Origin of the sequence: Streptomyces spectabilis (assembly GCF_008704795.1) — a bacterium.
Taxonomy (GTDB): domain Bacteria; phylum Actinomycetota; class Actinomycetes; order Streptomycetales; family Streptomycetaceae; genus Streptomyces; species Streptomyces spectabilis.
In genome coordinates this window covers 2448003-2561846 of record NZ_CP023690.1, presented here as the reverse complement: position 1 = coordinate 2561846, position 113844 = coordinate 2448003, and the positions used below count along the sequence as shown (strand labels likewise).

Genomic DNA, 113844 nt, shown 5'->3' with positions numbered 1-113844 from the left:
CCGTTCATCCTCAACCCGGCCACCGAGGGGCCGACCGGCCCCGAGGAGCTCGCGCTGATCGAGGACGGCACGGCCGACCTGGTCTCGTACGGCGCCCTGTTCCTCGCCAACCCGGACCTGCCGGCGCGCCTGAGGGCGGGCGGCCCGTTCAACGAGCCCGACCGCGCCACGTTCTACGGCGGCGACGCGAAGGGCTACACGGACTACCCGGCCCTCTGACCCCGCACGCGTGAGAGGGCCCCGGCACCGCACGGCGCCGGGGCCCTCTCACATCTCGGTCACTTCACCGGAGTGAAGTCCCGCGCGCCGATGAACTCCGGCCGCCTGACCGGCGCCGCGAACGGCTCCACGGCCGCGTTCTCCACGCTGTTGAACACGATGAAGACGTTCGAGCGCGGGAACGGGGTGATGTTGTCGCCCGAGCCGTGCATGGCGTTGCAGTCGAACCACGTCGCCGAGCCCGCCTCGCCCGTGAACAGCTTGATGCCGTACGCGGACGCGAGGCCGGTAAGCGCCTCGTCCGACGGCGTGCCCGCGTCCTGCATCTGCAGGGACTTCTTGTAGTTGTCCTTCGGCGTCTCGCCCGCGCAGCCCAGGAACGTCCGGTGCGAGCCCGGCATGATCATGAGCCCGCCGTTGGTGTCGTGGTTCTTGGTGAGCGCGATCGACACCGAGACGGTCCGCATGTTCGGCAGGCCGTCCTCCGCGTGCCAGGTCTCGAAGTCCGAGTGCCAGTAGAACCCGGAGGCCCCGAAGCCCGGCTTCACATTGATCCGCGACTGGTGGACGTACACGTCCGAGCCGAGGATCTGGCGGGCCCGCCCGACCACGCGCGGGTCGGCGGCCAGGCGCGCGAAGACCTCGCTGATCCTGTGCACCTCGAAGATGGACCGGATCTCCTGGGAGCGCGGCTCGACGATGGAGCGCTCGTTCGCGCGCATCCCGGGGTCGTTGACCAGCCGTTCGAGCTCCGCGTGGTACGCGGCGACCTCGTCGGGCGTGATCAGCTGCTCGACGGCCAGGAACCCGTCCCGGTCGAACCCCGCGAGGTCCTCGTCGGTGAACGGCCCCCGCGTGCCCGGCGCGGACCACACCACGGGGTCCTTGCGCTCGACGAGCACCTCCTCGGCGCCTCGGGTCGGGTACAGATCGCCGGTGCGTTCGGGTGCGGTGGTCATGGTGGTGCCTGCCTCTCCTCTCGTTGCGGCCCGTATGGGGATGTCGGGGTGTTGCCCGGCCGTCTCGGCTACGCGGACTCCGGCTCCGTGAGCAGCGGGTAGACGCCGTTCTCGTCGTGGTCCTCACGGCCCGTCACCGGCGGGTTGAAGACGCACAGGCAGTGGAAGTCCTCCTTGACGCGCAGCGTGTGCTTCTCGTGCCCGTCGAGCAGGTACATGGTGCCGGGGGTGATGCGGTACGTCTCACCGTCGGTGTGGTCGGTGAGCTCCGCCTCCCCCTTGGTGCACACCACGGCCTCCACGTGGTTGGCGTACCACATGGCGGTCTCCGTACCCGCGTACAGGATGGTCTCGTGCAGCGAGAAGCCGACGCGCTCCTTGGCGAGCACGATGCGCTTGCTCTCCCAGGTGCCCGACGCGGCCTTCACGTGCCGGTCGGTGCCTTCGATGTCCTTGAACGAGCGGACGATCACGGTGAGTCAGTGCCTTTCTTGCTGGTCGTACGACGCTGTACGCGGTCGTACGAGGTCGATGGGGTCCGTACGAGGGGGTCAGGCCGTCTCGCGGACGGCGCGGGTCAGGGTGCGCAGGCCCTCGTCGAGCTCGTCGGCGGTGATGGTCAGGGCCGGCAGGAGCTTGACGACCTCGCTCTGGGGGCCCGAGGTCTCGATGAGCAGGCCGAGCTCGAAGGCGCGCCCGGCCACCCGGCCCGCGCGCTCCTTGTCGCGGAACTCGATGCCCCACACCAGGCCGCGGCCGCGGTACTCCACGATGTCGGCGCGGTGCTCGTCGACGAGCGCGACCAGCGTCTGCTCGATCTGCTCGCCGCGGGCGCGGGTCTGCTTCTCCATCGCGGGCCCGTCGGACCAATACGTCTGCAGGGCGGCGGCGGCCGTCACGAACGCCGGGTTGTTGCCGCGGAAGGTGCCGTTGTGCTCACCCGGCTCCCAGATGTCGAGCTCCGGCTTGAAGAGGGTCAGCGCCATCGGCAGGCCGTAGCCGCTGATGGACTTGGAGACCGTCACGATGTCCGGCGAGATGCCCGCCTCCTCGAAGGAGAAGAACGCGCCGGTGCGGCCGCAGCCCATCTGGATGTCGTCGACGATCAGGAGCATGTCCTGGCGGCGGCAGAGGGCTTCGAGGGCACGCAGCCACTCGGCGCGCGCCACGTTGATGCCGCCCTCGCCCTGCACGGTCTCCACGATCACGGCGGCGGGCTTGTTCAGACCCGAGCCCTGGTCCTCCAGGAGCCGCTCGAACCACAGGAAGTCGGGGACCTTGCCGTCCAGGTAGTGGTCGAACGGCATCGGCGTGCCGTGCACCAGCGGTATCCCGGCGCCCGCCCGCTTGAAGGCGTTGCCGGTGACCGCGAGCGAGCCGAGCGACATGCCGTGGAACGCGTTCGTGAACGACACGATCGACTCGCGGCCCTTGACCTTGCGGGCCAGCTTCAGCGCGGACTCCACCGCGTTGGTGCCCGTCGGGCCCGGGAACATGACCTTGTACGGCAGGTCGCGCGGGCGCAGGATCAGGTTCTGGAACGACTCCAGGAACGCGCGCTTGGCGGTCGTCGACATGTCGAGGCCGTGGGTGACGCCGTCGCGCTCCAGGTAGTCCAGCAACGCCCGTTTCAGGACGGGGTTGTTGTGCCCGTAGTTGAGCGACCCGGCGCCCGCGAAGAAGTCGAGGTACTCGTGGCCGTCCTCGTCGTACATGCGGCTGCCCTGCGCGCGGTCGAAGACAGTGGGCCAACCGCGGCAGTAGCTGCGCACCTCCGACTCCAGGGTCTCGAAGACGCTCAGGTCCGGCTGGGTGATGGTCACAGCGAATCTCCTGGGAGATGAAGTGGCGTGCGGGAGGGAGGGAAGTGAGGGGGTGGTGCTGCGGGCCCGGTCGGCTCAGGGGGCCAACGGCCCGATGACGTACAGGACTTCGGGCTCGTGCCCGCCGTCGTCGCCGGGGAAGAGGGCCGCGTCGAACAGGACCGTGCGCTCGACACCGGCGCCGTGCCGCTTCGCGTACGAGGCGAAGAGGCGCTCGGACGCGGTGTTGCCCGGCGTGATGGTCGTCTCCAGGGTGGTGAGCCCGCGCGGTGCGACGACCCGCGCGGTCAGCCCGTCGAGCAGCGCGCCGGCGAGACCGCGGCCGCGGTGCGCGTGGTCGACGGCGGCCTGCCAGACCACGAGGGTGTGCGGCGCGTCCGGGCGGACGTAGCCGGTGATGAAGCCGACCGGCTCGCCGTCGGCGTCCCGGGCCACCACGGACGTCGCCGCGAAGTCGCGGCACCACAGCAGATAGCTGTACGACGAGTTGAGGTCGAGGACCTTCGAGTCGCGGGCGATGCGCCAGATCGCGGCGCCGTCGGCGACGTCCGGGGTGTCGAGTCGCAGTCCGTCGGGCATTCCGAGGAAATTCGCTTGCAGGTCGGTCGGTAGATCGGCTTGTGCAGCGGTCATGCGGATTGAATTTACCGAGCAATTTCTGGGATTGCATCGGGGGAAGGGGTTACGTGGCGCGCCCTCATGTGTTATCACGCAGGCGCGAGCGCCCGCATGAGAGCTCGGGGTTCTGTGGCGATTTGCCCGTGTTTTTTCATGCTAAATCGGGCGCGCTGTGGAGTGCGTCACAGCGGCGTGCGGCGCCGATTCCTCCTGACGAAACCCTGGCGTTTAGGGTTCGGGAAAGCGGGCAGAAGAATACGGGAAGCTATTCTCATAAGGAATTCATGAAGGCGCCGTTAAAGGGACCTGAAAAGCATCCTGATAAACCTAGAAAAAATCCCTGTGGGCCCGCGTTCGAACGCGGGCCCACAGGGACGGGCGGATCGGGTCCGTCAGGCCTGCCAGGCCTGTGTGACGGCGCGGCGGGCCCCTTCGAGGTCCACGGCGAGCCCGGCCTCGCCCATCGCCGCGCCGAGCGCGGCAAGGGAGGCGTGCACCACGCCGCGCGTGGCGTCCGGGCCGTAGTGGTTGACCCGGATCATCTCCTTGGCGAGCGCACCGCCGCCCGTGACCAGCGGAAGCACCGGGTCGGCCGCGAGCGACCTGGCCACGAGCTCGGCCGCGTCGACCCCGCGCGGGGCGCGCAGCGTCGTCGCGACGGGCGCCGCGTCCCCGGCCTCGTACACGTACGGCTCCAGACCGCCGCCGAGCGCCACGGCGCCCGCACGCGTCGCCGCGGCGGCCGTCGCGTGCCGGGCCATCAGCGCGTCCAGGCCCTCCGACTCGATCCGCTCCAGGCACGCCTCGAGGGCGAGCATCTCCAGCTGCGCGGGCGCGTGCAGGAGCGCCTTGCGGCCGCCGTCGATCCAGCGCTGCTTCCAGTCGAGCAGCGACAGGTACGAGCGGCGCGGGGCCTCGGGGTTGGCGGCGATCCGCTCCCAGGCCCGCTCGCTCACCGACACCGCGGACACGCCCGCGGGGCCGCCCATGGCCTTCTGCGCGCCGATCACGCACAGGTCCACGCCCCACGCGTCCGGGAGCAGCGGCTCGGCGGCCACGGAGGCGACGGCGTCCAGCATGAACAGGGCGCCGTGCGCGCGCACCACCTCGCCGATCTCCGCGACCGGGTTGGTGTTGCCGGTCGCCGCCTCGGCGTGCACGAGGGACACGAAGTCGATCTCGGGGTGCGCGGCGAAGGCCTCCTCGACCTGCGCGGCGGTGACGGCCGTGTGGAACGGCACCGCGAGGTCGACCACCGTCGCCCCGCAGTCGCGCAGCCAGTCGCCGAAGGTCTGCCCGTACGGGCCCGTGATCACGTTCAGGGCGGTGGTGCCGGGCCGCGCGGCGCCCCGGATGCAGCCCTCGAGGGGCAGCAGCGCCTCGCCCTGCGTGATCACGACGTCCTGCCGGGTGTCCAGGAGCCGGGCGACGCGGTCCTCGATGGCGGCGAAGTGCGCGGCGCTCAGCGGCGCCAGGTCGAGAAGGGGGTGTGTCATGGTGCTTCGGCTCACTTCGCGCTGCGTCGGGACGGGAGGTCGCGACCGAGCCTACCGAGCGCCTCCGGTCAGGTCCTACGCCTCCTAAGCTGCTGTCCATGAGCGATCACGCGGTGCTGCACGTGAAGGGGCGGGTGCTCGTCGGGCCCGAGGACGTACGGGACGAGCTGTGGGTGGTCGGCGGCCGGGTGACCTTCGAACGCCCCGCCGCGCGGGACGCGGTGACGGTCGAGGGCTGGGTGCTTCCGGGCCTCGTCGACGCGCACTGCCACGTCGGCCTCGACGCCCACGGGGCCGTTCCGGCCGAGGAGGCCGAGAAGCAGGCGCTCACCGAACGCGACGCGGGCGCGCTGCTCCTGCGCGACGCGGGCTCGCCGTCCGACACCCGCTGGATCGACGACCGCGCGGATCTGCCGAAGATCATCAGGGCGGGTCGCCACATCGCCCGCACCCGCCGCTACATCCGCAACTACGCGCACGAGGTCGAGCCCGGCGACCTCACCGCGTACGTCGCGCGGGAGGCGCGCCGCGGCGACGGCTGGGTCAAGCTCGTCGGCGACTGGATCGACCGCGACGCGGGCGACCTGACGGCGTGCTGGCCGCGCGGCGCCGTCCAGGAGGCGATCGCCGAGGCGCACCGGCTCGGCGCCCGCGTCACCGCGCACTGCTTCGCCGAGGACTCCCTCCGCGACCTGGTCGAGGCGGGCATCGACTGCGTCGAGCACGCGACGGGCCTGACCGAGGACACCATCCCGCTGTTCGCGGAGCGGGGCGTCGCGATCGTGCCGACCCTCGTGAACATCGCGACCTTCCCGCGGCTCGCCGCGGGCGGCGAGAAGAAGTTCCCGAAGTGGGCGGACCACATGCGCCGCCTCCACGAGCGCCGCTACGACACCGTCCGGGCCGCGTACGACGCCGGGGTGCCGGTGTTCGCGGGCACCGACGCCGGGGGCTCCCTCGCGCACGGCCTGATCGGCGGCGAGGTCGCGGAGCTCACCAAGGCGGGCATCCCGGCGATCGACGCCCTCTCGGCCACGACGTGGGGCGCGCGGGCCTGGCTGGGGCGCCCCGGACTCGTCGAGGGCGCGCCGGGTGACCTCGTCGTGTACGAGGCCGATCCGCGAGCGGACGTACGGGTGCTCGCCGCGCCCCGGCGCGTGGTGCTCGACGGCCGCGTCGTCGGCTGACGGCCCCTGACGGGCGCGGCGTTGACGGACGGTGACGAACGGGGTGCCGGGCTCGTTGAGTGGTGCCCCGCCGCGCCTTGTGCCCCGTCAGCCGTCGTGATGCGGGAGATTCGGGGGGTTCGGGGGAACGCCCGTGTCAGCCGATTCGAAAGCAGGGACGGAAACCTCCCGATGGAGTGAACTCACGCCAGGTTGCTGCCCGTTCACTCTCAGTGCGTAAAGATGCCGGAGTCGGCGGCGCCTCCCGGCGCGCGCAGGCATCAGTGGCGCCCCGTGCACGCGATGTCCCCGTGTGGCGTGCGCGGCGGCGCCTTCATGACTCATGTGGGGGTTCCACCACCTTGACCAGCAACGCCTTCCGCCGCCTGCCCACGCGCCGCATCGGTGCGCTCGCCGCCGCCACGGTGGTCGCCGCCGGTCCCGCGGCGCTCGGCACCGCGGCCACCGCGCACGCGACGGACGACCACCGAGGCGGCCGCGCCGGAGCCGTCGTGCTCCGCACCGGCCTCGAGGTCTCCCTGCTCAACAAGACCGTACGGGCGCCGCTCGACGTCGCCCTCAACGACGTCAGCGCGCCCGCGAGCGCCAGCCGGACCACCCTCACCGCGAAGCTCGACGGCGTCGAGGGCGGGCAGCCGTTCAGTGTGCTCCGGGCCGACGTCGCCACCGCCCGCGCCACCGTCAAGGGCGGCACCGCCGAGGGCTACAGCAACGTCGCCCGCGCCAAGGTGCACGTGCCGGGACTGCCGCTGCTCCCGCTGGTGGAGGTCGACCAGGTCACCTCCAAGGCCGTGTGCGCGGCGGGCAAGCGGGCCGTCGCCTCGTCGACGTTCCTCGGCGGCGTGACCGTCCTCGGCAAGAAGGTCGGCGTCAAGTCCGCCGGTACGACCCAGGTGTCCGTCCCCGGCGTCGGCGAGGTCCGCCTCGACCTCTCCTCGACGCGCACCACGTCCCGTACGGCCGCCGCGACCGCGCTCCGGCTCCAGGTGTCCGTCGACCCGCTGAAGCTCGGCGTCGCCGCGGTCGAGGGCACGGTGACCCTCGCGGGGGCGTCGTGCGTGGCTCCCGGGCCCGGGGCCAAGCCGCTGCCCGAGCCCAAGGGCGGGAGGCCTGCCGAGCCCGTCGCCGCGAAGCGGGAGGCTCCTCGCCAGGAGAAGGACGACCTCGCGGAGACCGGGGGCTCCTCCCTGACGCCCTACGTCGCCGGCGGGGCCGTGGTCCTCCTCTTGGCCGGAGGCGGGGCCCTCGTCTACACCCGCCGCCGCTGACCCTGGCGGGGGCGCCTCCGCCGGTCCCGGGGCCCGGGGCGGTGTCCCCCTTCAGCCTCTGCCCGGCGGGACCTCTCCCACCCACCCGCCCATGACTGGGCGCTTCATGGCCCGGCCCTGAACCCCGCCGCTCCGCGGCGTTCTCGCCCACCCGCCCGCCCATGGCTGGGCGCTTCATGGCCCGGCCCCGAACCCCGCCGCTCCGCGGCGCTCTTGCCCACCCGCCCGCCCATTACGCGGCGCCTCGCCGCCCGGCCCCGAATCCCGCCGCTCCGCGGCGTCTCTTCCCGTCAGCCCCTCCATTGCTCGGCACCCTCGTTCTCCCCGCGCTGTCCAGTTCCGAGCAAACGGGCGGGTGGGTGGGCGAGAGCCGCCGCGGAGCGGCGGGGTTGGCGGCCGGGCCGGGGAGCGTGGAGTCACGGGTGGGTGGGTGGGAGGGGCTCGCCGTGCGGGGGCCGGGCGTGGGGGAGGGCCTGGAGGAAGGCTTCCGTGGTGGGGCGGTCCCGCACCGCCACCCGCATCCAGTCGGGCCCCAGGCCAGGAAACGTATCGCCGCGCCGCACCATGAACCCCCCCTCCCGCAGCCGTTCCCGTACGACGGTCGCCGCCCCGGCCATCCGGACCAGGACGAAGGGCCCCTCGGCGGGACCCACCACCTCCACCCCGGGCAGCGCCCGCAGCCCGGCCACGAGGTGCTGCCGCTCGGCGGCGACCCGGTGCGCCACGTGCCCGGCCTCGGCGAGCGCGCGCGGTGCCACGCAGGCCTCGGCCGCCGCCAGGGCGGGCGAGGACACCGGCCACAGCGGCTGCGCCCGCTCCAGGGCACTGATCGTCCCCGGCTCGGCGATGACGTACCCGATGCGCAGACCGGCGAGTCCCCACGTCTTGGTGAGGCTGCGCAGGACCACGAGCCCGGGCACGTCGACGCGCCCGGCGAGCGCCTCGCGCTCACCCGGCACCGCGTCCATGAACGCCTCGTCCACCACGAGGACCCGCCCCGGGCGGGCGAGGCGGGCGAGGTTGGCGGCGGGGTGCAGGACCGACGTCGGGTTGGTCGGGTTGCCCACGACGACGAGGTCCGCGTCGTCGGGGACCGCCGCCGGGTCGAGCCGGAAGCCGTCCGAGGCCCGCAGGAGCACCCGCTCCACGGTGTGCCCGGCGTCCCGCAGCGCCGCCTCCGGCTCCGTGAACTGCGGATGCACCACGACCGGCCGCCGCACCGGCAGCGCCCGCGCGAGCAGCACGAAGGCCTCGGCGGCGCCCGCGGTGAGCAGCACCCGCTCCGGGGGCACGCCGTGCCGCGCCGCCACGGCGGCCCGCGCCGCCCGGCCGTCCGGGTAGGCGGCGAGCCCGTCGAGCGAGGCGGCGATGTGCTGCTTCAGCCAGGCGGGAGGCGTGTCGGAGCGGACGTTGACGGCCAGGTCGACGAGGTCGGCCCGCCCGCGTACCTCCGCGTCGCCGTGGTGCCGCAGGTCGACGTCGCCGCCCGTCGCGGCGTCCGTGCCCAAGTCCGTGCTCAAGTCCGTGCTCAAGTCCGTGGCCGTGATGATGGTGCCCTTCGTCGTCGGAGTGGAAGTCGAGGTCTCAGTAGAAGGCGAAAGGGAAGGCGAAGGTGAAGTCGAAGGCCGGGGCCAAGGCGGCGGCCCGGCGGAGGGGCCAGTGCCCCACCACGCGATCGCACACGTCGCCCGCCCCGCCGACTTCCGCTTGGCCACGAGCAGTTCACCGCCCCGCGCGAGCGCCGAGGCCTCCGCCACGGAGGGCGTACCGGTGGCGGCGAGCGACGCGCCGGACGGGTTCGGCACGGCGACGCGGGCCAGTTCGTCCGCCGGGTACGTCACCAGGGGCACCCCGAGCCGCGCCGCGGCCCCCACGACGCCGGGCTCGTCCCGCTTGGCGTCGACGGTCGCCAACTCCCGTACGGACAGCGGTGAGAGCCCCGCGTCGCGCAGGCACTCCCGTACCAGGCCCAGGACCTCCTCGACCGGGACGCCCCGCCCCGCGCCGACCCCGACGACGACGGAGTGCTCGGGGACAGGGCCCGCCGGGGGAAGGTCGGCCATGGTGGGCTCCTCTCGTACGCGGGGGCGCGGGGACGCGGGAAGGCGGGGCGGATGCGGCCGCACGGGTGGTGCGGCGGGGGACCGGTTAGCGGTTGCCGGGCCGATCGGCTAGCAAGGGCGCATGGCGGTGTTCGTGGCGCTCGGCGCGTTCGTGATGACCCTGGTAGGCGGCTGGACGGCGGGGCGGGTCACCGACCGGCGCCATCTGGTGCTCGGCCTCGCGGGCGGCCTGATGCTCGGCGTGGTCGGGCTCGACCTGCTGCCGGAGGCCCTGGAGGCGGCGGGCGGGCCGGTGTTCGGGGTGCCCGCGGCGCTGCTCCTGGCGGTCGCGGGCTTTCTGTTCGCGCACGTGGTGGAGCGGCTCCTCGCGCTGCGGCAGGCGGCGCACGGCGGGGAGGAGCACGGCGGCCGGGTGCCCGAGGTGGGCCTCACGGCGGCGGCCGCGATGGTCGGACACAGCGTCATGGACGGCGTCGCGATCGGCGCCGCCTTCCAGGTCGGCGGCGGCATGGGCGCGGCCGTCGCGGTCGCTGTCATCGCCCATGACTTCGCCGACGGCTTCAACACGTACACGATCACCAAGCTGTACGGGAACGCCCGCCGCCGGGCCGTGGCGATGCTCTTCGCGGACGCCGTGGCCCCCGTCGTGGGCGCGGCGTCGACGCTCCTGTTCACCATTCCGGAGCAACTGCTCGGCGGATATCTCGGCTTCTTCGGCGGCGCGCTCCTGTACCTCGCCGCCGCCGAGATCCTGCCGGAGGCGCACCACGACCACCCGGCGCGCTCCACCCTGCTGTGCACGGTGGCGGGCGCCGGGTTCATCTGGCTGGTGGTGGGCCTGGCGGAGTGAGCCGCCCGGCACCGTCACGGCCGCACGCCCCGCTCCCCGCGCCGGTGTGCCGCGGCTCATCCCGCGGCGCACCTCTCCACGAACCGCCGCGCGATCCCGGGCTCGGCGGCCCAGTGAGTGTGCAGATAGCTCGCGTGCACGCCCTGCTGGACGAAGCCCTCGACGCGCCGCTCGGGAGCGTGCAGGCCCCACGCGGGAGCCGGGCCCCCGCCCGGTTCGACGACCGTGCGGTGGAACTCGTGGCCGCGCATCCGCGTGCCCGCCGGGGCGAGCACGCTGTCGGACACCGCCACCGCCTCCCGGTAGCCGAGGGTCAGGCGCTCCGCCATCCGCGCGTGGGCGTCGAGCACCCCGCACATCGGCTTCCCGTCCAGCTCCCGGGTCAGGTACAGCAGGCCCGCGCACTCGGCGGCGACCGGCGCCCCGCCGGTCGCGAGGTCGGCCACCGCCTTGCGCAGCGGCTCGTTGGCGGACAGCTCCGGCGCGTACACCTCGGGGAACCCGCCCCCGATGACGAGGCCCGCGGCTCCCTCGGGCAGCCGCTCGTCGTGCAGCGGGTCGAAGCCGACGACGTCGGCCCCCGCGGCCGCGAGCAGCTCCGCGTGCTCGGCGTACGAGAACGAGAACGCGGCCCCGCCGGCGACGGCGACGACGGGCCTCGCCGCCGACCCGCCAGAGACCACCGGCCCGCCGGAGACCGCCGACCCGGCGGGGACCGAACCGGCCCCGGGGTCCCACGCCTCCCCGGACCACGCCCCCGCGCTCCGCGCGAGCGCCAGGATCGCCTCCAGATCGCACCCCTGGCGCACCTGCTCGGCCAGGGCCGCCACCGAGTCCAGTGCCTCGGCCCGCCGCTCGGCGACCGGTACGAGACCCAGGTGCCGGGAGGGCGCGCGCACCTGGGGCGCCCGCCGCAGGGCGCCGAGCACCGGCACCCCGGAGGAGTCAAGGGCCTCGCGCAGCAGCTCCTCGTGCCGGTCGGAGCCCACCTTGTTGAGGATCACCCCGCCGATCCGCACCTCGGGGTCCCAGGACGCGAAGCCGTGCACGAGCGCGGCCACCGAGCGCGACTGCGACGAGGCGTCCACGACCAGGACCACCGGCGCCCGAAGGAGCTTGGCGACGTGCGCGGTGGACGCGAGCTCGCCCTGCCCCGCCGCCCCGTCGAACATCCCCATCACGCCCTCGACGACCGCGAGGTCGCACCCCGCGGCGCCGTGCGCGAACAGCGGCCCCACCAGATCGGGCCCGCACAGATAGGCGTCCAGGTTGCGGCCCGGGCGCCCGGTGGCGAGGGCGTGGTACCCGGGGTCGATGTAGTCGGGGCCGACCTTGTGCGGCGACACGGCGAGCCCGGCCTGCGCGAAGGCCGCCATCAGACCGGTCGCGACGGTCGTCTTCCCGCTTCCGGAGGACGGCGCCGCGATGACGAGACGTGCTACCACTCGATGCCCCGCTGGCCCTTCTGACCGGCGTCCATCGGGTGCTTGACCTTGGACATGTCGGTGACGAGGTCGGCGTACTCCACCAGCTTCTCCGGGGCGTTGCGCCCCGTGATCACCACGTGCTGGGTCCCGGGCCGGTCCCGCAGGACCGCCACGACCTCGTCCACGTCCACCCACCCCCAGTGCAGCAGGTACGCGAACTCGTCGAGGACGTAGAAGCGGTACGTCTCGGCTGCCAGGTCCCGCTTGACCTGCTCCCAGCCCTCGCGCGCCTTCTCCTCGTGGCTCGGCTCGCCCGCGGCGGGCTCGCGCTGGATCCACGACCAGCCCTCGCCCATCTTGTGCCAGTCGACGCGCCCGCCCTCGCCGGTGGCCCCGAGGACCTTCAGCGCGTTCTCCTCGCCGACCTTCCACTTCGCCGACTTGACGAACTGGAACACCCCGACCGGCCAGCCCTGGTTCCAGGCGCGCAGCGCCATCCCGAACGCGGCCGTCGACTTCCCCTTGCCGACTCCCGTGTGCACCATCACCAGCGGACGGTTGCGGCGCTGACGTGTCGTCAGGCCGTCCTCCGGCACCACGTTCGGCTGCCCCTTCGGCATTACGCGACCTTCCTCTCGTTACCCGCCCGCACGTCCCGTACGAGACCGGCGATGCTGTCCGCCCGCAGTTCGTCCAACGTCACGGCCGTGCCGCCCAGTTCGCCGGCGAGCTGCCCGGCGAGCCCGAGGCGCACGGGCCCCGCCTCACAGTCCACGACCACCGACGCGACCCCCTCGGCCGCGAAGAGCCGGGCGGCCCGACCGGCGAGCGCCACGGGCTCGGGCCCTCCAGTGGCCCGGCCGTCCGTCACCACCACGACCAGGGGCCGCCGCGCCGGGTCCCGCAGCCGCTCGATCCGCAGCACCTCGTGGGCCTTGAGGAGCCCGGTCGCCAGCGGCGTACGCCCGCCCGTGGGCAGGGACTCCAGGCGCGCGGCGGCGGCGTCCACGGACGATGTGGGCGGCAGCGCCACGTCGGCGGCCGAGCCCCGGAACGTCACCAGGCCCACCTTGTCCCGCCGCTGGTAGGCGTCGAGCAGCAGCGAGAGCACGGCGCCCTTCACGGCGCCCATCCGCTTGCGCGCCGCCATCGACCCGGAGGCGTCCACCACGAAGAGCACGAGGTTGCCCTCGCGGCCCTCGCGGGTGGCCTGCCGCAGGTCGTCCCTGCGCACGACGAGGCCGCGCCCGGCCCGGCCGCGCGCCCGCTGGTGCGGCGCCGCGGCCTGCACGGTCGCCGCCAGGTGCAGCTTCGTCAGGGCCCCCCGCGGCCGCCGGGACCCGGTCGTCCTGCCGTGCTCGGTGCGCGCCCGCGAGCGCCGTCCGGCCGCGCCGTCCCCGAGCCCGGGCACGCTCAGCACCTTCGTGCGGAACGGCTCGGCCGCCCGCACCGGCTGCTGCTCGCCGGCCCCCGCGCCCTGGGGCTGCCCGCCGTCGGAGGCCTCGCCGGGAGCGGGCGCGCCGCCCTCGGCGGGCGCGTCGGGGCCCTGGTCCTGCGGCGGCACACCGCCGCCCCCGCCGCCGTCACCGGGGCCCGGGTCGTCGTCACCGCCGTCGTCGTCGCCGAACTCGTCGAGCGTCTCGTCGAGCTTGTCCTCGTCGAGGCCGGGCGCGTCGAACGGGTTGCGCCGCCGCCGGTGCGGAAGCGCGAGCAGCGCGGCCTGCCGCACGTCCTCGGCGAGCACGTCCTCGCGCCCCGCCCAGGCGGCGAGCGCGGTCGCCGTACGGGCCATCACGATGTCCGCGCGCATGCCGTCCACCTCGAACGCCGCGCAGGTCGCCGCGATCTGCCGCAGCGCGCCGTCACCGAGCCGCACCCGCGGGAGCAGCGCCCGCGCGGCCACGACGCGCGCCCGCACGGCCGCCTCGTCCTCGGCCCAGCGCCCCGCGAACCCCTCCGGGTCGTCGTCGTACGCGAGCCGCCGCCGCACGACCTCCACGCGCTGGTCGGGCTCGCGCGATGCGGCGACCTCCACGGTGAGCCCGAACCGGTCGAGCAACTGCGGCCGCAGCTCGCCCTCCTCGGGGTTCATGGTGCCGACGAGCAGGAACCGCGCGGCGTGCCGCACGGAGACGCCCTCGCGCTCCACGTACGAGGCGCCCATGGCGGCGGCGTCGAGCAGCAGGTCGACCAGGTGGTCGTGGAGGAGATTGACCTCGTCGACGTACAGGATCCCGCGGTGCGCGTCGGCGAGGAGCCCCGGCTCGAAGGCCTTCACGCCCTCGGCGAGGGCCCGTTCGATGTCGAGCGCCCCCACGAGCCGGTCCTCGGAGGCGCCGACGGGCAGCTCCACCATGCGCGCGGCCCGCGAGGCGCCGGTGCCGGGCTCGTGCGGCCCGTCCGGGCACGCGGGGTCGGGCGCCTGCGGAGCGCACGAGAAGCGGCACCCGGCCACGACGTCCACCGCGGGGAGCAGCGCCGAGAGCGCCCGCACGGCGGTGGACTTGGCGGTGCCCTTCTCACCCCGTACGAGCACGCCGCCGACGGCGGGCGATACGGCGTTCAGCAACAGCGCGAGCCGCAGGTCGTCCTGCCCGACGAGGGCGGTGAACGGATACGGGGTACTCACAGAGCCTCCTTGGTGCGTGCGGGGTGGTGCTGGGCGGGCTCCGTCGTGACGGGCCTCCCCGGGACGTTCACGACGGGGCTCCGGGCGCGATGAACGGCAGACCGGTCGGCGTGCCGTTCTCGATGAGCCCCAACAGGGCGTCCGTGTCCGCGTGTTCTTCGATCAGGTCGCCGAGCAGGTCGAGCTGGTCCTCGCGCAGCGCCGCGAAGCTCGTGTCCGGCGCGGGCACGAAGCGGCGCCCGGCCGCGCGGGCCACCTCGGTGAGGAAGCGCCGCCGGAACGCGTCGCTCTCAAGGGAGCCGTGCCAGTGCGTGCCCCACACCTCGCCGACCCGGCAGCCGTCCAAGAAGGCTTCCCCGCCGACGACTTCGGCCACGCCGTGATGGATCTCGTATCCCTCGACGCGCTCCCCGAGTGCCTCGCCCACCGGCCGCGCGAGGGTCTTCTCGCGGTCGAAGCGCACCCGCACGGGCAGCAGCCCGAGCCCGGCCACCGACCCGGCCCGCGACTCGACCTCGTCTTCGATGTGCTCGCCGAGGACCTGGAAGCCGCCGCAGATCCCGAGCACGGGCCGCCCCTCGGCGGCGCGGCGCGCGAGGGCGTCCGCGAGGCCGCGCTCCCGCAGCCACGCGAGCGCGCGCACGGTGCCGCGCGTTCCCGGTACGACGACGAGGTCGGCGTCGGCGAGCTCCTCGGCCCGGTCCACGAACCGCACGACGACGCCCGGCTCGGCGGCGAGCGCGTCCACGTCCGTGAAGTTGGACATCAGCGGCACGGCGCACACGGCGACCCGCAGCACGTCGTCGCCGACCGGCGGCGCGACCACGGACTCCCGCACGGCGCCGCGCAGGGACACCCGCAGGCCGTCCTCCTCGTCGATGCCGAGCCCGTGCTGGAAGGGCAGCACACCGTACGTACGCCGCCCGGTGAGCCCGTGCAGCATGTCGAGCCCGGGTTCGAGGAGCGACACGTCGCCCCGGAACTTGTTGACCAGATACCCGGCCACCAGCTCCTGGTCGGCCGCGCTCAGCAGCGCCGTCGTACCGAAGAAGGACGCGAACACGCCGCCCCTGTCGATGTCGCCGACCACCACCACGGGGAAGCGGGCGGCCCGCGCGATCCCCATGTTCACGATGTCGGTGCGCCGCAGATTGATCTCGGCGGGACTGCCCGCCCCCTCACAGATCACGGCGTCATACGTGCCCCGCAGCTCCTGAAGGCATCCCACGACGGTGTCGAGCAGCGCCTGCTGCCGCCCGCCGTGGTAGCCGCGCGCGCTCATCTCGCCCACCGGCTTGCCCATGAGGACGACCTGGCTCGACTTCTCGCCGCCGGGCTTGAGCAGCACCGGGTTCATCAGCGCGGAGGGCTCGACCCGGGCGGCCTGCGCCTGCATGGCCTGCGCGCGCCCGATCTCGGCCCCCTCGCGGGTGACGAAGGAGTTGAGCGACATGTTCTGCGCCTTGAACGGCGCGACGGAGACCCCCTTGCGGGACAGCCACCGGCAGATCCCGGCCGTGACGACGCTCTTGCCCGCGTCGGACGTCGTACCGGCGACAAGCAGTCCGCCGCTCACAGGGCCCACCCCTTCTTCTTGCGCCGGGCCCGCGCCAACCGCGCGCCCGCCGAGACTCCGAGGGCCAGCCACCCGACCCGCCGGGAAAGCCGCACGGCCCGCTCGATGTCGTGCACGGTCACGTCCCGGCCCTCCCCGTTCAGGACGGGTCGCTCCTCGACCCGCCCCCCGTAGGACAGCGTTCCCCCGAGCCGCACCCCGAGCGCCCCCGCGAAGGAGGCCTCGGCGACCCCGGCGTTGGGGCTCGGGTGCAGCCGCGCGTCGCGCCGCCAGGCCCGCAGGGCCTGCCGGGGCGCGCCCCCGGCGGCGACGGCGAGCAGTCCGGTCAGGCGCGCCCCCGGCCACCCCGCGACGTCGTCGAGCCGGGCGGAGGCCCACCCGTACCGCAGGTAGGTGGCCGACCGGTGCCCCACCATCGCGTCCAGCGTGTTGACGGCCCGGAACCCGATAAGCCCCGGCACGCCCCCGACGGCGCCCCACACCAGCGCGCCCACGACGGCGTCGGACGTGTTCTCGGCGACGGACTCCACTACGGCCCGCGCGATCCCGTCCGCGTCCAGGGCCTCGGGGTCACGGCCGCACAGGTGCGGAAGCCGCTCGCGGGCGACGTCCACGTCCCCGGCGGCCAGCGCGCCGCCGATGGCCCGCGCCTCCCGGCCGAGCGAGGTGCCCCCGACGACCGCCCAGGTCGCGGCGGCGGTCAGACCGATGGACGCGGCCCGCGAGCGGCGTCCGGCGCAGGCGGCGAGGGCCCCCACGGCCACGGCGCCCCCGGCGCACACGGCGGTGTGCAGCGCGCCCCAGCCCCGGTGGTCGCGCCACAGGACACGTTCGACGGCGCCCGCCGCCCGCCCGAACGCGGCGACCGGGTGCCCTCGGCGGGGGTCGCCGAGCAGCAGGTCACCGAGGAGTCCGGCGGCGGCGCCGTACGCGTAGTCGCGATCGGCAGCACGCATCGGTTCAGCCCGCCGTCTCGCGCTGGAAGCCGAGGGGAACGCTCGACCCGAAGGGAGCCCTGGCAGGGAACGGCGGTCGGCCGCGCATGGCGATGTGTCCTCACTCAGGGTGTCCGCGCCCTGGTTCGACGTGACAGGCGGCGAGAGTTCCTGGCTTCCGGGAGGGCGCGGGCGGCGCCCGACCCGGTGACAGTGGCGGGACCGCGCCGGATTCGCACCGGACTTCCTCTGCTGCCGCCGTAGTTGGCCTCGGCAGTCCACCACGCCGCTCAGCGCCCGTCAACTCGCGTTTGACCTGCGACGGGGCAGTGGTGCGGCGGATGCGACAAGGGGACGGCGCCCGGTGAGGTCACCGGGCGCCGTCCCCTTGTCGTACGGCTGCGGACCGTCGTCAGACGACGATCAGATAGATCCCGTACGCCACCGCCGCCGCGCACAGCGCGAAGCAGGCGTACGCGCCCACGCGCGGGACGAGCGCGGCCGTGCCGCCCCCGGCCGTGCGCGCCTGCTCCTGCTTGGAGAGGCCGACGATGCCGAGCGTGAACAGGCCCACGAGGGCGACGGTCACCACGAGGCTGACCCCGAAGACGGAGCCGAGAGCTGCCCAGTCGATCTTCATGCTTCTGCTTCCTTAGACCGTGGCGGGCCGGGCGGGGTCCGCCACGGGCGCCGTGTGCTCGGACGGCTCGGCGGTCACGGAGGCCGCGGCGAGGTGGCCGGCCGGGGGCGGCGTGACCGCGGCGATCGCGGTGGTCACGACACCCGCGGGCTCGGTGTCCCGGGCGGAGCCGCCGATCTCGTCGGCCGTGACGTTGGTGTGGTCGACCGGCTCGCGGCGCGACAGGGACCAGATGACGGCGGAGCCGCCGATGAGCAGCGCGGCCGTGGCCGCGACGCCCCAGTCGCCCTGCTTGGTGAGCAGCTCGGCACCCGCGCCGACCAGGCCCGCGGCGGGCAGCGTCAGGCCCCACGCGACGAACATCCGGGTGGCGGTGGACCAGCGGACCACGCCGCCCTTGCGGCCGAGGCCCGCGCCCATCACGGCGCCGGAGCACACCTGGGTGGTGGAGAGCGAGAAGCCGATGTGCGACGAGGCGAGGATCGCGGTCGCGGCGGAGGACTGCGCGGCGAAGCCCTGCGGCGGGGCCAGCTCGGTGAGGCCCTTGCCCATGGTGCGGATGATCCGCCAGCCGCCGAGGTAGGTGCCGAGCGCGATGGCGACGCCGGCGGAGACGATGACCCACATCGGGGGGTTCGCGCCGGGGTTCAGGACGCCGCCGGTGATCAGGGCGAGGGTGATGATGCCCATCGTCTTCTGCGCGTCGTTCGTGCCGTGGGCGAGCGAGACCAGGCCCGCCGAGGCGATCTGCCCGGCGCGGTAGCCCTTCGAGGTCGCCTTCTCGTCCGTCTTGCTGCTGATCCGGTACGTGAGCCGGGTGGCGAGCGAGGCGGCGATGCCGGCGACGAGCGGGGCGGCGATCGCGGGGAGCAGCACCTTGGTGACGACCGTGCCGCCGTTCACCGACGACCAGCCCATGGACATCACGGCGGCGCCGATCAGGCCGCCGAACAGGGCGTGCGAGGAGCTGGACGGCAGACCCAGGAGCCAGGTCAGCAGGTTCCAGAGGATCGCGCCGACCAGGGCCGCGAAGATCACCTCTGTCTTCAGGCCGCCCTCGTTGATGATGCCGCCGGAGATGGTCTTGGCGACTTCGACGGAGAGGAACGCTCCGACGAGGTTCAGCACGGCGGACATGGCCACCGCCGTCTTGGGCTTGAGAGCGCCAGTCGAGATGGTCGTGGCCATCGCGTTGGCTGTGTCGTGGAAACCGTTCGTGAAATCGAACACGAGAGCGGTGACGATCACGATCCCGAGGAGAAGCGTGATGTTTTCCATTTACCCAGGCTTCTGTTGGACGTCAGTGGCTCGTGGACCGTAGGCAACCTGAGTGAACGGAAAGTGAACTGGGCGGGGCCTGGCGGTGACCCGGCCGGGGAGGGTGCCGCACCACGTCCTTCCGGCATACACCGGAGCGCGCGCCGGTGGGGCGGCGAGGGCCCGGCGCGGGCCCGGAATTAGGCCGTCCGAGGGGCCTTCGCGGGATTCCGCTCAGCCCCGTGCGAACCGCCTGAGCTGTGCCGTCGACCCGTTGAAGAGATTCTGGTCACCCGGCAGGGTGCCACGGTCCGCGTACTGCCAGAAGGCCCAGGACGACCAGCCGCTCGGCAGCGGTCCCGGCGCGGCCGACCAGCGGGCGAGCCACAGCGGGTGCCCGCCGAAGGCGCGGCTCGCGCCGGTGCAGTCGTTCCACCACTTCGTGGTCGTGTAGATCACGGGCCTGCGGCCCGAGCGGCGCCTGACCTCGTCGCTGAAGGACTGGATCCACGCGACCATTCTCGCCTTGCTCAGGCCGTAGCACTTCCGGCCTCCGTACGGATGGTGCTCGATGTCGAGCGCGGGCGGCAGCGTCCAGCCGTCGGGCGTCCACTGCCCGCCGTTGCGCATGAAGTGCGCCGCCTGCGCGGCGCCGGACGACCGGTGCGGCAGGGCGAAGTGGTACGCGCCGCGGACGAGCCCGGCCGCGCGGGAGCCGTCGTACTGCTGACGGAAGTAGGGGTTGCGGTAGGTGTGGGACTCGGTGGCCTTCACATAGACGAAGCGCGCGCCCTTGGCCTTCGCGCCGGGCCAGTCGACGTTCTTCTGGTGCGAGGACACGTCGTGCCCGCGCGGCTTGCCCGCCGCCGACACCGGCACCTCGGCGAGCGCGGTCCCGCCGATCGCGAGGGCCGCGACGGACGCGGCGAGGGCGTGGGCGCGACGGCGGGACGGTTTGTGATCACGGGCCATTCTTCCCCCAGATGGCAACGCGCGTGACAAATCCCCCAGAGAGTACTGGAAGATTCACCTAAGAACGTTCAATCGACGGCCAAGCGTGTCGAGCGGGGCGAATCGTCCCAAAGGGGCCCATGGGTCGGGGCGTACACCGGCGGGCGACCGCTGCGGACCCGGTCCCTTCGGGGCCGCGCCCTGGCAGGATCACGGCATGACTGAGCAGCGACAGGAGCAGCGGCAGGAGCACGGTCGGGGCACGGCGGACGGCGCCGCGGACGGCGCCGCGGACGGAGCCGCGGGGGAGGAGATCGCCCGGGCCTGGGACGAGCTGGTGGCGACCGCGCGCAGGACGGTGACCGACGGCCTCGTCGTGGGCACATCGGGCAACGTCTCCGTACGCGTCGGGGACACCGTCCTGGTCACGCCGAGCGGCGTGGCCTACGACCGCCTCCGGCCGGCCGACGCGGTCGGCGTCGACCTGGACGGCAAGCGCCTCTTCGGCACGCTCGGCCCCACCAGCGAGCTGCCCATGCACCTGGAGATCTACCGCGCCACCGGCGCCCGAGCCGTCGTCCACACCCACGCGGTGCACGCCACCGCCGTCTCCACGCTCGTCCCCGAGCTCCCGGCCGTCCACTACATGACCGGCGCCCTCGGCGGCCCGGTCCGCGTCGCCCCCTACGCCCTCTACGGCACCGACGAGCTGGCCGCGCACATGCTCCACGCCCTGCGCGACCGCACCGCCTGCCTCCTCCAGAACCACGGCACCGTCGCCTACGGGGGCACCCTCACCCAGGCCTACGACCGCACGGCCCAACTGGAGTGGATGTGCCGGCTGTGGCTGACCGCCAGTGCGGTACCGGGCCTGACCCCGTCACTGCTGTCCCCGGCCCAAGTGGTGGAAGCGGGCGGAAAGCTGAAGAACTACGGTCAGCGGACGTGAGCCCGTCCGGCGCTTGAGGACGAGGGGCGAAGCGCCGACTGACCGGGGCTCGGGGGGCGGAGCTCCCGGTTTCGGGGAAGAGGCGGGCCTGGGGGCGCACCCGCGAGGCCCACGCCCACTGGCCGCACCGCCCACCCCCACGGACACTGGACCCGTGCGCCCAGCCAAAGCAACGGCCGCAGCCGTGACCGCCGCCACCACGGCCGCCCTGACGGCCATCGCGGCGGGCCGCTACGCCAGCGACGCCGCCCTCAAGACCCCGGCGAACCGCCCCCTGCCCACCGAGCGGCGCCTGACCGTGCACGCCACCGCCGCGGGCCAGGTCACCCTGACCCGCTCCCTGGCGTCCCGGCGCCCCGGCGTCTACGGCCTGACGGGCCCTGACTGCCACGCCGTCGTCGGACCGGTCGTCGAGGCGTCCCCCCATCCGGCCGACACCGTCGTACGCCGCCTGGAACGGGTCACCCACGGCACCCTGGAGCCCGGCGCCAAGGTCTGGCTCACCCCGCAGGTCCACACCGGCGACCCCCGCACCGCCCTCGGCATCGAGCACGCCGACGTCGAGATCCCCGGCGAACTGGGCGCACTGCCCGCGTGGTTCGTGCCCGGCTCCCGCGACACCTGGGTCATCGCCGTGCACGGCCTCGGCACCACCCGCGCGCACCCCATGGTCGTCCTGGACTTCCTGCGCGCGCAGCGGCTTCCGGTCCTCTCCCTCGGCTACCGCGGCGACCCGGGCGCCCCGCGTCCCCCGGACGGCCTCGGCCACCTCGGCGAGACGGAGTGGCGCGACCTGGACGCCGCCATCCGCTACGCCGTGCGCTACGGAGCGCGCCGCGTCGTCCTGCACGGCTGGTCCACCGGCGCCGCCATGGCGCTGCACGCCGCCGCGCACTCCGCCCTGCGCGACCGCGTGGCGGGGCTCGTCCTGGACTCGCCGGTGCTCGACTGGGAGGTCACGCTGCGGGCCCTCGCCACCGCGCGCGGCACCCCCGCCCCGCTCCTGCCGCTCGCCGTGCGCGCCGCGCAGGGTCGCACGGGACTGCGCGGCGACCGCGTCGTGGAGAGCGCGGACCCCGGCGCGCTGAAGGTGCCGACGCTCCTCGCACACGGCCCCGGCGACACCGTCGCCCCCTGGGACCTGTCCCGTCGCCTGGCCGCGGCCCGTCCCGACCTCGTGACCCTGCACACCGTTCCGGATGCGCCCCACGGCGCCATGTGGAACGCCGACCCGGTCCGCTACGAAGAGGCGCTGCGCCGCTTCCTCACCCCCCTCATGTGAACCTTCCGTACCGTGCGACGGCCGCCCTCACGGCGGCCGTCCCGGATTCCGTTTGGGTTTTCGGACCGTCAACAGGAAGACTGCTCCTGTGACGTCCCGTATCCCGCGCGACTCCCGGCTCCACCTTGTCCGCACCCCGTCGCCCCGGGCCGAAAGGCGACCGGACGCCGAGCGCGGCCAAGCCCGCGGTCCCCTCGGCGGCCCCGGCGCGGTGACCCAGCGCCGAGCGCGCCGTCCCGCGCCTCCGCCCCCCGAGGGCACCCCCGCGCCCGCCGAGCTCGCCCGCATGGCGCGCGCGGGCCTCGCGGACGCCGTCCGCGCCGCCCGCTGGGCCGAGAACGCCCTGCGCCCCGCGCCCGGCACGGCCCGCCTCAGCGCCGCCGACCGCCCCGCCCCGGCCCCGGCCGGCACCACCGGCGCCCTGTCCGACGCCGCCGCCGAACGGGCCGCGGCGGACCTGGGCGTGACGGTCCACCAGCTGCGCGCGGACTGGGACGCCGCCCGCCTCGCCGGCCTCGTCGAGGTGCACGGCACCGCCGCCCGGCCCGGCTGGCGCCTTCGCGCCTGGGACCGGGACGACGCGGCCGTCCTGCGCGGCTGGGTCGCGCTCTTCGACGCCTGGTCGCTCGTCCACCCGGCGCCCGCCGAACTGCCGCCCGCCACCGTCGCGGAGACCGTCGAGGCGGTTCCGCAGCTGCTGTCCTTCCTCCAGCTGTCCGCGGGGCCCGTGCCGGTGCCGCAGCTCCTGGACCTCCTCGACCAGCGCGTCCGCGAACTGCGCACGGAGCGCTGCGAGATCCCGTACGGGCCCCAGGAGGAGCCGCGGCTGGCCGACGGCGGACCCGTCGGCGCCCCCGACCCGGCCGACGCCCACGCCGACGACGTCCCGCTGGCCGACCTGCTCGACTGGGCGCTCCGCGCCCTGGCCGCCGTCGACGCCCTGACCTGCGCGGACGGCCAGGCCACGCTCACCCCGCTGGGCAGCTGGGCGGTGTGGGTCAAGCTGGAGCAGATCTGTGTGGCCGCGCAGAGCCCGGCGGGGAACATCGAGCAGTCCGCCGAGGACATGCTCCGCGGCTGCGCCCGCCTGCGGCCGAACGCGGCCCGCGCCGAGTACCGCGCCTGGCTCGCCGCCCGGGACGCGGGCAGCGCCGTCACCGAACTCCTCGACGCCGCCCGGGGCGAGGACGCCCTCCTGCGCGGGCTCGCCTTCGAGGCGCTGCGCGTGGTCGGCGCCCCGGCCGAGCCCGACGTGCGCGCCGTCGCCGACGTGGCCTCGCTGCGGCCCTACGCCCTGCTGTGGCTCGCCGAGCACGAGGGCACCGACCCCGAGGACGTCCATCTGGTGCTCACCCGCGAGGAGTCCACCTGGCTGTGGGTCGACACGGCGGCCGCCGTCGCCGACCACGGCGAGGCCGAACTCCTCGTGCGCCACCTGGAGTCCGCGCCGCAGCCCACCGTGCCCGCGCTGCTGGACGAGGTGCGCACCGTCGGCCACCCGCGCACCGTGCAGGTCCTGGTCGCGCTCGCCGCGGCCCACCCGGACCCGGCCCTCGCCAAGGCCGTGCGCCGCGCCGCGTTCCAGGTGCACACCGGGGGAGTGTGACACCCGGCCGGCCTCCCGCTCAGCGGAAGGTGTTGCACTGCGCCATGTCGCCCGTGCGGTAGCCCTGGTAGAACCACTGCTGGCGCTGTTTCGCCGAGCCGTGCGTCCACGACTCGGGGGTGACCCGGCCCTGGTAGCGCTCCTGGATCCGGTCGTCGCCGACGGCGGCCGCCGCGTCCAGGCCGTCGCGGATGTCCTCGTCCGTGAGCCGGGTGATCAGCGGCCTGCCCGTCGACTCGTCGGGCGTCCGCGTGGCGTTGTGCGCCCACACGCCCGCGTAGCAGTCGGCCTGCAGCTCGACCCGCACCGCGTTGCTGTTCTCGCCGGTCCGCCCGTCCTGGGCGCGGCTCAGCGTGCCCATCAGGTTCTGCACGTGGTGCCCGTACTCGTGCGCCACGACGTAGGCCTGCGCGAACGGGCCGCCGCTGGAGCCGAACTTGGTCCGCAGCTCGTCGAAGAACCCCAGGTCCAGATAGACCTTCCGGTCGCCGGGGCAGTAGAAGGGGCCCACCGCCGACGACGCCGCGCCGCACGCGGTGCCCACGCGGCCGGTGAAGAACACGGTCCGCGCGGGCGCGTACTGCCCCTGGCGGCGCGGGAACTCCTGGCGCCAGTAGTCCTGGACGCTGTTGACCACGGCGACGATCCGGCAGTCCTCCTTGGCGTTGGCGTCCTTGCCGGTACGGCAGCTCTGCTGGACCTGCGCGAGCGACGAGGACGAGGCGGCGGGCTCGTCACCGGAGTCGCTCAGGCCGAGCTGCTCGGGGCCGACGCCGAAGAACAGGCCGAGGAACAGCGCGATGAGCCCGGCGATGCCGCCGCCGACGGTCGCCCGGCCGCCCGGAATGCGGCTGCCGCGCACGTCCTGCACCTCGGAGGTGTCCAGGTTCGCGTCGTCGTCGAACTGCATGGGCGCACCACCCTCTGCCGCGCGTCCGGGGCGGCGTCCCGCCGCCCCGCACCGGACCCGGCCACGAGGGCCTCCGGCCACTTCATCCTGGTACGCCGCCCGCCTCCCGGCGCCGGACAGAGGTCCGAACGGGCGACGGGCTGCCCGGGAGCGGCGGAAAATCGGTTGCAGACCCCCGGTAGAATTGGCCTATGGCCATTCTCCTCCTGCATTAGACGGCTCAGCGGCGCGCCCCGCGCGCGCGTTTCGTCCTGCTCTTCCGCCCGCTTCCGCCGTCCTTACCCGCCCAGGAGTCTGACCGTGATCACCGCCTCCGGTATCGAATTGCGTGCCGGTGCCCGCATCCTCATCGAGAACGCTACGTTCCGTATCGCCAAGGGCGACCGCGTCGGTCTCGTCGGCCGCAACGGCGCGGGCAAGACCACCCTCACCAAGTGCCTGGCCGGTGAGGGCACCCCGGCCGGGGGCACCATCACCCGCTCCGGCGAGGTGGGCTACCTCCCGCAGGACCCCCGCACCGGCGACCTCGACGTGCTCGCCCGCGACCGCGTCCTCTCGGCGCGCGGCCTCGACGTCCTCATCCGCAAGATGCGGGAGAACGAGGAGCGCATCGCGAACGGCAAGGGCGGCACGCGCGAGAAGGCCATGAAGCAGTACGAGCGCCAGGAGACGGAGTTCCTCACCAAGGGCGGGTACGCCGCCGAGGCCGAGGCCGCCACCATCGCCGCCGCGCTCAACCTCCCCGACCGCGTGCTCGGCCAGCCCCTGCACACGCTCTCCGGCGGTCAGCGCCGCCGCATCGAGCTGGCCCGGATCCTGTTCTCGGACGCGGACACGCTGCTCCTGGACGAGCCGACGAACCACCTGGACGCCGACTCGATCGTCTGGCTGCGCGACTACCTGAAGACGTACCGGGGCGGCTTCATCGTCATCTCCCACGACGTCGACCTCGTCGAGACGGTCGTCAACAAGGTCTTCTACCTGGACGCCAACCGCTCCGCGATCGACGTCTACAACATGGGCTGGAAGCTCTACCAGCAGCAGCGCGAGTCCGACGAGAAGCGCCGCAAGCGCGAGCGGCAGAACGCCGAGAAGAAGGCCGCCGCCCTGCACTCGCAGGCCGACAAGATGCGCGCCAAGGCCACCAAGACCGTCGCCGCGCAGAACATGGCGCGCCGCGCCGACAAGCTCCTCGCGGGCCTCGAGGAGGTGCGCCAGAGCGACAAGGTCGCCAAGCTGCGCTTCCCCGAGCCCTCGCCGTGCGGCAAGACGCCGCTCATGGCCGAGGGGCTCTCGAAGTCGTACGGCTCCCTGGAGATCTTCACCGACGTCGACCTGGCCATCGACAAGGGCTCGCGCGTCGTCATCCTCGGCCTGAACGGCGCGGGCAAGACCACCCTCCTCCGGCTCCTCGGCGGCGCGGAGAAGCCCGACACCGGCCAGGTCATCGAGGGCCACGGCCTCAAGCTCGGCTACTACGCCCAGGAGCACGAGACCCTGGACCCCGACCGCACGGTCCTGGAGAACATGCGCTCGGCCGCCCCCGACCTCGACCTCGTCGAGGTGCGCAAGACGCTCGGCTCGTTCCTCTTCTCCGGGGACGACGTCGACAAGCCCGCGGGCGTCCTCTCCGGTGGTGAGAAGACCCGGCTCGCGCTCGCGACCCTGGTCGTCTCGTCCGCGAACGTGCTCCTCCTCGACGAGCCCACCAACAACCTCGACCCGGCCAGCCGCGAGGAGATCCTCGGCGCGCTGCGCACCTACAAGGGCGCGGTCGTCCTGGTCACGCACGACGAGGGCGCCGTCGAGGCGCTCCAGCCGGAGCGGATCATCCTGCTCCCGGACGGCGTCGAGGACCTGTGGGGCGCGGACTACGCCGATCTGGTCGCCCTCGCCTGACGCCCGGCACGGGCCCTCGTCGGCGCACCCCGACGAGGGCCCTCTTGACGCGCACCGCTCCAGCTGGTTCCGGCGGGCATGATCGAATCGCTGATCCACTCCATATGGATCATTCGGCCGATCCGTGATCCTTCATCTGTGTGAGACGTCCTCATACCGAGATGTGCGATACACGTATTTCGCCGCCGCGCGCTGCCGGTGCGCCCCTGTTCTCCGGGCACGCCCCTGACCTGCCCCTTCCCCGTGGAACCCATTCGGCGGTATGGATCGAAGGACGCGGAATCGTTAATTCCGCTCGTGTCGACCCGCTTCCGCACTGCGAATCAAGTCACATGGACCTTGCCGAATGGGTGGCCAGGAGGCCCGGTAGGGGTGATCATGAGAAGTCCAGAGCGCACTTCCCATGAGGAGGCACGGGTGGCCGAGACTCTGAAGAAGGGCAGCCGGGTGACCGGCGCCGCGCGCGACAAGCTCGCGGCAGACCTGAAGAAAAAGTACGACGCCGGTGCGAGTATCCGGGCGTTGGCCGAAGAGACCGGCCGTTCGTACGGATTTGTGCACCGGATGCTCACCGAGTCGGGTGTCGTGTTGCGCGGCCGCGGCGGTGCGACGCGAGGCAAGAAGGCCGCCTCCGTCTGACACCCGCCGCTGTCCGCGGCTCTCGTGATCCGAGGGTGACCACCCGGTCGGCCGTCCGTTCGGCCGGGTGGTTACTGTGCAGTCACTTAGGGGTGCCCCCAGGTGCCCCGACCGACGACTGCACCCATCGGAGGCACTGATGGCTTCGCCCGACAGCCGACAGAGCACGGCGGCACCGGTTCTCGACAAGGACGGCGTACGCCTCACGGTCGAGGACGCCGTGGCCACGGTGACCCTCACCCATCCGGCCAAGCGCAACGCCCAGTCCCCCGCTCTGTGGCGGGCGTTGACCGAGGCCGGACGGGCGTTGCCCGGCAGCGTCCGGGTCGTGGTGCTGCGCGGCGAGGGCAAGTCCTTCTCCGCGGGGCTCGACCGGCAGGCGTTCACGCCCGAGGGCTTCGACGGCGAGCCGTCGTTCCTCGATCTGGCGCGCGGCGCGGACGACGTCCTCGACGCGACCATCGCCGAGTACCAGGAAGCGTTCACCTGGTGGCGGCGCAGCGACATCGTGTCCATCGCCGCTGTGCAGGGGCACGCGATCGGTGCGGGCTTCCAGCTCGCGCTTGCCTGCGACCTGCGGATCGTCGCCGACGACGTGCAGTTCGCCATGCGCGAGACCAGTCTCGGCCTGGTGCCCGACCTCACCGGCACGCACCCGCTCGTCTCCCTCGTGGGCTACGCGCGCGCCCTGGAGATCTGCGCCACGGGCCGCTTCGTGCACGCGGACGAGGCCGAGCGCTTCGGCCTCGCCAACATCGTCGTGCCCGCCGACCAGCTCGACGGCACCGCGCGCGACCTGGCCGCCGCGCTCCTTGCCGCGCCGCGCGACGCGGTCATCGAGACCAAGGCCCTGCTGCAGGGCGTCACGGGCCGCTCGTACGAGGAGCAGCGCACCGCCGAGCGCGCCGCCCAGGCCCGCAGGCTGCGGGACCTCGCCGGGCTCGGCGACTGAGCAACGCGCCCTGCTGGTCAGGGAGTTGGCCTCCTAGCCCGGGTGCGTGCCGTCCCGGCCGGGCTCGTCGACCGCCGTCACCAGGACCGCCACCGACGGCCGGTCCGGCAGCGCGCCGCCCACCGCCGTGCGGACCGCGCGGGCCACGTCCAGGGCCCGCCGGTCCGCCGCCACGGCCAGCTCCACCTGGACGTGGCGGCGCGGCAGGGCGTTCAGCGGCTCGTGCTCCCGCACCTGGACCGCGCGCCCCAGACCGCCGAAGGCCCCGGTCAGCCGGGTCACGCCCGGCACGGCGAGCGCGGCTCGGGCGATCCGGTCCTCGACGGGTGCCGAGGGGGCCGCGGGCGACTTCGCCGCCTCTGCCGCTGCCTCGACGGGGCCCGGAGGCTCGTTCGGCCCATCCGGCCCGTCGTGACCGTCGTGCTCATCGGGCTGGTCCTGCTCGCCCTGCTCGTCCAAGAGGGCCGTGACCCGCAGGTCCACCGTCGTGACCGCCAGGCCGAGCCGGTCCGCCGCGGTCGTCGCGAGGGCCGCGCGCAGCCGGGACGCCACCGCGGGCAGCGGCTCGGCCGTGCCCGCCGCGCACTCCCCGCTGATCCGCAGCGGCCCGGGCGGCAGCGCGCTCGGCGGCGCCGGGACCGTGGCGGCGCACGCGTCCGGCGGAACTCCCGCGGCGGCGCCGTACGCGGCGTCCGGATCGGCCAGGGCCAGGCGCACGGACGTCAGACGGGCGCCCGTCACCCGCTCGGCCGCCCGGCGCAGCACCGCCGTGGCCGCCGCCTCCGTGAGCCACGCGCCGTCCCCCGCCCCGCCCAGGGGCAGTACCCGGCCTAGGCCCAGCTGACGCCGTACCACCGACGCCCATCCGTCACCCGTCATGGCACCAGCCTGCCGCATCCCTGGCGCGCGGGCGCGGGGCCGCGCTTAGTGTGGTTCGAGGAGCAGATCCCCTGTCGAAAAGGACCGCGGTGATGACCGACACCGGAGAGCACAGGACGTCCCAGACGCTGGAGAAGAGCGCGAACGACTCGCCCGACGAGTCCGGGGGCCGCGGCGGGTCGGCACGGCGCGGCGGCGGTGACCCGGCGACCCGCGGGCGCACCACCATCGCCGACGGCGTCGTGGAGAAGATCGCCGGACTCGCCGCCCGCGACGTGCTCGGCGTCCACGCGATGGGCGGCGGCCTCGCCCGGACCTTCGGGGCCGTGCGCGACCGGGTGCCCGGCAGCTCCAAGTCCGTCACGCGCGGTGTGAAGGCCGAGGTCGGCGAGGTGCAGACGGCCCTCGACCTGGAGGTCGTCGTCGAGTACGGCGTGTCGATCGCCGACGTCGCGCGCGCCGTGCGGGAGAACGTCGTCGCGGCGGTCGAGCGCATGACCGGCCTCGAAGTGGTCGAGGTGAACATCGCGGTCAGCGACGTGAAGCTGCCGGACGACGAGGACGACGAACAGCCCCGGCTGCAGTAGCGCGCGCGGCGCACGGGTGCGGATCCCGCGTCGCGGGCGCCACCAGCGGGAACAGCCTCAACAGCACACGCGCAGGAGCGAAGGAGCGCACGATGAGCATGGCCGTCATCGGCATGATCGCCGGAATGGCCCTGGGCTTCGCCGGGTACTTCGGCGGCTTCGGGGCCTTCCTGCTGGTGGCCGCACTGGGCGCCATCGGCTTCGTCGCCGGGCGGTTCCTCGAAGGGGACCTGGAGCCCGGCGACTTCTTCCGTACGCGCGGCGACCGGCGGCGGTGAGCGGTGGCGGCGGAGGTCGTGGGGCAGGTCGCGCCCGCCGAGCGCGGCGCGACCCGGATCGCCGACCGCGTCATCGCGAAGATCGCCGCCCGCGCGGCGCGGGAAGCCCTGTGGACGCTGCCCGAAGGGGCCGCGCCGCCGCACGCCACGGTCAGCGTCCTGGCCCGCGCGCACGGTTCGGCGCGGGCCGGGGAGGCGCCGTCCGGTGCCGCCCGCGTCCACATCAGCCTGGAGCTGGACTACCCCAGTGACATCGGCGGCCAGTGCGCGGCCGTGCGTCGCCACGTCATCGAGCGGGTAGAGGCGTTGGCGGGCATGGAAGTGCCCGAGGTGGCGGTCCAGGTCGAGCGGCTGCACTCGGCGCAGGCGCGGGCCGCGGCGCAGGGGAGGACCCGATGAGCGAGCCCCACGACCCGCACGAGCCTCACGAGGAACCCCGCCCAGCCAAGCCCGGGCCCGTCGTCGAGCGGGCCCCGGACGGCGCCGATCCGGCGGCGGGGCCGGAGCAGTGGACGTCCGCGGCGTCCTACGAACCGCACCCCACCCTCGCGCCCGACGACGCCAGGACCCCGCGCTTCTGGTCCGCGCGCCGCGTGCCCGCCGCGCTCCTCGCGCTGCTGGTCCTCGGCGGTTCCGGGCTCCTTCTGTACGACGTCGTCGCGGTGCGGGCCGACCATCCCGCGATGCGCTGGCGGCGCGACCTCGCGCGCGAGCTCGCGGAGCGGCCGCTGGACAGCACGGCCGTGCTCGCCGGTGCCGCGGGCGCGGTGGCCGTCGGCCTGTGGCTGCTGCTCCTCGCGGCGACGCCGGGGCTGCGGGCCGTCCTCCCGATGCGGCGCGGCCACGCCGACGTGCGCGCCGGGCTCGACCGGGCCGCCGCCGCGACCGTGCTGCGCGACCGGGCCCTGGACGTGGCCGGGGTGCGGGCGGTCCGGGTCCGCATGACCCGGACCAAGGTCGACGTACGCGCCGAATCGCACTTCCGCCCCCTCGACGACGTCCGCGGCGATCTGGACCGGACGCTGGCCGACGGCATCCGGGGCCTGGGGCTCGGCAGCCCGCCCACGCTCTCCGTCCATGTCGCCCGGCCAGGGAAGAAGGGGTGAGTGCGCCATGCCGCGTACGGTGAACCGCGTGCTCCTCGGCCTCGTCGGCCTCGGTCTCGTCGTGCTCGGCGGGGCCGTCCTCGCCGTCGGTCTCGGCGCCGGGCCGCCGTCCTGGTGGGTGCACGACGGGCGGCACGACGTCCTGCTCAGCGCCGCGGAGCGGACCCGGTGGCGGGGGCGCGGCTGGTGGTGGCCCACCGTCATCGCCGCCCTCGCCGTGCTCGTGCTCCTGTCGCTGTGGTGGCTCACCGCGCAGCTGCGGCGGCGGCGCCTCGCGGAGGTCCTGGTCGAGACCGGGGACGGCGAGGGGGCGCTGCTGCGGGGCCGGGCGATGGAGAGCGCGCTTGAGAGCGAGGCCGCGGGGCTCGACGGGGTGGGCCGGGCGCGGGTCCTGCTGACCGGGCGGCGCAACGCGCCCGAGGCGCGGGTCGGGCTCGTCCTGGAGAGCGGCGCGGTTCCCCAGGACGCCTTGCACCTGGTGTGCGTCGAGGCCCTGGCCCACGCCCGTGACTCGGCGGGCCTGGCCCGCCTCCCGGCGACGGTCCAGCTCCGCACGGTCAAACACCGCCCGGAACGCGTCACCTAGGCCTCGCGGCCACGCTGAACCGGTTCACACACCGCGCTGACGCGCTTGTCCTCAAACGCCGGACGGGCTGAATCCTTCCGGCCCGGCAGACGGACGACTACGTGCAAGCCGCCAGGTCGGGGCCGGGCCGGGTAGCCGGGGTGGAATGGGTGGGCGAGTGGGAGGAAACGCCGCGGTAGCGGCGGGGAGGGGTGGCTGTCGGAGCCCGGGGCTAGAAGCCGTGGCGGGCGCCGCCGTCGATGGGGAGCATCACCCCGGTGATGTAGGAGGCCGCCGGCGAGAGCAGGAACGCGGCCGCCCGCCCGAACTCCTCCGGAGCCCCGTAGCGCCGCAGCGGAATGCCGGACTCGGAGGCGTGCCGGGACGCCTCCGGATCGGCGGTGAGCCCGTCCAGCTCGCGCACGCGCTCCGTGTCGATGCGCCCCGGCAGCACCCCGACGACCCGGATCCCGCGCGGCCCGAGCTCGTCCGCGAGGGACTTGGCGAACCCGGCGAGCCCGGGGCGCAGGCCGTTGGAGATGGTCAGGCCGGGGATGGGCTCGTACACGGACGCGGACAGGACGAAGCCGATGACGCCGCCCTCGCCGAGCTCCGCCGCCGCGGCCCGCGCGAGCCGTACGGCGCCGAGGAACACCGACTCGAAGGACGCCTGCCACAGCTCGTCCGTGGTGTCGGCGGCGAAGGCGAAGGGCGGGCCGCCCACGCTGACGAGGATGCCGTCGAAGCCGCCGAAGCGCTCGCGGGCGGTGGCGACGAGCCGGGCGGGGGTCGCGGGGTCGGCGTTGTCCGCGCCGACGCCGATCGCGTTCGGGCCGAGCTCCGCGGCCGCGGCCGTCTTCTCGTCGCGGCCGGTGAGGACGACTCTCGCGCCGTCCTCGACCAGGGCGCGCGCGGTGGCGTTGCCGAGCCCGCGGGTGGCACCGGTGACGACGTAGACACGGTTGTTCAGGCCAAGATCCATGCGCCCTATCCTGCCGTGCGCGGGTCCGGGCCGAACAGGGAGAAGGCGGTAGTGACGAGACCCACGTGGCTGAACGCCTGCGGGAAGTTGCCCAACTGGCGGCGCTCCACCGCGTCGTACTCCTCGGCGAGCAGCCCCACGTCGTTGCAGAGCGCCAGGAGCCGCTCGAAGAGCGCGCGGGCCTCCTTCGTACGGCCGGACAGGTGCAGCGCGTCGGCGAGCCAGAACGAGCAGGCGAGGAAGACGCCCTCGTGGCCCGGCAGGCCGTCGACCGTGCACCCGTCGGTGCTGTAGCGGCGTACGAAGCCCTCGTGGGTGCCGAGGTCCTCGCGGACGGCGTCGATGGTGCCGAGGACGCGCGGGTCGTCGGGCGGCAGGAAGCCCACGCGCGGGATGAGCAGCACGGCGGCGTCCAGCTCCGTGGAGCCGTACGACTGCGTGAACGTGCCCCGGTCCGCGTCGTAGCCGCGGGCGCAGACCTCGTCGTGGATCTCGTCGCGAAGGCGCCGCCAGCGGTCCGCGTCTCCTTCGAGCTCCGGCCGCTCCTCCAGGGTGCGTACGGTGCGGTCGGCGGCGACCCAGGCCATCACCTTGGAGTGCACGAACTGGCGGCGCGGACCGCGCACTTCCCACAGCCCCTCGTCCGGCTCGCGCCACACCTTCCGCAGGAACTCCATGAGCGCGAGCTGCATGCGCCAACCGTGCGGCCGCGTCGCCATGCCCGACTGCCGGGCGAGCCAGAGGGAGTCGACGACCTCGCCGTACACGTCGAGCTGGTGCTGGCACACGGCCGCGTTGCCGAGGCGCACCGGCACCGAGTCCGCGTACCCCGGCAGCCACCCGGCCTCCGACTCGGGCAGCCGCCGCTCGCCGCCGAGGCCGTACATGACCTGGAGGTCCGCCGGGTCGCCCGCGACCGCCCGCAGCAGCCAGTCGCGCCAGGCCCCGGCCTCCTCCCGGTACCCGGCGGTGAGCAGCGCGCCGAGCGTGAGCGTGGAGTCGCGCAGCCAGCAGAAGCGGTAGTCCCAGTTGCGGACGCCGCCGATCTCCTCCGGCAGCGAGGTGGTGGGCGCGGCGACGATGCCGCCGGTCGGGGCGTACGTGAGGGCCTTGAGGGTGATCAGGGAGCGGACGACCGCGTCGCGGTGCGGCCCCTCGTAGGGGCAGCGCGCCGCCCAGGCCCGCCAGTCGTCGACGCTCTCTCGCAGCGCCCTCTCGGTGTCGATGAGCGGCGGGCGCGGCTCGTGCGAGGGGTGCCAGGTGAGCACGAACGTCACCCGCTCGCCCGCCCGGACGGTGAACTCGGCGTGCGTGGCCCGCGCGTGGCCCCAGTCGCGGACGTCGGGCTCGGTGCGCAGCCACACCGCGTCGGGGCCCGCGACCGCCACCCGGTGGCCGTGGGAGCGGCGCATCCAGGGCACGACCGAGCCGTAGTCGAAGCGCAGCCGCAGCGTGCTGCGCACGGTCACCTCGCCCTCGACGCCCTCGACGACGCGCACCAGGTCCGGGGCGCGGTCGCGCTGCGGCATGAAGTCGGTGACGCGGACCGTGCCGTCAGGGGTGTCCCACTCGGTGTCGAGGACGAGCGTGTCGGGCCGGTAGGCGCGGCGCGAGCAGGTGTCGGCGCCCTTCGGCGCGATGCGCCAGTGGCCGTGTTCGTCCTCGCCGAGCAGCGCGGCAAAGCAGGCCGCGGAGTCGAAGCGGGGCAGGCACAGCCAGTCGATGGAGCCGGTACGCGCCACCAGGGCGGCGGTCTGGTGGTCGCCGATCAGGGCGTAGTCCTCGATGGGTCGCTGCACGGAGGACGGCTTCCCGGTTCGCCCAGTCGCCAATCCGGTCCGCCGAGGCGGGAGCAACCAGGGCCCGGCCGCGCGCGGTTGGTCCCCCCGGCTTCGCCGTAGTACGGGACGCGTGGGTGCCCCTGGGCGATACTCGTGAGCATGCCGAACAACGAGGGCGGGTGGCGGCCCCGCGGCTACGACGGGCCGGGCTGGGAGCCTCCCAAGGAGCCGCCGCAGGGCCCGCCGCCCGGTGGCGGCGGTGGTGGCGGAGGCGGCGGGCCCGGGGGAAGGTCCCGTTGGAGCGTGCCGGGCGTGGTGGCCGTGGTCACGGTCGCCGTCTGGTCCGTCCTCGCCTACCAGTGGACCCAGCAGAACGACTGCGACCTGGTGGAGTCGTACGGCCTGGTGCTCTCGCACGGCACCCCGGACCCGTGGGAGAGGTGCGGGGACTAGCGGGGGAGCGGCGTCGGCGGCGCGTCAGGCGGGCGTCGCGGCCGCTTCGGGCGTCGACTTCTCCGCGGCCGCCGCCTCGCGCCGGTCCCGCACCTCCCGGCGGACCAGGACGATCCACCCGGCCGGCACGCCCGCCGCGAACAGCCACCACTGGATCGCGTACGCCATGTGGGCGCCGATGCTGCTGTGGTCGGGGGCGGAGATCAGCTGCGGGGAGCCGCCGGGGTTTTCCGGAGCCGTCTGCGTGATGTAGCCGCCGAGGACCGGCTTGCCCAGGGCGTGGGCCTGCTGGCCGCTGCTGATCAGCATGATCTGGCGGTCGGGCAGGCCGCGGACGTCCTTGATGCCGCTGGCCGCCGACGTCTCGTCGGCCATCAGGCGGCCGGTGACGGTGACCTGGCCCCTGGGCGGGGCGGGGATCTTGGGGAAGGCGGTCTGCGGGCCGTCGGCGCGGATCCAGCCCCGGTTCACCAGGAGCACCTTGCCGTCGCGCAGGACGAACGGGGTCAGGACGTGGAAGCCGACCTCGTCGTCGGAGTTGGTGCGGCGCCTGACGACGACCTCGTGCTTCGTGTCGTACGTCCCCTTGGCCGTCACCCGGCGGTAGACGGCGGAGTCCGGCACCTCGCGGCCGGGCGCGGTGAGCCGCTCGGCGGGCACAGGCTCGGCGTCGATGACCCGGGCGATCTTGTCGTTGCGCGCCACGCGGGCCTCGTGCCGGTGCAGCTGCCAGAAGCCCAGCTCGATCATCACGGGGATGAGGACGATGCCGATGAGAGTGAGGATCACCCACTGGCGGGACAACAGGAAGCGGTACACGTCCTTGACGGTACCTGTGCGCGACGGAGCCCCCGACGGGAGGGTCCTGTCGGGGGCTCCGTCCGGGGGCTTCGGGGCCCGGCGTATGTCCGCCGTCACACCTTCGGCCGCGGCACACCTTCGGCCGCCGTCACGCCCGTGTCCGCCGTCACACCTTGTCGACGATGCCCACCCGCCCCTCCGCGCGCGAGCAGTGCGCCCCGCAGTACCAGTGCCCATCGGCCTCGACGCCCTGTCCGATGATGCGGCACCGGCAGTGCTCGCAGATCGGCGCCATGCGGTGGATGGCGCAGGCGAAGCAGTCGAAGACGTGCACCGCGCCTTGCGCGTGCACTTCGAAGGACATGCCGTAGTCGTTTCCGCAGACCTCGCAACGTGCCATGCGCCACAGGGTGGGACGCGGCGGCGGTGCGGGGCGAGCGGCGGGCGGGCGAGTCGCCCCGCAATCACCCGTCTGACGCCGGGGCCACGTCCTGGAGCAGCTGGCCGAAGGCCGCCTCGTCGATGACCGGGGTGCCGAACGACCGCGCCTTCGTCGTCTTCGACGTGCCCGAGTCCGGGTCGTTCGTGACGAGCAGGCTGGTGAGCCGGGACACGCTCGTCGCGATGTGCAGGCCCGCCTCGAAGGCGCGGTCCTCCAGGAGCTCGCGGTCCACGGAGGTGTCGCCGGAGAAGGCGACGCGCATGCCCTGCTTGAGGGGCTTGCCCTCCTCGTACCGCCCGGGGTTCGGGTAGGGGCAGGCGGGGCGCTTGCGGGAGGCGCGCCAACTCTGTGCGCGGTACCCGGATTCGTACCCCGGGGAGCCGGTGGCCTGGCGGCCGATGCGGGCCGGTCCTTCGGCCCACTCGGTCAGCGGGCGGCACTCCAGGAGCGGCAGCCGCACCCCGTCGCGCGCGGCCGCGCGCAGGCTCGGGCGGAACGCCTCGGCGAGGACGCGCGCGTCGTCCAGGGCGTGGTGGGCGTTGCGCTGGACCACGCCGAAGTGCGCGGCGAGCGACTCCAGCTTGTGGTTGGGCAGCGGCAGGCCCAGCTCCTTGGAGAGCGCGATGGTGCACAGGCGCTGGCGGACGGGCGCGGTGCGCGCCGCGCGCGCGTACTCCCTGGCGATCATGGACCAGTCGAAGACCGCGTTGTGCGCGACGAGGACGCGGTCGCGCAGGCGCTCGCCGAACTCCTCGGCGACGTCCGCGAAGAGCGGGGCGTCGGCGAGCTGGTCGCTCGTCAGGCCGTGGATCCACACCGGGCCCGGGTCGCGCTGCGGGTTCACCAGCGTGTACCAGTGGTCCTCGACCTCGCCCCGGGCGTCCAGACGGTAGACCGCGGCGGAGATGATCCGGTCGTCCCTGGACAGCCCTGTGGTCTCCACGTCGACGACCGCGTACCCCGACGGGTAGGCGGTCGGCCAGGAGTCTGCGGACGCGGCGAGCGTGCGGTCTTCGAGCATGGTCCATGAGGATACGGGCCACGACTGACAGTCACGTCCGTGGGCCACCGGACCGTCACGTCCGTGAGCCACCGGGCGGGCCGAGCAGACCCGCCACCAGGGCCCTGACCGAAAGGGTGAAGAGCCGCTCCGCGTCGAGGGGACGGGTCAGGGCGCGGGCAAGGGCGGGGTCGGCGTCCGCGCCGTGCGCGTCCCACAGCCGGTGCTCGCCGGGGCGCTGCGCGGGCGCGCGCTCGCGGTTGCGCTCCACCAGGACGTGGCCGACGACGTGGACCTGGACCGCCCGCACGGCGTCGGCCGCGCGGGCGCCGCGCAGGCCCGCCGCGTGCAGCTCGCGCACCAGGACCCGCTGGGCGGGCAGGAACATGCGGTCCGTCAGGCCGCGTTCGTGGACCATCGCGATCAGATGGGGGTGGTCGCGCAGCTGGTGGCGCAGGGCGCGCGCCACGGAGGCCACGCGCTGCGCGGGGGTGCGGCCGCGCGGCCGGATCTCGCCGAGGTCGGCGAGGGTGCGCTCGACGAGGGCGTCCAGGAGCGACTCGCGGTTGCCGACGTGCCAGTAGATGGAGGTCACGGCCGTGCCGAGCTCGGCGGCGAGCTTGCGCATGGTCAGGGCGCGCGGTCCGTGCTGCTTGACGAGGCCCGCCGCGGCCTCCAGGACCTGTTCCCGGTCGAGGCGGGTCCGCGTCTCTTTACCCTTCACGAGGTCTGTTGTAACTGTGTTACAGAACCCCCCGCAAGACGCCGCACATCCCTGACGGTTCGTCAACGAAGGGCGGTACGACATGGCACGCGTACGCTACGGCGCGCGCACCGAGGCGGAGCTGGCCGCGGCACGGGCAGCGAACGGGCGGCTCCCGGAGATCTGGTCCACGGGCGTGGTCGCTCTCTGGGAGAGCGACCCGGACGCGGTCGCGGCGGTCCTGCCGCCGCCCCTGAAGCCCACCGCGCGGCCCTTGGTGCGTGTGAACATCAGCAAGGTCGAGCTGCCCGGCTACCCCCTGGGCGCGGGTTCGGTCGCCGTCGCCGCCGAGCACGGCGCGGTGGCGGGCTGGTATCCGCTGGTGATGCCCATGACCCACGAGCGGGCCCTGATCGGCGGCCGCGAGGTGTTCGGCGAGCCGAAGAAGCTCGGCGAGGTCACGGTCGAGCGCGACGGCCTCGTCGTCCGCGCGGCGCTCGCCCGGCACGGCATCGCGTTCGTCGAGGTGCGCGGCGGCGTCAGCGGCCCCCTGCCGCTGCCGGAGCCCGCGCGGAGGACCGACTTCTACTTCAAGTTCCTGCCCGCGGTGGACGGCTCGGGCTTCGACGCGGAACCGGTCCTGGTGCACTGCGTACGGAACGAGAAGGTCCGCAAGCTGGAGCGGATCACCGGGGACGTGGTCCTGCGCGAGTCGATGTACGACCCGGTGGCCGACCTGCCCGTGCGCCGCCTGGTGGAGATCACCCTCGGCGAGAAGACCAGCGACCAGCGGGGCACCGTCGTCGAGCGGGTCAGCGCCGAGGCGCTCCTGCCGTACGCGCACCAGCGCTACGACGACGCCCGGCAGGTGCTCGACGGGCCTCCGGAGGGCACCGCCTGATGCGGCTCGCGACGGGACAGGTGGCCGTCGTCACCGGCGCGGCCGGCGGCATCGGGCTCGCCCTCGCGCGCCGGTTCGCGGCGGAGGGCCTGACGGTGGTGCTCGCCGACGTCGAGGAGAGCGCCCTCAAGAAGGCGGCGGACGGACTGCGCGCGGACGGGGCGGCGGTCCACGCGCGCGTGGTCGACGTCGGCGTGCGCGAGCAGGTGCACGCCCTCGCCGATGACACGTACGAACGGTTCGGCGCGGTGCACGTCCTGTGCAACAACGCCGGGGTCGGCTCGGGCGCGGAGGGCCGCATGTGGGAGCACGAGCCGAACGACTGGAAGTGGGCCTTCGAAGTCAACGTGTGGGGGGTCTTCCACGGCATCCAGGCCTTCGTGCCCCGGATGATCGCCGGGGGAGAGCCCGGGCACGTCGTCAACACGTCCTCCGGGGACGGCGGCATCGCGCCCCTGCCGACGGCCTCCGTCTACGCGGTCACGAAGGCCGCCGTCGTCACCATGACGGAGTCCCTGTACGCGCATCTGAAGGCGGAGCACGCGCGCGTGGGCGCGTCCGTGCTCTTCCCGGGGCCCCACATGCTCCGCACCGGCCTGTGGGAGTCGCACCGCAACCGGCCCGAGCGGTACGCCAAGCAGCGCCCCCGCAAAGCCCCCTACCGCACCCTCGGCCAGTGGGAGGCCGCCATGCGCGAGGCCGGGCAGGACGTCGTCTTCACGCCGGTCGAGGAGGTCGCGGACCTCGTGGCCGACGGCATCGCGGCGGACCGCTTCTGGCTGCTGCCCGCGAGCGAGCACAGCGACCGGCAGATCAGGGCGCGGGCGCGGTCCATGCTGGAGCGCTCCGCGCCGGACTACCTGGAGAAGTTCATCCTCGACTGACTGGACTGACTGGACTGACTGGACTGACTGGACTGATGGATTGACTCGACCGACTCGACTGAGGAGTCCCGATGACGGACCCGCACGACCCGTATCTGATCATCTCCTCCGACTGCCACGCGGGCCTCCCCACCGAGGAGTACCGGCCCTATCTGGAGGCCCGCCACCACCGGGACTTCGACGACTTCCTCGCCGGGCGCGACCGGCGCCGCGAGGAGATGACCCGTCTGGGCATCCGCAACGAGGCCTTCGCCACGAAGTGGTTCGACGACAACGAAGAGGGCCTGAAGGGCGGCTGGGACGCGGGGCAGCGGATCAAGGAGCTGGACGGCGACGGAGTGGCGGCCGAGGTCGTCTTCCCGGACGCCGACGCCGTCGACAGCCGGACCGCCGCGCCCTTCGGGGTCGGCCTCGGCCTCTCCGGGGACCAGGACCCCGACCTCGGCATGGCGGGCGCGCGGGCGCACAACCGCTGGCTCGCCGACTTCGTCTCCGAGCACCCCGAACGGCACTGCGGCGTGGCCCTGCTGCCCGTCACCGCAGATCCCGGCCGCGTGGTGGCCGAGGTCCACCGGGCCAAGGAGTCGGGGCTCGGCGCGCTGATGATCCCCTCCATGTGGGTCGACAAGGCGCCCTACCACGACCGCCGCTACGACCCCGTGTGGGCCGCGGCCGCCGCGTGCGCGATGCCGGTGCTGACCCACTCCGGGGCCGCGCCCCGGCACGAGTACGGCGACCACCTCGGGATCTACGTCTCCGAGGTGACGTGGTGGCCCGCCCGGCCCCTGTGGTTCCTGCTGTGGTCCGGGGTGTTCGAGCGCCACCCCGGGCTGCGGTTCGGCGTCGCGGAGTCCGGCTGCTGGTGGCTGCCGAACCTGCTGTGGTTCATGGACCGCCTCTACCTGGGCGCGCACGGCGGCAAGAAGCTGTCGCCCTTCGCCGAGCTGAAGCGCCCGCCGCACGAGTACCTGGACCGGCAGATGTTCGTCTGCGCCACCAACACCAAGCGCCGCGAACTCGCCCAGCGCTACGAGATCGGCGTCGACAACATCCTGTGGGGCAGCGACTTCCCGCACCCGGAGGGCACCTGGCCCGCCACGCGCGCGTGGCTGCGCCGGACCTTCCACGACATCCCGGTGGCGGAGAGCCGGCGCATGCTCGGCCTCGCCGCCGCCGAGGTGTTCGGCTTCGACACCGCGCGGCTCGCCCCGCTGGCCCGGCGCATCGGGCCGACCCCCGCCGACCTGGGCCAGGACGCGGACCAGGACGCCGTCACCGCCTCCTGGGCGCGCTCGCGCGAGGTCGGCCGCCACTGGCTGACCGGCCACGACTTCCCGACGCTAGGGGTGAACCCATGACCGAGAGCGAGCGCTACACCGTCATCTCCGCGGACTGTCACGCGGGCGCGGACCTCCTCGACTACAAGCCGTACCTGGAGTCCCGCCACCACGAGGACTTCGACGTCTGGGCGGCCACGTACGTCAATCCGTACGAGGACCTCCTCGCCGACACCGCCGACCGGAACTGGAACTCCGAGCGCCGCCTCGCGGAGCTCGCGCGGGACGGCATCGTCGCCGAGGTCGTCTTCCCCAACACCATCCCGCCGTTCTTCCCTTCGGCCTCGCTCATGGCGCCCGCGCCGACGCGCGAGGAGTACGCGCTGCGCTGGGCGGGCCTGCGGGCCCACAACCGCTGGCTCGCCGACTTCTGCGCGGCCGCCCGGGGCCGGCGCGCGGGCGTCTTCCAGATCCTGCTCAACGACGTCGACGAAGCCGTCAAGGAGATCCGCTGGGCGGTCACGGCGGGACTCACCGGCGGCCTGCTGCTCCCGGGCACCCCGCCGGGCTCGGGCCTGCCCGAGCTGCACGCGCGCGTGTACGACCCGATCTGGGCGGTCTGCGCCGAGCTGGGGGTGCCGGTCAACCACCACGCGGGCTCGGCGTCGCCGCCGCTCGGCGAGGAGCCCGCGGCCCGCGCGGTGTTCATGGTCGAGACGACGTGGTTCTCGCACCGGGCGCTGTGGCACCTGATGTTCGGCGGCGCCTTCCGCCGCCACCCCGGTCTGCGCCTGGTCCTCACCGAGCAGGGCTCGGGCTGGATCCCGGGCGTCCTGGAGATGCTGGACTACTACCACGGGCGGCTCGTCGCGGCGGCGACGCGGGCGGACACCGCCGAGTCCAAGTTCGGGGCCGGGCTCGCGGACCAGATGGGCAAGGGCCCCTCGGAGGTGTGGCGCGAGAACTGCTTCGTGGGCGCGAGCTTCATGCGCCCGCACGAGGCGGCGCTGCGCGAGCGCATTGGCCTGGACAAGGTCATGTGGGGCAGCGACTACCCGCACGACGAGGGAACGTACCCCTACTCCAGGGAAGGCCTGCGCGCCGCCTACGCGGGCCTGCCGCGCGCGGAGGTCGCGGCCATGGTCGGCGGCAACGCCGCGCGCGTGTACGGCTTCGACCTGGAGCGTCTTGACGCCCTCGCGGCCGAGGTCGGCCCCACGGCCGCGGAGCTGGCCGAACCCCTCAAGGAGCCTCCGGCCGACGCCACCAGCCCGGTGTTCGCCCCGGGAGGGTCGGTCCGCGTCTGGTGACGCGGGCGGTGCCATGCTCCCCCTGTGACGGAAGCCACTCATGAGGAAGCGCACGGCGGCGCCCTGGGTTCCCGCCTCAACTGGCTGCGGGCCGCCGTGCTCGGCGCCAACGACGGCGTGGTCTCCACCGCGGGCCTCGTCGTCGGCGTCGCGGGGGCCACCGACGACCGCGGCACCCTCCTGACGGCGGGCCTCGCGGGCCTGCTCGCGGGCTCCATGTCCATGGCGGCGGGCGAGTACGTGTCGGTGTCCACCCAGCGCGACTCCGAGAAGGCCGCCCTGGCCCAGGAGAAGCGCGAGCTGCGCGAGCAGCCGGAGGCCGAACTGGCCGAGCTGACCGACCTCCTGGCCGGGCGCGGGCTCAGCCGCGACGTGGCCCGCGAGGCCGCGCAGCAGCTCACCGAGCGGGACGCGCTGCGCGCCCACGCGCGCGTGGAGCTCGGCATCGACCCCGACGAGCTCACCAACCCCTGGCACGCCGCGTGGGCCAGCTTCGTCGCGTTCACCGTCGGAGCCCTGCTCCCGCTCCTCGCCATCGTCCTGCCGCCCGCCTCCTGGCGCCTGCCCGTCACCGTGGGCTCGGTCCTGGCGGCGCTCGCCCTCACGGGCCTGGCGAGCGCCCGCCTGGGCGCGGCGGACGTACGGCCCGCGGTGCTCAGGAACGTGCTGGGCGGGGCCCTCGCCATGACGGTGACCTACGCGGCGGGAGCGCTCCTGGGAGCGGCCGGGGTCTGACCCGAGTCCGACCGGGGTCCGAACGGGGCCTGGGAGGCAATGGCGAAGATCGCCAACATCTCCGCGCGTACCGCCGGTAATACTTGTCGGTAACAACCTCTAGGCAGCGGGCCGGGGGCGAGCCTACGGTGACGGCATGTCGTCCCCGAACCTGCCCGATGTGGTGCTCTGGTCGATCCCGGCCTTCGTGCTGCTCACCGTCGTCGAGATGGTGAGCGTCCGCGTGCATCCCGACGAGGACGCCGCCGGGTACGAGGCGAAGGACGCGGCCACCAGCGTCACCATGGGGCTCGGCAGCCTCGTCTTCGACCTGCTGTGGAAGATCCCGATCGTCGCGGTCTACTCGGCGCTCTACTCCCTGACGCCGCTGCGCGTGCCCGTCCTGTGGTGGACGGTGCCGCTGATGCTGCTCGCACAGGACTTCTTCTACTACTGGTCCCACCGGGGGCACCACGTCGTCCGCATCCTGTGGGCCTGCCACGTGGTGCACCACTCCAGCCGCAAGTTCAACCTGACGACCGCGCTGCGCCAGCCGTGGACGTCCCTCACGGTGTGGCCGTTCTACGTGCCGATGATCCTGTGCGGGGTGCACCCGGCGGCCGTCGCCTTCTGCTCGTCGGCCAACCTGGTCTACCAGTTCTGGGTCCACACCGAGCGCATCGGCAAGCTGCCGCGGCCCGTGGAGTACGTCTTCAACACGCCCTCGCACCACCGCGTGCACCACGCGTCCCAGGGCGGCTATCTGGACCGCAACTTCGGCGGCATCCTGATCATCTGGGACCGGATCTTCCGCTCCTGGATCCCGGAGACGGACCGCCCCGTCTACGGACTGACGAAGGACATCACCACGTACAACCCCCTGCGCGTGGCCACCCACGAGTACGCGGCCATCGCCAAGGACCTGAAGAAGGCGACCAGTTGGCGCGCGCGAGCGGGCCATCTGTTCCGCGGCCCGGGCTGGCAGCCGACACCACCGGCGCTCCCGTCCGCCGGACAGGAACAGAGGACACCGGAGCCCACCGCATGAGCCCCACCCCTGCTGTGGGCAATCGTTCCGCAGGGCGGAACGGGTGGGCACGGCCCACACCGCCCCGCACCGGAGACCAGGGCCCCACGGCGCGCACCCGCTACGCCCCCTGGGCCCTCGCGGCGTTCGGCCTGGTCGCGCTGGGCGACCTGGCGGGCGTCGCCGCCGGATCCGACCTCGCCCACACCGCCCTGAAGCCCCTCCTCATGCCGACGCTCGCCCTCTACGTCGTGCTCAGCAACGGCCCCCGTCTCCTCGTGGCCGCCCTGGCCTTCGGCTGGGGCGGGGACACCCTCCTCCTGGCGGACGCCGACCCCGCGTTCCTCGCCGGCATGGCGTCCTTCGCGGCGGGCCACGTCTGCTACCTCGCCCTGTTCCGGCGGCACGGGACCGGCCACCCCCGGGCCCGGGGCGCGGCCCTGGTCCTCGCCTACGGCGCGGCGCTCGGCATCACCGTGGCGCTGCTCTGGCCCGACCTCCCGGCCGACATGCGCATCCCGGTCGCGGGCTACAGCCTGCTCCTCACGGCGATGGCGGGCGGCGCCACCACCCTGGGCCTCACGGCGGCCGCGGGCGGCGCGCTGTTCCTCCTGTCGGACACGCTCATCGCGACCGACGTGGCCGACTGGCCGCAGGCCCCACGGCCCGACTTCTGGATCATGCTCACCTATCTGGCGGCCCAGGCCCTCCTGGCCCGCTCCGTGCTCACCAGCGGATCGGCAGCGGCACGGCGGTGAGCAGCGCCGACACGGCGACCACCGCGCCGAGCACGCACACTTCGGCGCGCGCGGGCGCGTAGGCGGCGATCCGGTCGTCGCCGGAGTGCCGCCTCAGCCGGCGCCGGGCCAGCAGCGCGAGGACGGCGACGACGGCCACGAGCAGCAGCTTGGCCAGCATCGTGCGGCCGTACGCGGTCGTCGTCAGCTGGTCGACGACCGTGTCCGGCGGCATCCGGCGCAGCGTGCTGACGATCCCCGTGGCGGTGATCGCGGCGAACAGGACGGCGGCCACGCGCGCGTAGAGGCCCAGTACGGCAACGGCCGCCTCCGGAGCGGACGTTCGCCAGCGCCACAGGATCCGCAGCGCGTACAGCAGGCCGCCCGCCCACAGCGCCGCGCACGTCAGATGGACGAGGGTCAGGCCGGAGCCCACCAGGGCGGCGTCCTCCGTGGGCGGGTGGGCGCGCAGCGCCTCCGCGACGACGACCGCCGCGAGCGGCAGGACCGCGCTGTCCGGGCGGCGCGTCCGCGCGCACAGCGCGGCCACGACGAACGCGTTGACCTCAAGGAGCGCGAGGCGGCCGTCCCGGGACGCGTACAGGCCGCCGACGTCCAGGTCCGACGGCTGCTGCGGCACCAGATTGCCGCTGGCCACCACCGACGCGAGCCCCAGCGCCGCGACGAAGCCCGCGGCCGCCGCCCACCACCCCCACGCGCGCGGCGCCGACGCCATCGGCGCCCCGGGCACCCGGCGTGCGACGCGGCGCAGCGACACCTCGCCGAGCTGCACGCACAGCGCGGCGAACAGGACCGTCCGCAGAAGCGTGATGCCCTGCGTGCCGGGCGCCTCGGCCTCACCGGTACCGTCGAGCACGGCCGCGGGGCCGAACAGCGGCACCACCGCGGCGACGGCCACGAGCACGAGCACGGCGACGGCCCTGCCCGGCGACGGGCGGCGGCGCGCGGCACGGCGCCCCGCGCGCGGGGCGGTGGCCGCCTCTGCCGAGGCCCCGCCTTCCGCCGCCGTACGGGCGCCTGCCGCCAGGGAGTCTCCGGCTTCCACGGACGGTCGTATGGTCACTACACGATCTTCACCAGTCATCCCACTCCGGGGCAAGTCCGGGCAAACAACTGGTGCGCTGTCCTTCCGCCCGGCGGGACCCGCTCAGCGCCACACGGGTGCGTCCGCGCCCCAAGGGCCCGGCGGGCGCGCCCAGTTCACCGGGCCGCCGGTGAAGGTGACCGGCGGCAGGGCGTGGCGCAGCCGCCCGAGGGGGCCGTCCGTGTGAGCGAGCCGGTCCGCGGGGTCGTACGCGTCCGTGGGCTCGAGGGTGGTCGGCCCGTCGCCCGTGGCGCGCGCCAGGGCGCCGTCGGTGTCCCCCGCCGCCGTCAGCCACCCCGCCGTCCGCGCCAGGGCGAGCCGTGCCACCCGGGTGCCGCCCGCGCCGTCCGTCCCCTGCTCGGTCAGCGCCCGCAGGACGGCCGCGGCCAGCAGATAGCCCGTGCCGTGGTCCAGGGCCTGCGCGGGCAGCGCGCCGGGCCCCTCCGGCGATCCCTCCAGGGCGGCGATGCCCGTCGCCACCTGCACCAGGCTGTCGAACCCGCGCCGGTGCGCCCACGGGCCCCGCGCGCCCCACGCCGACAGCTGTGCCACCACCAGGCCGGGGCGGCGCTCGGCAAGGGCCTCGGGGGAGAGCCCGAACCGGTCGAGGGCGCCGGGCCGGTAGCCGGTCACGACCACGTCGGCCCCGGCGAGCAGCTCGTCGAGCGTCCGCAGTCCGGCGCGGCCGCCGAGGTCGAGGGTCGTGGAGCGCTTGCCGAAGCCCGTGTCCGCGTGCTGGTCGGGCAGCTCCGGGCAGTGCGGCGGATCCAGGCGCAGCACGTCCGCGCCGAGCAGCGCGAGCGTGCGGGTCGCGACCGGGCCCGCGATGACCCGGGTGAGGTCGAGGACGCGCACCCCGGACGCGGGCAGCAGGGGCCCGTCGACGAGCGGCGGCAGAGCCCGCGGCGCGCCGCCGCCGAGCCGCTCGCGCGCCACGAGGGGCAGCCCCGCCACGGCCGTGGCCTGCGGGTGCGCGGCCCACTCCCGCGGGGTGCGCAGCGCGACGGCCAGGCCCCCGGCGGCGTACACCGCCTCCTCGGCCTCGATGCCGGGCAGCGCGGCGAGCCGCGCCGCCACCGCGTCCACGGTCGCCGCGCTCTCCGGGATGCCGAGCGCGGCGAGCAGGCGCTCCCGGTGGTGGGGGTAGTTCGCGTGCGTCCGCACCCAGCCGTCCGCGGTACGCCAGAACCGCGACAGGGGCGCGAACGTGACCGGCGCGCGCCCGTCCACGAGCAGGTGTCGTTCACTGGTGAACGCGGCGGCCACGGCACCGTCGTCCACGCGCGCGTGCGGCACGGCGCCGCCCGTGCGCAGGGCGGCGAGCTCGGCTGCCGCGAGCGTGCAGACGCCGACGCAGGCACGTGCGAGGGCGCGCACGGGAAGCCGCGCGGCCAGCGTGTCGTCGCGTACGACGGGGGAGAGGCGTGCCAGCGGCTCCGGGGCGCCGCCGAGCGCGGCCCAGGCGTACGCGGCCCCGGCGCGGAACTCCGTACCGGCGGAAGGCAGTTGTGTCATGCGGTCACTATGGCGTCGGCCCCGGGGGCCCGCCGCTACGGGGTCGGCCCCGTGGCCCCGGGCTCGGAGGCGGCCGACCACCAGAGCCGGATCTCGTCCGCGGGGTCGGAGGGCCGCAGCTCCCAGCCGCGCGCCGCGGCCGCCTCGACCACATAGCCGCCGCCCACGCCCCGGTACTTGCGCAGCGGCACCTCGCACTCCACCGGCGGGTTGGGCTTCTTGTCCTCCTTGGGCTTCGACGCCCGCTTCGTCCAGGTGTCGAGATAGCCGTCGACCCGCGCCCGGTAGAAGGCGTCGTCGCCCTCGTGCCGCAGCTCGGGCCAGGTCACGACCCAGCGCGGCCAGATCGCGACCAGGCCCAGGACCCGGTCCATGACGCGCTCGGCACCGCTCTCGAAGCCCGGGATCACCGTGAGGATCTCCGCGAACAGAGCGATCACGATGGCCACGACGGCGAGGATGAGCAGCACCAGCCACCACACCGGCAGCACGACCACCGTGACCAGGAACCGCAGGGCCAGCTGCCACGTCGGGCGGACCGGCTCGGCGCGCCACTGCTCGGGGCCTTCGTGGACGAATGACGAGTCTCGGTAGGCGTACATGAGCGGCATCCTCTCGCGAGGGGCCGGGCGGTCCGCAACCGCCCGGCCCCGACCACCTCTCAGTGGTCCCGGTTGCTCCCGTAAGGGGCTACTTCCGCACGGCGTCCAGCGCGTCGATCATGCCCACGCCGTAGAAGCCGTTCTTGTTCCTGCCGCCCTCGCACACCGCGTCGACCTTGCCGTCGCCGTCGATGTCGTAGGGGTCGGTGCACGCCATCGCATCGGCCTGCCGGTACAGCAGGGCCTTCACCCGGGCCGCCGAGGCCTTGGGATGCGCCGACTTGATCAGCGCGGCCACGCCCGCGGCGTGCGGCGACGCCATCGACGTCCCCGCCTTGTAGCCGAACTTGCCGCCCGGAAGGGTCGACAGGATCAGACCGCTGGTGGCGGGCGGCTGCGGCTTCTGGAACGCCGTCGAGTCGCCGCCGGGGGCCGCGATGTCGATGACGCCCTTGCCGTAGTTGGAGAACGAGGACTTCAGGCCCTTCGCGCCCGTGGAGGACACCGTCACGACGCCCGGAAGCTGCGACGGCAGGTCGAAGCAGTCCGCGGTCTTGATGGTGCGCTCGACCGGCGTCGTGTCGTTCGGGCTCGACTTGTCGACGATCTCGTCCTGGGCGAGGTCCGTCTTGGCGTTGCCCGCCGCCGCCACGTTCACGGCGCCCTTGCGCTCCGCGTACCGGCTGGCACGGCCGACCGCGTCGACCAGGGCCCGCTGGTCGTCGTCCGTACGGCAGTTGAACAGCCACGGGTCCGTGTAGTAGCTGCTGTTCGTGACGTCCACGCCGTGCTCGGCCGCCCACACGAAGCCGCAGACGACGGCCTCCGTGTAGTACAGACCGGTGGCCGGCTCGGCCACCTTCAGGCTCGCCACCTTCACGCCGGGCGCGACGCCGGTGATGCCGGTGCCGTTCTTCGCGGCGGCGATCGTGCCCGCCACGTGCATGCCGTGGTCGCTCTCCTTGGCCACCGGCCGCCACGCGTTGTCCTTCTGCGTGGGCACGCCGCCCAGACAGCTCGCGGACGCGTTCCTGTCGAAGTTCGGCGCGATGTCCGGGTGCGTGTCGTCGACCCCGGAGTCGAGGACGCCGACCGTCACCTTGGAGCTGCCCAGGGACTCCTTGTGCGCCTGGTCCGCCTTGATGGCGGGCAGGTCCCACTGGAGCGGCTCCAGCTCGTCCTGACCGTCGGCCGCCGTGCCCGCGGCGGCCTCCGCCTCCTTGGCGGACAGCGGCCGCGCCGCGTCGATGTCGTCGCTCGTCTGCGCGGACAGCGGCGCCGTGCGCGTGGCGCCCGCCGACTGCACGCCCTTGACCCCGCGGATCTTCTTCGCGAAGTCGGGGTCCGAGGAGTGCGCGACGATGACGCCGATCTGGTCGTACGCGATGACGACCTGGCCGCCCGCCTTCGCGATGGCCTTCTTGACGTATTTCGCCGTCCGGTCGCCGTGCCCCTTGCGGAGGTTGACGACGTAGCTCATGGCCGACCCGTCGGACGTCGCCTGCCGCGCGGCGGGGGCGGACGGCGCGTCCGGCTGCGCCGACGCCGTGCCCGGCAGGAAGGCGAGCGCGGACACCACGGCCACGCCGAGCGGCAGGGCGAGCGCACGGCGGCCGAAGGATGAGGAGTGCCTGGTCACGTAGGTGCTCCCCTTCACTTCTTGGTCACGGCGTCGAGCGCGTCGACGATTCCGTAGCCGTAGAAGCCGTTGCGGTTCTTGTCGCCCTTGCAGACGGCGTCGACCTTGCCGTCACCGTCCGGGTCGTACGGCTTGTCCGGGCAGCCCGGGTTGTCGGCCTGCTTCTTGAGGAGCCGCTGCAGCTCGGCCGGGCCCGCCTTGGGGTGCGTGGACTTCAGCAGGGCCGCGACGCCCGCGGCGTGCGGCGACGCCATCGAGGTGCCCTGCAGCCAGGCGTACTCGCCGCCGGGCATCGTGGAGAGGATGCCGCCGTCCTTCGACGGGGTGTCCGTGGGCTTCTGGTAGCGGCGGTCGCCGCCGGGGGCCGCGACGTCGACGACGCCGTTGCCGTACGTCGAGTAGTACGACTTGGCCTTGTAGACGCCGGTCGCGCTGACGGTGACGACGCCCGGGAGCTGGGTCGGCAGGTCGAGGCACTTGTGCGGGTCGATGGTGCGCTTGACCGGCGTGGAGTCGTCGGGGCTCGACTCGTCGACGATCTCGTTCGCGTCCAGGTCGTGGTTGGAGTTGCCCGCGGAGGCCAGGTTCAGGGTGCCCTTGCGCTTGGCGTAGAGCTGGGCCCGGTTGACCGCGTCGAGGATGGCCCGCTGGTCCGGGTCGTCCTTGCAGTTGTACAGCCACGGGTCCACGTAGTAGCTGTTGTTGGTGATCTCGATGCCGTTGTCGGCGGCGAACACGAAGGCGCAGACGACGCTCTCCGGGTAGAACAGCTCGCTGACCGGGTCGGCCACCTTGATGCCCGCGACCTTGACGCCGGGTGCCACCCCGGCGACGCCTATGCCGTTGCGGGCCGCGGCTATCTCGCCCGCCACGTGCGTGCCGTGGTAGTGCTCCTTCTTCGCCGGACGCCAGGCGCCGGGCGAGGTGTCCGCCTTGCCGCCGACGCAGCTCGCCGACTGCTTGGCCGAGAAGGTGGGCGCGAGGTCGGGGTGGGTGTCGTCGACGCCGGTGTCGATGACGCCGACGGTGACCTTCTTGCTGCCCGGGTTGATCTGCGCGGCCTTGTCGGCACCGATGGCCCGCAGGTCCCACTGGTCGCCTTCCAGCGGCTCGGCGGCGGCCCCGCCCGAACCGGCCCGCTGCTGGCCCGACTTGGCCCGGTCCGCCCGGTCCTTGGACAGGAAGGTGGGCGCGCCCTCCTCGGTCGTGCCGGCCGCCGTCAGCGGGGACGTGCGGGTCGCGCCCGCGGACTGCACGCCGCGCACCTTCCGCAGCTCCTTGCCGAAGTCCGGGTTGGCCGAGTGCGCGACGATCACGCCGATCTTCCGGTACGTCACGACGACCGTGCCGTCGGCCTTGCCGATCGCCTTCTTCACGGCGGCGATGGTCTTGGCGTCGGTGCGGGTGTTCACGACGTACGCCAGCTTGCCCGCCGCGGGCGCCTGGACGGCCTGCGGCGCCACCGGTGCGGGCGAGTCGAGCGGGGCCGCCGTCGCGCCGGGGCCGAAGCCGACCGCCGCGGCGAGGGCGACGCCGAGCGGCAGGGCGGCGAGGGTGAGCCGTCTGGACCGGGAAGAGCGCGAGGAGCGCAGATGAGCCATGGGTTCTCCACATCATCCGGATACGGAACTGCCCGAACACTGCTGGTGCTCGGGCAGGTGCTGACGGGTGGTGCCAGGTGCATGACTAGTTGTGCAGGGTGAAGCTATCCCCAGTGCTCCCGGGCCAGCAATGACTTCTTGCAAAAGGCCGGGAAAGCGACCGTTCGAGCCGCTCCGGGCGCGCCGTCGTGACGTTGAACAGGCACGGACGCAATATCAACCCCCTGTCGGATCACGTCCCCTGGGCCTAACATCACCATCCTCGGCCCACGTGATCCGCGTCACTTCGAGAGCAGAGCACATGGATCACACCGCTTCCGTTTCCGTCCCCACCACCCCCGTACCACGAGGAGACTCCGTGGCCACCGACGCACCGCCACCGTCGAAGGGCGGCCCAGAACCCACCCGCTCGGCACCCTCCACAGCGGAGTACGTCGACATGCAGAAGAGCCCGGAGTTCGGCGAACTGCGCACCGCCCACCGCTCGTTCGCGTTCCCCCTCACGATCGCGTTCATCACCTGGTACCTCCTGTACGTCCTCCTTTCGAACTACGCCGGTGACTTCATGGGCACCAAGGTGGTCGGCCACATCAACATCGCGCTCGTGCTCGGCCTCGCGCAGTTCCTCACCACCTTCCTCATCGCCTGGTGGTACTCGCGCCACGCCGCCACCAAGCTCGACCCGCGCGCGGACGCCATCAAGTCCCGGATGGAGGGCGGCGCGTGAACACCCTGAGCACCTCGACCGCCGCGGCCGTCCCCGAGACCCACGCCACCGTGCTCGCCGCCGGCCAGGCCAGCGAGCACCGGCCGCTGATCATCACCCTGTTCGCGATCTTCGTCGTCGCCACCCTCGTCATCACCGTGTGGGCGGGCCGCCAGACCAAGAGCGCCGCCGACTTCTACGCCGGCGGACGGCAGTTCACCGGCTTCCAGAACGGCCTCGCCGTCTCCGGCGACTACATGTCCGCCGCGTCCTTCCTCGGCATCGCGGGCGCCATCGCCCTCTTCGGCTACGACGGCTTCCTGTACTCCATCGGCTTCCTGGTCGCCTGGCTGGTGGCGCTCCTGCTCGTCGCCGAGCCGCTGCGCAACTCCGGGCGCTACACGATGGGTGACGTCCTCGCCTTCCGCATGCGCCAGCGCCCGGTGCGCACCGCGGCCGGCACCTCCACCATCGTCGTGTCGATCTTCTATCTGCTCGCACAGATGGCGGGCGCGGGCGTCCTCGTCTCGCTGCTGCTCGGCATCACCAGCGACGGCGGCAAGGTCGCCATCGTCGCGCTCGTCGGCGTCCTGATGATCGTGTACGTCACCATCGGCGGCATGAAGGGCACCACCTGGGTGCAGATGGTCAAGGCCGTCCTGCTGATCGCGGGCGCGCTCCTGCTGACCTTCCTGGTCCTGCTGAAGTTCGACTTCAACATCTCCGACCTGCTCGGCTCCGCCGCCGAGAACAGCGGCAAGGGCGCGCCCTTCCTGGAGCCCGGCCTCAAGTACGGAGCCACCTCGACGTCCAAGCTGGACTTCATCTCGCTCGGCATCGCCCTGGTGCTCGGCACCGCGGGCCTGCCCCACATCCTCATCCGCTTCTACACGGTGCCCACGGCCAAGGCCGCCCGGAAGTCCGTGAACTGGGCGATCGGCATCATCGGCGGCTTCTACCTGATGACGATCGCGCTGGGCTTCGGCGCCGCCGCGCTCCTCACTCCCAAGGAGATCACCGACTCCAATCCAGCGGGCAACACCGCCGCGCCCCTGCTCGCCCTGGAACTGGGAGGGAAGGACTCCAACTGGGGCGCCATCCTGCTCGCGGTCATCTCCGCCGTCGCGTTCGCCACGATCCTCGCGGTCGTCGCGGGCCTCACCCTCGCCTCGTCCTCGTCGTTCGCCCATGACATCTACGCCAACGTCATCAAGAAGGGCAAGGCCAGCGAGAAGGAAGAGGTCAGGGCCGCCCGCTGGGCGACGGTCGCCATCGGCGCCGTCTCCATCGGCCTCGGCGCCCTCGCCCGCGACCTGAACGTGGCGGGCCTGGTGGCCCTCGCCTTCGCCGTCGCCGCCTCCGCGAACCTGCCGACGATCCTCTACAGCCTGTTCTGGAAGCGGTTCACCACACAGGGCGCCCTGTGGTCGATCTACGGCGGACTCACCACCGCCGTCGTCCTGGTGCTCTTCTCGCCCGTGGTCTCCGGCAACGAGAAGACCTCCATGTTCAAGGGCGTCGACTTCCACTGGTTCCCGCTGGAGAACCCGGGCCTCATCTCCATCCCGGTCGGCTTCCTGCTCGGCTGGCTCGGCACGATGCTCTCCAAGGAGGAGCCCGACAAGGAGAAGTACGCGGAGCTGGAGGTGCGCTCCCTCACGGGCACCGGCGCCCACTGATCCGAAGCCGTCGCGCGGCCGCGTCGTAGATCTCTACGACGCGGCCGCGTCCGTCCTGTGGAAACGGCCTCTGTCGATGTCGGTCGCGTCACGTAGGCTCATGGTCAAAGGGCGTACGACAAGACGCACCACCGATCCGGACCGGGGAGGGGGCCCACGTGCTCATCGACACGTACGGCCGAGTGGCCACCGATCTGCGGGTTTCACTGACCGACCGGTGCAATCTGCGGTGCACGTACTGCATGCCGGAAGAAGGCCTGCAGTGGCTGGCCAAGCCCGATCTCCTCACCGACGACGAGATCGTCCGCCTGATCCGCATGGCCGTCACCCGCCTCGGCATCGAGGAGATCCGCTTCACCGGCGGCGAACCGCTGCTGCGCCCCGGCCTCGTCGGCATCGTCGAGCGCTGCGCCGCCCTGGAGCCGCGCCACCGGATGTCCCTGACGACGAACGGCATCGGCCTCAAGCGCACCGCGCAGGCCCTCAAGGCCGCGGGCCTCGACCGGGTCAACGTCTCCCTGGACACCCTGCGCCCGGACGTCTTCAAGACCCTCACCCGGCGCGACCGCCACCGTGACGTCCTCGAAGGCCTCGAAGCCGCCCGCGAGGCGGGCCTCACCCCCGTCAAGGTCAACACGGTCCTGATGCCGGGGCTCAACGACGACGAGGCCCCCGACCTCCTGGCCTGGGCCGTCGAGCACGACTACGAACTGCGCTTCATCGAGCAGATGCCCCTGGACGCCCAGCACGGCTGGAAGCGCGACGGCATGATCACGGCCGGTGACATCCTGACCTCCCTGCGCACCCGCTTCGACCTCATCGAGGAGGGCACCGAGCAGCGCGGCTCCGCACCCGCGGAGCGCTGGGTCGTCGACGGCGGCCCGCACCGCGTCGGTGTGATCGCCTCCGTCACGCGCCCCTTCTGCGCGGCCTGCGACCGCACCCGGCTCACCGCCGACGGACAGGTCCGCACCTGTCTGTTCGCCACGGAGGAGACCGACCTGCGCGCCGCCCTGCGCGCGCCCGACAGTACGGACGACGAGATCGCCCGCATCTGGAAGCTCGCGATGTGGGGTAAAAAGGCCGGATCGGGTCTGGACGACCCCTCGTTCCTCCAGCCCGAGCGCCCCATGTCGGCGATCGGCGGCTGACGCCCCGCGCCCGGCGCTAGACCGCCGGGCCGTCCCCTGAGCCCTGCGCCGCGTCCCACTCCGGCAGCGTGACGACGTCCTTGAGGAAGCCCCGCACACCGAGGAACTGGGACAGGTGCTCGCGGTGGTCCTCGCAGGCCAGCCAGGTCTTGCGCCGCTCCGGGGTGTGCAGCTTCGGGTTGTTCCAGGCAAGCACCCACACGGCGGCCGTACGGCAGCCCTTGGCGGAGCAGACGGGGGTTTCGTCGGTCACGTGAGTCATCCCAAACAAGGCGACGCCGAGCAGCCACGGGGGGAGCTGCCCGGCGTCGGTCTGTCGCTCCGACGGGGGATGCGGAGCGCGTACGAAGTATGTCACGGCTAAGTGGCCGCCTGGCACCGGAACTCCATGATTGATCTGAGCTTTTCTTGAGCTTGGCGGAACGTCGTCGGTCAGCTCTGTTCCCGTGACGGCGCGCGCGGCTCTTCGCGGGCGGCGCCCCGCGGCTCCTCCGGGACGGGTTCCGCGCTCCGGTCGACGGGCGGCGGGGCGGCGAGCATCGGCCGCGACGGTGCCGGTACGAACGTTGACGGAAGCGAAGGCGCGTTCTCCCGCCCGGCGTTGGCGATCACCACCGCGACGTACGGCAGCAGGATTCCGAGCACCAGCGCGACGAGCGCGACGTGCCGTTCGACGTTCCAGAGCACCGCGGCTGCAATGACCGAAACAGTGCGGACGGACATCGAGATCACATAGCGGCGCTGCCGGCCCCGCACGTCGTCCGCGAGGCCCTGCCTGGCCCCTGTGATCCGGAAGACCTGAGCGTCGTTCTGCTTCCGCATCACATTCCACCGCCTGCCCGTTCGCGCCAGGCTCTCCCCGGCCTGGACCCCTCACACGTTACGCCGCACCTGCGCAGTCGCGTAGACCGGGTCCGGCCTCGTCCTGCTGTTCCGGGTGCGTCGCGCCACGTATGGCGGAGCCCGACATGCGCCGTACGGCGGATGGGCCGACACTGAGCGTAATGCTCATGTCGGGCCGTCTGAGGAGGCAGCAATGGGCTGGTTGTGGGCGATCATCGTGGGCTTTGTGCTCGGCCTGCTCGCCAAGGCGATCCTGCCGGGGAAACAGCACAGTCCGCTCTGGCTGACGACGGTGTTCGGCATCATCGGCGGCGTGCTCGGCAACTGGATGGCCGCGGGATTCGGCATCGACGAGACCAAGGGCATCGACTGGGGACGGCACGCGCTCCAGCTCGGTGCGGCGCTCGTGGTCGTGGCCGTCGGTGACATGCTGTACAAGGCCGTCAAGGGCAACAGACAGACGACGTGACGCCTCGGCGGACACGCGTGAGGGGCCGGTCCCTGCGGACCGGCCCCTCAGTCGCGTCAGCCTCGTGCGAGGCAGGTCACCGGGGTCAGCCGGCCGTGACCTCCACCGCCGCCAGGTTCTTCTTGCCGCGGCGCAGCACCAGCCAGCGCCCGTGCAGCAGGTCCTCGCGGGCCGGGACGGCGTCCTCGGACGGCACCTTCACGTTGTTCACGTAGGCACCGCCCTCCTTGACCGTGCGGCGCGCGGCCGACTTGCTCGCCACCAGGCCGACCTCGGCGAGCAGGTCCACGACCGGGCCCGGCTCGGCGACCCGCACGCGCGGCAGCTCGGAGAGCGCCGCGGCCAGCGTCGCCGCGTCCAGATCGGCGAGCTCGCCCTGGCCGAACAGCGCCTTCGACGCGGCGATCACGGCCGCGCACTGGTCGGCGCCGTGCACCAGGGTCGTCAGCTCCTCGGCGAGCGCGCGCTGCGCGGCCCGCGCCTGCGGACGCTCCGCGGTCTGCTGCTCCAGCTCCTCCAGCTCCTCGCGGCTGCGGAAGGAGAGGATGCGCAGGTAGCGGGAGATGTCCCGGTCGTCCACGTTCAGCCAGAACTGGTAGAACGCGTACGGTGTCGTCATCTCCGGGTCGAGCCAGACGGCGCCGCTCTCGCTCTTGCCGAACTTGGTGCCGTCCGCCTTGGTCATCAGCGGCGTGGCGATGGCGTGCACCGCCGCGTCCGGCTCCAGGCGGTGGATGAGGTCGATGCCCGCCGTGAGGTTGCCCCACTGGTCGGAGCCGCCGGTCTGCAGCACACAGCCGTGGCGCCGGTACAGCTCCAGGAAGTCCATGCCCTGGAGCAGCTGGTAGCTGAATTCGGTGTAGCTGATGCCCTCCTGGGACTCCAGGCGGCGGGCCACGGACTCCTTGGTGAGCATCTTGTTCACGCGGAAGTGCTTGCCGATGTCCCGCAGGAACTCGATCGCGGACAGGCCCGCGGTCCAGTCCAGGTTGTTCACCATCACCGCGGCGTTCTCGCCCTCGAAGGACAGGAACGGCTCGATCTGCGCCCGCAGCCGGCTCACCCAGCCCGCGACCGTCTCCGGGTCGTTCAGCGTGCGCTCGGCCGTCGGGCGCGGGTCGCCGATCTGGCCCGTAGCGCCGCCCACCAGGGCCAGCGGGCGGTGGCCCGCCTGCTGGAGGCGGCGCACGGTCAGGACCTGCACCAGATGCCCGACGTGCAGACTGGCCGCGGTCGGGTCGAAGCCGCAATAGAACGTGACGGGACCGTCCGCGAGCGCCTTGCGCAGTGCCTCTTCGTCGGTGGACTGGGAAAACAGTCCCCGCCACTTCAGCTCGTCGACGATGTCCGTCACGGGTCTCTTGTCTCCTCGGGAGTGGTTCGGTACGCGCACCATCGGTACGTGCGCCAAGGGTGCGGTCTACGAGGTTATACGCCCTGGCTGACCGAACTCATATTGAAATCCGGGACCCGCAGCGCGGGCATGGCCGCCCGGGTGAAGTAGTCGCCCCACTCGCGCGGCAGCGTCTTCTCCGTACGGCCCGCCTCACTGGCCCGCGACAGCAGGTCCACGGGCGACTCGTTGAACCGGAAGTTGTTCACCTCGCCGACCACCTCGCCGTTCTCCACCAGGTACACACCGTCCCGGGTCAGGCCCGTGAGCAGCAGCGTCGCCGGGTCGACCTCGCGGATGTACCACAGGCAGGTCAGCAGCAGACCGCGCTCGGTGGCCGCCACCATCTCGTCCAGGGAGCGGTCCGAGCCGCCCTCCAGGACGAGGTTGTCGATCGCCGGGGCCACCGGCAGGCCGGTCAGGGCGGCGCTGTGCCGCGTGGTGATCAGGTGCTTCAGCTCACCGTCGCGCACCCAGTCGGTGGGCGTGAGCGGCAGGCCGTTGTCGAAGGCCGACGCGTCGTCGCCCGAGGCGTGCGCCAGCACGAAGGGCGCCGCCTCGAGGCCCGGCTCGTTCGGGTCGCTGCGCAGCGTCAGCGGCAGCGGGGCGAGCCGCTCGCCGACGCGGGTGCCGCCGCCCGGCTTGGAGAACACCGTGCGGCCCTCCGCCGCGTCCCGGGCCGCCGAGGACCACAGCTGGTAGATCAGCAGGTCGGCGACCGCGGTGGGCGGAAGCAGCGTCTCGTACCGCCCGGCGGGCAGCTCCACGCGCCGCCGCGCCCAGGCCAGGCGCTGGGCCAGCTCCTCGTCGAGGGCCGCCGGGTCGACGTCCTTGAAGTCGCGCGTGGCCCGGCCCGCCCAGGCCGAGCGGGTGCGGTCCGGGGACTTCGCGTTCAGTTCCAGGGTGCCGCTCGGCTGGTCGTGGCGCAGCCGCAACCCCGTGGACGTGCCCAGATAGCTGGTGGTCAGCTCGTGGTTGGCGAAGCCGTACAGCTCCCGGCCGCCCGCCCGGGCGCGGGCGAAGGCCTCGCCGAGCGCGGGCGCGAAGTCCGCGAAGACGGCCGAGGACGTCTCGGCGGGCCCGTCCGTGAAGTCCGGGGCCACCGGGGCGCCGGTCACCAGGGGCTGCGCGTCCTCGGCGGGCCCGGCCGCGCGCGCCGCGGCCTCGGCGGCCCGCACCAGCGGCTCCAGGTCGTCCGCGGTCACCGCCGAGCGCGAGACGACGCCGGACGCCGTGCCCTTGGCCCCGTCGACCGTGGCGATCACGGTGAGGGTGCGGCCCCGGGTGACGCCGTTGGTGGTCAGGGCGTTGCCCGCCCAGCGCAGGTTCGCCGTCGACTCCTCGTCGGCGATCACCACGCAGCCGTCGGCGGTGGACAGGTCGAGGGCCCGCTCGACGATCTCGTGCGGCTTGCTCGTGCGAGGGCTCATCGCCCGGCCTCCTGCGTGGTGTTGAGACTGTGCTTTCCCGGGGGATAACCCCCGGACCCCCAGCCGATTCCGTGGGTGCCGCAGTTGATCATCGCCCGGCCTCCTGCGTGGTGTTGAGGATGTTGACGCCCTGGAAGAGGGCGGAGGGGCAGCCGTGGGAGACCGCGGCGACCTGGCCCGGCTGGGCCTTGCCGCAGTTGAAGGCGCCGCCGAGGACGTACGTCTGCGGGCCGCCGACGGCCGTCATCGAGCCCCAGAAGTCGGTGGTGGTCGCCTGGTAGGCGACGTCGCGCAGCTGCCCGGCGAGCCGCCCGTTCTCGATCCGGTAGAAGCGCTGGCCGGTGAACTGGAAGTTGTACCGCTGCATGTCGATGGACCACGACCGGTCGCCCACCACGTAGATGCCGCGCTCCACGCCGCTGATCAGGTCGTCCGTGGACAGCCCCGCCGGATCCGGCTTGAGCGAGACGTTCGCCATGCGCTGGACCGGCACGTGCGCCGGGGAGTCCGCGTACGCGCAGCCGTTGGAGCGCTCGAAGCCGGTGAGCCTGGCGATGCGCCGGTCCAGCTGGTAGCCGACGAGGGTGCCGTCCTTGACCAGGTCCCAGGACTGCGCGGCCACGCCCTCGTCGTCGTACCCGATGGTCGCGAGGCCGTGCTCGGCCGTCCGGTCGCCCGTGACGTTCATCAGGGACGAGCCGTACGCCAGCTTGCCGAGCTGGTCGAAGGTGGCGAAGGAGGTGCCCGCGTACGCCGCCTCGTAGCCGAGGGCGCGGTCCAGCTCCGTGGCGTGGCCGATGGACTCGTGGATCGTCAGCCACAGATTGGAGGGGTCGACCACCAGGTCGTACAGGCCCGGCTCCACGCTCGGGGCGCGCATCTTCTCCGCCAATTGCGCGGGGATCAGCGCGAGCTCGGCGTCCCAGTCCCACCCCGTACCGGTCAGGTACTCCCAGCCGCGGCCGGCCGGCGGCGCGATGGTCCGCATGGAGTCGAACTCGCCGGTCGACTCGTCCACGGCGTGCGCCGTCAGCTGCGGGTGCAGCCGTACGCGCTGCTGCGTGGTGACCGTGCCCGCCGTGTCCGCGTAGAACTTGTTCTCGTGGACGGTGAGCAGCGAGGCGTCCACGTGCGCGACCCCGTCCGCGGCCAGCAGCCGCGCGCTCCAGTCCGCGAGCAGCCCCGTCTTCTCCGCGTCGGGGACCGAGAAGGGGTCGATCTCGTACGCGGAGACCCAGGTGCGGTCCGCGTGCACCGGCTCGTCGGCCAGCTCCACCCGTTCGTCCGCACCCGCCGCCTTGATGACCTGGGCCGACAGCTTGGCCATCGCCACGGCCTGGGAGGCGACGCGCGCCGCCGCGTCCATGGTCAGGTCCACGCCCGAGGCGAACCCCCAGGTGCCGCCGTGCACCACCCGCACCGCGTATCCCAGGTCCGTGGTGTCGTGGGACGCGGCGGGCTTGGCGTCCCGCAGCCGCCAGGCGGCGCTGCGCACCCGCTCCAGGCGGAAGTCCGCGTGCTCGGCGCCGAGCGCCCGCGCGCGGGCGAGCGCCGCGTCGGCGAGCGCCCGCAGCGGCAGCGCCGTGAAGGCTTCATCGATGGAATGAGGCACGGAACGTCTCCCTGCTGTCATCTGCGGTCGGCTCCGGTCCGCCGCCGTCTGCTCCGGTCCCACGGCCACCCCCGGGCACCGGTCATGTCCGATCATCGCGTGCGAACCGGTCGCTCGGCCATACCTTTCTGTAGGGATCCAACAGCGAGTCATCTGCGCCACTGTCGGACGCCGATTCTCCGGATCGCGCACCGGACCGATAGGTTTCCGGGAGACCACACAGTCAAGGAGAAGGGTGATCCCTTGAGCCGCTCGGTTCTCGTCACCGGAGGAAACCGGGGCATCGGCCTCGCCATCGCCCGCGCGTTCGCCGACGCCGGCGACAAGGTGGCGATCACCTACCGCTCGGGTGAGCCGCCCAAGGACCTCACCGGTGCCGGTGTGCTCGCCGTCAAGTGCGACATCACCGACGCCGAGCAGGTGGAGCAGGCCTACAAGGAGATCGAGGAGAAGCACGGCCCGGTCGAGGTCCTCGTCGCGAACGCGGGCATCACCAAGGACCAGCTTCTGATGCGCATGTCCGAGGACGACTTCACGTCCGTCCTCGACACCAACCTCACCGGCACCTTCCGCGTCGTGAAGCGGGCCAACCGGGGCATGCTGCGCGCCAAGAAGGGCCGCGTCGTCCTCATCTCCTCCGTCGTCGGGCTCTACGGCTCGGCCGGCCAGGCGAACTACGCCGCGTCCAAGGCGGGCCTGGTCGGCTTCGCGCGCTCGCTCGCCCGTGAGCTGGGGTCACGCAACATCACCTTCAACGTCGTCGCGCCCGGTTTTGTCGACACCGACATGACCCAGGCGCTCACGGACGAGCAGCGCGCGGGCATCGTGGCGCAGGTGCCGCTCGGCCGTTACGCGCAGCCCGAGGAGATCGCCGCCACGGTGCGGTTCCTCACCTCGGACGACGCCTCGTACATCACTGGAGCCGTCATCCCCGTTGACGGCGGATTGGGCATGGGTCACTGATCACCATGAGCGGAATTCTCGACGGCAAGCGGATCCTGATCACGGGTGTGCTGATGGAGTCCTCCATCGCCTTCCACGCTGCCAAGGTCGCGCAGGAGCAGGGTGCCGAGGTCATCCTGACCGCCTTCCCGCGGCCCACGCTCACCGAGCGCATCGCCAAGAAGCTGCCCAAGCCCGCCAAGGTCATCGAGCTCGACGTCACCAACGAGGAGCACCTGGGCCGCCTGGAGGGCATGGTCCGCGAGGAGCTGGGCGGCCTCGACGGCGTCGTGCACTCCATCGGCTTCGCCCCGCAGGACGCGCTCGGCGGCAACTTCCTGAACACGCCGTTCGAGTCGGTGGCCACGGCCATGCACGTCTCGGCGTTCTCCCTGAAGTCGCTGACCATGGCCCTGCTGCCGCTGATGCCCGAGGAGGAGGGCGGCGCGGTCGTCGGCCTGACCTTCGACGCGCAGTTCGCCTGGCCGCAGTACGACTGGATGGGCCCGGCCAAGGCCGCCCTGGAGGCCACCAACCGCTATCTGGCGCGTGACCTGGGCCCGCGGAACATCCGCTGCAACCTCGTCTCCGCCGGACCCATCGGCTCCATGGCCGCCAAGTCCATCCCGGGCTTCGGCGAGCTCGCCAAGGTCTGGGACAGCCGCTCCCCGCTCCAGTGGGACATGGCCGACCCCGAGCCCGCGGGCCGCGGCATCGTCGCGCTGCTCTCGGACTTCTTCCCGAAGACCACGGGCGAGATCATCCACGTCGACGGCGGCGTGCACATGATGGGTGCCTGATCACGTGTGAGGCGTCGACGCCCCGTTCCCGCAGTGCGCGGGGGCGGGGCGTCGCCCGTTCGGCCCCGCTGGCCGGGCGGTGGCGGGGCGGGGCCGCGCACCCTGGAGTGTGCGCTGGTCACCTGGTGCGGCGCTCGCCGCCCTCGCCCTCCTGATCACCCTGCCGTACGACGCCGTGTCCTACGCGGCCGCACAGCGGGAGCAGGCGCGACGCGCGGAGAGCACGGGTCGTGCGGAGAACGTGGCCCCGGCCCCGCGTCCGGCCGCGGCGGACCGGCCGTTCGGCGCTGAGTGCCGCAGCAACGTCGTCGGCTCCCACGTCGTCGCGTACTGCCACAACCCGTACCCCGAGGCCGACCGGCTGCGGCTGCACATCGAGTGCGACCGGTGGTGGGACATCGACAGCGACAGCCGTCCGGTCACGGCCGGGCCCGCCATGACGGTGCGGCTCACCGGCCGCTGCTGGAAGGACGTCCGCTCGGTGTGGATCAGCCACCAGCGCTGAGTCCGGGGGCGCTCACCGGGGCGCCCGGTCGGCGGTGAGCCGCTCCGGGTGGCACAGGTAGGGGTAGCTGGCCGCCTCGGCGGCCGCCGCGTCCGCGTCCCGCGCGCGGATCGCCTCGACCAGACGGCCGTGGTCCATGTACGCCGCCGGGGTCAGCTCCTCGCCGATGTCCTCGCGCAGCCAGTCCCGCAGCACCTCGCCCAGGTCCGCGTACAGGGCGATCAGGACGTCGTTGTGGGACGCGGCCACCACCGCCATGTGCAGGGTCGCGTCGGCCGCCACGAACGCCTCCGCGACGCCCGACGCCCAGGCCTCCTCGCGGCGCGCAAGGAGGGTGTCCAACTGCTTGAGGTCACGCTCCGTGCGGCGCTCGGCGGCGAGCTTCGCTGCGCTCGACTCCAGCGTGGCGCGCAGCTCCGCGATGTGCCGCGGATCGGCGTCGGCGAACCTGCGCTGCATCACGCCCGCCAGCTCGCTGGTCGCGACCACGTACGTGCCCGAGCCCTGCCGGATGTCCAGCAGGCCGTTGTGGGCGAGGGCGCGCACCGCCTCGCGGACCGTGTTCCGGGCCACGCCGAGCTGCTCGACCAGCTCGGGCTCGGTGGGGATGCGGGAGCCGACCGGCCACTCGCCCGACGAGATCTGCGTGCGCAGAGCGGCGATGACCTGCTCGGACAGCGCTGAGCGGCGCGGTGTGGTCAGCGGCATGTGCTTCCTTCGGCGACGTCGGCGGCGATCCCGTGGGGCCCGGCAGGCCCCACGGACCCGGTGAGCCCGTTGAAGATTGGACAGGCAATCATCCCATGATTCTATGATGGCTCTCATGGTCAGTGAGGAAGCGGATACGACACGCGGAACGATGACACCACCGCCACCGCGGGGCCCGGCCGGGGCCGCCGTGCGGCAGGCGGCCACAGCGGCGAGCCCTGCGGGTGCGAACGGCGGTGAGGCGGCGCGCGACGCCGCGCACGCGCCGGTCGAGCCGGGCGGAACGACCGCTACGCGCGCGTGGGCGACGCGGCTGGTCATCGTCGGCATCGTCCTCGCGGCCCTCAACCTCCGGCCCGCCATCACCAGCCTCGGCGCGCTCCTCGAAGAGGTGCGGGACGGGCTCGGCATGAGCGGCACCCTCGCGGGCCTCCTGACCTCCGTGCCGCCGCTGTGCTTCGCGCTCTTCGGCAGCCAGGCCCCGCGCCTGGCCCGGCGCTTCGGCTCCGGAGCCGTGGTCTGCGCGGGCATGGTCGCGATAGCCACCGGCCTGCTGATCCGCCCCTTCATCGGCGGGACCGCGGGCTTCCTGGCCGCCACCGCGTTCGCCCTCATGGGCATCGCCGTGAGCAACGTCCTGATGCCCGTCATCGTCAAGCGCTGGTTCCCCGACCGCGTCGGCTCGATGACGGGGCTCTACTCGATGGCCCTCGCGCTCGGCACCTCCCTGGCCGCCGCGGTCACCGTGCCGATGACCGACGCGCTCGGCGGCAGCTGGCGCACCGGGCTCGCCGTGTGGGCGGCCCTCGCGGTGGTCGCCGTCGTGCCGTGGCTGCCGCTGGTGCGCGAAGGGCGCACCGGGACGGGTGCCGCCGAACGGGTCCCGGCCGCCGTCCGGCGCGAGGACGACGCGCTACGCATCACCCACAGCCGTACGGCATGGGCCCTCGCCTGCTTCTTCGGACTCCAGGCCACCGCCGCGTACATCACCATGGGCTGGCTGCCGCAGATCTTCCGGGACGCGGGCGTGCCCGCGAGCGAGGCCGGGGTGCTGCTCGCCGTCACGATGGCCATGGGCGTGCCGCTCGCCTTCGTGATCCCGCGCGTGGCGACCCGCCTTCCCCACCAGGGCCCCGTCGTGATCGTCCTCGGCGCCTGCGGTCTCGCCGGGTACGCGGGCCTGTACCTCGCCCCTGCGGGCGGCGCCTGGGCCTGGGCGCTGTTGTGCGGCATCTCCAACTGCGCCTTCCCGCTCGCGCTCACCATGGTCGGCATGCGCGCCAAGAGCAGCGCGGGCGTCGCCAAGCTCTCCGCCTTCGCACAGAGCACCGGCTATCTGATCTCGATTCCGGGCCCGCTCCTCGTGGGCGTGCTCTACCAGCACAGCGGGGGCTGGGGCCTGCCGCTCGCGCTCATGGCGGGCCTGATGGTGCCGCAGATCGCGGTCGGCTTCCTGGCGGGCCGCGACCGCACCATCGAGGACGAGGTGGCGGCGCGGGCGGCGGCCTGACCCGGTGGCCCGACCCGGCGGCCCGCCCGGCCTTCCCGCGGGCGGGTCGCCGCAGGCCGGGGGCGGGCTCAGGGACCCCGGCCCGGGCCCGTGCACCCCGAGGGCGGGCCCACCGGCCCGGGGTGGGAGACTTGCGGCATGCCAGTGCTCGACCCGAACCCCCAGAACGGCCAGAAGAAGCTCCTCATCGTGCTCGGCGCGATGCTGGCCATTACCGTGATCATCGGGATCATCGCGTCCATCGCCTCGCCCTGAGGCCGCGCCGGACCGCCGGCGAACAAGCCCTCCCCGGCGGGATGGTGGTGCTAGCCCCACCATCCCCTAGGGGGTCAGTGTCAGGGTTAACTGGGTGGATCACCGGATGGGCCGAGGGGCCGGAACTCCGTAACTTCGAGATGTGGCCGCGACGACGCGGCCGGGAGCACTCGAACGTTCTTGGAGGCGGCATGTCGGTCCGTGCGCACACCCGACGCGACCCGGCGAAGCAGGCGGAGCCCACCGCCGTCGAGATCCAGCTCCCGTGGTGGGCCATCGCCCTGCCCGCGATCGCCTTCGCCGCCCTGCTCCTGCTGATACTGAATCCGGTGGACGCCCACGCGGCGAGCGGCGAGCCCGTCGTCACCCACCTCTTCGAGCGCGTCAAGACCGTCTTCGCCAGCCTTCTGTGAGGCGTTCGTGCCTGGTCGCGGGCGGGCGCACCACCTCAGGAGACACGGGGTGAACGCCCCGTCACCCCTGCCGGGGCAGCCCGCCAACTCCCTGCGCCCGATGGCGTGTTTCATGCGAAGCTGGGACGCATGAGCGTCGCAGAACCCCGCAGGATTGTCCTTTTCCGGCATGCGAAGGCCGACTGGCCCCAGGTGTCCGACCACGAGCGGCCGCTCGCCGAGCGCGGTCGCAAGGACGCCCCCGTCGCCGGCCGCAAACTCGCCGAGACCGGAATCGCCTTCGACCTGGCCCTGTGCTCGACCGCCGCCAGGACCCGCGAGACCTGGAAGCTCGCCGTCCAGGAACTCCCGCAGCGTCCCCGGACGGTGTACGAGGACCGGGTCTATGAAGCCTCCCCCGGAGAGCTGATCGCCGTGCTCAACGAAACCCCGGACGACATGCGCGACCTGATCCTCATCGGGCACAACCCCGGCGTCCACGGCCTCGCCGACGTCCTGGCCGGAGAGGCCGAGGGCGACGCCCAGGTGCGGATGAACCGCCGCGGCTTCCCGACGTCGGCGTTCGCCGTCCTGACGTACACCGGCTCGTGGAAGGGGCTCGAGCCCGGCACGGCGACCCTGGTGGACTACTGGGCACCGTCCGAATAGCGGCACGGCACGCCCCGCCGACCCATGCGGAGGGCCCGGCACCCCAGGGGTGCCGGGCCCGACTCGTACCGGCCACGCGGTGCTCGGCGCCGCCCCGGCGGACCGCTCGTGCTGGTGGTGCCTACTCGTGGTCCAGATGCATGTCCGCGGCCTCGACCTCTTCGCGGGTGACGCCCAGCAGATACAGGACGGTGTCGAGGAACGGCACGTTGACGGCCGTGTGGGCGGCCTCGCGGACCATCGGCTTGGCGTTGAACGCGACGCCGAGACCGGCGGCGTTGAGCATGTCGAGGTCGTTCGCGCCGTCACCGATCGCGACCGTCTGCTCCAGCGGGACGCCCGCCTCGTGGGCGAAGCGGCGCAGCAGCCGGGCCTTGCCCGCGCGGTCCACGACCTCGCCGGTCACCTTGCCCGTGAGCCTGCCGTCGGCGATCTCCAGGGTGTTGGCGTGGGCGAAGTCCAGACCGAGACGTTCCTTCAGATCGTCGGTGACCTGGGTGAAGCCGCCGGAGACCACACCGACCTGGTAGCCGAGGCTCTTGAGGGTGCGGATGAGCGTGCGCGCGCCCGGAGTGAGCCGCACCTCCGAGCGGACCTTGTCGACCACCGAGGCGTCGAGGCCTTCGAGGAGGGCGACGCGCGCGTGCAGCGACTGCTCGAAGTCCAGCTCGCCGCGCATCGCGGCCGCCGTCACCTCCGCGACCTCCTGCTCGCAGCCCGCGTGCGCGGCGAACAGCTCGATCACTTCGTCCTGGATCAGCGTCGAGTCGACGTCCATCACGACCAGGCGCTGCGCGCGGCGGTGCAGACCCGCGGCGACGACCGCGACGTCGACACCGAGCGCCGCGGCCTCCAGCGCGAGCGCCGTGCGCAGGGGCTCGGTCTCCGTGCCGGACACCGCGAACTCCACGGCCGTGACCGGGTACTTGGCGAGCCGGAAGATGCGGTCGATGTTCCCGCCGGTCGCTGTGATGCTCGCGGCGATCGCGGCGGTCGACTCGGCGGTGAGCGGGTGGCCGAGCACCGTCACATGGGACCGGCCCAGGCCGCGCGGGCGGTTGTCGCCCCGGCCCGAGATGATCTCGGCCTGCAGATTCACGGAGTCCGCCCACGAGTGGACGGTGGCTCGCAGATCCCCTTCGAGGCCGGGTGGAGGCGCGGTGACCAGCGCGCACAGCACTATGCGGCCCCGGGTCACGACCTGCTCGATGTCGACGACGTCCACGGAGTACGCGGCGAGCGTGTCGAAGAGGCCGGCGGTGATGCCCGGGCGGTCCTTGCCGAAGATCTTGACGAGCAGCGTGGGGAGATCAGCGTTGGCACCGGCCGACGAGGGGGTGCCGGACGGAGCGGCGGCGCCCGGGGGCGCGGGGGGCGTGGAGGCACTCATGGTGATCCCCACGGTAGCTGGCGGCGCGGGCCGGGTGACGGGGGTGTCCGGCTGCCGGACACCCCCGGGCCCCCTTGTTCATCCCCCGGCCCCGCTCTGCTTGCCGTGGCCCTGCCTGCCTGTCACTCCCTGGCTCCGAGGGGGGCGCTGCGGCAGCGGTGGGTGGTGCCGCTGCTGCCGCAGCGGGTGTTTTCCCACCCGCCCACCCGAATCTCGCCGGCCTCGCCGGGGCCCGGACCTGCGGGATGCCGGAACCACCCCGGTGGGCCGTCAGGGCCTTCGCCTCGGGGGCGTCGGTGGCGGTGGCGGTGGCGGTGGGGGAGGCGGCGGCGTCGGCCACTCCCGCGCCCCCCGGCGCCCCCGCCTCGCCTCGTCCGGCGGCGGTGGCACGGGGCTCGCGACGGTCGGCGCGCCACTGCCGGGCGGGGCCCCACCCGCACCGGGGCCGGGCCCCCTGTCCGGGCCGGGCCCCCCGTCCCGTACGCGCAGGTACGGGTTCGTCTCCGCCCGCGGCGGCCGGTACGGCGTGCTCTGCCGATAGGGCCCCGGCACCTGCGGCGGCGGCGCCTGCGCGGGCAGGGCCAGTGGTGCCACCCGGCCGCCCGCCGCCCCGGTCGCCCGCGCGAGCAGCGCCCCGGCCGCTCCGGCCCCGGCCCCCCACGCCGCACCGAGGAGCGCGGCCATCGCCAGGTTCCCGCGCAGTTCGAGCCCTCCTCCGAACGCGTCGATGCCGAGCACGGAGAGGGAGGCGTCCGCGGACACCCTGGTCAGCCAGGCCATCAGCGGCAGCGCCACGGCCGTGACCGCCCCGAGCGTCAGGGCGCAGCGCCCGATGAACCCGGCGAGACCCCCGGAAGCGCCCTCGGCCGAGGCCCCCGGAGCCGCCGAGGCCCGCGCCAGCGGACTGCGTACCGCCGTGAGGACCCCCGCGAACAGCATCATCACCACGGTCGCGACCCCGAGCAGCCACACCCGCCCGTCGAGTTCGGCGAGCCGCCCCAGGGTCAGGGGCTTGTCGGAGTCGCGCAGCAGATCGTCCACCGGGTCCGGCAGGAACTGCGTGAGGACGCCCGAGGCCTCGCCGTCGAAGGGGACGAAGAGGCCGACGGGCAGGCCGAGGAACACGCCGTTGGGGGCGCCGAGGAGCGCGCCGCCGATGACCCGCTTCGGGTGGTCGTCGCCGATCGCCGCGTACGCCGCGGCCGCGAGCCCCGCGACGACGGCCATCAGGACGACCGCGACGAAGGCGGACGCCGCGGGCCGCAGCAGCCGGTGGAGGACCTGGAAGCCGGGCGGCAGCGGTGTCCGGCGGGACGCGAGCAGCGCGATGAGCAGCACCACGACCGTCCAGATCGCGCCACCGAGCAACGTGGCTCCGGTGTCGACGGTGAAGCCGACCGCGGCCTTCGCGTCGACGAGGTCGCGCAGGCGGTCCGGAAGGAGCCCGCCGATGTCCCCGATGCCACCGATGTCCTTGAGGCCGTCGGGAATCCTGTCGCCGATGCCTCCGGGAAGGTCGTCGAGCCCTTTGTCGATTCCCTTGTCAATTCCTTTGTCGATGCCCAGCTGTTCGCCGTTGATCGTGATGACGTCGTGACCCGCCCAGGCGAGCCCGCCGAGCATGGCGACGAAGAGAGCGAGCACCGCGCCCGCGCGCGCCGCGAGTTCGGCGGGTGAGATCACAACTCCCGCGCCGCGCAAGGAACGTAAAAAGAAGTAGGAGAGGAGGACCGCCCCGACAAGACCCACTCCCAGGGGGGCGACGTCAATGGCCGTGGTCGCCTCGGCACCCTCGAGACCGAAGGCCGACACATCACCGGATGGGGTGATGGAGCCGCCGACGCCCAGGGCGATCGCCGCCGCCGTCATCGGCCCGAGCGACGCCGCGGCGTCCGCGCCGAGCAGGTGCAGACCAAGGGCCGCCGTGCCCGCCATGCCGATCAATGCCCAGCTGACCGCCGCGATCGCGGAGAGCAGCACATCTCCCCAGGGCACGCTCCGCCGCCCGCCCTCGTACCCGCCGCTCACCATCAGACCCCCCGAGGTCGCCGCGCGTCGCCCTCGGGCGCGGACGCACGGCATAGGCGATATCGACGACATGGGTGACATGGTCGATATGTGCGGCATGCTCGCGATCCGTACTCGCTGAGAGCCCTTACCACTTTCCGAGGCGATATCTGCCCCGTCAACGGGGCAGTCATAGTGGCTCGTACGCAGTCTTCACAAGGCCCGACTTTCGGTCAGTGGCCTCCGCCTGAAATAGTTCCCCCCGATGTTCGACATCCCTAGACTCCCCATGATGGGGGCAACTCGGGGGACAACTCAGTGGGGCATGGAGTGCCGGAACTCGTACTGGAATTGAATGGCAGGTCATGGACGCTCGACGCGTCCCGGACCTACACCCTCGGACGCGATCCGCAGGGTGACATCGCGCTCGACGACGCCAGGGTCTCCTGGCGGCACGCGACGATCAGCTGGAGCGGCCGGAGCTGGGTCATCGAGGACCACGGCTCCACCAACGGCACCTTCGTGCAGGGTCAGCGGATCCACCAGGTGGAAATCGGCCCCGGGTCGGCCGTCCATCTGGGCAACGCGACCGACGGGCCGCAGCTCGTCCTCTCCGGCGGCGCACCCGGCGCCGCCGCCGCGGCCATGTCCGCGCCGGGGGCGCAGCAGCAGGCGCAGCACGGGGTGCCGCAGGCGCAGCACGCTCCGCCGCAGCAGGCCCCTGGCCAGCCAGGACTCGGCCATCAGGAGGCTCCGGGCTGGGCGGCGCAGCCGCAGCACCAGGCGCCGCAGTATCAGCAGCACCAGCAGCAGATGCCGCAGCAGCAGGCCTGGCCGCAGCCGCAGCAGCACCAGGCACCGCAGCCGCAGCACGCGCAGGTGCCACCGCAGCAGGGCCCGGGCGCGGGCGTGGGACCCGGTGGCGCGGCGGGGGCCCCGCCGGTCTACGGCGACCGCAGCCCGACGACGTACCACCAGTTCGCGCTTGGCCGAAAGATGCGCATCGGCCGCGCCCTGGAGAACGAGCTGGTGGTCTCCGACCTCCAGGTCTCGCGACACCACGCCGAGTTCACCTCGACGCCCGACGGCCGCTTCGAGCTGCGCGACCTCGGCTCGCACAACGGCACGTACGTCAACGGCATGCCGATCGCGAAGGCGTCGACGGTCCTCATCGGCCCGAACGACATCGTCGGTGTCGGCCACTCGACGTTCCGCCTGGTCGGGGACCGTCTCGAGGAGTTCGTCGACACCGGTGACGTCTCCTTCTCCGCGCGCCATCTGACCGTCACGGTCGACGGCGGCAAGGACATCCTCAAGGACGTCTCCTTCGGCGTCCCGGAGAAGTCGCTGATCGCGGTCATCGGCCCCTCGGGCTCCGGCAAGTCCACCCTGCTCAAGGCGCTGACCGGCTACCGGCCCGCCAACCAGGGCGACGTCCTCTACGACAACCGGAACCTGTACAAGCAGTTCGCCGAGCTGCGGCAGCGCATCGGTCTGGTCCCGCAGGACGACATCCTGCACAAGGAGCTGACCGTCAACAAGGCGCTCAAGTACGCGGCCAAGCTCCGCTTCCCGGCCGACACCAGCGACCAGGAGCGCCAGCAGCGCATAGGCGAGGTGCTGCGCGAGCTGAAGCTCGACATCCACAAGGACAAGAAGGTCACCTCCCTCTCCGGTGGCCAGCGCAAGCGCGTCTCGGTCGCCCTTGAGCTGCTCACCAAGCCGTCGCTGATCTTCCTGGACGAGCCCACGTCGGGCCTCGACCCGGGCATGGACCGCGACGTCATGCAGCTCCTGCGCGGCCTGGCCGACGACGGCCGCACGGTCCTGGTGGTCACGCACTCCGTGGCCGAGCTGGCCCTGTGCGACAAGCTCCTGGTGATGGCGCCGGGCGGCTCGGTGGCGTACTTCGGCCCGCCCGAGGAGGCCCTGAACTTCTTCGGCTACGACACCTGGGCCGATGTGTTCTCCGCGTTCGAGAACTACCGCGACTACGACTGGGCGGGCCGCTGGAAGGGCTCGCAGCACTACCAGATGTACGCCGCGGACATCGACGCCGTCGCCGCGCAGTCCGTACACATGCCGCCGCCGCAGGCGATCAAGCCGCCCAAGCCGCAGGGCTGGGGCTCCCAGCTGATCACGCTGATCCGCCGCTATGTGTCGGTCATCGCGTCCGACAAGGGCTTCATGGCGCTGATGCTGATCCTGCCCGCGGTGCTCGGCGCGGTGAGCCTGCTGATCGACCCGGACAAGGGCCTGCTGCCGGTGGTGAACCCGCGGACCGGCAAGATCATCCCGAACGGCACGGCCACGACGGTCCTCCTGATCCTCGCGGTCGGCGCCTGCTTCGCGGGCGCCGCGAACTCCGTGCGCGAGCTGATCAAGGAGCGGGTGATCTACGAACGCGAGCGCGCGACCGGCCTGTCGCGCTCCGCGTATCTGATGTCCAAGGTGATCGTCCTCGGCATGATCACGGTGCTCCAGGGCGGCCTGGTCGGCGCGATCGGCTTCTCCACCCGTGAGATCCCCGAGAAGGGCCTGGTCCTCGGCAGCCAGGTGCTGCTCGAACTCTCCCTGCCGATCATGGCCCTCGGCTTCACCTCGATGATGTTCGGCCTGATCATCTCGGCCCTGGTGAAGACCGCAGAGAAGACCATGCCGCTGCTGGTCATGTTCGCGATCATCCAGGTCGTGTTCACCGGCTGCCTGTTCATCCTGCACGGCACGGTCGGCGTCAACCAGTTCTCGTTCCTGATGCCGTCGCGCTGGGCGGTCGCCGCCGCCGGCGCCACGCTGGACTTCAACAGGATCAGCCCCAACCCGGACGACCCGGGCGCCACCGATCCGCTGTGGGACCACGAGGGGGGCGCCTACATCATGGACATGGCCGCCCTGCTCGCCCTCGGCGCGTTCTGCGGCTTCCTCGTGGCCCGCTTCCTGCGCCGCCACGAGCCGGAGGTCATGCGCAAGTAGACCGCGCGCGGACACACGAAGAAGGGCGGCACCCCACGCGGGGTGCCGCCCTTCGGCGTCTGTGAGCTCGGCCTCGGGGGAGGTCCGATCCTGGAGGTGCGGCTCAGTAGGCGCCGTTGACGTTGTCGATCGAGCCGTACCGGTGGGCCGCGTAGTTGGCGGCGGCGGTGATGTTGGCGACCGGGTCGTAGATGTTCGTCGACGTGCCGTCGACGTGGTACGCGCTGAACGTCGGCTGGATGACCTGGAGCAGGCCGATCGACGGGGTGCCCTTCTGGGCGTTGATGTCCCAGCCGTTGATGGCGTTCGGGTTGCCCGTGGACTCGCGCATGATGTTGCGGTGCAGGCCCTCGTACGAGCCGGGGATGCCCTTGGACTTCATGATGTCGAGGGACTGGCGGATCCAGCCGTCGAGGTTGTTGGCGTAGACCGGCTTGCGCGCGGCCGCGCGGCTCGCGGTCTCCTTCGCCTTGCGGTCGTCCTCGACCTTCTTCTTCGCCGCGGCCTCGTCCTCGGCCTTCTTCTTCGCGGCGGCGTCCTTGGCCTGCTTGTCGGCGTTGGCGTGCTGCTTGCTGACGCTCTCGTGCACGGCCTGCTGCGTCTTGGCGGGCACGGACCAGGCGGCGGCGTGGGCGCCGAGGGCCTCGGTCTGCGTCGCCTCGGTCTGGGAGCTGCCCGGCACGATGGAGAAGGCGAGGGCGGCGGCACCGAGCGTGGCGACACCGGCGATCGAGAACTTCTGGGCCTTGGTCAGGGTCGCGCGACTATGACCAGAGGGGGCGTGCTTGGACATGCGGAGTGGACCTCTTCGTATCGGGAGGTCGCTCTGCCACCGGCGGGGGACAGGTGCTTGCTACCGGCAAAACGCCGCGGTGCGAGGACCGCGGCGCCGAGCGACGGGAGCAATTCTTAGCGGGCGCAAAATTGCGTGGCAAAGAAGCGACATACGATCCGGGATAGTGGACCGGGGGGTCCGCCACCGGCGCCGATGCCTGTGCTTAGCCCCCCTTTACTGCGCCCTGCCGTCCACTAAGAGGCTTCGTACGTGATGTGCGTCCTATGCGCGGGCTCACATCGGACACGTAACAGTTTCACCAGCAGTTGCTGAAGCAATGCTCTCAGTGAGCAAACTCCTCCCGTAGGAGGAGGTGGACGTCTCCGAACTCGTGCCACAGGTAGAGACGGCGTACCGCCTCGGCATAACCCCGCTCCACGGCCGCCCGCCCCGCCACCGCCTCCAGCATCAGCAGATGCGAGGCCTCCGGCTCGTGCAGCCCGGTGAGGAGCCCGTCCACGACCCGCACGCCCCGCTCCGGCGTCACCACCAGGCCGGTGCGCCCCGCCGCCGCCCGCACCACCCCGTCGGGCCCGGCCGCCGACTCCACGGCCCGCACCGCCGTCGTGCCGACCGCGACGACGCGGCCGCCGCCCGCCCGCGCCGCGTTGATCAGCCGCGCCGACGGCTCCGGCACCGCGAACCGCTCCGGATACGGCGGCTCGTGCGCCTCTGGCGACGCCACCCCCGTGTGCAGCCGGACCGGAGCGAACTGCACGCCCCGGCTCACGAGCCGCGCCACCAGGCGCGGGGTGAACGGCCGCGCCGCGCTCGGCATCTCCGCGCTCCCCGTGCCATCGGCCGACGGCACGGCGAACACCGTCTGGTACACGGACAACGGCTGGTCCCGCTCCGTATAGGAGTAACGAATGGGCCGCCCGTGGCGGCGCAGCAGCCGCGGCACGTCCACCGGCACCCGCGCCCACCACAACCGCCCGCTGTCCGCGCTCAACGGCTCCCCATATACGAGACGCACCTCCCCGGGAAGCTCGACTACCGCCCCCTCGGGCCCGCCCGCACGCGCGCGCGTGGTGCCCTTCCCATCGGGGTCCCGCAGCTCCACGGCCCACCGTCCGTCCGGCCCGAGCGTCGAGAAATGCACCACTACGCGCGCGTGCCCCATCCGCCCGTCGACCGCCGCCGGCAGCGTCGGCGAGGTGTTCACGACGAGCACGTCACCGGCCCGCAGCAGCCCCGGCAGCTCCGTGAAGGCGTGGTGCGACACCGCACCGCCCCGCGACACGAGCAGCCGCACGGAATCCCGGCGAAGACCGCGGCCCCGCCGCTCCACCGGCAGCGCCGCGTCGAGCCCCTCGGGCACCCGCACCACGACCGTCATGACGCCGACAGGAGCGCGGGAGCCGCGTACCGCCCGCTCGCCGGACGCTCGTCGAGCAGCCGCAGGAACGCGGGCACCACCGTCTGAGGCAGCGGCCGCCCCGAGGAGTCGTCGACCGGCACCGCCGCCTGATAGAGGTCCGTGCGCATGTCACCCGGATCGACGGCCCACACCCGAAGCCCCGGCTCCTCCGCGCCGAGGACCGCCGTCAGCTGGTCGAGCGCCGCCTTGGACGCCCCGTACCCGCCCCACGTCTCGTACGCCTCCGCCGCCGCGTCCGAGCTGACACTGACCACCGCGCCGCCCGCGCGCGAGGCGCGCAACAGGGGCAGCGCCTCCTGTACGAGCCCCAGCGCGGCCACCACGTTCGTCTCCAGGGCCTGCCGCAGGCCGTCCAGCGGGTGCGCCTCCAGGCGGACCAGCGGCTCGGCGCCCAGCGCGCTCGCGTTGTTCACCAGCAGATCGAGTCCGCCGAAGGCGCGCGCCGCCGCCACCAGGGCGGTGCGGTGCCCGGCGTCCGTGACGTCCCCTGAAACGGCGCGCACGCGCCCGCCACGGCCGCCGAGCTCCCGCGCGGCCTCCCTCAGGACCGCGTCCGTACGCGCGTCCAGGACCAGGTCCCAGCCGCGCTCCGCGAGCGCCGCGGCCAGCGCTCGCCCGAGTCCCTTCGAAGCCCCCGTGATGATCGCAACCGGCATGGCGCGTCCCCTTGTCATCGGTGTCCTCGGCCCGCCCCGGCCGCCGCGCGGCGGCCGGTGGCCCCACCGTAGGAACGGGACCCGCCCCGGCGCCTCGTACGGCGGCCGCAGTCGTGCGGGTCCCTTCGTCCTAAGGCGCCGGGCCGTCCTAAGGCGGGGGATCGAGGGCCACTCGACCTAGTCCCAGCGCCCTAGCTCCCTGCCGCCACAGGGCGGATACGCGCTGTCACACCTCGCCGGTACGGTTGGCGCATGAGTCAAGGTCCCCGGTCCGGGCTGTACGCGGTGAGCTCGGCCCTGCTCGCCATGAGCAGTCAGCTGGAGGTGCGCGACGTCCTCAAGACGATCGTCGCCTCCGCCCGCGAGCTGCTGTCCGCGGAGTACGCGGCCCTCGGCGTCCCCGACGACCACGGCGGCTTCGCCCAGTTCGTCGTCGACGGCGTCACCGACGAGCAGTGGAAGGCCATCGGACCGCTCCCGCGCCAGCACGGCATCCTCGCCGCGATGCTCCAGAAGGCCGAGCCGGAGCGGCTCGCCGACGTCCGCGAGGACCCCCGCTTCGAGGGCTGGCCCTCCGCCCACCCGGACATGTCCGACTTCCTCGGCCTCCCCATCCGGTACGGCGACGAGACGCTCGGCGCGCTCTTCCTGGCGAACAAGAACTGCTCGAAGCCCACAGGCGGCTGCGGCTTCGACGAGGAGGACGAGGAACTGCTCTCGATCCTCGCCCAGCACGCGGCGATCGCCCTCACCAACGCCCGTCTGTACGAGCGCAGCCGCGAGCTGACCATCGCCGAGGAGCGCTCCCGGCTCGCCCACGAACTGCACGACGCCGTCAGCCAGAAGCTGTTCTCCCTGCGCCTGACGGCCCAGGCCGCCGCCGCCCTGGTCGACCGGGACCCGGCCCGCGCCAAGGGCGAGCTCCAGCAGGTGGCCGCGCTCGCGGCCGAGGCGGCCGACGAGCTGCGCGCCGCGGTGGTGGAGCTGCGCCCCGCCGCCCTCGACGAGGACGGCCTGGTCGCCACGTTGCGCACCCACATCCAGGTCCTGGACCGCGCCCACTCGGCCGCGGTCACCTTCGAGAGCACCGGAGTGCGCGCCCTGCCCGCGGCCCAGGAGGAAGCCATGCTCCGCGTCGCCCAGGAGGCCCTGCACAACGCGCTGCGGCACGCGGAGGCGGACCGCGTGAGCGTCACCCTGGAGCGGCACGGCACGGGCGCGGTGCTGCGCGTCACGGACGACGGCAAGGGATTCGACCCGCGCGCGACCCGTCGCGCCGGGCGGCACTTGGGCCTGGTCTCCATGCGGGACCGGGCCGGCGGGGTCGGCGGACGGCTGACCGTGGCATCGGAGCCCGGCAAGGGCACCACGATCGAGATGGAGGTTCCCGGTGGCTGAGAACGAAGGGGCGGTGCCCGCCCCGGTCACAAGGCGGATCCGGGTGCTCCTGGTCGACGACCACCAGGTGGTGCGCCGCGGCCTGCGGACGTTCCTGGAGATCCAGGACGACATCGAGGTCGTCGGCGAGGCCTCGGACGGCGCCGAAGGCGTCGCGCGCGCCGAGGAGCTGAAGCCGGACGTCGTTTTGATGGACGTCAAGATGCCCGGCATGGACGGCGTGGACGCGCTGCGCAAGCTGCACGAGCTGGCCAACCCCGCGCGCGTGCTCATCGTCACCAGCTTCACCGAGCAGCGCACCGTCGTGCCCGCCCTGCGCGCGGGCGCCGCCGGCTACGTCTACAAGGACGTGGACCCCGAGGCCCTCGCCGGAGCCATCCGCTCCGTGCACGCCGGGCACGTCCTGCTCCAGCCCGAGGTGGCGGGCGCCCTGCTGTCCCAGGAGGAGGCCAACCACTCACAGGGCAGGGGCGGCTCGCTGACCGAGCGGGAGCGCGAGGTGCTCGGCCTGATCGCGGACGGCCGTTCGAACCGCGAGATCGCCCGCGCCCTCGTCCTCTCCGAGAAGACCGTCAAGACGCACGTGTCGAACATCCTCATGAAGCTGGACCTCGCCGACCGCACCCAGGCCGCGCTCTGGGCCGTGCGCCACGGCGTGGCGGGCTGATCCCCCAGCTCCCCCTTGGCGCGCGGGGGCAATGAGCGCCCCCGGGCGCACACCGGGGGCGGTCAGTACGGACCGTCGCGTTCCGGGCTGAGATTCATACCGTCGTGTGGATGTCCCCCAGATGGCGCATCCCCCGCGGTGCGCGGGCGTTCTCCAGTGCGTGCTGCGGCGCTTCAGCCGCAGCTTCCGCTAGGAGGGTCTCAGTAGTGAAGAACGTGAAGAAGGCCGCGGCCATCACGATGATGGCGGGTGGCCTGCTGGTCGCCGGCGCCGGTATGGCTTCCGCCCACGGTGGCGCCGACGCCAACGGCGTGGCCAAGAACTCCCCGGGCGTCGTCTCCGGCAACCTGGTCCAGGCCCCGGTGCACATCCCGGTGAACGCCTGCGGCAACAGCGTCAGCGTCGTCGGCATCCTGAACCCCACCTTCGGGAACGTCTGCGAGAACGTCTGACCGCACGCGCGCGGCCCACCTCCCCCCCCAGGCCGCGCGCGTCGCGTCGCCCAGCACAGCCCCGGCCGCACGGCCGGGGCCCCCGCCACCAGCGCCACCAGAAGGAACACACCATGAGCATCGCCAAGAAGGCCGCCCTGGCCGTCGCCGTCGCCGGTCTCGCCGCGGGCGCCGCCGCCGGAGCAGCCTCCGCCACCGACGCCGACGCCGACGGCAAGGCCACGAACTCCCCGGGCATCGGCTCCGGCAACCTCGTGCAGGCCCCGGTGCACGTGCCGGTGAACGCCACCGGCAACAGCGCGAGCGTGGTCGGCATCCTCAACCCGGCGTTCGCCAACCAGTCGGTGAACCACTGACGCGCGACACCCACGGGCACAGGACCCCGCGGACCACGGTCCGCGGGGTCCCGCGCGTCCGCCCACCCGCCGCCGCCCCCGACAGCCGGGCCGGCTGACAGGGCGGACTAACCCCGCCCGCCCTCAAGCACCTCGACGTACGAGTTGTACGCGGCGACCTGCGCCCGCCGGGCCGTGCGTTCCACCGGCTGCAGAGCCGCCGCCCGCGCGGCCATCTCCGACGCGCTCACAGCGCCCCCGTGCCCGTGGTCGTAGGCCATCGACACCAGTAGGCCCACGCGCTGCGCCAGCTCCAACACCCGTACCGCACGCGGCGGATACCCCGGCGCGAGCAGCTCGCGCCCCCGGTCCGCCCGCGCCCGGTACGCGTCGAGCGCCGCCTCGGCGAGCGGCCCCGAAGCCGCCACGTCGAGCCGCGAGAGGACCTGCGTGGCCTCCCGCATCGCCTCCGCGAGCTCCCGCTCCGCCTCCCCGAGCGACGGCACGTCGGCGGGCGGCGCCTCGCGCACCGGCAGACAGTGCCACACGACCTCGACGTGGACGTCCTCCACGGCCGTCGCGTCCTCGGGGCCCGCCTCGTACACCTCGGGCACGAGGCCGTAGGCCGCACCGGAGGCGACGACGGCCTCCTCGGCCTCCAGTGCCCGCTCGTTGAAGGCGGGCGGCCCGCTCAGGCCGAGCGGATGGCCCGGCACCGGCAGCGCCACCCGGAGCCCGGTCACCCCGAGCCCCCGCAGCCGCCCGAGCGCGAGCGTCAGACCGACGGGCGCCGACTCCCCGGGCAGCCCCTCGACGCGGTGCACCGCGTCGTCCTCCACGATCGCGTGCACCGCGTCGTCCGGCGAAACAAGTCCGGCCAAAAGGGCGTTTCCCCATGCGGCCAAGCGTCCTGAGCGTGGTTCCGAGAGCATGCACACAGCCTAAGGACCGGCCTCAGCACGGGAACGGTCGGCCAGTGGCGTAGGTTTTATCCGGGGGCTGCGTCCACAGAGTCCACGGACGCCGCGACAGCCGAGACTGCAATGGGAGAGACCGCGCTCATGAGCGAAGTACTGGAGCTTAAGGACGTATCCGTGGTCCGCGAGGGCCGGGCTCTGGTGGACCAGGTCTCCTGGTCGGTCAAGGAGGGGGAGCGCTGGGTCATCCTCGGCCCGAACGGGGCGGGCAAGACCACCCTCCTCAACGTGGCGTCCAGCTACCTTTTCCCGAGCAAGGGCACCGCCACGGTCCTCGGCGAACAGCTCGGCAAGGTCGACGTGTTCGAGCTGCGCCCGCGCATCGGCATGGCGGGCATGGCCATGGCCGACAAGCTGCCGAAGGGCCAGACCGTCCTGCAGACCGTCCTCACCGCCGCGTACGGCATGACGGCCGGCTGGCAGGAGGACTACGAGGACATCGACGAGCAGCGCGCCCGCGCCTTCCTCGACCGCCTCGGCATGAGCGACTACCTGGACCGGAAGTTCGGCACCCTCTCCGAGGGCGAGCGCAAGCGCACCCTCATCGCCCGCGCCCTGATGACCGACCCCGAGTTGCTGCTCCTCGACGAGCCCGCCGCCGGTCTCGACCTCGGCGGCCGCGAGGACCTGGTGCGCCGGCTCGGCCGGCTCGCCCGCGACCCCATCGCCCCCTCGATGATCATGGTCACGCACCACGTCGAGGAGATCGCCCCGGGCTTCACACACGTCCTGATGATCCGCCAGGGCAAGGTCCTCGCCGCGGGCCCGCTGGAGCTCGAACTGACCTCGCGCAACCTCTCCCTCTGCTTCGGCCTGCCGCTGGTCGTCGAGCAGCGGGGCGACCGCTGGACCGCGCAGGGCCTGCCGCTCGGCTGACCCTGTACGCCCTGTCCGTAACGGGAGCCGCGGCCCTACCATGATTATGTGGACATCGACGCATGGGTGTGGTGGCTGATCGGCGCGGTCGGCCTGGGAATCCCGCTGGTAGTGACCGCGATGCCGGAGTTCGGCATGCTCGCCGTCGGCGCGGTGGCCGCCTCGGCGACCGCGGCCGTCGGCGGCGGAGCCGTGGCGCAGACGATCGTCTTCGTCGCCGTCTCCGTCGCCCTGATCGCGGTCGTCCGGCCGATCGCCGCCCGGCACCGCTCCCAACGGCCCGAACTGGCCAGCGGAATCGACGCCTTGAAGGGCAGGTCGGCGGTCGTCCTGGAGCGGGTCGACGCCTCCGGCGGACGCATCAAGCTCGCCGGTGAGGTGTGGTCGGCGCGTCCGCTCGACACCGAGCAGAGCTTCGAGGCCGGCCAGCAGGTGGACGTCGTCGAGATCGACGGGGCGACGGCCGTCGTCATGTGACGGCGCGGCACCGTCCGTCAGGCCGTCAGATGACGCCGCCGGGTGATCGGAACCCCTCACGGGGCAGGCGGCGTTCTGAAAGACTCGCAGCGAGATCGCCAAGATCCTCCGGAAACGCCGAAGCACGAAGGGTAGTGGGGAACCACGATGGAACCAATCATCATCGTCCTGATCATTCTGGTGGTGCTGGTCTTCATCGCCCTGATCAAGACGATCCAGGTCATCCCGCAGGCCAGCGCCGCCATCGTGGAGCGCTTCGGCCGCTACACCCGCACCCTGAACGCGGGCCTGAACATCGTCGTCCCGTTCATCGACTCCATCCGCAACCGCATCGACCTGCGTGAGCAGGTCGTGCCCTTCCCGCCGCAGCCGGTGATCACCCAGGACAACCTGGTCGTGAACATCGACACGGTCATCTACTACCAGGTCACCGACGCCCGCGCCGCGACGTACGAGGTCGCCAGCTACATCCAGGCGATCGAGCAGCTCACCGTCACCACCCTGCGCAACATCATCGGTGGCATGGACCTGGAGCGGACCCTGACCTCCCGCGAGGAGATCAACGCGGCCCTTCGCGGCGTCCTCGACGAGGCCACCGGCAAGTGGGGCATCCGCGTCAACCGCGTCGAGCTGAAGGCCATCGAGCCGCCCACCTCCATTCAGGACTCGATGGAGAAGCAGATGCGCGCCGACCGCGACAAGCGCGCCGCGATCCTCCAGGCCGAGGGTGTCCGCCAGTCGGAGATCCTGCGCGCCGAGGGTGAGAAGCAGTCCGCGATCCTGCGCGCCGAAGGTGAGGCCAGGGCCGCCGCCCTGCGCGCCGAGGGCGAGGCCCAGGCGATCCGCACGGTCTTCGAGTCCATCCACGCGGGCGACCCCGACCAGAAGCTGCTCTCCTACCAGTACCTCCAGATGCTCCCGAAGATCGCCGAGGGCGATGCCAACAAGCTCTGGATCGTGCCCAGCGAGATCGGCGACGCCCTCAAGGGCCTCGGCGGCGCGCTCGGCAACTTCGGCCCGATCTCCGGCGGCGGCCCCGCCGCCCCCAAGACCCCGGGCGGCGTCGAGCGCCGCGAACAGCCGCCCATCGACTGACGCGCGTACGGTACGAGTACGACGCTGGGGCCGCACTCCTCGAGGAGTGCGGCCCCAGCGTCGTACCGGCGGTCAGGCGGCGGGCTGTGCCAGCCAGTCGGGCAGTGCCTCCAGGTCCTCACGCCCGAGCGTGAGCAGCATCGCGTCGGCGGGCGTCGGCTCGAACGGCTCCCGGAGAAGCGGCATCCCCGCCTGCTCCGGCGTCCGGTCCGCTTTGCGGTGATTGTCGAGCGCGCACGACGCCACCGTGTTCAGCCAGCTGTCCGCGCCGCCCTGGGAGCGCGGCACCACGTGGTCCACGGTCGTCGCGCGCCTGCCGCAGTACGCGCACCGGTGCCGGTCACGCACGAGGACCCCGCGCCGTGACCACGGAGCACGTCTTCGGAACGGCACGCGTACGTACCGGCAGAGCCTGATCACCCGGGGCACGGGGAGGTCCAGGTCGGCGGCGCGCATCCGCAGGCCGGGGTGGGCGTGCTCCACGACGGCCTTGTCCTGGAGGATCAGCACGACGGCCCGGTTCAGCGTCACCGTCGACAGTGGTTCGAAGCTCGCGTTCAGGACCAGCGTGTCTCGCATCTCGCCCACCTCCCGTGTGCACCGGCCCACCCCCGTGGCGGGCTTGGATCAACTCTGGCCGGGCGCGCCGGGATGGACAACGCAATAAAAGATGCCCGCCCCTGATCACTTCCAAGACCAGGGGCGGGCAAACGTTCAATGAACGGTCGGCGGGTGCTAGTCCTCCGCGAGCGCCGCGTACTCGGCGACCACGTGCGCCCGCGCGAGCGTGTGGAACCGCAGGTTGAAGCCGACCACGGCGGGCGTGGCGGCCGCGTCGGGACCCAGCTTCTCCTGGTCGACCGCGTACACGGTGAACACATAGCGGTGCGCCGGGTCACCGGGCGGCGGGGCGGCGCCCCCGAAGTTCTGCGTCCCGTAGTCGTTGCGCACCTGGACCGCGCCGTCGGGCAGTCCCTCGAACTTGCCGCTGCCCGCACCGGTGGGCAGTTCGGTCACCGAGGCGGGGATGTCGAACACGACCCAGTGCCAGAATCCGCTGCCCGTCGGGGCGTCCGGGTCGAAGCACGTCACGGCGAAGCTCTTCGTCCCCGGCGGGAAGCCCTCCCACCGGAGCTGCGGCGATGTGTTCCCGGCCGCGTACACCTGGGCGTCCGGCAGCGTCGCGCCCGCCTCGAAGTCCGCGCTCGTGACCGTGAACGACGGAACGGGCGGGTGGAAGTCGTGCGGCAGCGGCGGCCTGTTGACCTCGGGCACGTAGGCACCTCCTGATCGGTACGGAGTGATCGGTACAGACAACGGTTCTCCAGCGCGGCGATCACCCACGATCACGGCGATCGCCCGCGCTGACGAGCCTAGGCCTCAGAACCAGTTGCGACGGCTGCCGACCTCGGACAGCCACGCGTTCAGATACGCGGCCCAGTCCGTGCCCTGGAAGTCGTGGAGACCGACCTTGAACGACTTGTAGGAGTCGCTGCCCTCGCTGAACAGGCCGGGCTTCTTGTCCATCTCCAGGACGACGTCCATCTCGCGGTCGTCCGCGACGAAGCTCAGCTCGACCTGGTTCAGACCGCGGTACTGCTCCGGCGGGAAGAACTCGATCTCCTGGTAGAACGGCAGCTTCTGCCGCGTGCCGCGGATGTGCCCCTTCTCCATGTCGGCGCTCTTGAAGCGGAAGCCCAGCTGCCCGAAGGCGTCCAGGACGGCCTGCTGCGCGGGCAGCGGGTGCACGTGGATCGGGTCCAGGTCACCGGAGTCCACGGCGCGGGCGATCGCCAGCTCCGTCGTCACACCGATGTTCATGCCGTGCAGCTCGCGCCCGGCGAAGTGGGTGATCGGCGTCTCCCAGGGAATGTCGAGGCCGAACGGCACCGCGTGCACCGCGTTCGCCTTCAGCTCGAAGGCACCGCCGAGGCGCTGCTTGGTGAACTCGACGTCCTGCTTGAACTCCTGGTCGTTGCCCTCGACCTCGACCCGGGCCTGCAGGCCCACGGCCAGTCCCTCGATCCGCTGGTCGACGGAGCCGCCCTGGATGCGCACCTCGCCCTGGACGACACCGCCCGGCACCACGTTGGCCTCGGTCAGCACGGTCTCGACGGACGCGCCGCCGGCACCCAGACTCGCAAGGAGTTTCTTGAATCCCATGGCTCTCCTCCCCAGGACCCTGCCTGTGGCTTGATTCGATCGATGGATCGTCGACTTCGATCCCTACAAACGCGACCGGCGCGCGTGTGGTTCCGCTCTCTCACCCTCGCGCCCTCACCTTCGCGGCGAGAAGACCCTCGGGCCAGGTTCCGCCCGCCCTCCGCGCGGAACCCGCACACCTCCGGTGCACTACGCTCGTACGCCATGATCGCGGGACCTGACCGTACGCCCCTGCCCAGAGAGTTCTTCGACCGGCCTGTCCTGGAGGTGGCCCCCGACCTGCTCGGCCGCGTCCTCGTCCGCAATTCGCCGGAGGGCCCGATCGAGCTGCGCCTGACAGAGGTCGAGGCGTACGCGGGGGAGGCGGACCCGGGCTCCCACGCCTATCGGGGCCGCACCGCTCGCAACGACGTGATGTTCGGCCCGCCCGGACACGCGTACGTGTACTTCACCTACGGCATGTGGCACTGCCTCAACTTCGTGTGCGGCCCGGAGGGCGCCGCGAGCGGAGTGCTGCTGCGCGCGGGAGAGGTCATCGAAGGCGCCGAGCTGGCTCGCAAACGTCGACTCTCGGCCCGAAATGACAAGGAACTGGCCAAAGGCCCCGCCCGCCTGGCCACGGCCCTCGATGTGGACCGTGCCCTCAACGGCGCCGACGTCTGCGCGGGCCCCGAGGCGCCGCTCAGCATCCTCGCCGGGATACCCACCCACCCCGACCAGGTCAAGAACGGCCCTCGAACCGGAGTCGGCGGCGAGGGCAGCGTCCACCCGTGGCGCTTCTGGGAGGCCAACGACCCCACGGTCAGCCCTTATCGGGCCCATACGCCCCGCCGCCGCCGAACTTGACGTGGCGTTGGCAGGTCCGTAATGTGGCCCGAGCCGCTTGACCCGGGTACGGCAATCAGCCTGCAGCCGGAAGCGGCCAACCACTACCTACGACTTCCCCTTCGCGGGGTCCTATTTCGCATGTCCGCATGCCGAAATTCGAATCCGCAGACTCGATTATGAGTAGCCGGGAGGATCCGCTAAAGTAGTGACCACGCCGAAAGGCAAAGGCCCTCCAACGGCCACCGGAAATGAAATCCGAACCGGGAACGGAACGGAAAACGGATCTGGTAAGGTTGGAAACACGAAATACCGAAGGGAAGCGCCCGGAGGAAAGCCCGAGAGGGTGAGTACAAAGGAAGCGTCCGTTCCTTGAGAACTCAACAGCGTGCCAAAAGTCAACGCCAGATATGTTGATACCCCGTCTGCCGGACATCAGTCCGGTGGCGAGGTTCCTTTGAAAAAGTCCTCCCGCATTGAGTGGGAGGCGCACAGCGAGGACGCTGTGAACGACCGGGATTATTCCTCCTGGTTGTTCCGCTCTCGTGGTGTTGCACCCGATTACGGGTACACATTCACGGAGAGTTTGATCCTGGCTCAGGACGAACGCTGGCGGCGTGCTTAACACATGCAAGTCGAACGATGAAGCCCTTCGGGGTGGATTAGTGGCGAACGGGTGAGTAACACGTGGGCAATCTGCCCTGCACTCTGGGACAAGCCCTGGAAACGGGGTCTAATACCGGATATGACACGGGATCGCATGATCTCCGTGTGGAAAGCTCCGGCGGTGCAGGATGAGCCCGCGGCCTATCAGCTAGTTGGTGAGGTAATGGCTCACCAAGGCGACGACGGGTAGCCGGCCTGAGAGGGCGACCGGCCACACTGGGACTGAGACACGGCCCAGACTCCTACGGGAGGCAGCAGTGGGGAATATTGCACAATGGGCGAAAGCCTGATGCAGCGACGCCGCGTGAGGGATGACGGCCTTCGGGTTGTAAACCTCTTTCAGCAGGGAAGAAGCGCAAGTGACGGTACCTGCAGAAGAAGCGCCGGCTAACTACGTGCCAGCAGCCGCGGTAATACGTAGGGCGCGAGCGTTGTCCGGAATTATTGGGCGTAAAGAGCTCGTAGGCGGCTTGTCACGTCGGTTGTGAAAGCCCGGGGCTTAACCCCGGGTCTGCAGTCGATACGGGCAGGCTAGAGTTCGGTAGGGGAGATCGGAATTCCTGGTGTAGCGGTGAAATGCGCAGATATCAGGAGGAACACCGGTGGCGAAGGCGGATCTCTGGGCCGATACTGACGCTGAGGAGCGAAAGCGTGGGGAGCGAACAGGATTAGATACCCTGGTAGTCCACGCCGTAAACGGTGGGCACTAGGTGTGGGCGACATTCCACGTCGTCCGTGCCGCAGCTAACGCATTAAGTGCCCCGCCTGGGGAGTACGGCCGCAAGGCTAAAACTCAAAGGAATTGACGGGGGCCCGCACAAGCGGCGGAGCATGTGGCTTAATTCGACGCAACGCGAAGAACCTTACCAAGGCTTGACATACACCGGAAACGGCCAGAGATGGTCGCCCCCTTGTGGTCGGTGTACAGGTGGTGCATGGCTGTCGTCAGCTCGTGTCGTGAGATGTTGGGTTAAGTCCCGCAACGAGCGCAACCCTTGTCCCGTGTTGCCAGCAGGCCCTTGTGGTGCTGGGGACTCACGGGAGACCGCCGGGGTCAACTCGGAGGAAGGTGGGGACGACGTCAAGTCATCATGCCCCTTATGTCTTGGGCTGCACACGTGCTACAATGGCCGGTACAATGAGCTGCGATACCGCGAGGTGGAGCGAATCTCAAAAAGCCGGTCTCAGTTCGGATTGGGGTCTGCAACTCGACCCCATGAAGTCGGAGTCGCTAGTAATCGCAGATCAGCATTGCTGCGGTGAATACGTTCCCGGGCCTTGTACACACCGCCCGTCACGTCACGAAAGTCGGTAACACCCGAAGCCGGTGGCCCAACCCCTTGTGGGAGGGAGCTGTCGAAGGTGGGACTGGCGATTGGGACGAAGTCGTAACAAGGTAGCCGTACCGGAAGGTGCGGCTGGATCACCTCCTTTCTAAGGAGCACTTCTTACCGATCCCCTCGGGGTGAGGTCAGAGGCCAGCATGCGAGCGAACGTCTCGCACTGGTTGCTCATGGGTGGAACGTTGACTACTCGGCACACTCGGCCGTCTTGTCCTGCTAGTACTGCTCTTCGGAGTGTGGAACGCGGAGGGAAGCGGTGAGGGTGTCGGGCACGCTGTTGGGTATCTGAGGGTACGGACTTGTTCCTGACCTCAATGCCGGCCCCAGTGCACTCGAACCGCTGGTTCGGGGTGATGGGTGGTTGGTCGTTGTTTGAGAACTGCACAGTGAACGCGAGCATCTGTGGCCAAGTTTTTAAGGGCGCACGGTGGATGCCTTGGCACCAGGAACCGATGAAGGACGTGGGAGGCCACGATAGTCCCCGGGGAGTCGTCAACCAGGCTTTGATCCGGGGGTTTCCGAATGGGGAAACCCGGCAGTCGTCATGGGCTGTCACCCACCGCTGAATATATAGGCGGTGTGGAGGGAACGCGGGGAAGTGAAACATCTCAGTACCCGCAGGAAGAGAAAACAACCGTGATTCCGGGAGTAGTGGCGAGCGAAACTGGATGAGGCCAAACCTCAAGCGTGTGAGACCCGGCAGGGGTTGCGCTTGGGGGGTTGTGGGATCTCTCTTTCACAGTCTGCCGGCTGTGAGACGAGTCAGAAACCGTTGATGTAGGCGAAGGACATGCGAAAGGTCCGGCGTAGAGGGTAAGACCCCCGTAGTCGAAACGTCAGCGGCTCGTTTGAGAGACACCCAAGTAGCACGGGGCCCGAGAAATCCCGTGTGAATCTGGCGGGACCACCCGTTAAGCCTAAATATTCCCTGGTGACCGATAGCGGATAGTACCGTGAGGGAATGGTGAAAAGTACCGCGGGAGCGGAGTGAAATAGTACCTGAAACCGTGTGCCTACAAGCCGTGGGAGCGTCGCGCAGGGAGCTTGCTCCTTGCGTCGTGACTGCGTGCCTTTTGAAGAATGAGCCTGCGAGTTTGCGGTGTGTTGCGAGGTTAACCCGTGTGGGGAAGCCGTAGCGAAAGCGAGTCCGAATAGGGCGATTGAGTAGCGCGCCCAAGACCCGAAGCGGAGTGATCTAGCCATGGGCAGGCTGAAGCGGAGGTAAGACTTCGTGGAGGGCCGAACCCACCAGGGTTGAAAACCTGGGGGATGACCTGTGGTTAGGGGTGAAAGGCCAATCAAACTCCGTGATAGCTGGTTCTCCCCGAAATGCATTTAGGTGCAGCGTCGTGTGTTTCTTGCCGGAGGTAGAGCACTGGATAGGCGATGGGCCCTACCGGGTTACTGACCTTAGCCAAACTCCGAATGCCGGTAAGTGAGAGCGCGGCAGTGAGACTGTGGGGATAAGCTCCATGGTCGAGAGGGAAACAGCCCAGAGCATCGACTAAGGCCCCTAAGCGTACGCTAAGTGGGAAAGGATGTGGAGTCGCAGAGACAACCAGGAGGTTGGCTTAGAAGCAGCCACCCTTGAAAGAGTGCGTAATAGCTCACTGGTCTAGTGATTCCGCGCCGACAATGTAGCGGGGCTCAAGCGTACCGCCGAAGTCGTGTCATTGCAGTACATACCCCCAACGGGGACTGTGATGGGTAGGGGAGCGTCGTGTGCCGGGTGAAGCTGCGCCGGAAGGCAGTGGTGGACGGTTCACGAGTGAGAATGCAGGCATGAGTAGCGATACATACGTGAGAAACGTGTGCGCCGATTGACTAAGGGTTCCTGGGTCAAGCTGATCTGCCCAGGGTAAGTCGGGACCTAAGGCGAGGCCGACAGGCGTAGTCGATGGATAACCGGTTGATATTCCGGTACCCGCTTTGAAACGCCCAGTATCGAGCCCATTAATGCTAAGGCCGTGAAGCCGTTCCGGACCCTTCGGGGAAAGGAAAGTGGTGGAGCCGCCGACCCAAGGTGGTAGTAGGTAAGCGATGGGGTGACGCAGGAAGGTAGTCCAGCCCGGGCGGTGGTTGTCCCGGGGTAAGGGTGTAGGCCGTGTGATAGGCAAATCCGTCACACATTGAGGCTGAGACCTGATGCCGAGCCGATTGTGGTGAAGTGGATGATCCTATGCTGTCGAGAAAAGCCTCTAGCGAGTTTCATGGCGGCCCGTACCCTAAACCGACTCAGGTGGTCAGGTAGAGAATACCGAGGCGTTCGGGTGAACTATGGTTAAGGAACTCGGCAAAATGCCCCCGTAACTTCGGGAGAAGGGGGGCCACACCTGGTGACGAGTTTTACACTCTGAGCTGGGGGTGGCCGCAGAGACCAGCGAGAAGCGACTGTTTACTAAAAACACAGGTCCGTGCGAAGCCGTAAGGCGATGTATACGGACTGACGCCTGCCCGGTGCTGGAACGTTAAGGGGACCGGTTAGCTCCATTTCGGTGGGGCGAAGCTGAGAACTTAAGCGCCAGTAAACGGCGGTGGTAACTATAACCATCCTAAGGTAGCGAAATTCCTTGTCGGGTAAGTTCCGACCTGCACGAATGGCGTAACGACTTCTCGACTGTCTCAACCATAGGCCCGGTGAAATTGCACTACGAGTAAAGATGCTCGTTTCGCGCAGCAGGACGGAAAGACCCCGGGACCTTTACTACAGTTTGATATTGGTGTTCGGTTCGGCTTGTGTAGGATAGGTGGGAGACTGTGAAGCGGGCACGCCAGTGTTCGTGGAGTCGCCGTTGAAATACCACTCTGGTCGTGCTGGATGTCTAACCTGGGTCCGTGATCCGGATCAGGGACAGTGTCTGATGGGTAGTTTAACTGGGGCGGTTGCCTCCCAAAGGGTAACGGAGGCGCCCAAAGGTTCCCTCAGCCTGGTTGGTAATCAGGTGTTGAGTGTAAGTGCACAAGGGAGCTTGACTGTGAGACTGACGGGTCGAGCAGGGACGAAAGTCGGGACTAGTGATCCGGCGGTGGCTTGTGGAAGCGCCGTCGCTCAACGGATAAAAGGTACCCCGGGGATAACAGGCTGATCTTCCCCAAGAGTCCATATCGACGGGATGGTTTGGCACCTCGATGTCGGCTCGTCGCATCCTGGGGCTGGAGTCGGTCCCAAGGGTTGGGCTGTTCGCCCATTAAAGCGGTACGCGAGCTGGGTTTAGAACGTCGTGAGACAGTTCGGTCCCTATCCGCTGTGCGCGCAGGAGTCTTGAGAAGGGCTGTCCCTAGTACGAGAGGACCGGGACGGACGAACCTCTGGTGTGCCAGTTGTCCTGCCAAGGGCATGGCTGGTTGGCTACGTTCGGAAAGGATAACCGCTGAAAGCATCTAAGCGGGAAGCCTGCTTCGAGATGAGGACTCCCACCCACTTGATGGGGTAAGGCTCCCAGTAGACGACTGGGTTGATAGGCCAGATATGGAAGCCTGGTAACGGGTGGAGTTGACTGGTACTAATAGGCCGAGGGCTTGTCCTCAGTTGCTCGCGTTCACTGTGTTGGTTCTGAAACCACGAACAGCCGTGTCGGCTGAACAACACCACTTAATTGAAGAGTGTGCTTGTTCGCTGCCCTGTTTGAGGTCCCGCTTCGCGGCGGGAATTCATAGGGTTTCGGTGGTCATAGCGTGAGGGAAACGCCCGGTTACATTCCGAACCCGGAAGCTAAGCCTTACAGCGCCGATGGTACTGCAGGGGGGACCCTGTGGGAGAGTAGGACGCCGCCGAACAATTTTTGGAGGACCCTTGGTCCCAGCGTTCACGCTGGGACCAAGGGTCCTTTTTGTTTTGCCGAAGGGCGCAGACTACGCGGCTGCGTCAGAATGACTGCGGTACCGAAGACTAGGAGTCACCGATGTCCACCAACTCTCCCGACGAGCGACCGGAGCGCGAGCAGCGCCGCCGGGACGGTGGTGACCGGGGCGGCTACCGAGGCGGACCGCGTCGCGACAACGACCGTGGCGGCTTCCGTCGCGATGACCGGCGTGACGACCGCGGTGACCGTGGCGGCTTCCGCCGTGACGGTGACCGTCCCGGCTTCCGCCGCGATGACCGCCGAGACGATCGGCGCGATGACCGTCGTGACGACCGAGACCGTGGCGATCGCGGTGGCTTCCGTCAGGACGACCGTGGCGGCTTCCGCCGTGACAACCGTGGTGATGACCGCGGTGACCGTGGCGGCTTCCGGCGTGACGGGGATCGTCCGGCCTTCCGCCGCGACGACCGCCGCGATGACCGACGTGATGACCGCGACCGCGGCGACCGTGGTGGGTTCCGTCGTGACGACAACCGTGGCGGCTTCCGTGGCCGCGACGACCGTCGTGACGACCGGGACCGGGGCGACCGCGGCGACCGTCCGGCCTTCCGCCGTGACGACCGTCGTGACGACCGCGACCGCGGCGACCGTGGCGGCTTCCGTCGCGACGGTGACCGTCCCGGCTTCCGCCGTGACGACCGGCGCGATGATCGCCGTGACGACCGCGGTGGCTTCCAGCGCGACAACCGTGGTGATGACCGTGGTGGCTTCCGGCGTGACGGGGATCGTCCGGCCTTCCGACGCGACGACCGACGCGATGACCGCGACCGCGGTGACCGCGGCGGCTTCCGTCGCGACGACAACCGTGGCGGCTTCCGTGGCCGCGACGACCGTCGCGACGACCGGGACCGGGGCGACCGTCTGGCCTTCCGTCGCGATGACCGTCGTGACGACCGGGACCGTGGGGATCGCGGTGGCTTCCGTCAGGACGACCGTGGCGGCTTCCGCCGTGACAACCGTGGTGATGACCGCGGTGACCGTGGCGGCTTCCGGCGTGACGGGGACCGTCCGGCCTTCCGCCGCGACGACCGACGCGATGACCGACGTGACGACCGCGATCGCGGCGACCGCGGCGGGTTCCGCCGTGATGACCGTCGCGACGACCGGGACCGGGGCGACCGGCGTGACGACCGCGGCGGGTTCCGTCGCGACGACAACCGTGGTGGCTTCCAGGGGCGTGGGCCCCGGCGCGAGGACAGCCGGGGACGTCCGGGCGGCGGTTTCCGTGGACGCGACGACCGTGGCGACCGCGGCGGCTTCCGCCGTGACGACCGGGAGCGCAGCGACCGCGAGCCGGTCAAGCGGCTGCCGATCCCCGAGGACGTCACCGGCGAGGAGATCGACAAGGACGTTCGGCAGGAGCTCCAGAGCATGCCGAAGGGGCTCGCCGACGACGTCGCCAAGAACCTGGTGATGGTCGCCAGGCTCATCGACGAGGACCCCGAGCAGGCCTACGGGTACGCGAAGGTCGCCCTGCGGCTCGCCTCCCGTGTCGCGGCCGTGCGCGAGGCCGCGGGCTTCGCCGCGTACGCGAACCAGAAGTACAGCGAGGCGCTGGCCGAGTTCCGCACCGCCCGGCGGATGACCGGCAACGTGGAGCTGTGGCCGGTCATGGCCGACTGCGAGCGCGGGCTCGGCCGGCCGGAGAAGGCGCTCGAGATGGCCGGGGCGCCCGAGGTGAACAAGCTCGACAAGGCCAGCCAGGTCGAGATGCGCCTGGTGGCCGCCGGAGCCCGGCGTGACATGGGGCAGCTCGACGCGGCGATCGTCACGCTGCAGAGCCCCGAGCTGGCGTCCAACACGGTGCAGCCCTGGACCGCGCGGCTGCGGTACGCGTACGCCGACGCGCTGCTGGCCGCCGGGCGCGAGGACGAGGCGCGCGAGTGGTTCGCGAAGGCCATCGAGTCCGACAAGGACGGCAGCACCGACGCCTCCGACCGGCTCGCCGAGCTGGACGGCGTCGAGTTCGTCGACGCCCTCCAGGCGGACGACGACGCCCCGGAGCAGCCGGCCGACGAGGAGACGCAGGCCCCTGCCGCCGCCGAGGCACCGGAGCGTGACGAGGACTGACGTCCTGGAGCAGTAGGCAAGAGCAGGGGCGGCCCTCCACACGGAGGGCCGCCCCTGCGGCGTATCCGGAGGCGCCGGCTAGAACGCCAAGTCGCGCAGGACCACGCCCGTGGCGGGCTTCGGGCCGAACGACGTCGACTTGCGGGGCATCGTGACGCCCTGGCGGGCCAGGTCGCGGACGACCTCCTCACGGACCGGGTGCATCAGGACGGCCGTGCCGCCCTCGCGCTCGGCCTTCTCGACCGTGGCCTCCGTGTGGTGGATGTACGCGATGTGCTCGGGGGCGTCCGGGATGCGCCAGATGTGGTCCAGGAGCGTGGCGTGCAGGACCGTCGCGTCGAGGGTGCGCCAGGCCTCCGGGCGGCCGAGCGGGACCGTGCAGGCGATCAGGTCCGGGGACGGACGGTCGACCAGGTGGTACGCGCCGTCGCCCGCCAGGAGGAACGCGTTGCCCTCCGACACGGCCTCCGCGAGGGCGTCCAGGGCCTCGGCGAGCGGGCACTCCAGGGTGCGTACGCGGAAGGAGCCGTCCAGGGCCGCCAGGGCGTCGGCGACCGGGAGGCGGTGGAGGTAGCGGTGGATGGCGCGGACCCGCAGCGGATAGCGGAGGGTGTCCACGAGCAGGACCAGGCCGAAGTCCCACGGGCTCGGCGTGCCGTGCTCGCTGCGCAGCCGCAGATAGGTGGCCCAGCGGTGGTGTCCGTCGGCGATGAGGGCCTGGTGACGGGCCAGATCTGACTGGATCGCGGCGACCTCGGCCGGGTCGGTCACCGCCCACAGGCGGTGGCTGAAGCCGTCCTCCGTGGTCGTCGAGAGCAACGGCTTGTGGAGTATGGCGTGCTCTATCGCGGTGGTCGCGCCGCCCGGCTCGGTGTCGCCGCGGTAGGTCAGGAGCAGCGGTTCGAGGTTCGCCGCCGTCGCGCGCATCAGGGCGGCGCGGTCGTCGATGACGTGCGGCATGACGTCCTCGTGCGGCAGGACCACGCCCTGCGAGGGTTCGGAAAGGCGCAGGGCGCCGATGATGCCGCGCTGCAGGATGTCGCCGTCCTGCTGCTCGTACACGTACAGACTGGGCAGTGGGTCCGGGGCGAGGACGCCCTCGCTGAGCCAGTCGTGCAGGGTGTCCGCGGCCTGCTGGTCGCGTGCGGCCTGGGTGGTGGCCTGCGGCAGGATGAGACGGACGATGTTGTGCGGGTCGGAGGACTCCAACTCCAGGAGTCCGTCGGGCCGTACCACCACGTCGTACGGAGGTGAGGTCACGGCGGCGAGACTGCCGACCCGCTGGGGGTCGTAGCGCACGCCCCGGAACGGAATCAGGTCGAGGCCTTGGACGTCCGTGTGACCCACTGTGTTCATTAGTGCATCGTAAGTGTGTCAGTGGCATGCGCGATGATCGGTGTAGTGGATCTCACGAGGAGCGATACGTAATGAGCCAGACCGGCGGTCAGAGCGTCCGGACCCGGCCCGCTGGAAGCGCGCGTGCGCTGAGCGAGGCGTACGACACGGCACTGCTCGACTTGGACGGCGTGGTGTACGCGGGCGGGCATGCGATCGAACACGCCGTGGAGTCGCTTGAAACGGCCCGCTCAGGCGGCATGCATCTCGCGTACGTGACGAACAACGCGCTGCGCACCCCGGACGCGGTGGCGGAACACCTGACCGAGCTCGGCATTCCCGCCGAGGCGTCGGACGTGATCACCTCGGCGCAGGCCGTGGCGCGTCTGATGAGTGAGCAACTGCCCGCCGGTGCAAGGGTGTTGGTGATCGGCGGGGAGGGCCTGAGGGTCGCTCTGCGTGAGCGCGGTCTTGAGCCCGTGGAGTCGGCGGACGACTCGCCGGTGGCGGTGGTGCAGGGGTACGGCGGGCCCGAGTTGCCGTGGGGGCGGTTCGCGGAGGCCAGTTACGCGATCGCGCGCGGGGTGCCGTGGTTCGCCTCCAACACGGACCTGACGATTCCCGGCGCCCGGGGGATCGCGCCGGGGAACGGCGCGGCGGTGGAGGTGGTCAGGATCGCCACGGGCGCGGAGCCGCGGGTGGCGGGCAAGCCGTTGCCCCCCATGCACCGGGAGACGATCCTGCGGACCGGCGCCGAGCGGCCGCTGGTGGTGGGCGACCGCCTCGACACCGACATCGAGGGGGCGTTCAACGGCGGTGTGGACTCGCTGCTCGTCCTCACGGGCGTGACGGACGGGGCGGCGCTCCTTGCCGCGCGGCCCGAGCACCGGCCCACGTACGTCGACGCCGATCTTCGGGGGCTGCTGACCGGGCAGCCCGAAGTGGAGCCCGTCGAGGGCGGGTTCGCGTGCGGGGGATGGCGCGCTTCCGTGCGGGGGGAGTCGTTGGCGGTGGAGGGCGAAGGGACCGCGCTCGACGGGCTGCGCGCGCTGTGCGCGGTGGCCTGGGGTGCGGCGGGGGACGGGGTGTGCGGGCTCGACGGGGGGAAGGCGTTGGCGCGGCTGGGGTTGTGAGGGGGCGTCACGATGCTGTGAAGGGGCGCCACGCCCGTGCGGTGTGGCGCCCCCGCTGAGCCTGCTGCCGCTGCCGCTGCCGCTGCCGCTGCCGCTGCCGCTGCCGGGTCCGGGGCCGCTGCCCCCGGACCGCGGGGCTGTTGAGGCGCGTCGGCGTCAGCGCTTGAGCTTCTTGGACTGGGTGACGGCGTCGGCCAGACGCTCCAGGACCGGGGCGTAGCCCGCGTAGCTGTAGCGCTCCTCCATGGACCACGGGACGGTCTGGCCCGCCTTGACCGCGGGGAGCTTCGTCCAGGTGGGCTTCTTGGCGAGCTCCTCGGGCGGGAGGGCGGAGGAGCGGTTGTCGACCATGATCAGGTCGGCGTGGTACTTGTCGGCGTTCTCCCAGCTGAGGAACTCCCAGAAGCCCCACTCGTCGCTCTTCTTGCCCTCGACGAACTCCACGCCGAGATCCTTGAAGTAGTTCAGGTCGCAGTAGGAGTCGGGCACGGCGACGTACATCTGGTCGGCGTCGCCGGTCATGGCGAGGACCTTCAGGCCGTGGTTGGCCTTCGCCGCCTTGCGGAGGGTCTGTTCGGCCTTCTGGAAGCGGGACTTGGCGGCCCGTGCCTTCGCCGACTCCAGGTCGCCGCCGAGCGCCTCGGCCAGCTCGGTGTAGCGCTTGAGCGGTTCGAGCAGGGAGGCGCGGGCGCCGTTGATGCCGATCGTGGGCGCGAGGGCGGCGATCTTCTTGCTGCTCTCCTCGGGCACGAACCACAGGGCGGGCGGCGGGAACATGTTGCTGATCAGCACGTCCGGCCGGAGCGTCGCGTACTTCTCCACGTTGAACTGGCCCCACGTCTTGCCGAGGCTGGTCAGCTTGTCGACGTCGAGGTCGCCCGCCTGCGGGTTGGGCTTGCCGTCGACGGGCTCGGACGGGCCGAAGACGCCGGTGCACTCGACGCCGTAGTCGTACAGGGCGGCGGCGGTGCTGATGAACGCCACGATGTTCTTGGGCACGGCGTCGGTCTTCACGACCTTGCCGCGGTCGTCCTTGAAGCTCCAGCCCTCGCCGGTGCTCTTCGCGGGCTCGCCGTCGTCCTTGCCGCAGGCGGTGAGCAGACCGCCGACGCCCAGGGCGGCGCCCGCGGACAGCAGGGCGCGTCGGGAGGGGGTGGAGCGGGAGGCGCGAGGTGACCAGGGCATGCGTGGTTCTTCTCTCATCGAGCAAGGAAGGGGCGAATGGGAGGGTAGGCTAACCTAACCTCGTGTTGGTCGACAGTCCCCCCGAACCGCGCGCGGAATCCCCGGCCGCGCCGCCCAACCGCCGCGTGCTGCGCGGCATCGGGCTGCTCCTCTCCGCCGTCCTGCTGCTGGCCGTCGTGTTCGCCAGCATCGCCGTCGGCGCCAAACAGCTGTCCATGGGCCAGGTCTGGCACGGCCTGTTCCAGGACTCGGGGACGTACGCCGACGTGGTCGTCGGGGAGCGGGTCTCACGGACGCTGCTCGGGGTGCTCGCCGGGGTCGCGCTCGGCCTCTCCGGCGCCGTCCTGCAGGCCCTGACCCGCAACCCGCTGGCCGACCCGGGACTGCTCGGCATCAACATGGGCGCCTCGGCCGCCGTGGTCACCGCCATCAGCTTCTTCGGCGTGACCTCGCTGAGCGGCTACGTGTGGTTCGCGTTCGCGGGATCGGCGATCGTCGGCGTACTCGTGTACATGCTCGGCGGCACCCGCAACGCCACACCGGTACGGCTCGCGCTCGCCGGCACGGCCCTGACCGCGGCGCTCACCGGCTATCTGCAGGCCGTGATGATCACCGACAACGCCGCGCTCGACAAGATGCGCTTCTGGACCGTGGGCTCGCTCGCCTCGGCCAAGACGGAGACCATCGAGCAGGTCCTGCCGTTCCTCGTCCTCGGCATCGTCCTCGCGCTCGCCCTCGCCCGGCCGCTGAACGCGCTCGGCATGGGCGACGACACCGCCCGCGCCCTCGGCGCCCATGTGAGCCGGACCCGCGCGCTCGCCATGGCCTCCGCGACGCTGCTGTGCGGGGCCGCGACCGCCGCCTGCGGGCCCATCATGTTCGTCGGTCTGATGGTGCCGCACGTCGTGCGCTCCTTCACCGGGCCCGACATGCGCTGGATCATGCCGTACGCGGCGCTCCTGTCGCCCGTGCTGCTGCTCGGCGCGGACGTGCTCGGCCGGGTGGTGTCCCGCCCGGCGGAACTCCAGGTCGGCATCGTCACCGCGGCCATCGGCGCCCCGGTCTTCATCTTCCTGGTACGACGGCAGAGGATGGCCCAGCTGTGAAGGCGATACGCACCAGGGGCGGGCTCTCCGTCCGCCTCGACGTCCGCACGGCCGCGGTCGTGGCGGCGCTCGTGGTCGCCGGGCTCGCCGCGAGCGTCGTGCTCATCGGCACCGGCGACTTCCCCATCCCGGCCGCCGACGTCATCCGCACGCTGCTCGGCGACGGCGACGCCGGGCAGGAGTTCATCATCAACGACCTGCGGCTGCCGCGGGTCCTCGTCGGCCTGCTCGTGGGCGCGTCGCTCGGGCTCGGCGGCGCCCTGTTCCAGTCCATCTCGCGCAATCCGCTGGGCAGCCCGGACGTGCTCGGCCTCGGGCAGGGCGCGACCGCGGGCGCGCTCCTGGTGATCGTCGTCTTCTCCGGCAGCGCGGCCCAGGTCGCCGCCGGAGCGCTCGTCGGCGGCCTCGTGACCGGCGCCGCGATGTATCTGCTCGCCTGGAAGCGGGGCGTGCACGGCTATCGGTTCGTCCTCGTCGGCATCGGCATGAACGCCCTCGCCGTCGCGATGAACGGCTATCTGCTCACCAAGGCCGACTTCGTCGACGCCGCGCGCGCCGTCGTGTGGATGACCGGCTCGCTCAACGGCCGGGACTGGGACCAGGTGTGGCCCCTGTTCTGGCTGTGCCTGCTCCTGCTGCCGATCGTCGTCGCGCACGCGCGCCCGCTGCGGATGCTGGAGATGGGCGACGACGTCGCGTACGCGCTCGGCGTGCCCGTCGAGCGCACCCGCATCGCCCTGATGGGCTCCGCCGTGCTGCTCACCGCGGCCGCGACCGCCGCGGCCGGGCCCGTCAGCTTCGTGGCCCTGACCGCGCCGCAGCTCGCCCGCCGCCTCACCCGCTCGCCGGGGCCGAACCTGCTGCCGTCGATGTGCATGGGCGCCACCCTCCTCATCGTCGCCGACTGGATGTCGCAGCGGACGTTCGGCGCCGACCAGGTGCCCGTCGGCGTCGTCACGGGCGTGCTCGGCGGCGTCTATCTGCTGTGGCTGCTCGCCACCGAGCGCAAGGCGGGGCGGATATGAGCCGCGCGGCGCGCGGCGGGGCCGACAAGAGCCGTACCGCCCGCGGCGGGGCGCGGATCGGCCCGCGCACCACCCCCTCGTACGAAACCCTCTCGCATCCTTCGCGTACGGAACCCTCTCGCACGACGAAGCACACGACCAGGAGCGTGCCCCTGTGAACCGGCTCATCGCCGACGACGTGACCCTCGGCTACGACCAGCGCGTCATCGCGGAGAAGCTCTCCGTCGAGATACCCGACAACTCCTTCACGGTCATCGTCGGCCCGAACGCCTGCGGCAAGTCCACGCTCCTGCGCGCCCTGTCGCGGATGCTCAAGCCGTCGGCCGGGCGGGTGCTCCTGGACGGCGACGTCATCCACTCGATGCCCGCCAAGAAGGTCGCGCGCACCCTCGGCCTGCTCCCGCAGTCGTCGATCGCGCCCGACGGGATCACCGTGGGCGACCTGGTGGCACGCGGCCGCTACCCGCACCAGGGGCTGCTGCGGCAGTGGTCGCCCGACGACGAGCGCATCGTCCGCGAGTCCATGGAGTCCACCGGCGTCGCCGAACTCGCCGAGCGGTACGTCGACGAGCTCTCCGGCGGCCAGCGCCAGCGCGTGTGGATCGCCATGGCGCTCGCCCAGCAGACGCCGCTCCTGCTGCTCGACGAGCCCACCACCTTCCTCGACATCCAGCACCAGATCGACGTACTCGACCTGTGCGCCGAACTCCACGAGGAGCGGGGCCGCACGCTCGTCGCCGTGCTGCACGACCTCAACCACGCCGCCCGGTACGCCACGCACCTCATCGCGCTGCGCGACGGCAAGGTCATCGCGCAGGGCGCGCCGTCCGACATCGTCACGGCGGAGTTGGTGGAGGAGACCTTCGGGCTGCCCTGCCAGGTCATCGACGACCCGGAGACCGGGACGCCGCTCGTGGTGCCCGCCGCCCGGCGCGCGCGGAAGACCGCGGTGGCTACAGCAGCTTCCTGAGGCGCAGCAGGTCACGGAAGCCCGCTTCGAGACGGACCCGGCCCGAGGCCCACGCCTTGCCGAAGTCGAGGCGGCCCGAGACGAGGGCCACCAGGTCGTCACCCGTCATGGCGAGCCTGACCTGGGCCCGCTCGTGCGGCGGGCCCGGACGGTGGCCGGACACTTCGATCCGGCCGTTCTCCAGACGGCCGGTGAAGGTGACGTCCAGGTCCTTGATGTGGCAGCTCAGGGAGCGGTCGAGCGCCGCCGCACCGCGAACGTCGCCGTCGGCGGCCGCGAGGGTCGCCGAGAGCTCGTCCAGTGCGCTGCGGCACTCCGCCATGGTCGCCATCGTGATCGACGGTACCGCAGGGCTTCGATGTAGCGTCGTGTCATGAGCGACTCGACGCCGGGCCCCGAGCCCGAGGTCACGGAGGCGGACGTGCACGTTCCGCGGCTGTCCGACGCGGCGGATGCGGTGGCGGAGGAGCCGAGGCAGACGGAGGAGCCGGGGGAGATGGAGGCGCCGGGGGAGACGGAGGAGCCGGGGGAGACGGAGGAGGCGAGGGAGGCCCTCGTCGAGCCCGCAGACCCGGCCGCGCCCGCTCCCCTCGGGGTGCCCCGCACCGCCACCGGCAACGCCGACGTGGACGCCGGGCTCGACCGGCTGGGCGATGCCGACCACCTCGCCACGGACGGCCACATCGAGGTGTACGAGGATGTGCACCGGGGCCTGCGCGAGGCGTTGACCGCCCTTGACGCACGCCCCGGACCCCCGGCCCCCTCGGGGGCACCGACCTCGTACGACAACAGGAGCTGAACCGAACGTGGCAGGAGTGGCACGCCGCCGCCTCGACGCCGAACTGGTGCGCCGGAAGCTCGCGCGCTCGCGCGAGCACGCGAGCCAGCTGATCGCCGCCGGTCGCGTGACCGTCGGCAAGACCGTCGCGACGAAGCCCGCGACCCAGGTGGAGACGGCCGCCGCGATCGTCGTCGCCCAGGACGACGGTGACCCCGACTACGTCTCGCGCGGCGGCCACAAGCTCGCGGGCGCCCTGAAGGCCTTCGTCCCCGAGGGCCTCGTCGTGGAGGGCCGGCGCGCGCTCGACGCGGGCGCCTCCACCGGCGGCTTCACCGATGTACTGCTGCGCTCCGGCGCCGGGCACGTCGTCGCCGTCGACGTCGGCTACGGCCAGCTCGCCTGGTCCCTGCAGAGTGACGACCGGGTCACCGTCAAGGACCGTACGAACGTACGCGAGTTGACGCTCGACCTCATCGACGGCGTCCCCGTCGACCTGATCGTCGGCGATCTCTCCTTCATCCCGCTGGGGCTCGTGCTGCCCGCCCTGGTGCGCTGCGCCGCCCCGGACGCGGACCTCGTCCTCATGGTCAAGCCGCAGTTCGAGGTCGGCAAGGATCGGCTCGGCAGCGGCGGCGTGGTCCGCTCGCCCGAGCTGCGGGCCGAGATGGTGCGCACCGTGGCGCGGCAGGCGCGGGAACTCGGCCTGGGCGTGCGCGGGGTCACCGCGAGCCCGCTGCCCGGACCTTCCGGGAACGTCGAGTACTTTCTGTGGCTGCGCGCCGGGGCGCCGGAACTCGACCCGGCGGACGTCGACCGTGCCGTGGCGGAGGGGCCCCGTTGAGTCAGAGCCGAGCTCGTACTGTTTTTCTCCTTGCGCACACCGGCCGCCCCGCGGCCATCCGCAGCGCCGAACTCGTCGTGCAGGGGCTGCTGCGCAGCGGCCTCGGCGTGCGGGTCCTGGAGGCCGAGGCCGCCGATCTGCCGCTGCCGGACTCGGTGCAGCTCGTCAAGGAGGCGACACCCGCCTGCCTCGACGGGTGCGAGCTGCTCATCGTCCTCGGCGGTGACGGGACGCTGCTGCGCGGCGCCGAGTTCGCCCGCGCCTCCGGGGTGCCGATGCTGGGCGTGAACCTCGGCCGCGTCGGCTTCCTCGCCGAGGCCGAGCGGGACGACCTGGACAAGGTCGTCGACCGCGTCGTCACCAAGGCGTACGAGGTCGAGGAGCGCATGACCGTCGACGTCGTCGTGCACAGCAACGGCGATGTCGTGCACCGCGACTGGGCCCTGAACGAGGCCGCCGTGCAGAAGATGTCGGCCGAGCGGATGCTCGAGGTCGTCCTGGAGATCGACGGACGCCCCGTCACCGGCTTCGGCTGCGACGGCATCGTGTGCGCGACCCCGACCGGCTCGACGGCGTACGCCTTCTCGGCGGGCGGGCCCGTGGTGTGGCCCGAGGTGGAGGCGCTGCTCATGGTGCCGATCAGCGCCCACGCCCTGTTCGCCAAGCCCCTGGTGACCTCGCCGGACTCGGTGCTCGCGGTCGAGGTGCAGCCGCACACGCCGCACGGAGTGCTGTGGTGCGACGGGCGGCGGACCGTCGAACTGCCCGCCGGGGCGCGGGTGGAGGTCCGTCGGGGGGCCGTGCCCGTGCGGCTCGCGCGGCTGCACCACGCGTCGTTCACGGACCGGCTCGTGGCCAAATTCGCCTTGCCGGTGTCCGGGTGGCGGGGGGCGCCGCACTGACGCTTCGCTGGAGTCGCCGGGGGTAGACCGTCGGTCGCCTGCGGGTTCGGTGTGGCTGGTCGCGCAGTTCCCCGCGCCCCTGAGGGGCGCGGCCCCCTCCCTTCAAGGGCGCTCCGTCTGCGCGGCCGCCGATCAGGTGCTGCTTACGATTGATATCGCGCGGCGCCGCAGCATCGAGGCGACCGGCAGGCCGGTGGCGCCCAGGGTGAGCAGGAGCGTGCCCGCCGCGATGCCCGCCACGACCGGCCCCGGCAGATACGGCACCGCCGAGCCGAACGCCGTACTGAGCATCGGCGCGAGGGTCGCGAGGGCTATCGCGCCGCCGACGAGCAGCGCCGTCCCGGCCACGACCACGGCCTCCCACGCCGCCATCGCCCGCACCTGGCGGCGCTGGGAGCCGACCACCCGCAGCAGGGCCAGGTCGCGGCGGCGCTCGAAGGAGATCATCGCGAGGGTGTTGGCCGAGGCGATGGCGGCGAAGCCCGCGTACAGCCCCGTGCCCATGTAATCCAGCCAGACCTCGCCCGTGGTGCCTGCCGAGCCGGTGTGGTGCTCGGCGGTCGTGTGCATCGCGATCTTGGTGACACCGAAGCCGACGACGAGGAGCAGGGGCACCACCGCGGCCGAGAAGCGCCGGGGCTGGGAGCGGACGTTGACCATCGCGAGCCGGGCCGCGGCGCCGCCGAAGCGGCCGACCGCCGCCGACACCAGCCAGGCCGCGGGCCCGATGATCCGCGGGCCGAGCAGCCCCGCGCCCACGCAGAACAGGATGAGGACCAGGAACGCGCCCTCACTCGCCTCGGCCGCGTCCTGCCGCGAGAGCAGCACCGACAGGGCCACGGCTCCGGCCACCGCGAGCAGCCCGAGCGGGGCCCGCAGCAGGCCGATGCCGCTCCGCCCTGCCGCCGCCTCGTCCAGCGCGCGGGCGGGGCGGAGCAGCGAGAACCGCAGCGCGGAGAGCACGGCGGCGAGCGCGGAGGTGACCACCGCGACGCCCACGCACGCCGGCAGCGCGAGCCAGCTGAACCGGAACGGCACCTCGGCCGGGACGAGGCCGTGCTCCACCATCCCCGTGAACCACACCCGGGCCAGCACACCGCCGAGGGCGAAGCCGACCAGGGCCGCCGGTACGGACGCCGCCAGGGCCTGTCTGGCCACCGCGCGGCGGACCTGCCCGGGCCTGGCGCCGATGGAGCGCACCAGGGCCAGCTCACGGTGCTGCTGGACGACGGCCGTGCCCATCGTCGAGGCCACCACGAATATCGACATATAGATGGAGCCGATCAGGAGCACCACGGCGATGTCACCCACGCCGCTCTCCGTGAGGCGGTGGCGGGCTCCGGCGGGGAGCCCGTCCGTGCTCGTGCTGCGGAGCACCATCGTCGAAGCGCTCACCACCGCCGCGGCGAACAGCGCCGCCACAGCTGTGCCGATGAACGCGGGGCGGTGCGCCCGCAGCGCCGCCCGTGCCAGTCCCGTACTCATACAGATCATGGTGGGGTGTCAGGGTCACCGCCCACCATGAAGATCGCCTCAGGATTTTCCGGGGGATAACCCCACTCCCGTGGGTGACAGGCGGTTCTGGCACGGCGTGCCTTCACCTGCGCCTTCACAGAACGGCTACGCGATGACACCGGGCCACGTCGCACACCGCCGCCCTGACCTCGTATGGTCTTGTTCGTGTTGGAGGAGATGCGGATACGGTCGCTCGGAGTCATCGACGACGCTGTCGTCGAGCTGTCGCCCGGCTTCACCGCCGTGACCGGCGAGACCGGGGCGGGCAAGACGATGGTCGTCACGAGCCTCGGACTGCTGCTCGGCGGGCGCGCCGACCCCGCCCTGGTGCGGATCGGCGCCAAGTCGGCGGTCGTCGAGGGGCGCGTCGCCGTGCGCGCGGGAGCCGCCGCGGCCCTGCGCGCCGAGGAGGCCGGGGCCGAACTGGACGACGGCGCCCTCCTCATCAGCCGCACCATCTCCGCCGAAGGCCGCTCCCGGGCCCACCTCGGCGGCCGTTCCGTGCCCGTGGGCGTGCTGTCCGAGCTCGCCGACGACCTCGCCGCCGTGCACGGCCAGAGCGACCAGCAGGGCCTGCTCAAGCCCGCCCGGCAGCGCGGCGCCCTCGACCGGTACGCGGGTGACGCCGTCGCCGGGCCGCTGGACAAGTACACGTCGGCCTACCGGCGGCTGCGGGCCGTCAGCGCGGAGCTCGACGAGATCACCACGCGCGCGCGGGAACGCGCCCAGGAAGCCGACATGCTCCGCTTCGGGCTCGACGAGATCGCCGCCGTGGAGCCGCGCACCGGCGAGGACGTCGAACTCGCCGCCGAGGCCGAGCGGCTCGGCCACGCCGAGGCCCTCGCCTCCGCCGCCACCGCCGCGCACGCGGCGCTCGCGGGCAACCCGGAGGACCCGGAGGGCGTCGACGCCTCCACGCTCGTCGCAGGCGCGCACCGGGCCCTGGAGACCGTACGGTCCCACGATCCCGCCCTCGCCGCCCTCGCCGAGCGCATCGGCGAGATCGGCATCCTGCTGGCCGACGTGGCGGGCGAACTCGCCGGGTACGCCGACGACCTCGACGCCGATCCGCTGCGGCTCTCCGCCGTCGAGGAGCGGCGCGCGGCGCTCACCCAGCTGACGCGCAAGTACGGCCAGGACGTCGGCGCCGTGCTCGCCTGGGCGGAGGCCGGGGCCGCCCGCCTCGCCGAGCTGGAGGGCGACGACGACCGGCTCGGCGACCTCACCGCGGAGCGGGACGCGCTGCGGACCGAACTCGCCGGGCTCGCGCGCGAGCTGACCGAGGCGCGCGTCGGGACCGCCGCCCGGTTCGCGGCCGCCGTCACCGAGGAGCTGGCCTCCCTCGCGATGCCGCACGCGCGCGTGACGATCGACGTACGCCAGACCGAGGACCCCGACGGCGTGGAGATCGACGGGCGCACCGTCGCCTACGGACCTTCCGGCGTCGACGAGGTCGAGCTGCTGCTCGCGCCCCACCCCGGGGCGCCGCCCCGGCCCATCGCCAAGGGCGCGTCCGGCGGTGAGCTGTCGCGCGTCATGCTCGCCGTAGAGGTCGTCTTCGCCGGGACGGACCCCGTGCCGACGTACCTCTTCGACGAGGTCGACGCGGGCGTCGGCGGCAAGGCGGCCGTCGAGATCGGGCGGCGGCTCGCGAAGCTCGCGAAGTCCGCGCAGGTGGTGGTGGTCACACACCTTCCGCAGGTGGCGGCGTTCGCGGACCGGCAGCTGCTGGTCGAGAAGACGCACGACGGGACCGTGACGCGCTCCGGCGTGCAGGTCCTCGAGGGCGAGGACCGGGTGCGGGAGCTGTCGCGGATGCTGGCCGGGCAGGAGGACTCCCAGACCGCGCGGGCCCACGCGGAGGAACTCCTCGCGGCGGCCCGCGCGGACGGCTAGCCCTCCGCCAGGGTGCCTCCACCGCCCCCCCCTCAGCGGGAGGGCGGCGACCCTCCAACACGCCGGTCGAGCACCGCGAATCCCGCGGAGGCTTCCTGTCGAGGGGGCGGTGTTGCGAAGATGCGGGGGCCGACGGGGAGGGGGCGCGAGATGCGTGGAGGCCGAGCCTGGGCTGAGCGCATGCTCATCCGTGAGAGTGATCCCTTACGCGGAGTTGTCCGGCCCGATCCGGAAGGGGGCCTTTCGGCTGTGCCGGAACGGCCGTACGGACTGGCATCCTTGGCGCGGTGACGGGCGGGGACCGACCGCCCGGACCGCCGACGCCCACCCGTTCCGTCGGCGCGCCGCCCGCCGACCCGACCCAGGAGTCCCGGCCACGTGAGCCACGTGAGCACCCCCGTACCGCAGGGCCAGACGCCGCTGCACACCGTGCAAGTCCTGGGCGGCGGCAGCGCGGGAAGCAGCGCGCACGTCCGGTCGCTCGCCACCGGCCTCGCCGCGCGGGGCGTGCGCGTCACGGTATGCGCCCCCGCAGAGGCCGACGAGGTCTACGACTTCGCGGGCACCGGCGCCCAGCACGTCGCGGTGCCGCGCCGCAGCGACCCGTCGTCCGTGGCCGCGCTCAGGGCGGCCTGCGCGGACGCCGACCTCGTGCACGCGCACGGTCTGCACGCCGGGCTCCGCGCCGCCATCGCCCTGACCGGCCGCCGCGTCCCGCTCGTCGTCACCTGGCACACCCGTGCCCACGCGTCCGGCGCCCGCGCCCAGGTCCTGCGCCTGCTGGAGCGGCGCGTCGCCAGGGCCGCGGCCGTGGTCCTGGGCACCTCGTCCGACCTGGTCGACCGGGCCCGCAGCCGGGGCGCGCGCGACGCCCGCCTCGCCCCCGTGGCGCTGCCCGCGCCGCGCGGCCCACAGGACCCGGACCACGAGCCCGAGCTGCCGCGGCACAAGCTCCGCGCCGAACTGGGCGCGGTGGACCGGCCGCTGCTGCTCGCCGTCGGCGCCCTGGAGCCGCACCGCGGCCACGACGTGCTCCTGGACGCCGCGCGGGCCTGGAGCCGGCTCGACCCGGTGCCGCTGCTCGTCGTCGCGGGGGAGGGCGCGCAGCGGTCGGCGCTCCAGGACCGCATCGACGCCGAGGAGCTGCCCGCGCGCCTCATCGGGCGGCGCGACGACGTGCCGGAGCTGCTCGCGGCGGCCGACCTCGCGCTCCTTTCGAGCAGCTGGGAGTCGCGCTCGCTGCTCGCCCAGGAGGCCCTCCACGCGCGCGTGCCGCTCGTGGCGACCGCCGTGGGCGGCATCCCCGAACTCGTCGGCGACGCCGCGGAACTCGTCCCGTACGGCGACGCCCAGGCCCTCGCCGACGCCGTCGTACGGCTGCTCACCGACGACGTGCGCCGTCGGGAGCTGAGGGACCGGGGCGCGGCGCAGGCGGCGTCCTGGCCCACGGAGGACGACACGGTCACGCAGGTCCTCAGCGTCTACGACGAGTTGACGCAGCCCCTCACGTCCTACTGAGGCGCCTCACGCCGTACCGAGGCCGGTCCCCGGCGCGTGTCTGCGGGCCCGCAGGGCCAGGCTCAGGGCCAGGACCGTCTGCGGGTCGTCGAGGTCGGTGCCCAGGAGTTCGCTGATCCGGGCCAGCCGGTTGTAGAGGGTCTGGCGGTTCAGATGGAGCTCGCGGGCGGTCTCCGCCTTGCGGCCCGCGTGGGCCAGATACGTCTCCAGGGTGGGCAGCAGCGGCGGCTTGGAGCGCTGGTCGTGGGCGCGCAGCGGGCCGATCGCGCGGTCCACGAAGGCCGCCAGGTCCGGGTGGGCCCGCAGCCGCCACAGGAGCAGGTCGATGTCCAGGCGCCGCGCGTCGTACCAGGGCCGGGCCGGCAGGCCCTGCGCCGCCGTCGCGGTCTCGGCCGCGTGCCGCAGGCCCGCCGACGCCGCGGCCCAGCCGCCCGCGACGCCCACCACCACGACCGGCGGCGGCGCGTCCGCCCGGTGCATGCCCGCCCGCTCCACCCCGGCCCGCAGGGCGGTGGCGACCCGGTCCGCGACCGTGGCCCGCTCCGCCTCGGACCGCAGGCCGAGCAGGAGGGGCACCCGTCCCTCCACGGGGCGTACGCCGAGCAGCACCGGCACGCCGACGGCCGTCAGCTCCTCCGCGACCGCGCGGGCGAGCACCGCCCAGCCGCTGCCGGACGGCGCCCCCGCGGCGGCTCCGGCCAGGCGCATCACGACCGGCAGGAGCGGGCCGCCGCCCGGTTTGAAGCCGAGCACGCGGGCCTGTGCGGGCGCGTCGTCGGCGGTGATGCGGCCCTCGGCGAGGTCGGTGAGGAAATCCCCGCGGCCGCGCGCGGCGAGCTCCTCCTCCTGGCGCGCCTGCATCAGGACCACGGCGAGGCTGCTGGCGGCCCGCTCGGCCGCGATCCGGTGCACGGGAAGGAGCGGGGACTCGACGGCGAGCAGCACGAGCCGGGCCCGCACCGGATCCGTGCCGGGGCCGCCGCCGGGCACGTCGACGAGTGTCGCGCCCGCGGGCGGCTCGTCCCGGTCGCTCTGGCGGCCGCGCAGGCCCTCCCACACCTGGAGCGGGTCCGCGCACGCGCCGCCCGCCCCGGCCGCGTACAGGAGCTGGCCGTCGGCCGTCTCCAGGAAGACCGGGTTGCCGCTGAACTCCGCGAGGACGGACAGGACCTGGGGCACGCCACCGCCGCCGAGGAGCGCCTCGGTGCAGCGCCGGTGCACCTCGTCGGCGCGGCGCAGGAGCGCGTAGTGGCCGTTGACGATCTCCGTGTGCACCTCTTCGGTGACCGCCACGAACGGCACTTCGCGGTGCAGCTGGACCAGGGGGAGTCCCGCCGCGCGCGCCGTGTCCACGAGCGCGGCGGGCAGCCGGGAGAAGCGCGGTCCCAGCTCGACGACCAGGGCGGCGATGCCGCGCTCGGCCAGGTCGCGGACGAATGCGCGCTGGTCGGCGGGGCGCGTGCCGAGGCCGAGCCCGGTGGTCAGGAGCAGTTCGCCGCCCTTGAGCAGCGAGGCGATGTTCGGCACCTCGCCGGCGTGCACCCAGCGCACCGTCCGGTGCAGCCGGTCGGCGCCCGCGACGACCTCCGGGAGGCCGCCGCGCAGGCCCGGAAGCTCCAGTGCCCGCTGTACGGTGATGCCGCCCTGAGTGTCCTGACTGTCCATGGGGCGGACGCTACCTGACCTGGGTCGGGGCATCCGCCGCCGTGCGGGGCCGCCCGGTCGCGGCCCCGCCCTGTCCTGGCGGCCAGGACTTCACCCGGCCGCCACGCGCGCGTGGGCGACTAGCCGCCGTACGCGCCGGACGCCGTGAGCCGCAGTGCCGTGTCGATCAGCGGCACGTGGCTGAACGCCTGCGGGAAGTTGCCCACTTGGCGCTTCAGGCGCGGATCCCACTCCTCGGCGAGCAGCCCCAGGTCGTTGCGCAGGGCGAGCAGGCGCTCGAAGAGCCTGCGGGCCTCGTCCACGCGGCCGATCATGGCCAGGTCGTCGGCCATCCAGAAGGAACAGGCGAGGAACGCGCCCTCGTCGCCCTCCAGGCCGTCCACGCCCGCGTCGTCGCCGGACGTCGGGTAGCGCAGGATGAAGCCGTCCGGCGTCGACAGCTCGCGCTGGATGGCCTCGATGGTGCCGATGACGCGCTTGTCGTCCGGCGGCAGGAAGCCCACCTGGGGGATGAGCAACAGGGACGCGTCCAGCTCCTTGGAGCCGTACGACTGTGTGAAGGTGTTGCGCTCCTTGTCGTAGCCCTTCTCGCAGACGTCCCGGTGGATGTCGTCGCGCAGCTCGCGCCAGCGCTCCAGGGGGCCGTCCGCGTCGCCGGACTCGATGAGCTTGATGGTGCGGTCGACGGCGACCCAGGCCATCACCTTGGAGTGCACGAAGTGGCGGCGGGGGCCGCGCACCTCCCAGATGCCCTCGTCCGGCTCGTTCCAGTGCGTCTCCAGGTAGCGGATCAGCTTGAGCTGGAGCAGCGCGGCGTAGTCGTTGCGGGCGAGGCCCGTCATGTGGGCCAGGTGCAGGGCCTCGGTGACCTCGCCGTAGACGTCGAGCTGGAGCTGGTGCGCCGCGCCGTTGCCCACCCGGACCGGGCCGGAGTTCTCGTATCCCGGGAGCCAGTCGAGCTCGGCCTCGCCCAGCTCGCGCTCGCCCGCGATGCCGTACATGATCTGGAGGTTCTCCGGGTCGCCCGCGACGGCCCGCAGGAGCCACTCGCGCCAGGCGCGGGCCTCCTCGCGATAGCCGGTGCGAAGGAGCGAGGAGAGCGTGATGGCCGCGTCGCGCAGCCAGGTGAAGCGGTAGTCCCAGTTGCGCGAGCCGCCGATGTCCTCCGGCAGGGAGGTGGTGGGGGCGGCGACGATGCCGCCGGTGGGCGCGTACGTCAGGGCCTTGAGCGTGATCAGGGAGCGCACCACCGCCTCGCGGTAGGGCCCGTGGTACGTGCAGTGCTCGACCCACTCGCGCCAGAACTCCTCGGTGGCCGTGAGCGCGGCCTCCGGTTCGGGGAGGGCGGGCGGCTGCTTGTGCGAGGGCTGCCAGGAGACGGCGAAGGCGATGCGGTCGCCGGGCCCGACGGTGAAGTCCGAGTACGTCGTCAGGTCCTTGCCGAAGGTCTCGGCGGAGGTGTCGAGCCACACCGAGTCCGGCCCGGCCACGGCCACCGTGCGGCCGTCGACCTTGTGCACCCAGGGCACGACGCGGCCGTAGCTGAACCGCATCCGCAGGGCCGAGCGCATCGGCACGCGGCCGCTGACGCCCTCCACGATGCGCACCAGCTGCGGGGCGTCGCTGTCCCGCGGCGGCATGAAGTCGATCACCCGGACCGTGCCGCGCGGGGTGTCCCACTCGGACTCCAGGACCAGTGAGTCACCGCGGTAGGTCCGGCGGCTCGCGGCGGGGGGCGGCGCGCTCGGACTGTGCGCGGGGCCCAGGCGCCAGAAGCCGTGTTCCTCCGTGCCGAGGAGGCCCGCGAAGACGGCGTGGGAGTCGAAGCGGGGCAGACACAGCCAGTCGACCGTGCCGTCCCGGCAGACCAGCGCCGCGGTCTGCATGTCTCCGATCAGTGCGTAATCCTCGATGCGCCCGGCCACGTGCATCCCCATTCAAACGGCCACGTTCGCCCGCTCTCGGGGCGCTCGTTCTACGGTCAAGGGTTCGCTGCAAAGAACGAACTGCCGGGCCCGAGTGTTTCCGGTGGTCTCCAGAAAAGCCGACGGGGGATGGTTCCGCCCGCGCGCATGGGTCGGCAGCAAGTGTCCGAGCAACATACATCGGCGCCGCCGGAATCTGCCCCCTCGTCCAGCCAACGTGGCTAGGCCGAACGAGTTGCGGCACGCACATGCGTACGCGGTGAAGATCGTGTACGTGACGTGAATGCGCGTGTCAAGAGGTGGCCGGAAGCAGCCCCCTCTTGACGCTGATACCCTGGTAGCCCGTGAGCCGGTGGTCCTCGAACCCCCGAACCGCAGCGACGGCACCTCCCTCCGAGCGACGAAGCAAGCACGGAGCGGACGCCGGTACGCACCCCAGACCGCGACGCACGGGAGCCCCCTCTTGGCCATGCCACCCACATCCACGACGACCAAGCACATCTTCGTCACCGGGGGCGTCGCCTCCTCGCTCGGCAAGGGCCTGACGGCCTCGAGCCTGGGTGCGCTCCTCAAGGCCCGGGGCCTTCGGGTCACGATGCAGAAGCTCGACCCGTATCTCAACGTGGACCCGGGCACGATGAACCCCTTCCAGCACGGCGAGGTGTTCGTCACCAACGACGGCGCCGAGACCGACCTGGACATCGGGCACTACGAGCGCTTCCTGGACGTCGACCTCGACGGCTCGGCCAACGTCACCACCGGCCAGGTCTACTCGCAGGTCATCGCCAAGGAGCGGCGCGGCGAGTACCTCGGTGACACCGTGCAGGTCATCCCGCACATCACCAACGAGATCAAGCACCGCATCCGCCGCATGGCCACCGACGACGTCGACGTCGTCATCACGGAGGTCGGCGGCACGGTCGGCGACATCGAGTCCCTGCCGTTCCTGGAGACCGTCCGCCAGGTCCGCCACGAGGTCGGCCGCGACAACGTCTTCGTCGTGCACATCTCGCTGCTGCCCTACATCGGTCCCTCCGGCGAGCTGAAGACCAAGCCGACCCAGCACTCGGTCGCCGCCCTGCGCAACATCGGCATCCAGCCGGACGCGATCGTGCTGCGCGCCGACCGCGACGTGCCGACCGCCATCAAGCGCAAGATCTCGCTGATGTGCGACGTCGACGAGGCCGCGGTCGTGGCCGCGATCGACGCCAAGTCGATCTACGACATCCCGAAGGTCCTGCACACCGAGGGCCTGGACGCCTACGTCGTGCGCAAGCTCGACCTGCCGTTCCGCGACGTCGACTGGACCCAGTGGGACGACCTGCTCGACCGCGTGCACAACCCGAAGCACGAGGTCACCGTCGCCCTGGTCGGCAAGTACATCGACCTGCCCGACGCCTACCTCTCCATCACCGAGGCCATGCGCGCCGGCGGCTTCGCCAACAAGGCCCGCGTCAAGGTCAAGTGGGTCACGTCGGACGACTGCAAGACCCCGGCGGGCGCCAAGAAGCAGCTCGGCGACGTCGACGCGGTCCTGATCCCCGGCGGCTTCGGCGACCGCGGCGTCTCCGGCAAGGTCGGCGCGATCCAGTACGCCCGCGAGAACAAGATCCCGCTGCTCGGCATCTGCCTGGGCCTGCAGTGCATCGTGATCGAGGCCGCCCGCAACCTCGCGGACATCCCGGACGCCAACTCCACCGAGTTCGACGCCGCCACGGCCCACCCGGTCATCTCCACCATGGCCGAGCAGCTCGACATCGTCGCCGGTGAGGGCGACATGGGCGGCACGATGCGCCTTGGCATGTACCCGGCCAAGCTCGCCGACGGCTCCATCGTGCGCGAGGTGTACGACGGCAAGGAGTACGTCGAGGAGCGCCACCGCCACCGCTACGAGGTCAACAACGCCTACCGCGCGGAGCTGGAGAAGAAGGCCGGCATCCAGTTCTCCGGCACCTCGCCGGACGGCAAGCTCGTCGAGTACGTCGAGTACCCGCGCGAGGTCCACCCGTACCTGGTCGCCACCCAGGCGCACCCGGAGCTGCGCTCGCGCCCGACGCGTCCGCACCCGCTCTTCGCGGGCCTGGTCAAGGCCGCGGTGAAGCGCAAGACGGGCAAGTAGCACAAGAGCGATACGGTTGCCGGGGTACGGCCCTTCCGGGGGCGCGTACCCCGGCTTTCGTATGTACGTGTGGAAGGGCAGGACGACATGACGATCAAGGACACCGCGGAGGAGTGGCGGATCACGGCGACGGCCACGCCGTTCGTCGGGAACAAGACCTCCGTGCGCACCGACGACGTCGTCATGCCGGACGGATCGGTCTCCCGCCGCGACTACCAGGTCCACCCCGGCTCCGTCGCCGTCCTGGCTCTCGACGAGACCGGCCGCGTCGTCCTGGTGCGCCAGTACCGCCACCCGGTGCGCCAGAAGCTCTGGGAGATCCCCGCGGGCCTCCTCGATGTGCCCGGTGAGAACCCGCTGCACGCGGCCCAGCGCGAGCTCTACGAGGAAGCGCACATCAAGGCCGAGGACTGGCGCGTGCTCACCGACGTCTACACCACGCCCGGCGGCTGCAGCGAGGCCGTACGCGTCTTCCTCGCCCGCGAGCTGTCCGAGGCCGAGGGCGAGCGCTTCGAGGTCGAGGAGGAGGAAGCCGACATGGAGATCGCGCGGGTCCCCCTCGACGACCTCGTGCGCGGTGTCCTCGCCGGGGAGCTGCACAACAACTGCCTGGTCGTGGGCGTCATGTCGCTCACGGCCGCGTTGCGCGGCGCCGGCTTGGACGCGCTTCGTCCGGCGGACGCGGCGTGGCCTGCGCGGCCCTTCGAGGCGTAGCGGCCTCCGGCCGCGGGGGTGCGGCGTTCTGCTGGGGCGGGCGGGCGCTCTGGTTCGTCTGCGGGTTCGCTCTGGCTGGTCGCGCAGTTCCCCGCGCCCCTTCGGGGCACGGGGTGCGGTGTGACGATCCACTGATCCGATCGGGCGACTTCCGCGCGCCGTGGGACCGGGGTGGTGGCAGGGCCTGAACTAGGCTCTGCAAGCGTCCCGCCCGGAGTCCCGGCGGGCTCGTGCGCAGGCGGACGGGAGCGTTACCCGTGACGGATCAGGCGGTCGACACGGACGGTGCGGCGCGGGGTGCGGCGGCGCCGCCCACGAGCGCGGCGGCCGGCGCCGACGGGGGCCGGTTCGTGGGCCGCCACCGGGAGTTGAAGGAACTCCGCGCCGACATCGACCGCGCCGGGCTCGACACCCTCTCGGGGCGCAAGGCCCCCCGCGCCCGCGTCCTGCTCATCGCGGGCCGCCCCGGTTCGGGCCGCACCGCCCTCGCCGAGGAACTGGCCCGGCAGCTCGCCGACGCCTACCCCGACGGGATCCTGCGCGCCCGCCTCTCCGACCCCGACGGCACGCCCGTGCCCACCGAGCGCACCGCCCGCGAACTCCTCGACGCGCTCGCGGTGCCCGCCCCCGCGGGTGCGGGCGAGGACGACCTGACCGCGACGCTGCGCGCGGCCCTC

The 113844-nt window shown here is 72.2% G+C and carries 104 protein-coding genes, 3 rRNA genes, 1 pseudogene and 1 riboswitch (2 of these 109 running past the window's edge); of the genes and pseudogenes, 60 read left to right on the top strand and 48 right to left on the bottom strand.

Annotation, left to right across the window (positions count from 1 at the left end; translation table 11 throughout):
- A protein-coding gene (locus CP982_RS10970) for an alkene reductase (protein ID WP_150510345.1) crosses the window boundary here: on the top strand, positions 1–219 show its final stretch. Its footprint begins 843 nt before the window's first position; 219 of the gene's 1062 nt are visible here — the last part of the coding sequence; its start codon lies off the left edge, out of view; its stop codon occupies positions 217–219.
- A gap of 59 nt (positions 220–278) precedes the next feature.
- On the opposite strand, the gene thpD is transcribed toward CP982_RS10970, so the two are convergent.
- The 5 genes from thpD to CP982_RS10945 all read right to left on the bottom strand — a co-directional run bounded on the left by thpD (position 279) and on the right by CP982_RS10945 (position 5115).
- The gene (gene thpD, locus CP982_RS10965; protein ID WP_150510344.1) at positions 279–1178 is read right to left on the bottom strand and encodes an ectoine hydroxylase; all 900 of its coding nucleotides are present in this window, start codon (positions 1176–1178) and stop codon (positions 279–281) included.
- Positions 1179–1246: 68 nt separating this feature from the next.
- The gene (locus tag CP982_RS10960; protein ID WP_144002745.1) at positions 1247–1651 is read right to left on the bottom strand and encodes an ectoine synthase; all 405 of its coding nucleotides are present in this window, start codon (positions 1649–1651) and stop codon (positions 1247–1249) included.
- A 78-nt stretch (positions 1652–1729) separates the two neighbouring features.
- Positions 1730–3001 carry a diaminobutyrate--2-oxoglutarate transaminase gene (ectB, locus tag CP982_RS10955; RefSeq protein ID WP_150510343.1) on the bottom strand — a complete coding sequence of 424 codons (1272 nt, stop codon included), beginning with the start codon at positions 2999–3001 and terminating at the stop codon, positions 1730–1732.
- A 75-nt stretch (positions 3002–3076) separates the two neighbouring features.
- On the bottom strand, positions 3077–3634 hold the full coding sequence (gene ectA, locus CP982_RS10950) for a diaminobutyrate acetyltransferase (RefSeq protein WP_150510342.1): 558 nt from the start codon (positions 3632–3634) through the stop codon (positions 3077–3079).
- Between the two features lie 377 nt (positions 3635–4011).
- Positions 4012–5115 carry a pyridoxal-phosphate-dependent aminotransferase family protein gene (locus CP982_RS10945; RefSeq protein WP_150510341.1) on the bottom strand — a complete coding sequence of 368 codons (1104 nt, stop codon included), beginning with the start codon at positions 5113–5115 and terminating at the stop codon, positions 4012–4014.
- Between the two features lie 98 nt (positions 5116–5213).
- Between CP982_RS10945 and CP982_RS10940 the strand changes: the two genes are divergently transcribed.
- Positions 5214–6302, top strand: a complete 1089-nt coding sequence (locus CP982_RS10940; RefSeq protein WP_150510340.1) for an amidohydrolase family protein — start codon at positions 5214–5216, stop codon at positions 6300–6302.
- 341 nt (positions 6303–6643) lie between these two features.
- Positions 6644–7570 (top strand): SCO1860 family LAETG-anchored protein, encoded by a 927-nt coding sequence (locus tag CP982_RS10935; protein ID WP_150510339.1) that lies wholly within the window; start codon positions 6644–6646, stop codon positions 7568–7570.
- Between the two features lie 416 nt (positions 7571–7986).
- On the opposite strand, the gene cobC is transcribed toward CP982_RS10935, so the two are convergent.
- Positions 7987–9633, bottom strand: coding sequence for an Rv2231c family histidinol phosphate aminotransferase CobC (gene cobC, locus CP982_RS10930; RefSeq protein WP_150510338.1), 1647 nt, complete (start codon positions 9631–9633; stop codon positions 7987–7989).
- Positions 9634–9754: 121 nt separating this feature from the next.
- Here cobC and CP982_RS10925 point away from each other — a divergent pair, with 121 nt between their 5' ends.
- Positions 9755–10483, top strand: coding sequence for a ZIP family metal transporter (locus CP982_RS10925; protein ID WP_150510337.1), 729 nt, complete (start codon positions 9755–9757; stop codon positions 10481–10483).
- A 56-nt stretch (positions 10484–10539) separates the two neighbouring features.
- Here the strand turns inward: CP982_RS10925 and CP982_RS10920 are convergent, their stop codons facing one another.
- From CP982_RS10920 to CP982_RS10885, 8 genes are all read right to left on the bottom strand, one after another.
- A complete protein-coding gene (locus tag CP982_RS10920) occupies positions 10540–11928 on the bottom strand; it encodes a cobyrinic acid a,c-diamide synthase CobB (RefSeq protein WP_150510336.1) in 1389 nt (462 codons plus the stop codon).
- Positions 11922–12530 (bottom strand): cob(I)yrinic acid a,c-diamide adenosyltransferase, encoded by a 609-nt coding sequence (gene cobO / locus CP982_RS10915; protein WP_144002736.1) that lies wholly within the window; start codon positions 12528–12530, stop codon positions 11922–11924. Before cobO ends, CP982_RS10920 begins: the two co-directional genes overlap by 7 nt.
- Positions 12530–14539 carry a putative cobaltochelatase gene (locus CP982_RS10910; protein ID WP_150510335.1) on the bottom strand — a complete coding sequence of 670 codons (2010 nt, stop codon included), beginning with the start codon at positions 14537–14539 and terminating at the stop codon, positions 12530–12532. The genes cobO and CP982_RS10910 overlap by 1 nt, the downstream gene beginning before the upstream one ends.
- A 67-nt stretch (positions 14540–14606) precedes the next feature.
- Entirely contained in the window at positions 14607–16115 is a 1509-nt protein-coding gene (locus CP982_RS10905; RefSeq protein WP_150510334.1) for a cobyric acid synthase, read from the bottom strand.
- Complete coding sequence (locus tag CP982_RS10900; protein ID WP_150510333.1) at positions 16112–17071, bottom strand: cobalamin biosynthesis protein; 960 nt, start codon at positions 17069–17071, stop codon at positions 16112–16114. The genes CP982_RS10905 and CP982_RS10900 overlap by 4 nt, the downstream gene beginning before the upstream one ends.
- Before the next feature lie 144 nt (positions 17072–17215).
- Positions 17216–17300, bottom strand: a riboswitch (cobalamin riboswitch).
- Between the two features lie 162 nt (positions 17301–17462).
- Positions 17463–17690 (bottom strand): hypothetical protein, encoded by a 228-nt coding sequence (locus tag CP982_RS10895; RefSeq protein WP_150510332.1) that lies wholly within the window; start codon positions 17688–17690, stop codon positions 17463–17465.
- A 12-nt stretch (positions 17691–17702) separates the two neighbouring features.
- Positions 17703–18968 (bottom strand): inorganic phosphate transporter, encoded by a 1266-nt coding sequence (locus tag CP982_RS10890; protein ID WP_150510331.1) that lies wholly within the window; start codon positions 18966–18968, stop codon positions 17703–17705.
- 213 nt (positions 18969–19181) lie between these two features.
- The gene (locus tag CP982_RS10885) at positions 19182–19919 is read right to left on the bottom strand and encodes a lysozyme (RefSeq protein WP_150510330.1); all 738 of its coding nucleotides are present in this window, start codon (positions 19917–19919) and stop codon (positions 19182–19184) included.
- A gap of 196 nt (positions 19920–20115) precedes the next feature.
- Here CP982_RS10885 and CP982_RS10880 point away from each other — a divergent pair, with 196 nt between their 5' ends.
- The 3 genes from CP982_RS10880 (at position 20116) to CP982_RS10870 (ending at position 23735) form a co-directional block, all read left to right on the top strand.
- Positions 20116–20847 carry a class II aldolase/adducin family protein gene (locus CP982_RS10880; protein WP_150510329.1) on the top strand — a complete coding sequence of 244 codons (732 nt, stop codon included), beginning with the start codon at positions 20116–20118 and terminating at the stop codon, positions 20845–20847.
- A 154-nt stretch (positions 20848–21001) separates the two neighbouring features.
- A complete protein-coding gene (locus CP982_RS10875) occupies positions 21002–22129 on the top strand; it encodes an alpha/beta hydrolase (RefSeq protein ID WP_150510328.1) in 1128 nt (375 codons plus the stop codon).
- 88 nt (positions 22130–22217) lie between these two features.
- Complete coding sequence (locus CP982_RS10870; RefSeq protein ID WP_170316401.1) at positions 22218–23735, top strand: hypothetical protein; 1518 nt, start codon at positions 22218–22220, stop codon at positions 23733–23735.
- Between the two features lie 19 nt (positions 23736–23754).
- Here CP982_RS10870 and ypfJ read toward each other — a convergent pair whose 3' ends face one another.
- Positions 23755–24645 carry a KPN_02809 family neutral zinc metallopeptidase gene (gene ypfJ / locus CP982_RS10865; RefSeq protein WP_150510327.1) on the bottom strand — a complete coding sequence of 297 codons (891 nt, stop codon included), beginning with the start codon at positions 24643–24645 and terminating at the stop codon, positions 23755–23757.
- Positions 24646–24945: 300 nt separating this feature from the next.
- On the opposite strand from ypfJ, the gene abc-f reads away from it, so the two are divergent.
- From abc-f to CP982_RS10850, 3 genes are all read left to right on the top strand, one after another.
- Positions 24946–26544 carry a ribosomal protection-like ABC-F family protein gene (gene abc-f / locus CP982_RS10860; RefSeq protein ID WP_150510326.1) on the top strand — a complete coding sequence of 533 codons (1599 nt, stop codon included), beginning with the start codon at positions 24946–24948 and terminating at the stop codon, positions 26542–26544.
- A gap of 417 nt (positions 26545–26961) precedes the next feature.
- Complete coding sequence (locus CP982_RS10855) at positions 26962–27183, top strand: helix-turn-helix domain-containing protein (RefSeq protein ID WP_030684175.1); 222 nt, start codon at positions 26962–26964, stop codon at positions 27181–27183.
- A 139-nt stretch (positions 27184–27322) separates the two neighbouring features.
- Positions 27323–28135 carry an enoyl-CoA hydratase/isomerase family protein gene (locus CP982_RS10850; RefSeq protein WP_150510325.1) on the top strand — a complete coding sequence of 271 codons (813 nt, stop codon included), beginning with the start codon at positions 27323–27325 and terminating at the stop codon, positions 28133–28135.
- A 33-nt stretch (positions 28136–28168) separates the two neighbouring features.
- Here the strand turns inward: CP982_RS10850 and CP982_RS10845 are convergent, their stop codons facing one another.
- A complete protein-coding gene (locus tag CP982_RS10845; RefSeq protein ID WP_150510324.1) occupies positions 28169–29014 on the bottom strand; it encodes a nucleopolyhedrovirus P10 family protein in 846 nt (281 codons plus the stop codon).
- A gap of 92 nt (positions 29015–29106) precedes the next feature.
- Here CP982_RS10845 and CP982_RS10840 point away from each other — a divergent pair, with 92 nt between their 5' ends.
- The 5 genes from CP982_RS10840 (at position 29107) to amaP (ending at position 31571) form a co-directional block, all read left to right on the top strand.
- Positions 29107–29601, top strand: coding sequence for an Asp23/Gls24 family envelope stress response protein (locus tag CP982_RS10840; protein WP_150510323.1), 495 nt, complete (start codon positions 29107–29109; stop codon positions 29599–29601).
- A gap of 92 nt (positions 29602–29693) precedes the next feature.
- Positions 29694–29879 carry a hypothetical protein gene (locus CP982_RS10835; RefSeq protein WP_138959002.1) on the top strand — a complete coding sequence of 62 codons (186 nt, stop codon included), beginning with the start codon at positions 29694–29696 and terminating at the stop codon, positions 29877–29879.
- A 3-nt stretch (positions 29880–29882) separates the two neighbouring features.
- Positions 29883–30278, top strand: coding sequence for an Asp23/Gls24 family envelope stress response protein (locus tag CP982_RS10830; protein WP_150510322.1), 396 nt, complete (start codon positions 29883–29885; stop codon positions 30276–30278).
- Positions 30275–30985, top strand: coding sequence for a DUF6286 domain-containing protein (locus tag CP982_RS10825; protein ID WP_150510321.1), 711 nt, complete (start codon positions 30275–30277; stop codon positions 30983–30985). The genes CP982_RS10830 and CP982_RS10825 overlap by 4 nt, the downstream gene beginning before the upstream one ends.
- Before the next feature lie 7 nt (positions 30986–30992).
- Positions 30993–31571 (top strand): alkaline shock response membrane anchor protein AmaP, encoded by a 579-nt coding sequence (gene amaP / locus CP982_RS10820; RefSeq protein ID WP_150510320.1) that lies wholly within the window; start codon positions 30993–30995, stop codon positions 31569–31571.
- A 211-nt stretch (positions 31572–31782) separates the two neighbouring features.
- Here amaP and CP982_RS10815 read toward each other — a convergent pair whose 3' ends face one another.
- Both CP982_RS10815 and CP982_RS10810 read right to left on the bottom strand, forming a co-directional pair.
- A complete protein-coding gene (locus CP982_RS10815) occupies positions 31783–32532 on the bottom strand; it encodes an SDR family oxidoreductase (protein WP_150510319.1) in 750 nt (249 codons plus the stop codon).
- 5 nt (positions 32533–32537) lie between these two features.
- On the bottom strand, positions 32538–34331 hold the full coding sequence (locus tag CP982_RS10810) for a glycoside hydrolase family 15 protein (RefSeq protein ID WP_150510318.1): 1794 nt from the start codon (positions 34329–34331) through the stop codon (positions 32538–32540).
- A gap of 141 nt (positions 34332–34472) precedes the next feature.
- Here CP982_RS10810 and CP982_RS41650 point away from each other — a divergent pair, with 141 nt between their 5' ends.
- The gene (locus CP982_RS41650; protein ID WP_170316295.1) at positions 34473–34766 is read left to right on the top strand and encodes a hypothetical protein; all 294 of its coding nucleotides are present in this window, start codon (positions 34473–34475) and stop codon (positions 34764–34766) included.
- A gap of 24 nt (positions 34767–34790) precedes the next feature.
- Here CP982_RS41650 and CP982_RS10805 read toward each other — a convergent pair whose 3' ends face one another.
- The 4 genes from CP982_RS10805 to CP982_RS10790 form a co-directional block, all read right to left on the bottom strand.
- Positions 34791–35585 carry an SURF1 family cytochrome oxidase biogenesis protein gene (locus CP982_RS10805; RefSeq protein ID WP_150510317.1) on the bottom strand — a complete coding sequence of 265 codons (795 nt, stop codon included), beginning with the start codon at positions 35583–35585 and terminating at the stop codon, positions 34791–34793.
- Positions 35586–35733: 148 nt separating this feature from the next.
- The gene (locus CP982_RS10800) at positions 35734–35967 is read right to left on the bottom strand and encodes a hypothetical protein (RefSeq protein WP_144002715.1); all 234 of its coding nucleotides are present in this window, start codon (positions 35965–35967) and stop codon (positions 35734–35736) included.
- 64 nt (positions 35968–36031) lie between these two features.
- Positions 36032–37030 carry a DEDDh family exonuclease gene (locus CP982_RS10795; RefSeq protein ID WP_150510316.1) on the bottom strand — a complete coding sequence of 333 codons (999 nt, stop codon included), beginning with the start codon at positions 37028–37030 and terminating at the stop codon, positions 36032–36034.
- Between the two features lie 55 nt (positions 37031–37085).
- The gene (locus CP982_RS10790; RefSeq protein WP_229879505.1) at positions 37086–37733 is read right to left on the bottom strand and encodes a TetR/AcrR family transcriptional regulator; all 648 of its coding nucleotides are present in this window, start codon (positions 37731–37733) and stop codon (positions 37086–37088) included.
- 82 nt (positions 37734–37815) lie between these two features.
- On the opposite strand from CP982_RS10790, the gene CP982_RS10785 reads away from it, so the two are divergent.
- The 7 genes from CP982_RS10785 to CP982_RS10755 all read left to right on the top strand — a co-directional run bounded on the left by CP982_RS10785 (position 37816) and on the right by CP982_RS10755 (position 44583).
- A complete protein-coding gene (locus CP982_RS10785; RefSeq protein WP_150510314.1) occupies positions 37816–38613 on the top strand; it encodes an acetoacetate decarboxylase family protein in 798 nt (265 codons plus the stop codon).
- Positions 38613–39497, top strand: a complete 885-nt coding sequence (locus CP982_RS10780) for an SDR family NAD(P)-dependent oxidoreductase (protein ID WP_150510313.1) — start codon at positions 38613–38615, stop codon at positions 39495–39497. The genes CP982_RS10785 and CP982_RS10780 overlap by 1 nt, the downstream gene beginning before the upstream one ends.
- Before the next feature lie 71 nt (positions 39498–39568).
- Positions 39569–40855 carry an amidohydrolase family protein gene (locus tag CP982_RS10775; protein ID WP_150510312.1) on the top strand — a complete coding sequence of 429 codons (1287 nt, stop codon included), beginning with the start codon at positions 39569–39571 and terminating at the stop codon, positions 40853–40855.
- Positions 40852–42084 (top strand): amidohydrolase family protein, encoded by a 1233-nt coding sequence (locus CP982_RS10770; protein ID WP_150510311.1) that lies wholly within the window; start codon positions 40852–40854, stop codon positions 42082–42084. Before CP982_RS10775 ends, CP982_RS10770 begins: the two co-directional genes overlap by 4 nt.
- A 24-nt stretch (positions 42085–42108) precedes the next feature.
- Positions 42109–42819 carry a VIT1/CCC1 transporter family protein gene (locus CP982_RS10765; RefSeq protein ID WP_150510310.1) on the top strand — a complete coding sequence of 237 codons (711 nt, stop codon included), beginning with the start codon at positions 42109–42111 and terminating at the stop codon, positions 42817–42819.
- A 136-nt stretch (positions 42820–42955) separates the two neighbouring features.
- The gene (locus CP982_RS10760) at positions 42956–43846 is read left to right on the top strand and encodes a sterol desaturase family protein (RefSeq protein ID WP_150510309.1); all 891 of its coding nucleotides are present in this window, start codon (positions 42956–42958) and stop codon (positions 43844–43846) included.
- Entirely contained in the window at positions 43843–44583 is a 741-nt protein-coding gene (locus tag CP982_RS10755; RefSeq protein ID WP_150510308.1) for a lysoplasmalogenase, read from the top strand. The genes CP982_RS10760 and CP982_RS10755 overlap by 4 nt, the downstream gene beginning before the upstream one ends.
- Here the strand turns inward: CP982_RS10755 and CP982_RS10750 are convergent.
- The 5 genes from CP982_RS10750 to CP982_RS10730 form a co-directional block, all read right to left on the bottom strand.
- On the bottom strand, positions 44552–45646 hold the full coding sequence (locus tag CP982_RS10750; protein ID WP_229879507.1) for a CopD family protein: 1095 nt from the start codon (positions 45644–45646) through the stop codon (positions 44552–44554). The two genes, CP982_RS10755 and CP982_RS10750, sit on opposite strands and share 32 nt — an antisense overlap.
- An 84-nt stretch (positions 45647–45730) precedes the next feature.
- The gene (locus CP982_RS10745) at positions 45731–47182 is read right to left on the bottom strand and encodes a CoA transferase (protein ID WP_150510306.1); all 1452 of its coding nucleotides are present in this window, start codon (positions 47180–47182) and stop codon (positions 45731–45733) included.
- Between the two features lie 35 nt (positions 47183–47217).
- On the bottom strand, positions 47218–47784 hold the full coding sequence (locus CP982_RS10740; protein ID WP_150510305.1) for a hypothetical protein: 567 nt from the start codon (positions 47782–47784) through the stop codon (positions 47218–47220).
- 88 nt (positions 47785–47872) lie between these two features.
- A complete protein-coding gene (locus tag CP982_RS10735; RefSeq protein ID WP_150510304.1) occupies positions 47873–49423 on the bottom strand; it encodes a S8 family peptidase in 1551 nt (516 codons plus the stop codon).
- 14 nt (positions 49424–49437) lie between these two features.
- Positions 49438–51024 (bottom strand): S8 family peptidase, encoded by a 1587-nt coding sequence (locus tag CP982_RS10730; RefSeq protein WP_150510303.1) that lies wholly within the window; start codon positions 51022–51024, stop codon positions 49438–49440.
- A 358-nt stretch (positions 51025–51382) separates the two neighbouring features.
- Between CP982_RS10730 and CP982_RS10725 the strand changes: the two genes are divergently transcribed.
- The 3 genes from CP982_RS10725 to moaA all read left to right on the top strand — a co-directional run bounded on the left by CP982_RS10725 (position 51383) and on the right by moaA (position 54560).
- Positions 51383–51751, top strand: coding sequence for a DUF485 domain-containing protein (locus CP982_RS10725; protein WP_170316400.1), 369 nt, complete (start codon positions 51383–51385; stop codon positions 51749–51751).
- Between the two features lie 5 nt (positions 51752–51756).
- The gene (locus tag CP982_RS10720) at positions 51757–53409 is read left to right on the top strand and encodes a solute symporter family protein (protein WP_150515415.1); all 1653 of its coding nucleotides are present in this window, start codon (positions 51757–51759) and stop codon (positions 53407–53409) included.
- Between the two features lie 158 nt (positions 53410–53567).
- Positions 53568–54560: a GTP 3',8-cyclase MoaA gene (gene moaA / locus CP982_RS10715; protein WP_229879510.1), complete on the top strand. Its 993-nt coding sequence runs from the start codon at positions 53568–53570 to the stop codon at positions 54558–54560.
- 16 nt (positions 54561–54576) lie between these two features.
- On the opposite strand, the gene CP982_RS10710 is transcribed toward moaA, so the two are convergent.
- Together CP982_RS10710 and CP982_RS10705 are read right to left on the bottom strand one after the other, a co-directional pair.
- A complete protein-coding gene (locus tag CP982_RS10710) occupies positions 54577–54813 on the bottom strand; it encodes a hypothetical protein (protein WP_150510300.1) in 237 nt (78 codons plus the stop codon).
- 179 nt (positions 54814–54992) lie between these two features.
- Complete coding sequence (locus CP982_RS10705; RefSeq protein WP_150510299.1) at positions 54993–55382, bottom strand: DUF3099 domain-containing protein; 390 nt, start codon at positions 55380–55382, stop codon at positions 54993–54995.
- 214 nt (positions 55383–55596) lie between these two features.
- Here CP982_RS10705 and CP982_RS10700 point away from each other — a divergent pair, with 214 nt between their 5' ends.
- A complete protein-coding gene (locus tag CP982_RS10700) occupies positions 55597–55872 on the top strand; it encodes a GlsB/YeaQ/YmgE family stress response membrane protein (protein ID WP_030684223.1) in 276 nt (91 codons plus the stop codon).
- Positions 55873–55957: 85 nt separating this feature from the next.
- Here the strand turns inward: CP982_RS10700 and tyrS are convergent, their stop codons facing one another.
- The 3 genes from tyrS to CP982_RS10685 all read right to left on the bottom strand — a co-directional run bounded on the left by tyrS (position 55958) and on the right by CP982_RS10685 (position 60328).
- Positions 55958–57226 carry a tyrosine--tRNA ligase gene (gene tyrS, locus CP982_RS10695; RefSeq protein WP_150510298.1) on the bottom strand — a complete coding sequence of 423 codons (1269 nt, stop codon included), beginning with the start codon at positions 57224–57226 and terminating at the stop codon, positions 55958–55960.
- Positions 57227–57300: 74 nt separating this feature from the next.
- Positions 57301–58695 carry a TldD/PmbA family protein gene (locus CP982_RS10690; protein WP_150510297.1) on the bottom strand — a complete coding sequence of 465 codons (1395 nt, stop codon included), beginning with the start codon at positions 58693–58695 and terminating at the stop codon, positions 57301–57303.
- A gap of 88 nt (positions 58696–58783) precedes the next feature.
- A complete protein-coding gene (locus CP982_RS10685) occupies positions 58784–60328 on the bottom strand; it encodes a TldD/PmbA family protein (RefSeq protein WP_221515862.1) in 1545 nt (514 codons plus the stop codon).
- A gap of 222 nt (positions 60329–60550) precedes the next feature.
- On the opposite strand from CP982_RS10685, the gene fabG reads away from it, so the two are divergent.
- The 3 genes from fabG to CP982_RS10670 all read left to right on the top strand — a co-directional run bounded on the left by fabG (position 60551) and on the right by CP982_RS10670 (position 62554).
- Positions 60551–61270: a 3-oxoacyl-[acyl-carrier-protein] reductase gene (gene fabG / locus CP982_RS10680; RefSeq protein WP_144002695.1), complete on the top strand. Its 720-nt coding sequence runs from the start codon at positions 60551–60553 to the stop codon at positions 61268–61270.
- Between the two features lie 5 nt (positions 61271–61275).
- Positions 61276–62049, top strand: coding sequence for an enoyl-ACP reductase FabI (gene fabI, locus CP982_RS10675; protein ID WP_150510295.1), 774 nt, complete (start codon positions 61276–61278; stop codon positions 62047–62049).
- Between the two features lie 109 nt (positions 62050–62158).
- The gene (locus CP982_RS10670) at positions 62159–62554 is read left to right on the top strand and encodes a hypothetical protein (protein ID WP_150510294.1); all 396 of its coding nucleotides are present in this window, start codon (positions 62159–62161) and stop codon (positions 62552–62554) included.
- A 12-nt stretch (positions 62555–62566) separates the two neighbouring features.
- Here CP982_RS10670 and CP982_RS10665 read toward each other — a convergent pair whose 3' ends face one another.
- Positions 62567–63262: a FadR/GntR family transcriptional regulator gene (locus tag CP982_RS10665; protein WP_150510293.1), complete on the bottom strand. Its 696-nt coding sequence runs from the start codon at positions 63260–63262 to the stop codon at positions 62567–62569.
- A 115-nt stretch (positions 63263–63377) separates the two neighbouring features.
- Between CP982_RS10665 and CP982_RS10660 the strand changes: the two genes are divergently transcribed.
- From CP982_RS10660 to CP982_RS10645, 4 genes are all read left to right on the top strand, one after another.
- The gene (locus CP982_RS10660; protein WP_229879516.1) at positions 63378–64772 is read left to right on the top strand and encodes a CynX/NimT family MFS transporter; all 1395 of its coding nucleotides are present in this window, start codon (positions 63378–63380) and stop codon (positions 64770–64772) included.
- Positions 64773–64910: 138 nt separating this feature from the next.
- Positions 64911–65027: an SGM_5486 family transporter-associated protein gene (locus CP982_RS42955; protein ID WP_107059069.1), complete on the top strand. Its 117-nt coding sequence runs from the start codon at positions 64911–64913 to the stop codon at positions 65025–65027.
- Between the two features lie 191 nt (positions 65028–65218).
- Complete coding sequence (locus CP982_RS10650) at positions 65219–65440, top strand: hypothetical protein (RefSeq protein ID WP_150510292.1); 222 nt, start codon at positions 65219–65221, stop codon at positions 65438–65440.
- Positions 65441–65569: 129 nt separating this feature from the next.
- Positions 65570–66088, top strand: a complete 519-nt coding sequence (locus CP982_RS10645; protein ID WP_150510291.1) for a SixA phosphatase family protein — start codon at positions 65570–65572, stop codon at positions 66086–66088.
- Between the two features lie 121 nt (positions 66089–66209).
- Here the strand turns inward: CP982_RS10645 and serB are convergent, their stop codons facing one another.
- Together serB and CP982_RS10635 are read right to left on the bottom strand one after the other, a co-directional pair.
- Positions 66210–67478 (bottom strand): phosphoserine phosphatase SerB, encoded by a 1269-nt coding sequence (gene serB / locus CP982_RS10640; RefSeq protein ID WP_229879518.1) that lies wholly within the window; start codon positions 67476–67478, stop codon positions 66210–66212.
- A gap of 270 nt (positions 67479–67748) precedes the next feature.
- Positions 67749–69509, bottom strand: coding sequence for a streptophobe family protein (locus CP982_RS10635; RefSeq protein WP_150510290.1), 1761 nt, complete (start codon positions 69507–69509; stop codon positions 67749–67751).
- A gap of 306 nt (positions 69510–69815) precedes the next feature.
- Here CP982_RS10635 and CP982_RS10630 point away from each other — a divergent pair, with 306 nt between their 5' ends.
- Positions 69816–72458, top strand: coding sequence for an ABC transporter ATP-binding protein/permease (locus CP982_RS10630; RefSeq protein WP_150510289.1), 2643 nt, complete (start codon positions 69816–69818; stop codon positions 72456–72458).
- 103 nt (positions 72459–72561) lie between these two features.
- On the opposite strand, the gene CP982_RS10625 is transcribed toward CP982_RS10630, so the two are convergent.
- The 3 genes from CP982_RS10625 to CP982_RS10615 all read right to left on the bottom strand — a co-directional run bounded on the left by CP982_RS10625 (position 72562) and on the right by CP982_RS10615 (position 75330).
- A complete protein-coding gene (locus tag CP982_RS10625; RefSeq protein WP_150510288.1) occupies positions 72562–73251 on the bottom strand; it encodes a transglycosylase SLT domain-containing protein in 690 nt (229 codons plus the stop codon).
- 325 nt (positions 73252–73576) lie between these two features.
- A complete protein-coding gene (locus CP982_RS10620) occupies positions 73577–74632 on the bottom strand; it encodes an S-adenosylmethionine:tRNA ribosyltransferase-isomerase (RefSeq protein WP_150510287.1) in 1056 nt (351 codons plus the stop codon).
- The gene (locus CP982_RS10615; protein ID WP_150510286.1) at positions 74629–75330 is read right to left on the bottom strand and encodes an SDR family NAD(P)-dependent oxidoreductase; all 702 of its coding nucleotides are present in this window, start codon (positions 75328–75330) and stop codon (positions 74629–74631) included. The genes CP982_RS10620 and CP982_RS10615 overlap by 4 nt, the downstream gene beginning before the upstream one ends.
- A 252-nt stretch (positions 75331–75582) precedes the next feature.
- Here CP982_RS10615 and CP982_RS10610 point away from each other — a divergent pair, with 252 nt between their 5' ends.
- The 4 genes from CP982_RS10610 (at position 75583) to CP982_RS10595 (ending at position 78203) form a co-directional block, all read left to right on the top strand.
- Entirely contained in the window at positions 75583–76728 is a 1146-nt protein-coding gene (locus CP982_RS10610; RefSeq protein ID WP_150510285.1) for a GAF domain-containing sensor histidine kinase, read from the top strand.
- Positions 76721–77395 (top strand): response regulator, encoded by a 675-nt coding sequence (locus tag CP982_RS10605; protein ID WP_229879520.1) that lies wholly within the window; start codon positions 76721–76723, stop codon positions 77393–77395. The genes CP982_RS10610 and CP982_RS10605 overlap by 8 nt, the downstream gene beginning before the upstream one ends.
- Positions 77396–77601: 206 nt before the next feature.
- Complete coding sequence (locus CP982_RS10600; protein WP_150510284.1) at positions 77602–77847, top strand: chaplin; 246 nt, start codon at positions 77602–77604, stop codon at positions 77845–77847.
- Positions 77848–77960: 113 nt separating this feature from the next.
- Positions 77961–78203, top strand: coding sequence for a chaplin (locus CP982_RS10595; protein ID WP_150510283.1), 243 nt, complete (start codon positions 77961–77963; stop codon positions 78201–78203).
- Between the two features lie 107 nt (positions 78204–78310).
- Here CP982_RS10595 and CP982_RS10590 read toward each other — a convergent pair whose 3' ends face one another.
- Positions 78311–79114 carry a hypothetical protein gene (locus CP982_RS10590; protein WP_150510282.1) on the bottom strand — a complete coding sequence of 268 codons (804 nt, stop codon included), beginning with the start codon at positions 79112–79114 and terminating at the stop codon, positions 78311–78313.
- Positions 79115–79225: 111 nt separating this feature from the next.
- Between CP982_RS10590 and CP982_RS10585 the strand changes: the two genes are divergently transcribed.
- From CP982_RS10585 to CP982_RS10575, 3 genes are all read left to right on the top strand, one after another.
- Positions 79226–80035 carry an ABC transporter ATP-binding protein gene (locus CP982_RS10585; protein WP_483409923.1) on the top strand — a complete coding sequence of 270 codons (810 nt, stop codon included), beginning with the start codon at positions 79226–79228 and terminating at the stop codon, positions 80033–80035.
- Between the two features lie 48 nt (positions 80036–80083).
- Positions 80084–80512 (top strand): NfeD family protein, encoded by a 429-nt coding sequence (locus tag CP982_RS10580; RefSeq protein ID WP_150510281.1) that lies wholly within the window; start codon positions 80084–80086, stop codon positions 80510–80512.
- Positions 80513–80659: 147 nt separating this feature from the next.
- Positions 80660–81607 carry an SPFH domain-containing protein gene (locus CP982_RS10575; RefSeq protein ID WP_150510280.1) on the top strand — a complete coding sequence of 316 codons (948 nt, stop codon included), beginning with the start codon at positions 80660–80662 and terminating at the stop codon, positions 81605–81607.
- 72 nt (positions 81608–81679) lie between these two features.
- On the opposite strand, the gene CP982_RS10570 is transcribed toward CP982_RS10575, so the two are convergent.
- The 3 genes from CP982_RS10570 to CP982_RS10560 all read right to left on the bottom strand — a co-directional run bounded on the left by CP982_RS10570 (position 81680) and on the right by CP982_RS10560 (position 83770).
- A complete protein-coding gene (locus CP982_RS10570) occupies positions 81680–82186 on the bottom strand; it encodes an HNH endonuclease (protein ID WP_150510279.1) in 507 nt (168 codons plus the stop codon).
- Between the two features lie 156 nt (positions 82187–82342).
- Positions 82343–82882, bottom strand: a complete 540-nt coding sequence (locus CP982_RS10565; RefSeq protein ID WP_150510278.1) for a YbhB/YbcL family Raf kinase inhibitor-like protein — start codon at positions 82880–82882, stop codon at positions 82343–82345.
- Positions 82883–82987: 105 nt separating this feature from the next.
- Positions 82988–83770 (bottom strand): sporulation protein, encoded by a 783-nt coding sequence (locus tag CP982_RS10560; RefSeq protein WP_150510277.1) that lies wholly within the window; start codon positions 83768–83770, stop codon positions 82988–82990.
- A gap of 204 nt (positions 83771–83974) precedes the next feature.
- On the opposite strand from CP982_RS10560, the gene CP982_RS10555 reads away from it, so the two are divergent.
- The 6 genes and pseudogenes from CP982_RS10555 to CP982_RS42115 all read left to right on the top strand — a co-directional run bounded on the left by CP982_RS10555 (position 83975) and on the right by CP982_RS42115 (position 92537).
- The gene (locus CP982_RS10555) at positions 83975–84616 is read left to right on the top strand and encodes a DNA-3-methyladenine glycosylase (protein ID WP_150510276.1); all 642 of its coding nucleotides are present in this window, start codon (positions 83975–83977) and stop codon (positions 84614–84616) included.
- 553 nt (positions 84617–85169) lie between these two features.
- Positions 85170–86695 (top strand): 16S ribosomal RNA (locus tag CP982_RS10550).
- A 313-nt stretch (positions 86696–87008) separates the two neighbouring features.
- Positions 87009–90131 (top strand): 23S ribosomal RNA (locus CP982_RS10545).
- Between the two features lie 133 nt (positions 90132–90264).
- Positions 90265–90381 (top strand): 5S ribosomal RNA (gene rrf / locus CP982_RS10540).
- The 16S, 23S and 5S rRNA genes sit together here, the layout of an rRNA operon.
- Positions 90382–90974: 593 nt before the next feature.
- A pseudogene (locus CP982_RS43325) lies at positions 90975–91385 on the top strand (hypothetical protein); the annotation flags it as partial.
- 387 nt (positions 91386–91772) lie between these two features.
- The gene (locus tag CP982_RS42115; RefSeq protein WP_194545779.1) at positions 91773–92537 is read left to right on the top strand and encodes a tetratricopeptide repeat protein; all 765 of its coding nucleotides are present in this window, start codon (positions 91773–91775) and stop codon (positions 92535–92537) included.
- A 78-nt stretch (positions 92538–92615) separates the two neighbouring features.
- Here the strand turns inward: CP982_RS42115 and CP982_RS10530 are convergent, their stop codons facing one another.
- Entirely contained in the window at positions 92616–93893 is a 1278-nt protein-coding gene (locus CP982_RS10530) for a DUF1015 family protein (RefSeq protein ID WP_150510274.1), read from the bottom strand.
- 71 nt (positions 93894–93964) lie between these two features.
- On the opposite strand from CP982_RS10530, the gene CP982_RS10525 reads away from it, so the two are divergent.
- Positions 93965–95005: an HAD hydrolase-like protein gene (locus CP982_RS10525; protein WP_150510273.1), complete on the top strand. Its 1041-nt coding sequence runs from the start codon at positions 93965–93967 to the stop codon at positions 95003–95005.
- A gap of 156 nt (positions 95006–95161) precedes the next feature.
- Here the strand turns inward: CP982_RS10525 and CP982_RS10515 are convergent, their stop codons facing one another.
- Complete coding sequence (locus tag CP982_RS10515) at positions 95162–96190, bottom strand: ABC transporter substrate-binding protein (RefSeq protein WP_150510272.1); 1029 nt, start codon at positions 96188–96190, stop codon at positions 95162–95164.
- 62 nt (positions 96191–96252) lie between these two features.
- Between CP982_RS10515 and CP982_RS10510 the strand changes: the two genes are divergently transcribed.
- The 3 genes from CP982_RS10510 (at position 96253) to CP982_RS10500 (ending at position 99291) form a co-directional block, all read left to right on the top strand.
- On the top strand, positions 96253–97296 hold the full coding sequence (locus CP982_RS10510; protein ID WP_150510271.1) for a FecCD family ABC transporter permease: 1044 nt from the start codon (positions 96253–96255) through the stop codon (positions 97294–97296).
- Positions 97293–98321: a FecCD family ABC transporter permease gene (locus CP982_RS10505; RefSeq protein ID WP_150510270.1), complete on the top strand. Its 1029-nt coding sequence runs from the start codon at positions 97293–97295 to the stop codon at positions 98319–98321. The genes CP982_RS10510 and CP982_RS10505 overlap by 4 nt, the downstream gene beginning before the upstream one ends.
- Before the next feature lie 154 nt (positions 98322–98475).
- Positions 98476–99291: an ABC transporter ATP-binding protein gene (locus CP982_RS10500; protein WP_150510269.1), complete on the top strand. Its 816-nt coding sequence runs from the start codon at positions 98476–98478 to the stop codon at positions 99289–99291.
- Here the strand turns inward: CP982_RS10500 and CP982_RS10495 are convergent.
- On the bottom strand, positions 99275–99622 hold the full coding sequence (locus CP982_RS10495) for an alkyl sulfatase C-terminal domain-containing protein (protein WP_150510268.1): 348 nt from the start codon (positions 99620–99622) through the stop codon (positions 99275–99277). The genes CP982_RS10500 and CP982_RS10495 overlap by 17 nt on opposite strands.
- Positions 99623–99787: 165 nt before the next feature.
- Between CP982_RS10495 and CP982_RS10485 the strand changes: the two genes are divergently transcribed.
- From CP982_RS10485 to CP982_RS10475, 3 genes are read left to right on the top strand one after another with little or no spacing between them, the layout of a single operon-like run.
- Positions 99788–100090 carry a hypothetical protein gene (locus CP982_RS10485; RefSeq protein ID WP_150515411.1) on the top strand — a complete coding sequence of 101 codons (303 nt, stop codon included), beginning with the start codon at positions 99788–99790 and terminating at the stop codon, positions 100088–100090.
- Positions 100091–100097: 7 nt separating this feature from the next.
- Positions 100098–100913, top strand: a complete 816-nt coding sequence (locus CP982_RS10480; RefSeq protein ID WP_150510267.1) for a TlyA family RNA methyltransferase — start codon at positions 100098–100100, stop codon at positions 100911–100913.
- Positions 100910–101815: an NAD kinase gene (locus CP982_RS10475; protein WP_030683462.1), complete on the top strand. Its 906-nt coding sequence runs from the start codon at positions 100910–100912 to the stop codon at positions 101813–101815. The genes CP982_RS10480 and CP982_RS10475 overlap by 4 nt, the downstream gene beginning before the upstream one ends.
- 132 nt (positions 101816–101947) lie before the next feature.
- Here CP982_RS10475 and CP982_RS10470 read toward each other — a convergent pair whose 3' ends face one another.
- A complete protein-coding gene (locus tag CP982_RS10470; RefSeq protein WP_229879717.1) occupies positions 101948–103300 on the bottom strand; it encodes an FtsX-like permease family protein in 1353 nt (450 codons plus the stop codon).
- A gap of 183 nt (positions 103301–103483) precedes the next feature.
- On the opposite strand from CP982_RS10470, the gene recN reads away from it, so the two are divergent.
- Together recN and CP982_RS10460 are read left to right on the top strand one after the other, a co-directional pair.
- Positions 103484–105226 carry a DNA repair protein RecN gene (recN, locus tag CP982_RS10465; RefSeq protein WP_150510265.1) on the top strand — a complete coding sequence of 581 codons (1743 nt, stop codon included), beginning with the start codon at positions 103484–103486 and terminating at the stop codon, positions 105224–105226.
- Positions 105227–105604: 378 nt separating this feature from the next.
- Entirely contained in the window at positions 105605–106744 is a 1140-nt protein-coding gene (locus tag CP982_RS10460) for a glycosyltransferase family 4 protein (protein WP_150510264.1), read from the top strand.
- A 6-nt stretch (positions 106745–106750) separates the two neighbouring features.
- On the opposite strand, the gene CP982_RS10455 is transcribed toward CP982_RS10460, so the two are convergent.
- Positions 106751–108409, bottom strand: a complete 1659-nt coding sequence (locus tag CP982_RS10455; protein ID WP_150510263.1) for a PucR family transcriptional regulator — start codon at positions 108407–108409, stop codon at positions 106751–106753.
- A 119-nt stretch (positions 108410–108528) separates the two neighbouring features.
- Positions 108529–110340, bottom strand: a complete 1812-nt coding sequence (locus tag CP982_RS10450) for a glycoside hydrolase family 15 protein (protein ID WP_150515410.1) — start codon at positions 110338–110340, stop codon at positions 108529–108531.
- Between the two features lie 463 nt (positions 110341–110803).
- Between CP982_RS10450 and CP982_RS10445 the strand changes: the two genes are divergently transcribed.
- The 3 genes from CP982_RS10445 to CP982_RS10435 all read left to right on the top strand — a co-directional run.
- Positions 110804–112453 carry a CTP synthase gene (locus CP982_RS10445; protein ID WP_150510262.1) on the top strand — a complete coding sequence of 550 codons (1650 nt, stop codon included), beginning with the start codon at positions 110804–110806 and terminating at the stop codon, positions 112451–112453.
- 87 nt (positions 112454–112540) lie between these two features.
- A complete protein-coding gene (locus CP982_RS10440) occupies positions 112541–113167 on the top strand; it encodes an NUDIX domain-containing protein (RefSeq protein WP_150510261.1) in 627 nt (208 codons plus the stop codon).
- A gap of 257 nt (positions 113168–113424) precedes the next feature.
- A protein-coding gene (locus tag CP982_RS10435) for a tetratricopeptide repeat protein (protein ID WP_150510260.1) crosses the window boundary here: on the top strand, positions 113425–113844 show its start. The gene runs 1782 nt beyond the window's last position; only the first 420 of its 2202 coding nucleotides appear in the window; it begins with the start codon at positions 113425–113427; the stop codon falls past the right edge of the window.

Bases quoted from the DNA above. Each gene is read 5' to 3' on its own strand.
- CP982_RS10780 (WP_150510313.1), top strand. From the start codon at position 38,613: ATGCGGCTCGCGACGGGACAGGTGGCCGTCGTCACCGGCGCGGCCGGC.
- CP982_RS10495 (WP_150510268.1), bottom strand. From the start codon at position 99,622: ATGGCGACCATGGCGGAGTGCCGCAGCGCACTGGACGAGCTCTCGGCG.
- CP982_RS10530 (WP_150510274.1), bottom strand. From the start codon at position 93,893: ATGAACACAGTGGGTCACACGGACGTCCAAGGCCTCGACCTGATTCCG.
- CP982_RS10815 (WP_150510319.1), bottom strand. From the start codon at position 32,532: ATGGATCTTGGCCTGAACAACCGTGTCTACGTCGTCACCGGTGCCACC.
- CP982_RS10890 (WP_150510331.1), bottom strand. From the start codon at position 18,968: ATGGAAAACATCACGCTTCTCCTCGGGATCGTGATCGTCACCGCTCTC.
- thpD (WP_150510344.1), bottom strand. From the start codon at position 1,178: ATGACCACCGCACCCGAACGCACCGGCGATCTGTACCCGACCCGAGGC.
- CP982_RS10845 (WP_150510324.1), bottom strand. From the start codon at position 29,014: ATGACGGGTGACGGATGGGCGTCGGTGGTACGGCGTCAGCTGGGCCTA.
- recN (WP_150510265.1), top strand. From the start codon at position 103,484: ATGGTCTTGTTCGTGTTGGAGGAGATGCGGATACGGTCGCTCGGAGTC.
- CP982_RS10570 (WP_150510279.1), bottom strand. From the start codon at position 82,186: ATGCGAGACACGCTGGTCCTGAACGCGAGCTTCGAACCACTGTCGACG.
- CP982_RS10895 (WP_150510332.1), bottom strand. From the start codon at position 17,690: ATGAAGATCGACTGGGCAGCTCTCGGCTCCGTCTTCGGGGTCAGCCTC.
- CP982_RS10745 (WP_150510306.1), bottom strand. From the start codon at position 47,182: ATGACACAACTGCCTTCCGCCGGTACGGAGTTCCGCGCCGGGGCCGCG.
- cobC (WP_150510338.1), bottom strand. From the start codon at position 9,633: ATGGCCGACCTTCCCCCGGCGGGCCCTGTCCCCGAGCACTCCGTCGTC.
- CP982_RS42955 (WP_107059069.1), top strand. From the start codon at position 64,911: ATGCCAGTGCTCGACCCGAACCCCCAGAACGGCCAGAAGAAGCTCCTC.
- CP982_RS10615 (WP_150510286.1), bottom strand. From the start codon at position 75,330: ATGCCGGTTGCGATCATCACGGGGGCTTCGAAGGGACTCGGGCGAGCG.
- CP982_RS10705 (WP_150510299.1), bottom strand. From the start codon at position 55,382: ATGCGGAAGCAGAACGACGCTCAGGTCTTCCGGATCACAGGGGCCAGG.
- CP982_RS10635 (WP_150510290.1), bottom strand. From the start codon at position 69,509: ATGGTGAGCGGCGGGTACGAGGGCGGGCGGCGGAGCGTGCCCTGGGGA.
- CP982_RS10825 (WP_150510321.1), top strand. From the start codon at position 30,275: ATGAGCGAGCCCCACGACCCGCACGAGCCTCACGAGGAACCCCGCCCA.
- CP982_RS10900 (WP_150510333.1), bottom strand. From the start codon at position 17,071: ATGCGTGCTGCCGATCGCGACTACGCGTACGGCGCCGCCGCCGGACTC.
- CP982_RS10485 (WP_150515411.1), top strand. From the start codon at position 99,788: ATGGAGGCGCCGGGGGAGACGGAGGAGCCGGGGGAGACGGAGGAGGCG.
- CP982_RS10620 (WP_150510287.1), bottom strand. From the start codon at position 74,632: ATGACGGTCGTGGTGCGGGTGCCCGAGGGGCTCGACGCGGCGCTGCCG.
- serB (WP_229879518.1), bottom strand. From the start codon at position 67,478: ATGAGTGCCTCCACGCCCCCCGCGCCCCCGGGCGCCGCCGCTCCGTCC.
- CP982_RS10730 (WP_150510303.1), bottom strand. From the start codon at position 51,024: ATGGCTCATCTGCGCTCCTCGCGCTCTTCCCGGTCCAGACGGCTCACC.
- CP982_RS10515 (WP_150510272.1), bottom strand. From the start codon at position 96,190: ATGCCCTGGTCACCTCGCGCCTCCCGCTCCACCCCCTCCCGACGCGCC.
- CP982_RS10925 (WP_150510337.1), top strand. From the start codon at position 9,755: ATGGCGGTGTTCGTGGCGCTCGGCGCGTTCGTGATGACCCTGGTAGGC.
- CP982_RS10665 (WP_150510293.1), bottom strand. From the start codon at position 63,262: ATGCCGCTGACCACACCGCGCCGCTCAGCGCTGTCCGAGCAGGTCATC.
- CP982_RS10945 (WP_150510341.1), bottom strand. From the start codon at position 5,115: ATGACACACCCCCTTCTCGACCTGGCGCCGCTGAGCGCCGCGCACTTC.
- CP982_RS10525 (WP_150510273.1), top strand. From the start codon at position 93,965: ATGAGCCAGACCGGCGGTCAGAGCGTCCGGACCCGGCCCGCTGGAAGC.
- CP982_RS10690 (WP_150510297.1), bottom strand. From the start codon at position 58,695: ATGAGCCCTCGCACGAGCAAGCCGCACGAGATCGTCGAGCGGGCCCTC.
- CP982_RS10455 (WP_150510263.1), bottom strand. From the start codon at position 108,409: ATGGACAGTCAGGACACTCAGGGCGGCATCACCGTACAGCGGGCACTG.
- CP982_RS10660 (WP_229879516.1), top strand. From the start codon at position 63,378: ATGGTCAGTGAGGAAGCGGATACGACACGCGGAACGATGACACCACCG.
- CP982_RS10575 (WP_150510280.1), top strand. From the start codon at position 80,660: ATGGAACCAATCATCATCGTCCTGATCATTCTGGTGGTGCTGGTCTTC.
- CP982_RS10795 (WP_150510316.1), bottom strand. From the start codon at position 37,030: ATGCTCGAAGACCGCACGCTCGCCGCGTCCGCAGACTCCTGGCCGACC.
- CP982_RS10450 (WP_150515410.1), bottom strand. From the start codon at position 110,340: ATGCACGTGGCCGGGCGCATCGAGGATTACGCACTGATCGGAGACATG.
- CP982_RS10685 (WP_221515862.1), bottom strand. From the start codon at position 60,328: ATGACAGCAGGGAGACGTTCCGTGCCTCATTCCATCGATGAAGCCTTC.
- CP982_RS10755 (WP_150510308.1), top strand. From the start codon at position 43,843: ATGAGCCCCACCCCTGCTGTGGGCAATCGTTCCGCAGGGCGGAACGGG.
- CP982_RS10840 (WP_150510323.1), top strand. From the start codon at position 29,107: ATGACCGACACCGGAGAGCACAGGACGTCCCAGACGCTGGAGAAGAGC.
- CP982_RS10445 (WP_150510262.1), top strand. From the start codon at position 110,804: ATGCCACCCACATCCACGACGACCAAGCACATCTTCGTCACCGGGGGC.
- CP982_RS10940 (WP_150510340.1), top strand. From the start codon at position 5,214: ATGAGCGATCACGCGGTGCTGCACGTGAAGGGGCGGGTGCTCGTCGGG.
- CP982_RS10585 (WP_483409923.1), top strand. From the start codon at position 79,226: ATGGGAGAGACCGCGCTCATGAGCGAAGTACTGGAGCTTAAGGACGTA.
- CP982_RS41650 (WP_170316295.1), top strand. From the start codon at position 34,473: ATGCCGAACAACGAGGGCGGGTGGCGGCCCCGCGGCTACGACGGGCCG.
- CP982_RS10760 (WP_150510309.1), top strand. From the start codon at position 42,956: ATGTCGTCCCCGAACCTGCCCGATGTGGTGCTCTGGTCGATCCCGGCC.
- ypfJ (WP_150510327.1), bottom strand. From the start codon at position 24,645: ATGCAGTTCGACGACGACGCGAACCTGGACACCTCCGAGGTGCAGGAC.
- CP982_RS10835 (WP_138959002.1), top strand. From the start codon at position 29,694: ATGAGCATGGCCGTCATCGGCATGATCGCCGGAATGGCCCTGGGCTTC.
- CP982_RS10560 (WP_150510277.1), bottom strand. From the start codon at position 83,770: ATGGGATTCAAGAAACTCCTTGCGAGTCTGGGTGCCGGCGGCGCGTCC.
- CP982_RS10555 (WP_150510276.1), top strand. From the start codon at position 83,975: ATGATCGCGGGACCTGACCGTACGCCCCTGCCCAGAGAGTTCTTCGAC.
- CP982_RS10775 (WP_150510312.1), top strand. From the start codon at position 39,569: ATGACGGACCCGCACGACCCGTATCTGATCATCTCCTCCGACTGCCAC.
- CP982_RS10470 (WP_229879717.1), bottom strand. From the start codon at position 103,300: ATGAGTACGGGACTGGCACGGGCGGCGCTGCGGGCGCACCGCCCCGCG.
- CP982_RS10650 (WP_150510292.1), top strand. From the start codon at position 65,219: ATGTCGGTCCGTGCGCACACCCGACGCGACCCGGCGAAGCAGGCGGAG.
- CP982_RS10880 (WP_150510329.1), top strand. From the start codon at position 20,116: ATGACTGAGCAGCGACAGGAGCAGCGGCAGGAGCACGGTCGGGGCACG.
- CP982_RS10440 (WP_150510261.1), top strand. From the start codon at position 112,541: ATGACGATCAAGGACACCGCGGAGGAGTGGCGGATCACGGCGACGGCC.
- CP982_RS10700 (WP_030684223.1), top strand. From the start codon at position 55,597: ATGGGCTGGTTGTGGGCGATCATCGTGGGCTTTGTGCTCGGCCTGCTC.
- amaP (WP_150510320.1), top strand. From the start codon at position 30,993: ATGCCGCGTACGGTGAACCGCGTGCTCCTCGGCCTCGTCGGCCTCGGT.
- CP982_RS10785 (WP_150510314.1), top strand. From the start codon at position 37,816: ATGGCACGCGTACGCTACGGCGCGCGCACCGAGGCGGAGCTGGCCGCG.
- CP982_RS10595 (WP_150510283.1), top strand. From the start codon at position 77,961: ATGAGCATCGCCAAGAAGGCCGCCCTGGCCGTCGCCGTCGCCGGTCTC.
- CP982_RS10625 (WP_150510288.1), bottom strand. From the start codon at position 73,251: ATGTCCAAGCACGCCCCCTCTGGTCATAGTCGCGCGACCCTGACCAAG.
- cobO (WP_144002736.1), bottom strand. From the start codon at position 12,530: ATGCCGAAGGGGCAGCCGAACGTGGTGCCGGAGGACGGCCTGACGACA.
- CP982_RS10800 (WP_144002715.1), bottom strand. From the start codon at position 35,967: ATGGCACGTTGCGAGGTCTGCGGAAACGACTACGGCATGTCCTTCGAA.
- CP982_RS10740 (WP_150510305.1), bottom strand. From the start codon at position 47,784: ATGTACGCCTACCGAGACTCGTCATTCGTCCACGAAGGCCCCGAGCAG.
- fabI (WP_150510295.1), top strand. From the start codon at position 61,276: ATGAGCGGAATTCTCGACGGCAAGCGGATCCTGATCACGGGTGTGCTG.
- ectA (WP_150510342.1), bottom strand. From the start codon at position 3,634: ATGACCGCTGCACAAGCCGATCTACCGACCGACCTGCAAGCGAATTTC.
- CP982_RS10850 (WP_150510325.1), top strand. From the start codon at position 27,323: ATGGCTTCGCCCGACAGCCGACAGAGCACGGCGGCACCGGTTCTCGAC.
- CP982_RS10645 (WP_150510291.1), top strand. From the start codon at position 65,570: ATGAGCGTCGCAGAACCCCGCAGGATTGTCCTTTTCCGGCATGCGAAG.
- CP982_RS10770 (WP_150510311.1), top strand. From the start codon at position 40,852: ATGACCGAGAGCGAGCGCTACACCGTCATCTCCGCGGACTGTCACGCG.
- CP982_RS10885 (WP_150510330.1), bottom strand. From the start codon at position 19,919: ATGGCCCGTGATCACAAACCGTCCCGCCGTCGCGCCCACGCCCTCGCC.
- CP982_RS10610 (WP_150510285.1), top strand. From the start codon at position 75,583: ATGAGTCAAGGTCCCCGGTCCGGGCTGTACGCGGTGAGCTCGGCCCTG.
- CP982_RS10590 (WP_150510282.1), bottom strand. From the start codon at position 79,114: ATGCTCTCGGAACCACGCTCAGGACGCTTGGCCGCATGGGGAAACGCC.